This window comes from Ktedonobacter sp. SOSP1-52, from assembly GCF_016587395.1.
Map to the genome: position 1 here is coordinate 250,686 of NZ_BNJH01000005.1, position 115,343 is coordinate 366,028.

General features: G+C 54.9%; 93 protein-coding genes and 4 pseudogenes (2 of these 97 cut by a window edge). 51 read left to right on the forward strand and 46 right to left on the reverse strand.

The window, feature by feature from the left end; translation table 11 throughout:
• Together JMJ16_RS55040 and JMJ16_RS41840 are read right to left on the reverse strand one after the other, a co-directional pair.
• Nucleotides 1-1,491, reverse strand: partial view of a LuxR family transcriptional regulator gene (locus JMJ16_RS55040; protein WP_236601924.1) — the 5' portion only. The gene continues 318 nt to the left of window position 1, outside the view; 1,491 of the gene's 1,809 nt are visible here — the first part of the coding sequence; its start codon is at nucleotides 1,489-1,491; its stop codon lies beyond the left edge, outside the window.
• Between the two features lie 220 nt (nucleotides 1,492-1,711).
• A complete protein-coding gene (locus JMJ16_RS41840) occupies nucleotides 1,712-4,924 on the reverse strand; it encodes a tetratricopeptide repeat protein (protein ID WP_201391237.1) in 3,213 nt (1,070 codons plus the stop codon).
• A gap of 354 nt (nucleotides 4,925-5,278) precedes the next feature.
• Here JMJ16_RS41840 and JMJ16_RS41845 point away from each other — a divergent pair, with 354 nt between their 5' ends.
• From JMJ16_RS41845 to JMJ16_RS41860, 4 genes are all read left to right on the forward strand, one after another.
• Nucleotides 5,279-7,000 (forward strand): ABC transporter substrate-binding protein, encoded by a 1,722-nt coding sequence (locus tag JMJ16_RS41845; protein ID WP_201391239.1) that lies wholly within the window; start codon nucleotides 5,279-5,281, stop codon nucleotides 6,998-7,000.
• A 151-nt stretch (nucleotides 7,001-7,151) separates the two neighbouring features.
• On the forward strand, nucleotides 7,152-8,147 hold the full coding sequence (locus JMJ16_RS41850) for an ABC transporter permease (protein WP_201391241.1): 996 nt from the start codon (nucleotides 7,152-7,154) through the stop codon (nucleotides 8,145-8,147).
• A gap of 3 nt (nucleotides 8,148-8,150) precedes the next feature.
• Nucleotides 8,151-9,161: an ABC transporter permease gene (locus tag JMJ16_RS41855; protein ID WP_201391242.1), complete on the forward strand. Its 1,011-nt coding sequence runs from the start codon at nucleotides 8,151-8,153 to the stop codon at nucleotides 9,159-9,161.
• A gap of 61 nt (nucleotides 9,162-9,222) precedes the next feature.
• Nucleotides 9,223-10,626 carry a GH1 family beta-glucosidase gene (locus tag JMJ16_RS41860; protein WP_201391244.1) on the forward strand — a complete coding sequence of 468 codons (1,404 nt, stop codon included), beginning with the start codon at nucleotides 9,223-9,225 and terminating at the stop codon, nucleotides 10,624-10,626.
• Nucleotides 10,627-10,720: 94 nt separating this feature from the next.
• Here the strand turns inward: JMJ16_RS41860 and JMJ16_RS41865 are convergent, their stop codons facing one another.
• Complete coding sequence (locus JMJ16_RS41865) at nucleotides 10,721-11,518, reverse strand: NAD(P)-dependent oxidoreductase (protein ID WP_201391246.1); 798 nt, start codon at nucleotides 11,516-11,518, stop codon at nucleotides 10,721-10,723.
• 141 nt (nucleotides 11,519-11,659) lie between these two features.
• Between JMJ16_RS41865 and JMJ16_RS41870 the strand changes: the two genes are divergently transcribed.
• Entirely contained in the window at nucleotides 11,660-12,637 is a 978-nt protein-coding gene (locus JMJ16_RS41870) for an NADPH:quinone oxidoreductase family protein (protein WP_201391248.1), read from the forward strand.
• A 5-nt stretch (nucleotides 12,638-12,642) separates the two neighbouring features.
• Here the strand turns inward: JMJ16_RS41870 and JMJ16_RS41875 are convergent, their stop codons facing one another.
• Entirely contained in the window at nucleotides 12,643-13,914 is a 1,272-nt protein-coding gene (locus JMJ16_RS41875) for a DUF790 family protein (protein ID WP_201391250.1), read from the reverse strand.
• 2 nt (nucleotides 13,915-13,916) lie between these two features.
• Nucleotides 13,917-15,242: a DEAD/DEAH box helicase gene (locus JMJ16_RS41880; protein ID WP_201391252.1), complete on the reverse strand. Its 1,326-nt coding sequence runs from the start codon at nucleotides 15,240-15,242 to the stop codon at nucleotides 13,917-13,919.
• Nucleotides 15,243-15,524: 282 nt separating this feature from the next.
• Here JMJ16_RS41880 and JMJ16_RS41885 point away from each other — a divergent pair, with 282 nt between their 5' ends.
• From JMJ16_RS41885 to JMJ16_RS41905, 5 genes are all read left to right on the forward strand, one after another.
• Complete coding sequence (locus JMJ16_RS41885) at nucleotides 15,525-16,748, forward strand: macrolide family glycosyltransferase (protein WP_201391254.1); 1,224 nt, start codon at nucleotides 15,525-15,527, stop codon at nucleotides 16,746-16,748.
• 164 nt (nucleotides 16,749-16,912) lie between these two features.
• Nucleotides 16,913-18,874, forward strand: coding sequence for a primary-amine oxidase (locus JMJ16_RS41890; protein WP_201391256.1), 1,962 nt, complete (start codon nucleotides 16,913-16,915; stop codon nucleotides 18,872-18,874).
• 70 nt (nucleotides 18,875-18,944) lie between these two features.
• Entirely contained in the window at nucleotides 18,945-20,243 is a 1,299-nt protein-coding gene (gene gabT / locus JMJ16_RS41895; protein ID WP_201391258.1) for a 4-aminobutyrate--2-oxoglutarate transaminase, read from the forward strand.
• A gap of 183 nt (nucleotides 20,244-20,426) precedes the next feature.
• A complete protein-coding gene (locus tag JMJ16_RS41900; protein WP_201391260.1) occupies nucleotides 20,427-21,935 on the forward strand; it encodes an amino acid permease in 1,509 nt (502 codons plus the stop codon).
• A 152-nt stretch (nucleotides 21,936-22,087) separates the two neighbouring features.
• On the forward strand, nucleotides 22,088-23,584 hold the full coding sequence (locus JMJ16_RS41905) for a gamma-aminobutyraldehyde dehydrogenase (protein ID WP_201391262.1): 1,497 nt from the start codon (nucleotides 22,088-22,090) through the stop codon (nucleotides 23,582-23,584).
• Nucleotides 23,585-23,718: 134 nt separating this feature from the next.
• On the opposite strand, the gene JMJ16_RS41910 is transcribed toward JMJ16_RS41905, so the two are convergent.
• On the reverse strand, nucleotides 23,719-24,144 hold the full coding sequence (locus JMJ16_RS41910) for a zinc-ribbon domain-containing protein (protein WP_201391264.1): 426 nt from the start codon (nucleotides 24,142-24,144) through the stop codon (nucleotides 23,719-23,721).
• A 285-nt stretch (nucleotides 24,145-24,429) separates the two neighbouring features.
• Here JMJ16_RS41910 and JMJ16_RS41915 point away from each other — a divergent pair, with 285 nt between their 5' ends.
• Nucleotides 24,430-24,831 (forward strand): VOC family protein, encoded by a 402-nt coding sequence (locus JMJ16_RS41915; protein WP_201391266.1) that lies wholly within the window; start codon nucleotides 24,430-24,432, stop codon nucleotides 24,829-24,831.
• A 62-nt stretch (nucleotides 24,832-24,893) separates the two neighbouring features.
• On the opposite strand, the gene JMJ16_RS41920 is transcribed toward JMJ16_RS41915, so the two are convergent.
• The 4 genes from JMJ16_RS41920 to JMJ16_RS41935 all read right to left on the reverse strand — a co-directional run bounded on the left by JMJ16_RS41920 (nucleotide 24,894) and on the right by JMJ16_RS41935 (nucleotide 28,291).
• Nucleotides 24,894-25,751: an amidohydrolase gene (locus tag JMJ16_RS41920; protein WP_201391268.1), complete on the reverse strand. Its 858-nt coding sequence runs from the start codon at nucleotides 25,749-25,751 to the stop codon at nucleotides 24,894-24,896.
• Entirely contained in the window at nucleotides 25,744-26,676 is a 933-nt protein-coding gene (locus tag JMJ16_RS41925) for an aldo/keto reductase (RefSeq protein ID WP_201391270.1), read from the reverse strand. Before JMJ16_RS41925 ends, JMJ16_RS41920 begins: the two co-directional genes overlap by 8 nt.
• Nucleotides 26,677-26,755: 79 nt before the next feature.
• On the reverse strand, nucleotides 26,756-27,532 hold the full coding sequence (locus JMJ16_RS41930; RefSeq protein ID WP_201391271.1) for an SDR family NAD(P)-dependent oxidoreductase: 777 nt from the start codon (nucleotides 27,530-27,532) through the stop codon (nucleotides 26,756-26,758).
• A gap of 12 nt (nucleotides 27,533-27,544) precedes the next feature.
• On the reverse strand, nucleotides 27,545-28,291 hold the full coding sequence (locus tag JMJ16_RS41935) for a FadR/GntR family transcriptional regulator (protein WP_201391273.1): 747 nt from the start codon (nucleotides 28,289-28,291) through the stop codon (nucleotides 27,545-27,547).
• Between the two features lie 384 nt (nucleotides 28,292-28,675).
• Here JMJ16_RS41935 and JMJ16_RS41940 point away from each other — a divergent pair, with 384 nt between their 5' ends.
• The 10 genes from JMJ16_RS41940 (at nucleotide 28,676) to JMJ16_RS41985 (ending at nucleotide 41,952) form a co-directional block, all read left to right on the forward strand.
• Nucleotides 28,676-29,977, forward strand: coding sequence for an L-fuconate dehydratase (locus JMJ16_RS41940; protein ID WP_201391275.1), 1,302 nt, complete (start codon nucleotides 28,676-28,678; stop codon nucleotides 29,975-29,977).
• 55 nt (nucleotides 29,978-30,032) lie between these two features.
• Complete coding sequence (locus tag JMJ16_RS41945) at nucleotides 30,033-31,358, forward strand: alpha-L-fucosidase (RefSeq protein ID WP_201391277.1); 1,326 nt, start codon at nucleotides 30,033-30,035, stop codon at nucleotides 31,356-31,358.
• Nucleotides 31,359-31,526: 168 nt separating this feature from the next.
• Entirely contained in the window at nucleotides 31,527-32,285 is a 759-nt protein-coding gene (locus JMJ16_RS41950) for a hypothetical protein (protein ID WP_201391279.1), read from the forward strand.
• A gap of 618 nt (nucleotides 32,286-32,903) precedes the next feature.
• Nucleotides 32,904-36,092, forward strand: a complete 3,189-nt coding sequence (locus JMJ16_RS41955; protein ID WP_201391281.1) for a LuxR C-terminal-related transcriptional regulator — start codon at nucleotides 32,904-32,906, stop codon at nucleotides 36,090-36,092.
• 113 nt (nucleotides 36,093-36,205) lie between these two features.
• The gene (locus tag JMJ16_RS41960) at nucleotides 36,206-36,421 is read left to right on the forward strand and encodes a hypothetical protein (RefSeq protein ID WP_201391282.1); all 216 of its coding nucleotides are present in this window, start codon (nucleotides 36,206-36,208) and stop codon (nucleotides 36,419-36,421) included.
• 385 nt (nucleotides 36,422-36,806) lie between these two features.
• Nucleotides 36,807-37,136, forward strand: coding sequence for a PadR family transcriptional regulator (locus tag JMJ16_RS41965; RefSeq protein ID WP_201391283.1), 330 nt, complete (start codon nucleotides 36,807-36,809; stop codon nucleotides 37,134-37,136).
• A 15-nt stretch (nucleotides 37,137-37,151) separates the two neighbouring features.
• Nucleotides 37,152-38,021, forward strand: coding sequence for a pentapeptide repeat-containing protein (locus JMJ16_RS41970; protein ID WP_201391284.1), 870 nt, complete (start codon nucleotides 37,152-37,154; stop codon nucleotides 38,019-38,021).
• Between the two features lie 168 nt (nucleotides 38,022-38,189).
• On the forward strand, nucleotides 38,190-39,560 hold the full coding sequence (locus JMJ16_RS41975; RefSeq protein WP_201391285.1) for an MFS transporter: 1,371 nt from the start codon (nucleotides 38,190-38,192) through the stop codon (nucleotides 39,558-39,560).
• 44 nt (nucleotides 39,561-39,604) lie between these two features.
• A complete protein-coding gene (locus JMJ16_RS41980) occupies nucleotides 39,605-40,783 on the forward strand; it encodes a cytochrome P450 (protein WP_236601926.1) in 1,179 nt (392 codons plus the stop codon).
• A gap of 149 nt (nucleotides 40,784-40,932) precedes the next feature.
• Nucleotides 40,933-41,952 carry a pentapeptide repeat-containing protein gene (locus tag JMJ16_RS41985; RefSeq protein ID WP_201391286.1) on the forward strand — a complete coding sequence of 340 codons (1,020 nt, stop codon included), beginning with the start codon at nucleotides 40,933-40,935 and terminating at the stop codon, nucleotides 41,950-41,952.
• Between the two features lie 1,548 nt (nucleotides 41,953-43,500).
• Here the strand turns inward: JMJ16_RS41985 and JMJ16_RS41990 are convergent.
• Nucleotides 43,501-45,483: an aldo/keto reductase gene (locus JMJ16_RS41990; protein ID WP_201391287.1), complete on the reverse strand. Its 1,983-nt coding sequence runs from the start codon at nucleotides 45,481-45,483 to the stop codon at nucleotides 43,501-43,503.
• A 312-nt stretch (nucleotides 45,484-45,795) separates the two neighbouring features.
• On the opposite strand from JMJ16_RS41990, the gene JMJ16_RS41995 reads away from it, so the two are divergent.
• Nucleotides 45,796-47,070 carry a Bcr/CflA family multidrug efflux MFS transporter gene (locus JMJ16_RS41995; RefSeq protein ID WP_201391288.1) on the forward strand — a complete coding sequence of 425 codons (1,275 nt, stop codon included), beginning with the start codon at nucleotides 45,796-45,798 and terminating at the stop codon, nucleotides 47,068-47,070.
• A gap of 145 nt (nucleotides 47,071-47,215) precedes the next feature.
• Nucleotides 47,216-47,929, forward strand: coding sequence for a hypothetical protein (locus JMJ16_RS42000; RefSeq protein WP_201391290.1), 714 nt, complete (start codon nucleotides 47,216-47,218; stop codon nucleotides 47,927-47,929).
• 60 nt (nucleotides 47,930-47,989) lie between these two features.
• Here the strand turns inward: JMJ16_RS42000 and JMJ16_RS42005 are convergent.
• Nucleotides 47,990-48,753 (reverse strand): annotated as a pseudogene (locus JMJ16_RS42005) (HAD-IIA family hydrolase).
• A gap of 220 nt (nucleotides 48,754-48,973) precedes the next feature.
• Nucleotides 48,974-49,993 carry a phosphogluconate dehydrogenase (NAD(+)-dependent, decarboxylating) gene (gene gnd / locus JMJ16_RS42010; protein WP_201375835.1) on the reverse strand — a complete coding sequence of 340 codons (1,020 nt, stop codon included), beginning with the start codon at nucleotides 49,991-49,993 and terminating at the stop codon, nucleotides 48,974-48,976.
• Between the two features lie 240 nt (nucleotides 49,994-50,233).
• Between gnd and JMJ16_RS55050 the strand changes: the two genes are divergently transcribed.
• The 5 genes from JMJ16_RS55050 to JMJ16_RS42030 all read left to right on the forward strand — a co-directional run bounded on the left by JMJ16_RS55050 (nucleotide 50,234) and on the right by JMJ16_RS42030 (nucleotide 53,244).
• Nucleotides 50,234-50,542 (forward strand): RNA polymerase sigma factor, encoded by a 309-nt coding sequence (locus JMJ16_RS55050; RefSeq protein ID WP_236601928.1) that lies wholly within the window; start codon nucleotides 50,234-50,236, stop codon nucleotides 50,540-50,542.
• Nucleotides 50,543-50,554: 12 nt separating this feature from the next.
• Nucleotides 50,555-50,779, forward strand: a complete 225-nt coding sequence (locus JMJ16_RS55055; RefSeq protein WP_236601929.1) for an RNA polymerase sigma factor — start codon at nucleotides 50,555-50,557, stop codon at nucleotides 50,777-50,779.
• Nucleotides 50,776-51,183: a hypothetical protein gene (locus tag JMJ16_RS42020; protein WP_201391292.1), complete on the forward strand. Its 408-nt coding sequence runs from the start codon at nucleotides 50,776-50,778 to the stop codon at nucleotides 51,181-51,183. The genes JMJ16_RS55055 and JMJ16_RS42020 overlap by 4 nt, the downstream gene beginning before the upstream one ends.
• Nucleotides 51,184-51,285: 102 nt before the next feature.
• The gene (locus tag JMJ16_RS42025; protein ID WP_255553299.1) at nucleotides 51,286-52,389 is read left to right on the forward strand and encodes a PQQ-like beta-propeller repeat protein; all 1,104 of its coding nucleotides are present in this window, start codon (nucleotides 51,286-51,288) and stop codon (nucleotides 52,387-52,389) included.
• Nucleotides 52,390-52,533: 144 nt separating this feature from the next.
• Nucleotides 52,534-53,244: a hypothetical protein gene (locus tag JMJ16_RS42030; protein WP_201391296.1), complete on the forward strand. Its 711-nt coding sequence runs from the start codon at nucleotides 52,534-52,536 to the stop codon at nucleotides 53,242-53,244.
• Nucleotides 53,245-53,306: 62 nt separating this feature from the next.
• On the opposite strand, the gene JMJ16_RS42035 is transcribed toward JMJ16_RS42030, so the two are convergent.
• Nucleotides 53,307-53,924, reverse strand: coding sequence for a LysE family translocator (locus JMJ16_RS42035; protein WP_201391298.1), 618 nt, complete (start codon nucleotides 53,922-53,924; stop codon nucleotides 53,307-53,309).
• Between the two features lie 366 nt (nucleotides 53,925-54,290).
• Here JMJ16_RS42035 and JMJ16_RS42040 point away from each other — a divergent pair, with 366 nt between their 5' ends.
• The 3 genes from JMJ16_RS42040 to JMJ16_RS42050 all read left to right on the forward strand — a co-directional run bounded on the left by JMJ16_RS42040 (nucleotide 54,291) and on the right by JMJ16_RS42050 (nucleotide 57,053).
• The gene (locus tag JMJ16_RS42040; RefSeq protein ID WP_201391300.1) at nucleotides 54,291-54,764 is read left to right on the forward strand and encodes a MarR family winged helix-turn-helix transcriptional regulator; all 474 of its coding nucleotides are present in this window, start codon (nucleotides 54,291-54,293) and stop codon (nucleotides 54,762-54,764) included.
• A gap of 168 nt (nucleotides 54,765-54,932) precedes the next feature.
• Nucleotides 54,933-55,934 (forward strand): nitrilase-related carbon-nitrogen hydrolase, encoded by a 1,002-nt coding sequence (locus JMJ16_RS42045; RefSeq protein WP_201391302.1) that lies wholly within the window; start codon nucleotides 54,933-54,935, stop codon nucleotides 55,932-55,934.
• 189 nt (nucleotides 55,935-56,123) lie between these two features.
• Nucleotides 56,124-57,053 (forward strand): SDR family NAD(P)-dependent oxidoreductase, encoded by a 930-nt coding sequence (locus tag JMJ16_RS42050; RefSeq protein WP_201391303.1) that lies wholly within the window; start codon nucleotides 56,124-56,126, stop codon nucleotides 57,051-57,053.
• A gap of 205 nt (nucleotides 57,054-57,258) precedes the next feature.
• On the opposite strand, the gene JMJ16_RS42055 is transcribed toward JMJ16_RS42050, so the two are convergent.
• The 4 genes from JMJ16_RS42055 to JMJ16_RS42070 all read right to left on the reverse strand — a co-directional run bounded on the left by JMJ16_RS42055 (nucleotide 57,259) and on the right by JMJ16_RS42070 (nucleotide 61,505).
• Nucleotides 57,259-58,137, reverse strand: coding sequence for an RNA polymerase sigma-70 factor (locus tag JMJ16_RS42055; protein ID WP_201391305.1), 879 nt, complete (start codon nucleotides 58,135-58,137; stop codon nucleotides 57,259-57,261).
• Between the two features lie 48 nt (nucleotides 58,138-58,185).
• The gene (locus JMJ16_RS42060) at nucleotides 58,186-59,502 is read right to left on the reverse strand and encodes an NAD(P)/FAD-dependent oxidoreductase (protein WP_201391307.1); all 1,317 of its coding nucleotides are present in this window, start codon (nucleotides 59,500-59,502) and stop codon (nucleotides 58,186-58,188) included.
• A gap of 427 nt (nucleotides 59,503-59,929) precedes the next feature.
• Nucleotides 59,930-60,685: an SDR family NAD(P)-dependent oxidoreductase gene (locus tag JMJ16_RS42065; protein WP_236601930.1), complete on the reverse strand. Its 756-nt coding sequence runs from the start codon at nucleotides 60,683-60,685 to the stop codon at nucleotides 59,930-59,932.
• Between the two features lie 355 nt (nucleotides 60,686-61,040).
• Nucleotides 61,041-61,505, reverse strand: coding sequence for a MarR family winged helix-turn-helix transcriptional regulator (locus tag JMJ16_RS42070; protein WP_201391310.1), 465 nt, complete (start codon nucleotides 61,503-61,505; stop codon nucleotides 61,041-61,043).
• Between the two features lie 300 nt (nucleotides 61,506-61,805).
• On the opposite strand from JMJ16_RS42070, the gene JMJ16_RS42075 reads away from it, so the two are divergent.
• From JMJ16_RS42075 to JMJ16_RS42085, 3 genes are all read left to right on the forward strand, one after another.
• Nucleotides 61,806-62,444: a uridine kinase gene (locus tag JMJ16_RS42075; RefSeq protein ID WP_201391312.1), complete on the forward strand. Its 639-nt coding sequence runs from the start codon at nucleotides 61,806-61,808 to the stop codon at nucleotides 62,442-62,444.
• A 64-nt stretch (nucleotides 62,445-62,508) separates the two neighbouring features.
• Nucleotides 62,509-63,075: an ATP-binding protein gene (locus tag JMJ16_RS42080; protein ID WP_201391314.1), complete on the forward strand. Its 567-nt coding sequence runs from the start codon at nucleotides 62,509-62,511 to the stop codon at nucleotides 63,073-63,075.
• 200 nt (nucleotides 63,076-63,275) lie between these two features.
• Entirely contained in the window at nucleotides 63,276-65,732 is a 2,457-nt protein-coding gene (locus JMJ16_RS42085) for a xanthine dehydrogenase family protein molybdopterin-binding subunit (protein ID WP_201391316.1), read from the forward strand.
• Nucleotides 65,733-65,803: 71 nt separating this feature from the next.
• On the opposite strand, the gene JMJ16_RS42090 is transcribed toward JMJ16_RS42085, so the two are convergent.
• The 3 genes from JMJ16_RS42090 to JMJ16_RS42100 all read right to left on the reverse strand — a co-directional run bounded on the left by JMJ16_RS42090 (nucleotide 65,804) and on the right by JMJ16_RS42100 (nucleotide 69,256).
• Nucleotides 65,804-66,382, reverse strand: a complete 579-nt coding sequence (locus JMJ16_RS42090) for an RraA family protein (RefSeq protein ID WP_201391318.1) — start codon at nucleotides 66,380-66,382, stop codon at nucleotides 65,804-65,806.
• 171 nt (nucleotides 66,383-66,553) lie between these two features.
• Entirely contained in the window at nucleotides 66,554-67,528 is a 975-nt protein-coding gene (locus tag JMJ16_RS42095) for a PAS domain-containing protein (protein ID WP_201391320.1), read from the reverse strand.
• A 411-nt stretch (nucleotides 67,529-67,939) separates the two neighbouring features.
• Complete coding sequence (locus tag JMJ16_RS42100; RefSeq protein WP_201391322.1) at nucleotides 67,940-69,256, reverse strand: MFS transporter; 1,317 nt, start codon at nucleotides 69,254-69,256, stop codon at nucleotides 67,940-67,942.
• Between the two features lie 577 nt (nucleotides 69,257-69,833).
• On the opposite strand from JMJ16_RS42100, the gene JMJ16_RS42105 reads away from it, so the two are divergent.
• Nucleotides 69,834-70,019 carry a hypothetical protein gene (locus JMJ16_RS42105; RefSeq protein ID WP_007920161.1) on the forward strand — a complete coding sequence of 62 codons (186 nt, stop codon included), beginning with the start codon at nucleotides 69,834-69,836 and terminating at the stop codon, nucleotides 70,017-70,019.
• 116 nt (nucleotides 70,020-70,135) lie between these two features.
• Here JMJ16_RS42105 and JMJ16_RS42110 read toward each other — a convergent pair whose 3' ends face one another.
• Both JMJ16_RS42110 and JMJ16_RS42115 read right to left on the reverse strand, forming a co-directional pair.
• On the reverse strand, nucleotides 70,136-71,935 hold the full coding sequence (locus JMJ16_RS42110) for an ABC transporter ATP-binding protein (protein ID WP_201391324.1): 1,800 nt from the start codon (nucleotides 71,933-71,935) through the stop codon (nucleotides 70,136-70,138).
• Nucleotides 71,932-73,671, reverse strand: a complete 1,740-nt coding sequence (locus tag JMJ16_RS42115) for an ABC transporter ATP-binding protein (RefSeq protein ID WP_201391326.1) — start codon at nucleotides 73,669-73,671, stop codon at nucleotides 71,932-71,934. Before JMJ16_RS42115 ends, JMJ16_RS42110 begins: the two co-directional genes overlap by 4 nt.
• 690 nt (nucleotides 73,672-74,361) lie before the next feature.
• On the opposite strand from JMJ16_RS42115, the gene JMJ16_RS42120 reads away from it, so the two are divergent.
• Nucleotides 74,362-74,937 carry a hypothetical protein gene (locus JMJ16_RS42120; RefSeq protein ID WP_201391328.1) on the forward strand — a complete coding sequence of 192 codons (576 nt, stop codon included), beginning with the start codon at nucleotides 74,362-74,364 and terminating at the stop codon, nucleotides 74,935-74,937.
• Between the two features lie 459 nt (nucleotides 74,938-75,396).
• Nucleotides 75,397-77,259: a glycosyl hydrolase family 18 protein gene (locus JMJ16_RS42125; protein WP_236601931.1), complete on the forward strand. Its 1,863-nt coding sequence runs from the start codon at nucleotides 75,397-75,399 to the stop codon at nucleotides 77,257-77,259.
• A gap of 166 nt (nucleotides 77,260-77,425) precedes the next feature.
• Here the strand turns inward: JMJ16_RS42125 and JMJ16_RS42135 are convergent, their stop codons facing one another.
• From JMJ16_RS42135 to yicI, 4 genes are all read right to left on the reverse strand, one after another.
• Complete coding sequence (locus JMJ16_RS42135) at nucleotides 77,426-78,565, reverse strand: hypothetical protein (RefSeq protein ID WP_201391330.1); 1,140 nt, start codon at nucleotides 78,563-78,565, stop codon at nucleotides 77,426-77,428.
• Between the two features lie 181 nt (nucleotides 78,566-78,746).
• A complete protein-coding gene (locus tag JMJ16_RS42140) occupies nucleotides 78,747-80,294 on the reverse strand; it encodes an alpha-glucosidase/alpha-galactosidase (protein WP_201391332.1) in 1,548 nt (515 codons plus the stop codon).
• A gap of 121 nt (nucleotides 80,295-80,415) precedes the next feature.
• Nucleotides 80,416-82,431, reverse strand: coding sequence for a beta-galactosidase (locus JMJ16_RS42145; RefSeq protein WP_201391335.1), 2,016 nt, complete (start codon nucleotides 82,429-82,431; stop codon nucleotides 80,416-80,418).
• 35 nt (nucleotides 82,432-82,466) lie between these two features.
• A complete protein-coding gene (gene yicI, locus JMJ16_RS42150) occupies nucleotides 82,467-84,866 on the reverse strand; it encodes an alpha-xylosidase (RefSeq protein ID WP_201391336.1) in 2,400 nt (799 codons plus the stop codon).
• 266 nt (nucleotides 84,867-85,132) lie between these two features.
• On the opposite strand from yicI, the gene JMJ16_RS42155 reads away from it, so the two are divergent.
• The 4 genes from JMJ16_RS42155 to JMJ16_RS42170 all read left to right on the forward strand — a co-directional run bounded on the left by JMJ16_RS42155 (nucleotide 85,133) and on the right by JMJ16_RS42170 (nucleotide 90,548).
• Entirely contained in the window at nucleotides 85,133-86,173 is a 1,041-nt protein-coding gene (locus JMJ16_RS42155; RefSeq protein WP_201391338.1) for a LacI family DNA-binding transcriptional regulator, read from the forward strand.
• A 644-nt stretch (nucleotides 86,174-86,817) separates the two neighbouring features.
• Nucleotides 86,818-87,816 (forward strand): carbohydrate ABC transporter permease, encoded by a 999-nt coding sequence (locus tag JMJ16_RS42160; RefSeq protein ID WP_201391340.1) that lies wholly within the window; start codon nucleotides 86,818-86,820, stop codon nucleotides 87,814-87,816.
• A 24-nt stretch (nucleotides 87,817-87,840) separates the two neighbouring features.
• Nucleotides 87,841-88,725 carry a carbohydrate ABC transporter permease gene (locus tag JMJ16_RS42165; RefSeq protein ID WP_201391342.1) on the forward strand — a complete coding sequence of 295 codons (885 nt, stop codon included), beginning with the start codon at nucleotides 87,841-87,843 and terminating at the stop codon, nucleotides 88,723-88,725.
• Between the two features lie 347 nt (nucleotides 88,726-89,072).
• A complete protein-coding gene (locus tag JMJ16_RS42170; protein ID WP_201391344.1) occupies nucleotides 89,073-90,548 on the forward strand; it encodes an ABC transporter substrate-binding protein in 1,476 nt (491 codons plus the stop codon).
• Nucleotides 90,549-90,823: 275 nt separating this feature from the next.
• Here JMJ16_RS42170 and JMJ16_RS42175 read toward each other — a convergent pair whose 3' ends face one another.
• The 4 genes from JMJ16_RS42175 to JMJ16_RS42190 form a co-directional block, all read right to left on the reverse strand.
• Nucleotides 90,824-91,396: an NUDIX hydrolase gene (locus JMJ16_RS42175; RefSeq protein WP_201391346.1), complete on the reverse strand. Its 573-nt coding sequence runs from the start codon at nucleotides 91,394-91,396 to the stop codon at nucleotides 90,824-90,826.
• A gap of 218 nt (nucleotides 91,397-91,614) precedes the next feature.
• Nucleotides 91,615-92,646, reverse strand: a complete 1,032-nt coding sequence (locus JMJ16_RS42180) for a Gfo/Idh/MocA family protein (RefSeq protein ID WP_201391348.1) — start codon at nucleotides 92,644-92,646, stop codon at nucleotides 91,615-91,617.
• 293 nt (nucleotides 92,647-92,939) lie between these two features.
• Nucleotides 92,940-94,232 carry a cytosine deaminase gene (gene codA, locus JMJ16_RS42185; protein ID WP_201391350.1) on the reverse strand — a complete coding sequence of 431 codons (1,293 nt, stop codon included), beginning with the start codon at nucleotides 94,230-94,232 and terminating at the stop codon, nucleotides 92,940-92,942.
• A 238-nt stretch (nucleotides 94,233-94,470) separates the two neighbouring features.
• Nucleotides 94,471-95,856 (reverse strand): cytosine permease, encoded by a 1,386-nt coding sequence (locus JMJ16_RS42190; protein WP_201391353.1) that lies wholly within the window; start codon nucleotides 95,854-95,856, stop codon nucleotides 94,471-94,473.
• Between the two features lie 279 nt (nucleotides 95,857-96,135).
• On the opposite strand from JMJ16_RS42190, the gene JMJ16_RS42195 reads away from it, so the two are divergent.
• The 4 genes from JMJ16_RS42195 (at nucleotide 96,136) to JMJ16_RS42210 (ending at nucleotide 100,216) form a co-directional block, all read left to right on the forward strand.
• The gene (locus JMJ16_RS42195; RefSeq protein ID WP_201391354.1) at nucleotides 96,136-96,483 is read left to right on the forward strand and encodes a hypothetical protein; all 348 of its coding nucleotides are present in this window, start codon (nucleotides 96,136-96,138) and stop codon (nucleotides 96,481-96,483) included.
• A gap of 45 nt (nucleotides 96,484-96,528) precedes the next feature.
• Nucleotides 96,529-98,391, forward strand: coding sequence for a S9 family peptidase (locus JMJ16_RS42200; RefSeq protein WP_201391356.1), 1,863 nt, complete (start codon nucleotides 96,529-96,531; stop codon nucleotides 98,389-98,391).
• Nucleotides 98,392-98,635: 244 nt separating this feature from the next.
• Nucleotides 98,636-99,841, forward strand: coding sequence for a cytochrome P450 (locus JMJ16_RS42205; RefSeq protein WP_201391358.1), 1,206 nt, complete (start codon nucleotides 98,636-98,638; stop codon nucleotides 99,839-99,841).
• 87 nt (nucleotides 99,842-99,928) lie between these two features.
• Complete coding sequence (locus tag JMJ16_RS42210) at nucleotides 99,929-100,216, forward strand: DUF427 domain-containing protein (protein ID WP_201391360.1); 288 nt, start codon at nucleotides 99,929-99,931, stop codon at nucleotides 100,214-100,216.
• 48 nt (nucleotides 100,217-100,264) lie between these two features.
• Here JMJ16_RS42210 and JMJ16_RS42215 read toward each other — a convergent pair whose 3' ends face one another.
• Nucleotides 100,265-101,077 carry a fumarylacetoacetate hydrolase family protein gene (locus JMJ16_RS42215; RefSeq protein WP_201391362.1) on the reverse strand — a complete coding sequence of 271 codons (813 nt, stop codon included), beginning with the start codon at nucleotides 101,075-101,077 and terminating at the stop codon, nucleotides 100,265-100,267.
• 38 nt (nucleotides 101,078-101,115) lie between these two features.
• Entirely contained in the window at nucleotides 101,116-101,292 is a 177-nt protein-coding gene (locus JMJ16_RS42220; protein WP_201391364.1) for a hypothetical protein, read from the reverse strand.
• Between the two features lie 109 nt (nucleotides 101,293-101,401).
• Here JMJ16_RS42220 and JMJ16_RS42225 point away from each other — a divergent pair, with 109 nt between their 5' ends.
• Both JMJ16_RS42225 and JMJ16_RS57545 read left to right on the forward strand, forming a co-directional pair.
• Entirely contained in the window at nucleotides 101,402-101,575 is a 174-nt protein-coding gene (locus tag JMJ16_RS42225; protein ID WP_201391366.1) for an aldo/keto reductase, read from the forward strand.
• A gap of 31 nt (nucleotides 101,576-101,606) precedes the next feature.
• Nucleotides 101,607-101,657: pseudogene (locus tag JMJ16_RS57545) on the forward strand (hypothetical protein); the annotation flags it as partial.
• 120 nt (nucleotides 101,658-101,777) lie between these two features.
• Here JMJ16_RS57545 and JMJ16_RS55060 read toward each other — a convergent pair.
• The 7 genes and pseudogenes from JMJ16_RS55060 to JMJ16_RS42255 form a co-directional block, all read right to left on the reverse strand.
• Complete coding sequence (locus JMJ16_RS55060; RefSeq protein WP_236601932.1) at nucleotides 101,778-101,966, reverse strand: hypothetical protein; 189 nt, start codon at nucleotides 101,964-101,966, stop codon at nucleotides 101,778-101,780.
• Nucleotides 101,951-102,541: an MFS transporter gene (locus JMJ16_RS42235; protein WP_201392326.1), complete on the reverse strand. Its 591-nt coding sequence runs from the start codon at nucleotides 102,539-102,541 to the stop codon at nucleotides 101,951-101,953. Before JMJ16_RS42235 ends, JMJ16_RS55060 begins: the two co-directional genes overlap by 16 nt.
• Nucleotides 102,513-103,910 (reverse strand): serine hydrolase domain-containing protein, encoded by a 1,398-nt coding sequence (locus tag JMJ16_RS42240; RefSeq protein WP_307813345.1) that lies wholly within the window; start codon nucleotides 103,908-103,910, stop codon nucleotides 102,513-102,515. Before JMJ16_RS42240 ends, JMJ16_RS42235 begins: the two co-directional genes overlap by 29 nt.
• A gap of 84 nt (nucleotides 103,911-103,994) precedes the next feature.
• The gene (locus tag JMJ16_RS56520) at nucleotides 103,995-104,162 is read right to left on the reverse strand and encodes a hypothetical protein (protein ID WP_307813347.1); all 168 of its coding nucleotides are present in this window, start codon (nucleotides 104,160-104,162) and stop codon (nucleotides 103,995-103,997) included.
• A 207-nt stretch (nucleotides 104,163-104,369) separates the two neighbouring features.
• On the reverse strand, nucleotides 104,370-104,744 hold the full coding sequence (locus tag JMJ16_RS55065) for a LuxR C-terminal-related transcriptional regulator (RefSeq protein WP_307813387.1): 375 nt from the start codon (nucleotides 104,742-104,744) through the stop codon (nucleotides 104,370-104,372).
• A pseudogene (locus JMJ16_RS55070) lies at nucleotides 104,745-105,455 on the reverse strand (transcriptional regulator); the annotation flags it as partial.
• Nucleotides 105,371-106,066, reverse strand: coding sequence for a hypothetical protein (locus JMJ16_RS42255; RefSeq protein ID WP_236601933.1), 696 nt, complete (start codon nucleotides 106,064-106,066; stop codon nucleotides 105,371-105,373). The gene JMJ16_RS42255 and the pseudogene JMJ16_RS55070, both read right to left, overlap by 85 nt.
• Before the next feature lie 134 nt (nucleotides 106,067-106,200).
• Here JMJ16_RS42255 and JMJ16_RS42260 point away from each other — a divergent pair.
• Nucleotides 106,201-106,500: pseudogene (locus tag JMJ16_RS42260) on the forward strand (SDR family NAD(P)-dependent oxidoreductase); the annotation flags it as partial.
• Nucleotides 106,501-106,515: 15 nt separating this feature from the next.
• Nucleotides 106,516-106,824: a putative quinol monooxygenase gene (locus JMJ16_RS42265; protein ID WP_201391375.1), complete on the forward strand. Its 309-nt coding sequence runs from the start codon at nucleotides 106,516-106,518 to the stop codon at nucleotides 106,822-106,824.
• A gap of 90 nt (nucleotides 106,825-106,914) precedes the next feature.
• Here the strand turns inward: JMJ16_RS42265 and JMJ16_RS42270 are convergent, their stop codons facing one another.
• Nucleotides 106,915-109,392, reverse strand: coding sequence for a glycoside hydrolase family 3 C-terminal domain-containing protein (locus JMJ16_RS42270; RefSeq protein WP_201391377.1), 2,478 nt, complete (start codon nucleotides 109,390-109,392; stop codon nucleotides 106,915-106,917).
• 167 nt (nucleotides 109,393-109,559) lie between these two features.
• Between JMJ16_RS42270 and JMJ16_RS42275 the strand changes: the two genes are divergently transcribed.
• Nucleotides 109,560-110,528: a glycoside hydrolase family 43 protein gene (locus JMJ16_RS42275; RefSeq protein WP_201391378.1), complete on the forward strand. Its 969-nt coding sequence runs from the start codon at nucleotides 109,560-109,562 to the stop codon at nucleotides 110,526-110,528.
• Between the two features lie 133 nt (nucleotides 110,529-110,661).
• Here JMJ16_RS42275 and JMJ16_RS42280 read toward each other — a convergent pair whose 3' ends face one another.
• The 5 genes from JMJ16_RS42280 to JMJ16_RS42300 form a co-directional block, all read right to left on the reverse strand.
• A complete protein-coding gene (locus JMJ16_RS42280) occupies nucleotides 110,662-111,312 on the reverse strand; it encodes an iron reductase (RefSeq protein WP_236601934.1) in 651 nt (216 codons plus the stop codon).
• Nucleotides 111,309-112,262, reverse strand: a complete 954-nt coding sequence (locus JMJ16_RS42285) for an FAD:protein FMN transferase (RefSeq protein ID WP_201391379.1) — start codon at nucleotides 112,260-112,262, stop codon at nucleotides 111,309-111,311. The genes JMJ16_RS42280 and JMJ16_RS42285 overlap by 4 nt, the downstream gene beginning before the upstream one ends.
• Nucleotides 112,243-112,710: a hypothetical protein gene (locus JMJ16_RS42290; RefSeq protein WP_201391380.1), complete on the reverse strand. Its 468-nt coding sequence runs from the start codon at nucleotides 112,708-112,710 to the stop codon at nucleotides 112,243-112,245. The genes JMJ16_RS42285 and JMJ16_RS42290 overlap by 20 nt, the downstream gene beginning before the upstream one ends.
• Nucleotides 112,711-112,752: 42 nt before the next feature.
• Nucleotides 112,753-113,535, reverse strand: a complete 783-nt coding sequence (locus JMJ16_RS42295) for a S1C family serine protease (RefSeq protein ID WP_236601935.1) — start codon at nucleotides 113,533-113,535, stop codon at nucleotides 112,753-112,755.
• A gap of 475 nt (nucleotides 113,536-114,010) precedes the next feature.
• A complete protein-coding gene (locus tag JMJ16_RS42300) occupies nucleotides 114,011-114,763 on the reverse strand; it encodes a glycosyltransferase family 2 protein (protein ID WP_201391382.1) in 753 nt (250 codons plus the stop codon).
• A gap of 190 nt (nucleotides 114,764-114,953) precedes the next feature.
• Here JMJ16_RS42300 and kynU point away from each other — a divergent pair, with 190 nt between their 5' ends.
• Nucleotides 114,954-115,343, forward strand: the 5' portion of a protein-coding gene (gene kynU / locus JMJ16_RS42305) for a kynureninase (protein WP_201392327.1). 879 nt of this gene lie beyond the right edge of the window; 390 of the gene's 1,269 nt are visible here — the first part of the coding sequence; it begins with the start codon at nucleotides 114,954-114,956; its stop codon lies beyond the right edge, outside the window.

Below are 115,343 nucleotides of genomic sequence, written 5' to 3' on the forward strand. Positions count from 1 at the left end.
GGCAATCATCGCGTTTCCGGTGGCCTGCGTGGCGTAGTAGAGCGCGTTGTTGAGCAGGCCATTTTGTTGATACCAGGTGCAGGCGCGCAGGTAAAGCTCAGGGAGCAGGGAGGCGCTATGCTGGCGCAGGTAGCCACGTAAGACCTCTGCGAACAAAGGCTGATAGCGGAACCAGCCTCTCTGGGAATCTTGCGCTTCAATGAAGATATTATGTCGTGATAAATAGTCGAGCATAGCCTCGCTATTGGCCTGGAGTGAGACCGCGCTGGCGAGCGAGATATCGAAGCTATCTAGAGGTGCGGTTGCCAGTAAGAAGCGCTGTACCTCCTCGGGCTGTTGTAGCAGTACCTCTTCCACCATATAATCGTTGAGATGGCGTTGGGGAAGTGCGCATACCTCCTCTATAGTTCCCCCCTCATGGATAGAAGCTACCAGCAGGTGCAGGGCCGTAATCCAGCCATTGGCGCGGGTTGCCAGGGTGACGTATTGTTCCGTGGTGAGAGGCTGCGCGAGCAGTCGCGGCAGGAGTTGAAGCATCTCCTGTTGCGAGAAGCGCAAATCATCCATATGCAACTCATTCAGGAGCCGCTGCGCGCGTAGCCGGGCCAGGGGTAACTCTGGACGTGTGCGCGAGACGATCACGAGGTGAAGCTGGAGCGGCATCAGCTCAATAAGTGTTGTGAGTGCCTGGTGGATCTCCTGTGCATAGAGCACATGATAGTTATCGAGTACCAGCGTAGCAGGCGTAGAAAGTCCGTCAAGTGCATGTAGGAGAGTGTGTAGACCCTGCGTCAGAGTCGCATGTGCGCAAAAAAGCTTAATGGATACCAGGTCACTGAGGCCGGGCATAACTTGTTCGAGAGCCGCGATAAAGTGTGACCAGAACCTGGTAGCCTGGTTGTCCTCTTTGTCTAGCGAGAGCCAGCTACATGCGCAACCCTGTGAGACTACTTCGTTATGCCACTGGCGTAAGAGGGTTGTCTTGCCCCAACCGGCAGGGGCGGAAATAACGGTCAGGCCTGTCTCCAGACTGTTTTGCAGCTTTGTGAGCAGACGGGGGCGAGGCAAAACGTCCCTGGCCAGGGGTGGCGTACGCAACTTGGCCTCGAAGAGTTGGTAGTTGTGCTGGCAGGAAGAGTAGGTACAGAGATTAATCGCGATAGAATTGAGGCGTTCGGCAGTAAGTTCCTGTGGTCTCCCCAGGTACATCTTGCGAATTCTGCCCTGTTGCTTGCGATAGGCATACCAATACCAGCTATTACGCTGACGCTCGTGGCGAGCGGTGAAGGAGCCAAAGTGGCTCTTGAAGGTGAAGGACTTGTTCTGAGCATCGGCGAGCCAGGTATACCACTGATGTGATCCAACTGTGACTCTCGGTGTTGTGTGTTGTGTATAGCCCTGCGGATGGTCTGGTAAGTAGTCTTGTAAGTATAAGTAGTCTTGTAAGTATAAGTGGTCGTCAAAGACCTGTGGTATAGGTTGTCGCAGCATAGCCCGCAACTCCTCATCTATGAAGAATCATGCAATAAAGAGCCTCTCTAACAACCTCAACTGTACCTGATCAAGGGTGCCGGGCACATCCGCATATATGCCTAATTTAATGGTAGCGAAAAAACTGGGTGAGTACGCATATAAGCTTATATGCGTACTCACCCCACAATCTCTGGGCAAAAGCCCACGGTCCACATCAATATATACCACATGAGGTTTCTCAGGTCAGGTGGTGTTCGAGAGCATAACGGGTGGCGGCGCTGCGGGAGGAGACGCCAATTTTGTTATAAATAGAGCTGAGGTGGGCCTGAACGGTACGCGGGCTGATTACCAGTTGCTCGGCGATCTGGGCGTTGGTAAGGCCAGTGGCGACGGAACGCAGGACCTCGACTTCACGTTCGGTTAGGTCATTAAGGTGGGTGAGAGTCGATGTGGTTGGTTGCGCCTGAGATACCTGAGTGTCAACTGCGGGTTGCTTCTCTTGCGTAAACACCTGTTCTGGAGTCATGTGCTGGCCTTCGAGCCAGGCGGCTTGAAAGCGTGTCTCTCCCAGCTGGGTCTGGGCCTGTGCCAGGGCAAGCTGATAGTAAGCGAGTTCGATGGGCGGAATAGGGGCGCTCATAGCGCTACGCAGGGTAGCTGCGGCCCCCCAGAGGCGCGCCGCTTGCTCGGGCTGCCCCTGGGCCACGCAGATTTCGCCCAGGCGCTCCAGGCAGGAGGCGATGAACCAGCGATTGCGAATCTGGATGGAGATCTCCAGACTTTTTACGATTAAGGCTCGGGCTTTCGCCATGTCGCCTCGAAGAAGGGCAAGCATGCCGAGGTCGGCCAGGCGATAGTAATTGGTCTGGATATCGTTTTCGCTATAGCTCTCTTCCAGGAGCCTCTGCGCGGTCTCGTAGTCGCCTTCGATCATGTAGAGCAGGGCCATGACACCCAGGGCATCGGCGATCTGACGTCTATCGCTGACTTCGCGCGCAATATTGAGCCCCTCGGTAAAGAGCTGGCGGGCCTGCGTGTTCTGGCCCTCGTTGAGGACGACAAGGCCAAGCTGGATCAGGCGAGGCGAGATAACTTCGTGGTCGTTAATGGCGCGTGAGATCGCCAGGCTCTCCTCCATGTAGGTGCGTGCCGCGTCATAGTTGCCGCGATGAGCCTCAACGTGACCTAGCATATTGAGCGAGGCAGCGGTCATGGCATGGTTTTCCAGGCGACGCATGCTTGCCAGGCTTTCGTTGAGTAAGGTTATGGCGAGTTGCAGGTTACCCTGATTAAACTCGACGCTGCCGAGAGTAAAGAGCTGGGAGGCGATGCCCTCTTCGTTCTCTGTCTCGCGAAAGATAGCCAGGCTCTGCTCCAAAAGCGTCCACGCGGCCTGATCCTCGCCCTTCTGGTGGAGGGCAACCTCGCCCAATGTCCCAAGATACTGAGCAATCTTATTCTCGTTGCCCAGTTCTCTGGAGACCGCTGAGCTCTCCGCGAACCATGTTTGGGCTGCTGAATAATCTCCCATATAGAACGTCAGCATGCCCAGGGGAACGAGGACGAAGGCGATACCAACGCGGTCGCCGACCTGGCGATGGATCTTCAGGCTCTCGGTGAGCAACTGGTAAGCAGGAGCATAGCTACCCAGGTGCGTTAAGACCTGGCCTAGCTTACTCAGGCGGTAGGCGATACTACGTTTATCTTGCAAGCGCCTGGCGATGGCCAGGCTCTCCTCGTAGTAGGTCCGGGCTTTTTCTAGATGATAACCCAGTGCGACGGCCTCATCGGCCAGAGATGCCAGGACATCGGCGATGGTATAGAGATCCTCCTGCGTGCGCGCGATAGCCAGGCTCTCTTCGAACAGAGCATGACCCTGAAAAGGTGAGGTGCGGGCATAGGAACAGCCGAGTTGATGCAGCGTTGTGGCAATGCCTCTTTGATCCTGTAGCTCGCGGTAATAACCCAGGGCCTCTTCTAGCAGCTCGGTTCCGCGTTGGTAGAGACCCTGGCTGTCCGCCAGGACGCCAGCGGCATAGCAGGCACGTGCCAGGATATGCTTTGCGACCCGGGCGGGCCTCATGCCCTGCAAGGCCCTTTCTAACCATTGAAGTCCTTCGCTCTGATGATTGCGAATGAGCCAGAAGCGCCAGAGCGCGCTCCCTAAGCGTAGTGCCAACTCGCTTTGGGGTTGGGTCAGGAGGCGCTGGAGGGCGGCGCGCAGATTATCATGCTCTTGTTCGAGACGCTCAAGCCATTGAACCTGCTGGGCCTGGCGCAGGTGTGGCTCGGCCTCCTCCGCCAGGGCGAGATAGTACATTGCATGGGCATCATAAGCCGCCTGGGCCTCTGCACTGGCTCGGAGCGTCTCCTCACCATATTCGCGAATGGTTTCCAGCATGACCAGGCGCGCCTCTTCGTGGGTGCGCTCAACCATGCGCAATAGATTCTTATCGATGAGCGAGGTGATAGGTGTGAGCGGATCACCCTCATCGGCATCGATGGCCTGGCAGAGATGCTCGACGGCCTCCAGCGTGCAACCGCCCACGAAGGCGGAGAGGCTGCGAAAAAGCTTTTGCTCTTGCGGATCGAGAAGCTCATAGCTCCAGGTCAAGGTGGCGCGCAGCGTTTGCTGGCGGCGAGGGAGGTCACGTGCTCCATGCGTAAGAACTTGCAGGCGGTGTTCCAGGCGAGCGAGTAGCTTTCCTGGCGGCAGAATTTTGATGCGGGCCGCAGCTAGCTCAATGCCCAGGGGCAGGCCATCGACACGCGTACAAATTTCCGCTATTGTCTGCGCATTCTCAGCCGTGAGTTGAAAATCGGTTTTGACGGAGCGCGCACGCTGGACGAAAAGCGCGACCGCCGCGTTATGCGCGAGGGCCTCAAGGTCGGTCGCAAGTTTTAGATCTGGTAAGGCTAGTGGAGGCAAGGCAAACTCGTGTTCCGCCCGCAGGTGCAGTACCTCCCGGCTGGTTACGAGAATTTTCAGAGCCGGGCAGGTCGCGAGCAGCTCCGTAATAAGCGGCGCCGCAGCGATGACCTGCTCAAAGTTATCGAGGAGGAGTAAGACATGCTTCTCGCGCAGATAACGTTTGATGCGCTCCAGGAGCGGCATCTCATCGAATTCTACGAGACCCAGCGATTGCGCCAGGGTGGGTATAAATAACTCGGAGGAAGAGGTTGAGGCCAGTGCGACGCGGCGTACACCATCGGAGAATGCAGGTTCAAGCTCCGCCACGACTTGTAGAGCCAGGCACGTCTTACCCACACCCCCGGGACCAGTAATAGTAAGTAAACGCATAGCTGGATCGCGTAGCAAAGTAACTGCCGAGGCTATCTCTCGCTCGCGCCCAATAAGGGGCGTTAAATGAACCAGGAAGATATCTCTGCTCTCTGGTTCAGGTCGCGGCATATTTGTATTTGTGGTTAAGGGTGTTGGTAAGTCGGGCATGAGTGTGTGCCTATAAGGGAGATAGCTGTGTGTGTTCATCGATGTCAGATGCTTTTCTGGTTCCCAGGGTTACCTAACGGTACGTATACTATAATACACATCCATAAATATGTCTAGTTACATTATTTCCCGCCTCTCAACAGCGGTTAATCATTTTTTAAGTAGGTGTAGTGGCATGGACTACGAGCTTGCCTCGTAGTCCATGCCACTACACCTACTTAAAAAATAAACCCACAAATACTACTTTTGTTGCCTGCCTTACTGGCTGGTCTCCAGATACACTATGGCTACAAATTCATCGCAGCAGAGATTCTCTTACCAAATCAACGTTGATATTTTGACTGAGGAGGTTGTATGACTCCCAATGTATCGTCGCGAAGCCCTCGTAAAGGGGGCCACGGCAAAGGCAGGATGGTCCTGTTCTCGCTGGTCGCTATCTTTGCCATGCTGCTCTCAGCATGTGGTGGTGGCAATGCCAGCAATCCAGGCTCGAAGACGACGACCCTGAATGTTCTGGCCTCGCCCAATGGAAACTTTAAGGCCAGTAACTTCAATCCGTTTATCGATCCCAGTAATGGCGCGATGTATGGCGCGCAGGGCATGATCTACGAGACACTCATCTACATGAATCGCTATGATGGCAGTGTCACCGATATGCTCGCGTCTGACCACAAGCTCGCTGACGACGCCAGTAGTGTGACCTTCACGATCCGTAATGGTGTCAAGTGGAATGATGGCCAGGCTTTTTCCGCCGATGATGTCACGTTCACGCTCAATCTCTTGAAGCAATACCCCGCTCTCGATCAGCAGGGCCTCTGGACGGCCGTCATTAAAGATGTCACAAACCCTGACTCTAATACCGTCAAGGTTGATTTCAAGAGTCCCAATTCCACCGCACTCTGGAATTTCTCCCAGCTCTACATCGTTCCTAAGCATACCTGGTCCTCGGTGTCTGACCCGGCAACATATACCAATGATAAGCCAGTTGGTACCGGCCCCTACACTCTGAAGTCCTTTGGTCCACAGGCTTATACCTTGCAGAAGAATGCCAGCTATTGGCAGTCGGGCTTGCCAAAGATCGACCAACTGCGTTACCTGGCCACGAGCGATAATACGGCTGCGCAGTTGAAGATCTCCAAAGGCGAGATTGATTGGGCCGGTGTGGGTTGGGATCCCAAGTATGATGCCAGCTTTACCCAGGTTGATCCCCAGCACTATCATCACTGGTTCCCTGGTAATAACACCGTCATGCTATACCTGAACCTGACGCACGCTCCCTTTAATGATCTCAAGGTTCGTCAAGCCATCAGCCTTGCGATCAACCGGGATGACATTCATGCGAAGGCCGCACTCTACGCCGATCCCGCCAATCCGACGGCTGTGCTGCCCTCTCACAAGGCCTTCCTCTCTTCTGATTATCAGAACGCGAAGTTCTCGCTTGATGCCGCCAAGGCTGAGTCTCTGTTAAAGGAGGCTGGCTACACCAAGGGAAGCGATGGCTTCTATCAGAAGGATGGCAAGAAGATTTCCTTCCAGATGATTGTGCCTAGTGGCTGGGCTGACTGGGAGGCCACGCTCGCGGTTATCTCCGATAACCTGAAGGCGATTGGTATCGACGCGAAGCCCAATTCCCTGGCTACACCCGACGTCTACACGGCTGCTCTGAACAAGGGCGACTATGATGCCGCCATCTCCTGGACGGATAAGGGTCCATCTCCGTACTTCACCTTTGTCGACCTGCTGCGTAGCGACAAGACCTGGAGTAATGGCAAGGCGATTGCTGGCGGCTCGACCAACTGGGAGCACTGGCAGGATTCCGCCACCGACAAACTGCTGAATCAGTACCTGGCTTCGGCCGACCCGAATGCGCAGAAACAGGCCATTCAGGGCATCGAGAAGATCATGGTTGATCAGTTGCCGGTTATCCCGCTGGACTACAATGTCGGCTGGTTCGAGTATACGACGAAGAATGCCGTGGGCTGGCCCGACCAGAATAACCCATACGCGTATGGCTCGCCGTTCGATGCACCCGACAATGAGAACATCGTTCTCCACCTGTCACCAGCAAATAGCTAGGTAATACAACCTGTAGGGTCCGGTTTGCAGTCCATGCAAGCATGGACCCTACATACCTTGTAGGGTCCATGTTGGTGACTGAACTTGTAGAGTCCATGCTTACTAGAACACGTAGGGTCCATGCATGCATGGACTAGAAAAAGGAACCCCAATGCGTCATTTGCTCCGCCGCGTAATCTTCTATGTGGCCGCATTGTGGGCCTCGGTTACGATTAATTTTATCCTGCCCAGGTTGATGCCAGGCGATCCGATCCAGGCATACGTCGCGAACTTGCGTGGGCAAGGAAATGTTACCGAGGCCACGCTCCAGGCGTTGCGCGTCCAGTTTGGTTTAAGTGATGCGCCTTTGCCCGTTCAGTATTTCCAGTATCTAACAAACCTGCTCCAGGGGAAAATGGGCATCTCGATCTCGCATTTTCCCTCACCCGTGCTCTCGGTGATTGCCTCCGATATCCCATGGACGCTGGGCCTGGTTGGTACGGCGTCGGTGATTAGTTTTCTTCTGGGCACACTCCTAGGTGTGCTTGTCTCCTGGCGCCGTGGCTCCTGGCTTGATACCGTTGCCGCCCCTTTGTTGACCTTTTTCTCCGCTATTCCTTACTTCTGGCTGGCGCTTGGACTAATCTATCTGCTTGCCTTCCGCAACAGCTTTTTCCCGCTTGACTCGGGTTATGACACGACGAGCGACATTGGTCCTAGTTGGGACCCGGTCTTTATTGCTGGTGTGATTCAACATGCAATCTTACCCGCCGCCACAATTGTCATTAGTTCGATCGCGGGCTGGATGCTGAGTATGCGTAACTCAATGATTACCACGCTTTCGGAAGATTATGTGCACATGGCGCGTGCCAAAGGACTCTCTGAGCGTCGCGTCATGATGGCCTATGCCTCGCGTAACGCCATTCTCCCCAGCATCACCGGCTTTAGTATGTCGCTGGGTTATGTTGTGGGTGGCTCCTTGCTTACGGAGATGGTCTTCTCATATCCGGGGGTTGGTTTCGACCTCTTTAATGCCATCCACCATCTCGACTATAGCCTTATCCAGGGCATCTTCCTGTTTATCGCGCTTGCGATGCTGGCGGCAAACTTCATATCTGAGATCGTATATATGCTTCTAGATCCACGCGTGCGGAATGAGAGGGGCTAACTGATGGGGATAGATCGAGGAACGCCGCCCAATACACAGGGCGTGCTCAATGAACCTGTTGCGCCAGGCATTTTAACAACAGCGAGTCCCGAAACCGTGATTGTGCCCGCGAAGAAGCAGAGCCTCTGGAAGACGCTCGTCTCGGTTGTGACTGTCAACCCGCGTATGACGACTGGTTTCTGTATTCTGGGCTTCTTTGTCCTGTTAGGCCTGGTCGGTCCCTTCCTTGCCCATTATAATCCGACCGGGCTTTCAAATGATCTGTTTCAAGGCCCTTCAGCTAAACATTGGCTGGGTACAACGCCACGCGGTGAAGATATCTTCGCACAACTGGCTTATGGTACGCGCTCCTCGCTGTTGATCAGTTTTGTTGCGGCGATTGGCTCAACCTTGCTCTCTATGGTAATAGGCTTGACCGCAGGCTACTTTGGCGGCTGGGTCGATGATGCGCTCTCCTTCCTGACCAACATTTTCCTGGTGTTGCCAGGGCTGCCCCTGGCCATCGTCATCGCGGCCTTTGCCGTGAAGGGAACATGGACGATCATTGCGGTGCTCCTGTTGACGAGCTGGCCCTGGGGGGCGCGTGTCCTGCGCGCGCAGACGCTCTCGATCAGCCAGCGCGAGTTCGTGGGTGCCTCCCGGCTCATGGGCGAGAAGCCCTGGCGGATCATCTTCTCCGAAATCCTGCCTAATGAGATCGCCATTGTCTCATCCGGCTTTGTGGGCACCTTCATTTATGCTGCTCTGACAGAGGTCGCGTTGGAGTTCCTGGGTCTGGGCGATGCCACGACTCCCACCTGGGGTGTAATTCTGTATTGGGCACAATCGGAGAATGCGCTGCTCTCCGGTGGCTGGTGGCAATTTGTGCCACCGGGTCTCTGTGTCGCTGTACTATGTGCGGGCCTGGCCTTTATCAACTTTGGGATCGACGAGTTCGCGAATCCAGCGTTGCGTACAGAACGCGGTCTGCGCAAGTTGTTGAGGCTTACAAAGAGGATGAAGGTTGTCGCATAAATACTCTACCCATGTGTGGCATTGAACTCCTATGCCCACACATGGAGAGACAGGAGCATACATGAGTAGCACAGAACAGATCCAGACGTTATCATCCGCCGACCTGGCCTTAGCAAGAACCTTTCCAAAGAACTTTGTCTGGGGTGCGGCGACGGCGGCCTATCAGATTGAAGGCGCGGCCCAGGAAGATGGACGCGAACCCTCCATCTGGGATATGTTCGCGGCTATCCCGGGCAAGGTGCATCAAGGTGATAATGGCACTATCGCGAATAACCACTATCACCTGGTGCAAGAAGATGTAGAACTAATGGCGCAACTGGGCCTGGGTGGCTATCGTTTCTCTATCGCCTGGCCGCGTGTTATTCCCCAGGGGCGAGGCGCCGTCAATGCCGCCGGGTTGGATTTTTATGATCGCCTGGTAGATACATTGCTTACCAAGGGCATTACCCCTTTCGCCACGCTCTATCACTGGGATCTGCCCCTGGCGCTACACCAGGAAGGGGGCTGGACGAATCGTGATACGGCCTACGCCTATGCCGATTACGCTGAGATCGTCGCCCGACGCCTGGGAGACCGCGTGGCTGGCTGGATGACCCTCAACGAGCCGTGGTGTTCGGCCTATCTAGGCTATGGTATCGGGATTCACGCGCCAGGGGAGCAGGACCTGCAACAGGCCATAGATGCAGGCCATCATCTCTTGCTCGCGCATGGCCTGGCCCTGCCGCGCCTGCGCGCTAATAGTGCGCCCAACGTTCCAGTAGGCATCTCACTCAATTTCACTCCCATTTATCCTGCCGATGAGCGTGCTGAGACTCTGCGCGATGCCGAGCGCGCGGACCTCTTCGTCAATCGCTGGTTTATCGAGCCGCTTGCCCGGGGACAGTATCCTGATGGCCTCTTTGCTGCCCTGGAAGTTGAGCCTCCTCCTGTCCAGGCTGGAGATCTTGAACTCATTGGGGCACCTATAGACTTCTTGGGCGTGAACAACTACACGCGCGATGTCGTGCGTGGGGGGACCACGCCCGCGCGCGCTGATGAGTCGATCAAGGTAGGACCCGTTCCCGGAGCCTGCTATACCGAGATGGGCTGGGAGATCTATCCCCAGGCCCTGGCTGACTTGTTGATCCGCCTGCACCGAGAGTATGGCATGCAAGCCCTCTATGTTACGGAGAATGGCGCAGCCTTTAAGGATAACTGGGATAGCGGCGACCAGGTACATGATCCCCGGCGCGTTGCCTACATGCAGGAGTATATTGGCGCGCTTGCCAGCGCGATTGAGCAAGGAGCGCCTGTACGCGGCTATTTTGTCTGGTCTCTGATGGACAATTTTGAGTGGGCCGAGGGCTATGCCAAGCGTTTTGGCATCGTCTATGTGGACTACCAGACGCAGCGCCGGATTACCAAGGATAGTGGCCTCTGGTACAGCGCACTGCTTGAAGCCTGGCGCGCTAATACGGTTTCATAAGCTGCCTATCGTCACAACCAGCCTCCTGAGCGGCGGTGCTTGCCTATATAGCCACATATGCTATGTGAGCAAGCACCGCTTTTTGCTTGCGGTTTCACTTATTCTGTAACCAGGCCTGGAGGATCTCTTCAAAGAGGTCAAAGGCGTCATCCTGGGGAGCGTAGCCGACGAGTTCGCGAGTGCTGTTGATATTCAGGCGTTTCAGGTGGTTATCGGAGATACCGTGAACGATGGCAAAGGGGATATTGGGGGTCTCAATGCAACCAATGAGGAGCTGGTTAAAGTCACGTTCACTAAGATATACGCTTAACCCACGTGGATCTGGGTATTTATGCATCCACTCAGGAACAACGCCGTTTCTCGTATAGGCGCCAATACGGATTGCGATACTTGAGAGGCCCTCACTATGCGCGAAATAGGTGGCCACAGCCTCACCAAAGCATTTACTCACCCCATACATATTGCCAGGCCGGACAGGAGTCTCGATGTGCCCCTGTATATCCTCCGCATAGCCTGAGAAAACATGCGCGCTGCTGGCGAAAACCACGCGCTGGCATCCCTGGTCTTTAGCGGCACGAAAGATGTTGTAGACGCCCTGGATATTGTTGGGGAGGAGTGACGAGTAAAAATCGGCCTCGGGACTAGGGTCAGCCGCCAAGTGTACCACGATATCGATATCGCGGCATGCCTCCTGGCATGCCAGGGGATCGGCGATATCCAGCGTGATGACTTCGTGCTCCTTTACCAGTTCTTCGGGCAGAGTAAGCGGTGCTTTATCTGCCAGGCGAAACATATACCGCGAGGAGGTGGCAGCGAAAAAAGCTGAGCCAATCCCCCCGGCAGCACCAGTTAACAAAATTCTTGTACGTGATGAAGTTTGATGACTGTCCATGCCGCTTGAAACCTTTCATTTTAGTTCGTATCATACCAGGAGCATACGTATGTGGCAAGCGGTGATAAATCTAGCCTCATGGTACAATGCCAATAGATAAAGGTAGATGCTTATTTCTCGATGTTGAGAAGGAGTATGTTTATGAAGGCTGTTATATGTAAGACATATGGACCACCTGAAAGCCTGGCCGTTGAGGAGCTTGAGCCGTTGCAGGCGGGCGCGGGCCAGGTCGTCGTCTCAGTCAAGGCGTGTGGCGTGAATTTTCCTGATACCCTGATCATTCAAGGGAAGTATCAGTTCAAGCCACCCCTGCCATTTTCACCGGGTAGCGAGATCGCGGGTATTGTGAAAGAGGTTGGACCAGGCGTAGCGTCAGTGAAGGTAGGCGACCCGGTTATCGTCTTCACGGGGCATGGTGGCTTCGCCGAGGAGATTGTGGCTGAGGCCTCACAGCTTATTCCCATGCCGCCGCAAGTAGATTTTCCCCTGGCGGCATCCTTTGTGCTCGCGTATGGCACCTCGCATTATGCCCTCAAAGGGCGAGCGCAGCTTCAGCCAGGCGAGACCCTGCTCGTGCTGGGAGCTGCGGGAGGCGTGGGCCTGGCGGCGGTAGAGCTTGGAAAAGCCATGGGAGCGCGCGTTATCGCCGCTGCCTCCAGTGCGGACAAACTGGAAATATGCAGGCAATATGGCGCGGACGAGGTCATTAACTATATCAGCGAGGACCTGCGTGAGCGTATCAAAACCCTGACGAATGGCGAGGGCGTGGACGTGGTCTACGATCCGGTGGGTGGGGCTTACGCGGAACCTGCGCTGCGTGGCATGGCCTGGGGCGGGCGCTACCTGGTCGTGGGCTTTACCACAGGCGAGATTCCACGCATCCCACTCAATCTCACGCTCCTCAAAGGTTGCTCGATTGTTGGGGTCTTCTGGGGTTCGTTCACGGCTCGTGAGCCGCAGCGCAACCAGGAGTATTTAAGCGAACTCTTTGCCTGGTTGCAAGCTGGCAAGGTCAAGCCCCTGATCTCGGCAAAGTATCCGCTTGAGCACGCCCCCGAGGCACTACGAGATATGATGGAGCGCAAGGTGAAGGGCAAGGTTGTGCTAGTCGTAGAGTAGCAAATCTACTTACGTTTACGTTTACGTGTTTGTGCTGGTCGAGGACCATACACGCGCTCTGCCATGGCCTCTACCAGCTCCATGACGTCTTTGAGCACGGGTTTCTGCTGGAAGAAGAGGACCTCGCTCTCCGTTTCCTGAAAGTCCTCTTCAGTGACATTCAGACCCTTATAGACCAGTAAGAGCAGGTGCTTGCACTGTGCAGCTTTCACCTTCTCGATTTTGCGCCGCAGGTAGGTGGGGTGCCAGAAGCCAACCAGTTCCACAAGGATGCGGCGTGTCTCATCTTGCTCGTCAATAAAGGTGAAGTCGGGTATCATCACGGTATCGCCCAGGAGCAGTACCTCGCTCTCGCGCTCAAGACGCCAGTGCTTGCGTTTCTGGCCGATTTTTTGCTCAAAGTCGTGGGCGAAGTCGGCCTCCAGGCGGCTATCAAAGGGACCGGAGGCTTTGAAATGTGAGCGGAGCTCCGAGGTGTAGTCCAGGTGGTAACGCAGCTCCTGGCGTGCCTGTGGCGGGTGGACGGAGGCACGTAGGCGCCATTGGTCGCATAAGAGGAGCGCGGGTAGGAAGGCGGCCATCTGCCGCCCGTAGCGTAGCGTCGAAGCGACAAAGGGCGAGATTGGTCCATCCAACTCAATGCGGTATCCCCCCTCGGGCAGTGCCTCGGCCCAGAACATGAGCTGGAAAAACTTGATAAAATGCCATAAGTCTTTGTAGTTGCTAAAGGCCTCGATGGTAATGTGCGAGGCCCAGTAGAGGACGCCGCGCGCCAGCTCAAGATTATAGCGTGCGAGGAGGCTGGCAGGTGTCCAGACAGGCCCAGCATCGGTGAGTAGATAGAAGGCATTGCGGTCGGCGAAGAGCATAGAATCGAACTGTCCTGGTTCAATGGCGAGCGTTTGCGCCAGTTCTGTAAGTACCTGTTCGCGGTTGCGGGGGCTGAAGACATCGGGTTGTTTGAAGACGGGGCCATAGGCGAAAGCCTGTTCGCGAATGCTCGCGGGTGGCAGGGGAGTCGCGCGTGGAGTAAAGGTCGCGCCATCCATAAGCACCTTGGCCAGGCCACGCAGGAAGACATAGTCAACCCGTGCGCCCTCATAGAGCGCGAGGGCTTTCTCCAGGGCCTCCTGTGTGCAGCCCACATGTTTGTGCAGGATATCGATTAGCTCTTGCGCCGTCTGTTGCAGTTTGGGATCTTCTGGATCGACCATCTCGACCGAGAGCGTGGTCTCGGAGTGGCGCAGGCGAGGCCGGATCAGCTCACTGGTGAGCATGCTTAATCTCCCTTCCGCACATGACGACGCTGGGCCTTGCCCTCATCAATCGTCTTACGCACAAGCACCTCAAAAAGCACGGCTTCCCGCTCCTCTTGCTTGCGCAGAATTCTCCCCAGGCGTTGGATGTACTCGCGCTTATTCGATCCGCCGCCCAGAACGATGGCGATTTTGGCCGCAGGCACATCTATTCCCTCGTTGAGCACCCGGGAAGTAACTAGCACCTGATAGGTTCCATTTTGGAAGGCGTCTAGAATATGTTTGCGCTCGGCGACTCCGGTCTCATGCGAGATGACAGGGATGAGCCATTGTTGAGAGATCATGTAAGCTACGGCATTGCTCTCGGTAAAGATCAGGATGCGTTCGCCCGCATGTTCGCGCAGGAGTTCATCGAGCACGACGAACTTGCCTTCGCAGTTCCAGGTGATCTCAAGTAAGCGTTGACGTGCCAGTAGTGCCTGGCGCGCCTGGGTATCAAAGGCCGAGAGGCGCATCAGCTCACGCAACCAGTGTGGACCATGACTGCGACGTAAGCGACGCTCGCGAATAAAGCCGGTGTAGGTGGCGTAGGCCGCGTCATAGTCCACGCGCTCCTGCTCTGTCAGGTTGACGCGAATGCGCTCCGTTCGGTAGTCGGCCAACTGTTGCCCCACCAGATCGCGCAGGGGAAGGTTATAGACGGTAGGGCCAAGTAGCTCATCGACGCGCCAGCGGCCATTGGTCTGCTCTTCTTCCTCAGGATACGTTGCGGTCAAGCCCAGGCGGCAGGGGGCTGGCGTCATCAAGGCGGCCTCGCCCCAGGTACGCGCGGGCAGGTGATGCACCTCGTCAAAAATAAGTAAGCGAAAGGTATTTCCAGATGCAGCGATCAGGTCCCCTGCGGAGTGATAGGTGGTGACGGTAATCGGCTGGAGCAACTTTTCGCCGCTGTAGTAGACGCCGATCTCCGTCTGGAAGGCATTGACGAGGCGTGCATACCACTGGTGAACCAGGGAGATGGTAGGCACAATAATAACCGTTGAAGCCTTTACCTCGTAGATGGCGTGAATTGCCAGGAAGGTCTTGCCCGCGCCTGTGGGTAGAACGATGCTGCCGCGTCGTTCATGTTGCTTCCAGGCCTCCAGGGCGGCTAGCTGGTAGTCATGTGGCTCTCGTGTCTCATGCAGGTTGAGTGCCAAGCGTTTCCAGCGAGGAACGTCATCGCGCACCTGGTTCTCCTGTAGCCACGGGCGGATGGTGTGATAGTGATACGCTTCGCAGCGCCACTGGCCTTTAATGAATTGAAATGGCGGGGGAATGGATGCGTTAGGCTCTACATGTCGCAGCACTAGCGTTCCGCCCTGAAAGAAGATTGACGCGTTCATGCTGCCTAGCATAGCAGCATGAACGCGCTTCGTCCAGAGGGGAAATTTCTCCTTCGCGCCTGCGGCGCTCAGGATAATAAGTGATGAGGTGATCCTGGTGTGGCATTTGCCGCAGCCGGATCAGACACCTCATCACTTATCAATACGATATATTGTAATGTTGTATACTTTGAGCATGGTAAAGGTGGTTATTTGCTGAGGGGATAGTCAGAGCTTTCAGCTTGAAAGAGAGTATACAAGAAAAGTATGAAATATATACTTGCGAATGTGCCAGGTTTTGGGCATGTCAATCCAACCTTGCCAGTGGTGGAGGAGTTGGTGGCGCTGGGCGAAGAGGTCATCTATTATGTACCAGAGGGGTTTAAGGACGCGGTGGAGGCCGTTGGGGCGACGTTCCGGCCCTATGAGCTAGATCTAAGTAATATGGCGCCTCCAGCTATGGGCCAGGGAGGGCAGATGCCAGGCTTCCAGATCCAGAATGCCCTGCCATTTCGGATGATCAAGGAGAGCCAGCGTATCCTCCCCCAGGTCCTGGAGCAACTGAGGCAGGAACGTCCAGACGCAATTCTGTATGATCCAATGTGCCTCTGGGCGCGGATCGCGGCCCAGGTGCTGCATATTCCAGCTATTCAGTTGCGCCCATCCTATGCCGTCAATGAGCATGTAAAACTCTTTCCGATGGGGCCGGGAAATGGGGCACGTGGCCCGGTGCCGCTTCCATTTATGCAGCAGATCCGCGAGGATATTGCCACGTTATGCGAGCAGTTTGAGCTTCCGCCCTTTGATCTTCAGGGGATCTTTGGCCATGCCGAGCCGCTCAATATCGTTTTTCTGCCCAGAGCCTTTCAGCCTGCGGGCGAGACCTTCGATGAGCGTTTTGTCTTTGTTGGTCCCTCAATTCGCCCACGGCATGAGAAGAGCACTTTCCCGCTGGAGAAGCTTGAGGGCGCACCGGTGCTCTACATCTCTATGGGAACAGTCTTTAACAATCAGCTTGAGATCTTTAAGGGCTGTATCGAAGCCTTTGGAGGAACTAAGCAGAAGGTGGTGCTCTCCTATGGCAAACGCATTCAGCCAGCCGAGTTGGGCCCACTGCCTGCCAACTTTATTGCCGCGGCCTACACCCCTCAGCTAGAGATCCTGGCGCATACCGACGTCTTTGTTACGCATGGTGGTATGAACAGTACCATGGAGAGCCTTTATTATGGTGTGCCGATGGTGGTTCTTCCACAGATGGTTGAACAGCAGATGACGGCGCGCCGCGTCTCGGAACTGGGCCTGGGCGTCATGCTAGAGTCTAGTCCTGGCTCCGCCCAGAAGCTACGCGAGTCCGTCGAGCGTGTCCGCCAGGATGTCAGCTTCCGCGCACGCGCGCAGGAGATGCAGCGCGCCATCCAGCAGACGGGCGGCTATCGCGAGGCTGCTGACGCTATTATGGGCCACACTCAGAAAACCCTGCAAAGGGCATAGCTTTAGAGCGGAATAGAAGCGAAGAGCGCCACTTTTTTATCTCTTTACGAGAAGAAAGTGGCGCTAAATTTATCTATTCTATCCATGGCTTTCTCTTTTATTTCCATCTATATTAGTAGAAGCCCCATATTTGATTCACTAATAAAGAAGAGGTAGATACCTTTATGACAGATATTCACCAGGCCACTGATGCCCTCTCTCCATCTGAGGTAACGCTGCATCCTCTGGAGCCGCTTACTCTTGAAGAGATTACCGCCGCGGTCGACATTGTGCGCACTGAGCAGCAGCTCGGCGAGGATGTGCGTTTCGTCTCGGTGAACCTGCACGAGCCAGCCAAAGAGATTGTCCTGAACTTTAAAGAGGGCGACGAGATCGCGCGCGAGGCGTTTATAGTGCTACTCGATAAAGCATCGGGGACAACCTATGAGGCCGTGGTCTCGGTGACGGAGAAGCGCGTGAAGAGCTGGAAGCATATCCCCGGCGTCCAGCCAGCTGTGCTCTTTGAAGAGGTCGTGGAGTGCGAAAAAGTGCTCAAGGCGCATCCTGAGTTTCAGGAAGCCCTGCGCAGGCGTGGCATCACCGACCTGGACCTGGTGATGGTCGATACCTGGACTGTGGGCAACTATGGCCACGAGGAGGAACGGACGCGGCGTATCTTGCGCTCCCTGGCGTATTTGCGCTATAAGCCCACGGATAATGGATATGCCCGCCCCATTGAAGGCATTATCGCCTTTATCGATGTTAACCAGATGGAGGTTATCCGGGTTGAAGACCATGGGATTGTTCCCGTGCCGCCCGAGGCAGGTGAGTATACGCCTGAGGCCGTGGGAGAGATGCGTACCGATCTAAAGCCTATTCAGATTAGCCAGCCCGAGGGGCCGAGCTTTAGCGTACATGGACACGAGGTACGCTGGCAGAAGTGGCGCTTCCGCATTGGCTTTACCACGCGTGAGGGGCTGGTGCTACATACGCTGGGCTACGAGGACCAGGGCCGGGTACGCCCCATCATGTACCGGGCATCCCTAGCTGAAATGGTTGTACCCTATGGTGATCCAGGAGTCAGCCATTATCGCAAGACGGCCTTTGATGTCGGCGAATACGGCGTAGGCATCCTGGCTAATGCGCTTGAGCTGGGCTGCGACTGCCTGGGCTATATCCACTATTTCGACGCGCTCGTCACAGATGGCTTCGGTAATCCGGTGCGCTTGCCCAATGCCATTTGTATGCACGAAGAAGATTTCGGTATCCTGTGGAAGCATGCCGATTGGCGCGTGGATCGGACTGAGGTGCGCCGCTCGCGTCGCCTGGTTATCTCCTTTATTGCTACCATTGATAACTATGAGTATGGCTTCTTCTGGTATCTTTATCAGGATGGCAATATCGAGTTTGAGGCCAAATTGACTGGTATCGTGAGCACGGGTGCGGTACCTCCTGGTGTGAAGCCAAAGTATGGTCAACTGGTGGCGCCGCAGGTCAATGCTCCTATTCACCAGCATATCTTCTGTCTCCGTATGGATATGATGATCGATGGCGTCAACAACTCTGTGTACGAGGTCCATACCGAGGCCGAGCCGCTGGGGCCAGAGAACCCCTATGGGAACGCCTTCTTCGCCAGGTCGACTCTGCTGGCGACCGAGATCGAAGCTCAGCAGACGATTGACCCTTTCTCCGCACGCTACTGGAAGGTCGCCAACCCCAATGTGCAGAATTGCCTGGGTGAATTCGTGGCCTATAAGCTGATGCCGGGCGATAACGCTCTGCCTTTCCTGCATCCAGAGTCAAGCATCATGAAGCGTGCTGGCTTTATCAAGAAAAACCTCTGGGTCACTCCATACCATGAAAAGGAACTCTATCCCGCAGGCGATTATCCTAACCAGCACGCGGGTGGCGAGGGCCTGCCGGCCTGGACCCAGGCCAATCGCTCTCTGGAGAATACGGATGTGGTTCTCTGGTATGTCATGAATGCGCACCATGTAACGCGCCCCGAGGACTGGCCTGTGATGCCCGCGACCTACATTGGCTTTATGCTCAAGCCGGTCGGCTTCTTTGATCGCAACCCCTCGTTGGACGTGCCCCCGCCTACGAGCGCCCACGATCACTGTTGTGAACACACCGGTAGTAAATAATGTGTTTGGTGGTGGAGGCCTGCCGTATGCTAGAATTGAAGGGTAGTACAGTTATTGCGAGGGAGGTCTCATGCTCAAAGGACAATCTCGTACGGAGACCCTGTTGCAACTCCGTAGGGACCAGGTGCCACGGGGAGTGGCGAGCACGCATCCTATTTTTGCCGCGCGCGCACAGGGCGCTCAACTCTGGGACATAGACGGCAATGAGTACATCGACTTTGTGGGTGGTATTGGCGTACTCAATGTAGGTCATAGTCATCCTAAAGTGATCCAGGCCGTGCAGGCCCAGCTAGAGCGTTTGACGCATAGCTGCTTTCAAGTTGCCATGTATGAGTCCTATGTGCGCCTGGCGAAGCGCTTGAATGCCCTGGTTCCTGGGGCTGGAGCGAAAAAGACGATTCTCTTGACCACGGGTGCCGAGGCGGTCGAGAACGCGATCAAGATCGCGCGGGCCGCGACAAAGCGACCCGCAGTCATCGCTTTCACGCATAGCTTCCATGGTCGCACCTTGATGGGCATGAGCCTGACGGGCAAGGCCACGGCCTATAAGCAGAATTTTGGTCCCTTTGCTCCCGAAGTGTACCATGCGCCATATCCTTACGATTATCGTGGATGGAATAGCGAGCGAGCGTTGGCCGCCTTCCAGGAGACGCTGCTGACCGAGGTAACGCCAGATCGAGTTGCGGCGGTGATTATTGAGCCGGTGCTTGGCGAGGGCGGTTTTGTGCCCGCGCCAGTGGAGTTCTTACGTGAGCTGAGGCGCATTACGCAGGAGCACGGTATCTTGCTGATCGCCGACGAGGTGCAGACGGGCTTTGGGCGCACGGGCAAGATGTTCGCTATCGAGCATAGCGGCATAGAGCCTGACATGGTCGTGCTGGCCAAGAGCCTGGCTGGCGGCCTCCCACTCTCGGCGGTGGTTGGTCGCGCCGAGATCATGGACGCTCCCGAACCAGGTGGCCTGGGTGGCACATACGCGGGTAATCCTCTGGCTTGTGCCGCGGGTCTGGCCGTGCTGGATGTCTTCGAGCAGGAGCATCTGCTTGAGCGCGCGCAACAACTGGCGCAGCGCTTTTCAAGCCAGTGCCAGGCGTTGCAGCAGGAGGTCACGGAGATAGGCGATGTACGAGGCCTGGGCATGATGCTTGCTCTCGAGTTCGTGCACGATCGTGAGAGCAAAGAGCCAGCCTCTAAGCTTGTCGACCAGATTGTGAAGCAGGCGCGCGAGCAAGGATTACTGCTGCTCAAGGCTGGCCTGTATGGGAATGTCGTACGCATCCTGGTGCCCCTGGTGATTGAAGAGCCGCTCATCTCCCGTTCGTTGGAGATCCTGCGTGCCGTGGTAAAAGGAGTAGTGCAGCAGGAATAAACCTCTTGGGGAAGGGAGGGCAAAGTTTTCTTACCAGCTCGGTATAGGTATATACCTTACCACAGGCTCCCAGCGTTGTCGGAGCCTGTGGTAAAGCGCATAGAGTAAACAACGTCGTTTCATATATTCGCGCTTCTGACATGCCTGATTATCTTCTATTCTTTACACTGAAAGGAACAGACCATGTCACTGGTAGATAATGTCTCGGATCAACCTGAGGTAAACGTGCAAAAATACGGTTATAAGCAAGAGTTTCGTCGCGACCTCAAACGCTTCGCTTCATTCGCGGTTGGCTTCTCGTTTATTTCCATCACCACTGGTATCTTCTCCACCTATGGCGGCGTCTTAAACTGGGGTGGTCCCCTGGGAATCTGGACCTGGCCCTTTGTCGCGCTTGGCCAGTTGTTTGTGGCCCTCGTCTTCGCATCTCTCGCCTCGCGTATCCCTATTGCTGGCTACTCCTATCAGTGGATGTCGCGCCTGGCGAATCCAAAGATTGGTTGGCTGATTGGTTGGGTCTCGTTCACCTTTCTGATTGTTGTGGTTGTCTCCGTTGACTATGGCATTGCACAGACGATTTTCCCGAGCCTCTTCCACTATACAGAGACACCCATCAATGCATGGATTGTGACGGCTGCGATTGTCCTGGTGCAGATGCTCCTCATTCTCTTCTCCACTGCCTGGTCTACGCGCATCAATAATGCGGCCGTTGGTACCGAAGTGATTGGCATTGTGGGCCTTACTCTGCTCTTGCTCATTGTCGGTCTTGTGCGGGGGGGGCTGCATCCTGATCACCTCTTTAGCATGGGAACTGTTCCCGCGGCAGGTTACTTTAGCCTTGGCACGCTGACAAGTGTGGGACCGTTTATTTTCTCCTTCTTGCTAGGTTCTTATACCATCGTAGGCTTTGAGGCCGCCGCCAACCTGGCCGAAGAGACGGAGAACGCGCACAAGGTTGTCCCGTTCTCGATGTGGAGTGCTGTGGTCTTAAGCGGCATCGTCGGTATGCTCTTCTTGATTGCCTTGAACCTGGCCTCGGGCGACCTCAAGGTCCTGGCTGGTTCGGCCACTCCGGTTGCTGACATCGTAACTCAGACTCTAGGTACGGTCGTCGGTGATATCTTCTTGATCCTGGTGACCTTCTCGATCTTTGCCTGTGGCCTGGTGATTTTCATTACCGCGACACGCCTGGTATGGGCCATGTCACGCGACGAGCGCTTCCCCGCCTATCGCCTCTTCCAGCGCGTTGATAGCCATACCAGCACTCCCCTGGCCGCAACTATCCTGTGTGGCGTCGTGATCGAGATTGTTCTGGCAATCTTCGCCACGCAGACTAATACCCTGACAAACCTGTTCAGCGCCTCCTCGCTACTGCCTGCGATCGTCTATCTGGCGACCGTCATCCTCTATATCAGCACCAGGCGCAAACTGCCGAAAGCACAAGGCTTCAGCCTGGGCGCGTTTGAGTGGCCAGTGATGATCCTGGCGCTGGTCTGGCTAGTCTTTGAACTGTCCATCTTCCGCGATGCCTCGTTTCAGACGCCCTGGCTCTATTCTCTGGTCATGTTTGCGCTGGGTTTGATCTACTTTGTTTACATGCTGGTGAGGCGCCCGCAGGTACTGAAGACGCTACCCCTGGAGGGAACGTCGGTCGAAGAGAAGCCTGGAATCGCCTCTTCTCAGGCGGATTAAGCTTAATATTGATAGAGTTCATTCCTCTTGTCTGGTGCGAGAGGAACAATGCCAGCATGCCAATTATGTTAAGAGAGTGGCATGCTAGCACTCTTCCTGGAGCTCTGATGCCTCCCGTAGAGGTATTTATGTCATTTGAAAGGGTAGCAGCTATGACTGAATACAATATGCTGATCAATGGGCAGCTTGTCAAAAGCAGCATGGGCAAGGTGGTTGATGACCTCAATCCAGCCAGTGGTGAAGTCATCGCCCAGGTTCCTGAGAGTTCACTTGAGGATATGCAGCATGCGGTTGCGGCTGCCCGTGAAGCGTTCAATGATGGTCGCTGGTCGAATCTGCTTCATGGTGCGCGTGCCGCTACGCTTGAAAAATTGGCCTCATTGGTGGAGGCTCATGCGGGAGAACTGGCCGAACTTGAGTCTCTTGACACTGGTAAGCCCATCAAGCTGGCGCGCGATAGTGATATCCCCTTCGCCATCGATAACTTGCGCTTCTTCGCGGGCGCGGCCCGCCATCTCGCGGGCGTTGCCGCCAGCGAATACTCGGGAGGACATACCAGCGTGATCCGGCGCGAGCCGGTGGGCGTCGTGGCCTCGGTAGCGCCCTGGAACTACCCCTTTATGATGCTAGCCTGGAAGATTGGACCCGCCCTGGCGGCAGGCAATAGTGTCGTCTTCAAGCCCTCGCCGGAGACGCCCCTCACCGCCTTGAAGCTGGGTGAACTGGCTCTGGAGGCAGGCATCCCTGATGGTGTACTCAATATCATCACGGATGGTCCTGAGGTTGCTCCCAGCCTGGCGAGCCATCCAGGCGTCAATATGGTCTCGATCACAGGTAGCACGCGTAGCGGTAAATATGTCATGCGCGCCGCCGCCGAAACAGTCAAGCGTGTTCACCTGGAGTTGGGTGGCAAGGCCCCCTTTATCGTCTATGAGGACGCGGATATTGAGGCCAGTGCCTATGGCGCAGTGGTCGGCGGCTATGTCAACTGCGGCCAGGATTGTACCGCCGCGACACGTATCTATGTCCACGAAAGCATCTATGACCGCTTTATGGAGTCCTTCTTGGGCAAGGTCAAGCAGATTCGTGTTGGCGATCCTGCCCAGGAGAGCACTGACATGGGATCGCTCATCTCTGCCAGACAGCGGGATGCCGTTGAAGGCTATGTCGAGCGTGCTCTGCGTGCGGGTGCGAACATTCTGGCTGGTGGGAAGCGGGCCTCCATCCCTGGCTTTGAGAAGGGTTTCTTCTTCGAGCCAACCGTGATCGCGGAGGATCGGCAGGCCGCCGAGATTATACAATCTGAAGTCTTTGGTCCCGTCGTGGTCGTGAGTCGCTTCTCGTCTGAGGAGGAGGTCTTGCGCAAGGCGAACGGGGTGGTGTATGGCCTGGCCGCCTCGGTCTGGACAAAAGACATCTACAAAGCCATGCGTGCCAGCAAGGCCCTGCAATTCGGCACCGTATGGGTCAATGACCATCTCCCCCTGGCTTCCGAGATGCCGCATGGAGGATACAAGGAGAGCGGAATTGGCAAGGACATGTCGCTCTACTCCTTCGAGGAGTACACCCAGATCAAACATGTCATGATCGAACTCTCGGGCGAGGCACGCAAAGGCTGGCACTACACCATCTTCGGCGACCCCACCTAAAAGTGGTAAGGATGTGGCGGCTGAACTCGATTTGAGCTCTGGCGCAGAGACCTCGCCCCTCAGTCTTGGCTGAACCATCTGAGGTATAAAATAATTTGTTCGAGCATGAAAAGAACAGGGAGATGAGGCTAGCCTCATCTCCCTGTTTTCCATTCCATCTGGGCCTGCTGCAGGTCGATCAGCTCCTGCTCCAGGCGCATAACCTCTTGCTGTAGGCGCTGCTTTTGCTGCTGTGGGCCCAGCAGGCGGAGATCCTCGAACCATTTGTAGCCAAGTCTGAGTAGGCCATGAGGCACAAACGCGGCAGTCTGATAGTATTGTGAGCGCGTATTAGACATGCCGCTGGTTATGTGTTTCAGCTCAAGTTTGAGTTGCTTGATCTCAAGCTTGCGTGTGGCGATCTGGTCTTTGTAAGGATTTGCCGCGTTCCTACTACTGTGCCTTCCCGGCGCTTGAGGCGCGTAGGAAGCGATAGCATTAGGTTCCCTGAGCGATGCTCCACAGTTTTCGCAGAAGTGCGCGCCATCCTTCACCCGCTGGCCGCAAGCATTACAATACATACCTGTGTCCTCCTTGAAAAGTAGTATGCATGTAAATAATACGGATGGCCTCTGCTAGTGGATGCGCTGCCCTTGCGAGCCAATGTGGAGTAGTCGCGTACGCAAGTAGCGGGTGAAAATAAGAAAGAGCAAGGTTGGAGAAGTTTTGCCTCTCCTTCTCTGCTAGACTGTTCTTTGTCGAGCACAGACGTGCCTGCCACTCTCTACTCGGGAGAGGGGCATGACTCACGCTCATGGACTTCCGTTCTGTCTCGACAGAGAAGAAAGTAAAAGAGGTAGAAAAACATGATTAATGGAATAATCGCGACGGTAGTGTTCGTCCAAGATCTTGCCAGGTGTACGACGTTTTATCGAGATACGTTCAAACTTCCGTATATGGGGAGCGACGCCGATTCTTCCACTTTCCTTCTGCAAGAACGGCACCTGATCCTGCTCTCGCTCTCAGGTGCCGCAGACCTGCTGGGCGCGGATCCCAATACGTTCAAGATTGGTGGAGCTCCTCGCGTTGTTCTGGCCGCCAGTATTGAGGATGTCGACGCCGCATATGAGGTGCTCAAGGCAGAGGGAGTCACGTTCCTCAGACCCCCAACTGACCAGTCCTGGGGGTTGCGCACGGCGCACTTTGCCGATCCAGAAGGCAACCTCTGGGAGATTAATCAACCCATAGAAGCAAAGGCAGAGGGGTAGGCCAAGCCATTCTGTGACTATCGCGCCAATTGCTCACATTGCATCCTATTTACCAGCGGTGTTCAGGCCTCCAGGCGATACCAGTGGCGGGCGTTGGCGCGCCAGAGCTTCTCGCGGGCCGTGGTCGAGAGCTCGCTTGTCAGGGCATCGAGGGTCTCGACCCAGCGCGTATAGGAGCTTGCCAGGAGCATGACTGGCCAGTCGCTGCCAAATAAGACGCGCTCTTCACCAAATGCGTTGAGGGCATCGTGTATGTAGGGTTTGATATCATCGGGTTTCCAGGTGCTGTGGTTGGCCTCGGTTACCACACCGCTGATCTTGCAGGCCACGTTGGGGTGCCGCGCAAGCTCGTTTAATCGCTTACGCCATGGTTCGCGCTCTTCCCTGGCAATGGCGGGCTTCCCCAGGTGATCGAGGATAAAGCGCACCTGGGGACAGCGCTCCACCAGCTGGATGACCTCTGGAAGCTGCTCATGACGAATGCAGAGGTCGAATGAGAAGTTATAGTCTGCCAGGACTTGAACCCCTTCGAGAAAGTTCGGCGAGAGGCAGAAGCCGAGGGCTTCGCTCTGAACGTTGCGCCGCACACCCTTGATCAAGGGGCCAAGCGTGGTAAGGGCCTGTAAGTGTTGTGTGGCAGCCGCGCCAAGTTCGAGGGGAGCAGCGGCTACAATTCCTTGCAGCCGCTTATCCTGTTGTGCCAGCTCTACTACCCAGGAGGCCTCGGCGAGTGCCTGGGCTGGCTCAACCCCTGTCTCGACGAAGACAAAGGCCTCTACCGCTTGTATGCTGGTAGCCTGGGTAAATTCAGCGAGGCCATAGTCCTGGTCAAGCGTGGCGTCCCCTGCCAGCCAGGAACGCTCAAGCTGGTCACGTTGCCAGAGGTGGACATGGGTGTCTATGAGGGCGAAATCAGGCATGGGTGACATCCTTTACCTTCAGCCAGAGTTCTTCTGGAATGGAATACAGGGCCAGGGCCAGCGTCTGCTCCAGGCGTTCGGGTTTAGAGATACCGACGATAGTGGAGGTAATGCGTGGGTCGCGCAGGGAGAACTGGAGTGCCAGCGCCGCCAGCGGCACCTCATATTCCTGGCAGAGTTTTTCGAGGGCGAATGCCTGCTTGAGCATGTCTTCTGATGCCTGCCCATACATATAGCGTGGGTAGGCTGAAGGCCCCTTGGCCAGGATACCTGAGCCATAGGGGGCGGCATTGACGGCGGCGACTCCATGTGCCTGGCAGACGTCCCAGAAGGGCGAGGCCTCTCGCTCCAGCAGGGTGTAGCGGTTGTGCGAGATCGCGACGCTGAAGAGGTCGGTCTCCACAAAGCGGGTCATCATGTCGATGGGGCCGCCCGCGATACCAATATGTTCTATTACCCCCTCGGCCTGAAGCTGGCGCATAACCTCGACGGGGCCGCCAGGGGCCATGGACTTTTCAAAACCGATATGTTCTGGATCATGTAGATAGCAGAGCTGTAGGCGCTCCACGCCAAGCAGATGTAGGCTACGCTCCACGCTACGGCGTATCTGTGCTCCGCTGAAATCCCCTGTGGTCAGGTCACGATCAGACTTACTGGCGAGCACAAAACCAGGAGGCAATCCGCCAAGCTCGCGCAGGACGAGGCCAATGCGGCGCTCGCTCTCGCCATCACCATACGAGGCGGCGGTATCCACAAAGGGAATGGGGCCGGAGAAGATGGCGCGAATAGTGGTGAGGGCCTGTTCCTCGCTTACGGAATAGTCGAAGGTTTCGGGCATATTACCCAGTTCGGCGCAGCCAATGCAGAGCGCGGGTACCTGTAAACCTGTTTTTCCCAGTGGACGTAGTGTAAGCGCGTTTTCCATGGTGCCTCCTATGAATGCAGCGTGCAAAACAATATTAGCCATTTGATGGCATAAATATATAATAACTACTTGGCGGTCCCTACTTGGCAGTCCAGCCGCCATCAATGACCAGGGCGCTTCCGGTGACGAAGGCCGCCTCCTCTGAGGCCAGGTAGAGCGCGGCGGAGGCGATTTCGTCTGGGCGTCCCATGCGTCCAATTGGTTGGCGCGTGTGGAGCGACTGGCGCACCTCATCCTCGCGTCCGGGGAAGTTGCGTTGGAGATAGCCTTCTACGAAGGGAGAATGAACGGTGCCGGGACAAATAGCGTTGCAACGAATGCCTTGTTGCACGAAGTCAACGGCGATACTGCGGGTCAGAGAAAGCACCGCGCCCTTGCTTGCCGAGTAGGGAAGGCGCTGTTCAACGCCTATCTGGGCCGCGACCGAGGAGATATTAATGATCGTGCCGCCCTTTGGCTCCTGCTTGAGCATCTGGCGCACCGCCTCACGCGCACAGCGGAAGACGCCCCCCGCGTTGACATTCATCACGCGCTCCCAATCCTCGTCGCTAGTCTCCAGAATCGTACCCACATGACTGATGCCCGCATTATTAACGGCGATATCGATACGACCATACTGCCTGGCAATAGCCGCGAATGCCTCCTGTACCTGGGAAGTGTTGGCCACATCTAGCTCCTGTGGCTGAGCTTGCCCACCCTCGGCCTTGATCTCCGCCGCGACCCGCTCAGCAGCATCCAGGCGGAGGTCAGCGATGATGACCTGCGCGCCCTGTTTGGCGAACAAGCGCGCAATGGCCTCGCCAATGCCAGAACCTGCCCCTGTAATAAAGGCGACTTTATTGTGTAGTGAAAACATCCTTGCCTCCTCTTAGTTCGTATGCTGGTCATTCAGCAGGCGGCGTTTGACCTCCTGGCGATAGGCCTGGTAGACGGAATCAATGTGCTGCTGCATGGCGTGAGCTGCCTCTTCTCCCTGGCCGTTACGTAAGGCCTCAAAGACCGCTATATGCTGCTGTGCAGACTCGCGTAAAGAGCCAGGATAGCCGCCTACCGCCAGTTTGACGGCCCAGCGCTGTAAGCTAATAACATTCTTGATCGTTTCGATGAAGAAGGGATTATGTGTGGCCTGGGCGATGGCCTGGTGGAACTGGTTATCGCTGAGAATAAACGTATCGAGTTGCTCTCCTTCAGCGGCCCGCCAGTTCGCGGCGATTAGGCGCTCCAGTTCGCGGAGTTCAGCCAGGGTGATATGTGTAGCAGCCAGGCGCGTGGTAAGCATCTCTTGTTGGCCGCGAAACTCAAAAAGCGCCTGTACCTGGTCTGGTTCGACAGCGAGTGAGAGATGCAGGATACCAGGGGTCTGGCCCGCGACATACACACCAAAGCCCTTGCGTACCCCGACCAGGCCTGTGGCCGTGAGATATTTGACCGCCTCACGGACCACGCTACGGCTCACACCGAAGCGCACGCCCAGGGCCTGCTCCGTAGGCAGGCGCTCGCCAGGTTTGAGCCTGGAGGCCACAATAAAATCAATGATATGCTCCGCAACCTGTTGATATTGGGGGCGATAGGCTGTCTCCAGCCCTGGCCCTCCAGCATTCTCTTCCGCTAGCACGTCGCTGCTCCTCACCCGCTATAGCAAACAGCTATGTCAGTTCAGTCTCGGTGCAATGTATGCCCATACAGCCATCGCTAAGTCTGACTTATAGTATTGGTAATGACAGATATATGAAATAAGTATAACATACATAGCGAGATTTGCTAAGTGGATAATTAATGAACACCCTCTGTGCCATTTTGCGCGCTTGACAGTCCAGAATGAGCATGGTATACCCTTTTATGTGCCCTAAAAAAGGAGCATAAGACCGTGAGATACAAAAACCAGGGTTTTACCCTGGCCTGGCTCTAGGAAACTAGTAGAAATATATCATACTTATTTTTGGATTCTTGTCTGTAACATGCTATCTGTTAGATATCGCGTTTATAAGGAGTGTGCGCTTTGGCAGTAAAAATCACAGCTATTCAGGTTCACGATGTGCGTTTTCCCACTTCGCGGAGCCTGGATGGCTCAGATGCAATGAACAAAGACCCCGACTACTCGGCTGCTTATGTTGTGTTGCGCACCGATGAACCCACCGGTCTGGAGGGCCATGGGATGACCTTCACCATTGGCCGAGGTACTGAGGTTGTGGTGGCCGCGATCCAGGCCCTTGCTTACCTGGTAGAAGGGCATGCACTGGAAGAGCTCACTGCCGATATGGGGGCCTTCTGGCGCTCTATTACGGGTGACAGCCAGTTGCGTTGGATCGGACCGGAGAAGGGGGTTATTCACCTGGCGACCGCCGCGCTGGTCAATGCGGTCTGGGATCTGTGGGCCAAGGTCGAGGGAAAACCGCTCTGGAAGCTGGTCGCGGATATGGCGCCCGAAGAGCTGGTACGCTGCATTGATTTTCGCTATATTACCGATCTTTTAACGCCTGAAGAGGCGCTTGAATTGTTGCAGAGCCAGGCTCCAGGGAAGGCCGAACGCGAGGCCGAGTTGCTGCGTAAGGGCTATCCCGCCTACACCACCTCTGCAGGCTGGTCAGGATATAGCGATGAGCATATGCGCAATCTGTGCCGCACCGCTCTGGCGGAGGGCTGGACACGCTTTAAGCTCAAGGTTGGCGTAAGTCCCGAGGACGACGCTCGGCGGGCGCGCATCATGCGCGAAGAGATTGGCCCGCAGAACCTTCTAATGATGGATGCGAACCAGGTCTGGGAGGTAGACGAAGCTATAGAGCATATGCGGGACCTGGCACAATTCCAGCCCTGGTGGATCGAGGAGCCGACCAGCCCGGACGATATTCTAGGGCATGCCAGGATCGCCCAGGCGCTCGCACCCATCCATGTCGCGACAGGAGAGCATGTACAGAACCGCATCGTTTTCAAGCAACTGCTACAGGCTGGCGCGATTGGCGTCTGCCAGATTGATGCCTGTCGGCTCGGTGGGGTCAATGAAGTGCTGGCTGTGCTCTTGATGGCAGCCAAATGTGGAGTCGCGGTCTGTCCACACGCGGGCGGCGTAGGGTTGTGTGAATATGTGCAGCACCTCGCCATGCTGGATTATATCGCTATCAGTGGCACTGTAGAGCAGCGAATGCTGGAATATGCCGCGCACCTGCATGAGCACTTTTTGTATCCCGTTCGCCTGCAAGGTGGACACTATCTCGTCCCCACTGAGCCGGGCTACAGCATCGAGATGCGCCCAGAGTCATTACAAGAGTATCGTTATCCATCTGGTCCTGCCTGGGTCAGGTAATGGCCTGAGAGTAACGTGTGTGTATAGAACTTCAACAATGAAGTGGAGGGAATCGATGACTACCATAGATGCGAGTACCAATCAGGCAGTCGTACCGGAGCGCGCACGCTGGTTTACGCATGACCGCTTTGGCCTCTTTATTCACTGGGGCATCTACTCAGCGATTGCACGCTATGGGCGTGGGGGACTGGCAGAGTGGTCTAAGAGCATGGACCAGATCAGCGAGGAGGAATACCAGACCTATTTCGAGACCTTCGATCCTGATCTCTACAATCCTGTCACGTGGGCAAAGATCGCGAAGGCGGCGGGCATGAAGTACGCCGTCATCACGACCAAGCATCACGATGGCTTCTGCCTGTGGGATACGCAACTGACGGATTATAAGGCTACCAACACACCAGCCGGTCGCGATTTAATCCGTGAGTGGGTAGAGGCTTTTCGTGCTGAGGGCCTGCGCGTGGGTTTCTATTATTCGCTTATCGACTGGCATCATCCTCACTTTCCCCTGGACGGTTTTCACCCCAGGCGCGAAGACCAGGCCGTGCGAGCAGAATCCAGAGATATAAATATTTATCTGGAGTATCTCAGGGGTCAGGTGCGTGAGCTGTTGACGAACTATGGCCCAATTGATGTTATATGGTTTGACTTCTCCTATCCCGAGAGTGATTGGGGTTGGGCCAAAGGCAAGGGGCGCGATGACTGGCAATCTGAGCAACTGCTGGAACTGGTGCGCCAGCTAAGGCCCGATATCCTGCTGAACAATCGCCTCGACCTGCCCGCGGCGGCTGATTTTGTCACCCCTGAACAGGTGCAGCCGCGAGGCTGGATCGAGGTCGATGGGCGCCGCGTCACCTGGGAAGTCTGCCAGACGATCACCAGTAGCTGGGGCTATGACCGCGACAATCTGGACTGGAAGTCGCCTGACTTGCTTATACGTCTGCTTATCGACGCCGTTTCGAAGGGGGGCAATATGCTCTTGAACACCGGTCCCACGGCTCGTGGCGAGATTGATCCACGCTCACAGGTGATTCTAGGAGAGCTGGGAGCATGGATGAAGCGCCATGGACCAGCGATCTATGGCGCGAGCGCCAGTTCGTTTGCCGCACCTCCCGATTGTCGCCTGACCCAACGTGGCGACCGCCTGTATGTGCATCTCTTCTCCTGGCCCATGACCCACCTCTTTTTAGAAGGTCTGGCAGGCAAAGTCCGCTTCGCCCGCTTCCTGCACGATGGATCGCGCATCCGTTTTCACGATGGAACACTCGCTGGTAGTCATACCACCCCTTCTGGCGTGACGTCCGATGTGTTGACGCTGGAGCTTCCCAGCCAGCGCCCCGATGTGCTCATCCCCGTGATTGAGCTATATCTGCGCGAAGAATAAATTTCATTAAAAAATGCATGGAGCGACCAGTGTATGCCGGTCGCGCTCCATGTATTTTTTTAATGAAATTTATAGATGGTGTTATTTTTTGTTTCTCTTTCGTTTCTACAAGTGTTGAAATATACATACCGATTCTGGTTGTGGGGAAATGTTGGAAGGGAATATTTCATGAGAATTACTGATCTTATCGCGACCCTGGCGGGGGTCATATCTATTGTCTCGGCCGCCGCTGGCGTCACACAGTTTCTAGTAAACAATAGCCGGAATAAGGGCTTGCAGCAGCGTAAGAGCCTGATCATGCATTGTGTGTTTACGGCTATGCTGACAGTCGCCTTTGTGATGAGTGGGGTCGCGGTCTATGCCTTATTTCTGCATCCTCAAGTAACGGTGAACAACCGGGCAGCTATCGCACTTCCAGGCTTGCCAGGACATACTCCTTCGCCTGTAGTAACTGTGATCCAGGAAAATAAGTTCGCCGAAACCTCCATGGTCACAGTGACGCCTACTACATCGTCAACGGTGGGGAGTGATGATATACCCAAAACCTACAGCTTTAACCGCTCGCTGACCTGCCTCACCTCTTGCCAGGCGCAATTGGCTTTGACGCTAATAAAGGTCGTTGTGGATCCCGCTCAACAGAATACTACCTGGTATTTTACAGTGGCTAATAATGGGGCCACCGCCTGTAGTAGTATGTATGCGAGCATGATTATTCAGGACGGAGCGGGTCAGAAGTTGTCAGGAGGCCCTCCAGGAACATTGACGCAGCATGGCCTCTCACTCGATGCTGGTCAGACGCAGGAGCGAGACACAACGGTGTCCCTGGCGCCAAAGTCTGGTACATCCTACCTGCTCAAAGTCTCGACCTCGTGTGAGCCAGTCGCAACGAACGCAACCTACCTGGTTGAAACACTGACCTTTAACTGATGTTACTGAGTAATAGAGTCTAGTGGTAGTAAGCGCGAAGAGTCGCGCTTACTACCATCTATTGCACACTCCGGAGAGAGTGGGTTTATATCGGCTTATTGGTAATTGACCCAAAGAGTGGGCAGGTTTTGACCTCCAGGCGGGCTTTTTGCGCCTCCAGATTGAGCACTCAGGCATTGATGGGTCGAGAGAGCGCACTGCAAGCCATTCATTGTGCTCCGTTTTTGGAAATTCGCAAAGAAATGCTTGTCAGGGTCCGACATAATTTCTCCAACATATTTCGCTAAAGGGATCTTTGTGTAAGCTCTTCATTTAGTGTCACTTACTCATCTCGCACTCAAAAAATGACACGTTGAATCTGGCACGTTTTTTGAGACTGCCCAATCACAAGGCTCATGCCCGCGGAAGTGCTGCGAGAGAGCGCCGAAAAAGCAGCTCAGGGAGTGTCAAGAAACGGTCGATTTTGAATCATTTGCCTGATACATCATTGAACAGTCTGGACAGATGAAGCTGGAGCGGATGCGCACGCTTGCAGGCTCGCCTCCCCTTTGCTATACTCACCCTGTTGGGGAGTTGGGGAAGACGTTCATTGTGGAGTTGTGGAGAAGAAAGGAAGCCATGCCAAAACCAGCAGCTCATGCTCTGCTCTGGTCTCCCGAGAACCAGTGCTATCTTTTGCATACCCTCAACCAGCCACCATTGCCTCTGTTTCCAGAAGACAAGGAAGCGTGGCGGGCCTGGTTGACGACGCATTCCTCCTTTTCCTTTCAGGGTCAACATGGTCACTTAAATGTCCTCAAAGAGGTTCGTTCTCGCGGAAATGGCTACTGGTATGCCTATCACACCCATTCGGCCCAGACCAGGAAGCGCTATCTGGGAACCGATGCGACCGTGACCCTGGTTCGTTTAGAGGAGATAGCACAGGATCTCCAGGAGGGCCAGCAGAAGCTGTCATTGTTCCCCTCGGACGTGCTGGAGGCGAGGCCTGTTTCCTTGCATTTCTTCCCTGCTGGCAACGAGACCCCTTCTCGCCTCGTCGAGCCTGGTGACTCTTTCGACGATCCCGGCATGCTGATGGTGCTGACCAGGCTGGTTCCTCCCCCTCTTCCTGCCGCCCTCGTGGGACGGGAGCGTCTGCTCTCGGCTCTGGAGGCCGCGCTGTCCTGCCCACTGACCTTGCTCTCTGCCTCCGCTGGCTGGGGCAAAACCACCCTGCTCTCCGCGTGGGCGCAGCGGCATCAGGGAGCCGTTGCCTGGCTGTCTCTGGAGCCCCTGGACAGTGACCCAACGCGCTTCTGGATCTCGGTGATCGCGGCTCTGCGGACGTGCTGGCCAGAAATGGGAACGCATGCCCTTGCCCTGTTGCACACCTCTGCGCCGCTTTCGACCAGTTTGACTACCCTGCTCAATGAGTTCGCAGGTCAACAGGCGGAGGACTCCCCTCTGGTGCTGATCCTGGATGACTATCATGTGATCGACGAACCGAGCATTCATGCCTCGCTGACCTTCTGGCTGGAGCATGTGCCCCCGCATGTGCACCTGGTGGTGGGCAGTCGCGTCGACCCGGATCTGCCTCTCTCTCGCTTGCGGGTGCGCGGGCACCTGGTCGAGATCCGCGATACCGATCTGCGCTTTACACGGGAAGAAACGCAGCGCTTTCTCACGCAGCGCATGGGACTTGCCCTCTCGGAGGCCGAGGTGACACTGTTGGAAGCGCGCACCGAGGGCTGGATTGCCAGCCTCCAACTGGCCGCCCTCTTCCTCCAGAAACAGACGGACTCCTCGGCTTCGGTGCACATGCTTAGTGGCAGCCAGCGCTTCGTGCTCGATTACCTGCGTGAAGAAATCCTCACCAATCTGCCGGAAGACCTGCAAGACTTCTTGCTGAAGACCAGCTGGCTCAATCCTTTGAGTGCCTCCCTCTGCGATGCCATCAGAGGCAGAGAGGATAGTGCTCACCAGCTCGAACAGGTAGAGCGAGCGAATTTGTTTCTCCAACCCCTCTCCGAGAGCCGGCAGTGGTATCGCTATCATGCCCTGTGGGCACAGGCCATGCAGCATGAAGCACAGCTTCGCCTGGGGACAGACACGCTCCGTTCCCTGAGGAGCAAAGCCAGTCAGTGGTATGAGCAACAGCGGATGTTCCCAGAAGCGATTGAAACGGCACTGGCGTGTGAGGAGTTTTCCCGCGCGGCTGTGCTCATTGGACGGTTTTTGGTCCCGAACAGCTTTCACAATGCGTATCATCTGCTCTGCTCCTGGCTCAAACGCCTGCCAGAGAAGCTGCTGCAAGCGCAACCGGAACTCTGCCTTCAGTATGTGCTCGCGTTGACATTTACGACTGATCGACGTTCGCCTGGGACCTGGGAACAGGTCAAGAGGCTTCTTCAGTGGGCAACGCAAGGCTTTGAGGCGACGCAACAGTGGAGGCAACTGGGGGAAGCACTGCAACTGCACGCCGAACTGGTCTTTTTTCAAGATGATCAAGCCCGCGCGTTGGCGTTGACTCGTCAAGCCAGATCACTCCTTTCCGGACAGAGTCTGATGTATTCGGACAACGTTGTGATGAGCGGATTAGAAGCCTTCATGGCAGGCGAGACGGACGTGGCCTACCAGCGCCTCCTTGAAGGGTATAGGGGGTTAAAAAACCTTGGCAATCTTTCTGCTGCCTTCGCGACATCCCTCATGTTAGGAGCAGTCTGCGTGGAAAAAGGCGAACTGCACATGGCCTCACACTACTACCACCAGGCCCTTGCCCATATGGATGAAGATCAGGAGATTGCTCGACAGCAATTGCTGCTCTCTACAGGAAGCACAGAACCGTTCTTCGTCTCCTGGGCCTATCATGCTCTTGCGCAACTTTCTTATGAGCGCAATGAACTCTCCGACGCTCAGCGCCATCTCTCTAGAGCGCAGACACTGAGAGCAACGCCGGAGAAAGGGATTCACGTTCTGGCATCGGGCGCTCTCGTCCAAGTTCGCCTGCTACACGCTTGTGGGGAGACACAGAAGGCACAGGAAGTGCTTTCGAAATGGGAGATGCATACTCGTTTCTCCTGGTCTTTGAGCGGAATACGCGTCTGCCAGGCGCGACTCCAACTGGCACATGGAGATCTGTCAGCAGTCGAACAATGGGTGCAGGAAAAGGATCAGACGTTCGGTTCCCGAATGCACGAACAGGAGGAAGCACTCCCACTCCTGCTCCAGCAAGAAGAAGCACTGCTCCTTGTGCGTTTGCACATTGCGCAAAAAAAAGGGGAAACCGCGTTGAAAGCGTTGGCCCCCTGGAAAGAGAAGGCTCAGGCGCAGGGACGCAGGCGTAGTGTTCTGGAAATCCTGATTTTAGAAGCCCTGGCCCACGTTGCCTGCCAAGAACAGAGGCAGGCCAAATCCTCTCTGCGAGAGGCGTTACGACTGGCACAGCCGGAAAACTATCAACGCCTCTTTCTGGATGAAGGCCCAGCGATAGAAGCCCTGCTCAAAACGGTGCTTCTGGAGCTCCACGAGGCGTCCTTGATCTCCTTTGTGCGAACCATCCTGCGCGCTTTTGCGAAGGCGCCATATGCCCGGTCTGCCGAAGAGGCATCTCCTCCTCAGGAAGCTTCGCTGCCCCTGGAGCCACTCAGCGATCAGGAGCAACGGGTCCTGCGTCTGCTGATCGTGGGGCGTTCGAACCCGGAGATTGCGCGTGAACTGGTGATCTCAGTCAATACCGTGAAAACCCATATCCAGGGTCTCTACCGAAAACTCAACGTTCACAATCGTATTGAAGCCAGTGAGGTAGCGCGACGTCTGGCATTCCTCTGATGTGTTCCTCTTTTCCACTCACCCACTTGTAATCACCTTCCTGGGTGAAGGCAACTCACCCAGTGGCGTTCTATACTCCAAATATCCTGAACGAAGGGAGGAAGGCGCTAAATATGCGATGCCGCATCTGGATCAAAGGACACCTGGACCCATCCTGGCAAGAATGGTTCGAGAATCTGGAGATTCTCCCCGAAGTATCTGGCAGAACGGTGCTGTGTGGATCCCTGGTCGATCAAGCGGCGCTCTATCGGGTTCTGCTCAAAATTCGCAGTCTCGGCTTAGTCCTGGTTTCACTGGATACAGATGAGCTACCTTCGGTCCAGGGGTAGCGCTAGTGTTCGCTATCACCAGGGGCAGCGTAGCGGGCAAGGCAAGCATCTATCACTCTTTCTGCTCAAAAATGGGCTGGTGTTTCTCTCTAGGATGAGTCATGCTCCACGATCAGCGATGATGAGCCAGAGGAGAGTCCCAGCGTCATGGGAACCAGGCTTCCTCGTTGTCTACGAGGCAAAAGTTGCGGAGGTCTTGCCAGAACCGGAAGCCGCAACGTGGCGCTCGTTTTCCCAATAGGTCTTTGCCCTTGCCCTCTCCCATCCGCATCCAGGGAGGTCAACAAAGAACGGAGATCTGGTTTATCCAACAAAGTATCATCATTGAAATATTACCTTGACAATCACAGTACTATACTGTATAATCCAACTACGAGGTGATGATATGAGTGAAAACAAACTGACTTCCGACCTGCTGCGCGGACATACCGATACGATGATTGTACGGCTCTTATCGGAAGCTGACCGCTACGGCTACGAGATTGTCAAGCTGATTGCTGAGCGCTCAGGTGGGGAATATGAATTAAAGGAAGCCACTATGTACTCCAGCGTCCGGCGGCTTGAGATGGATGGTGAGATCGAATGGTATTGGGGCGATGAATCGCAAGGCGGAAGGAGGAAATACTTCCGAATTACGGAAAAAGGGAAAGCAACCTACGATCGCAACAAACGCAACTGGGAGTACGCCAAGAGCGTGCTTGAGAACTTCTTGTAAAGGAAAGGTATTGTTATGAGTGAGAAATTGACCCACTATGTTAACAGCGTGTTTGCTCCCTACGATGGGGTCAAAAGCGCGACCGAATTGAAGGCTGATCTGCTCTCCGATTTGCAGGAGCGGTTTCGTGAGCTCAAAGCCGAGGGCAAGGATGATGACACCGCCTTTGACTTGACCATTGAGAGTATCGGCGACATTGAGCACACCGTCCGGGAGGTCGCCAACCTCTCCCGCTCGCTGCAGCGGCAGATGTCCATCAACTTGAGTGCGAGCCATCTGCCTCAGAGCGACTTCGCGGGCGTGACCGCGCATCAAGGCAATTTTAAAAGTAGCGCGTTACGCGGCTCTGACTTTACGGGCGCCGACCTCACTGGGAGCTCGTTCCGGGGGAGTGACGTCCGTGAAGCCAATTTTGCGGGTGCCAATCTGACCGATTGCGACTTCTCCACCCTGGACCTGGCGGAGGCGAACTTCCGTGACGCCATCCTTGTGCGCACCAACTTCAGCACATCGTGGCTGGTCGGAGCACAATTCATCGGCGTCACGCTCACGGATATCAACTTCGCGAAGACCGACCTGAGAAAAACCACCTTTGAACGCTGTCGCTTTCTCGGTGTGGACTTCACCTCTTCGGATCTGAGCGGACAGCGCTTTGATGGGCAGACCTTTCAGGGCGTCAGGTTTGACGAGGCGGGACTCAAGGACACGTCGTTTCGGGGCGCAACCCTCAAAAAGGTGTCGTTCCGCTCGGCGTCTCTGTGGTCGAAGAAATATTACCGGGCCCTCAAAACCATTTCCTTTGACGGCGCGATGATGGATAAGCTCACCTATGCCGCCCTCAAAGGCCTGGAGGTTGATCTCTCCAAGGTCACTGTTCTCTCATGAGAAGAAGACGATGCACAACATTTCCATCCAGAGAAACGATCTCCACAAATCATACAAGAAGCTCGATGTCTTACAATGCGTACATTTCACCGTGGAAAGCGAACCATAAGCGATGTGTCTGAGTCTTTCCAGGAAGGACGAGCAGAGAAGCAAGAATAAGGAATTATCATGCCAACTACTTTGAATCCAGAGGAATTCGCACCAGCTAGAACGCCGGAAATAGTGAAGCAGACAGGCGAAACGAACACACACAATGGTTCGATGGAAAGCGCAACGCAGCCAGACACAGCCAAACCGGCTGCTGGAGGGATGATGCGGCTCTTCAAAGTGCCCAATTTTATGTTACTCTTCGGCGGTCAGACCATCTCGACCTTCGGCGACGCGCTCTACATGGTGGCGCTGCCGTGGCTGATCCTGACCACGGGCGGCAGCGTACAGGAGCTAGGCATTGTGTTGTCCGCGTACGGCATTCCCCGCGCGGTGTGCATGCTGGCGGGTGGCTGGCTCTCGGATCGCCTGCGCCCACGCCGGTTCATGTTGCTTGCTGATACGCTGCGCCTGCTGTTGATGGGAGTCCTGGCGGTGCTGGCCTTTGGTGGTCATCCTCTCCTCTGGCAGCTCTGCGCCATTGCGGTGCCGCTGGGTGCCCTGGGAGGCGCATTCACACCCGCTTCCATGTCCATGGTGCCAGATATCCTGGACAAAGACGATCTGCAAGCTGGCAATGGACTGATGATGGCCTCGATGCAGGGCGCGAACTTGATCGGTTCATCGGTCGCTGGCGTGATCGTCTCCGGGCTTACTTCGGCAGTGGCTCTAACTATCGACGCGGTCACCTTTCTCGTCTCGGCGGGCTCGCTCGCGCTGATGGGGGGGACAAAACATGCCACACCTGATGGAAGCCAGACCGAAGCCAGTCAGGACCATCCACAAGCCAGCGCGCAGGAAGCGGGGGCACAGATCAGTTTCTGGGGGTATCTCGGCACCTCACGCTTGATTCAGATTGCCCTGCTCATGTTCATCGTGAGCAGCCTTGTGACAGGTGGGTTGATCGAGGTGGCACTGCCCGCGCTGGTTCAGGGTCCCATGCATGGGAGCGCGAGCGGGTTTGGGTTCATCCTGGCGGGTTGGGGCGCGGGCGCGCTCATCGGGTCCATCCTCACTGGCATGGTGGGCAAATACAAACACAAAGGGCTGATTATCCTCCTGGGGGGGATGATCATAGCCGCCATGTTTGCGCTGCTCCCGGTTGGAGGGGTGCTCGGAGCCGTGGCCTGTATGCTCATTGGCGGCATCGCCAGCAGTGGCTTCGCCGTCCTGTTCTTCACCGCGGTTCAAATGAACATTCCGAGCCATCTGATGGGGCGTGTCATGGGCTTGTTGATGTTCAGTTCATCAGGGCTCTATCCTGTCTCGACGGCCCTGGCTGGTGTCCTCGCCAACCATTTCGGTCCAGCCATCCTCTTCCCATTCTCTGGGCTTGTGCTGGCTGTGGTGATGCTATTTGGGGTGACGCAAAAAGTGATGCGAGAGCTCTAACGCAGAGAATCAAGTAGAAGATATGAAAAAGAGAAAGAAGAAAGATGATGCAGACAAAGACCAATAGAGAAGAGATCGTTGCCTTGTATGACGGGTTTCGTCAGATGCGTGAGACGCAGCCCGTTTCCTTCAACCCGAATTTCCAGGCATGGAACCTCTACCGCTATGACGATGTGGCACGCGTGCTCAGCGATCATGCAACGTTTTCTTCCGAGCAAAACCGCTTCATACCAGCCGAGTACCGCGATAGCAGCCCGATCAGTTCGAGCATTGTGCGCATGGACCCGCCGCGCCATCACAAGCTGCGCCAGATCGTGTCGCAAGCCTTCACGCCACGCAGGGTAGCGCAGATGGAGTCGCGCATCCAGGAGATTACCAACGGCTTGCTCGACCAGGTAGTGGCAAAGGGTGAGATGGATGTGATCGGGGATCTGGCCTATCCGCTGCCGATCACGATCATTGCAGAGTTGTTGGGGATCCCCACCGAGCGGCGTGCAGAGTTCAAGCAGTGGTCCGATGCCTTCGTCTCGGGAGACGGAGAAGCGACGGAAGAGGATATGCAGGCGAGCATGCAGGCAATGAGCAGCATGGTCAGCTACTTCACCCAGCTCTTTGAGGAGCGGCGTGCCCATGCCCAGAATGATCTGGTGAGCGCGCTGCTGCTGGCGGAAGTGGATGGGGAGCACCTCTCGAACGAGGAATTGATCGGGTTCTGCGTGCTGCTACTGGTGGCAGGCAACGAGACCACGACCAATCTGATTGGCAATGCCATCCTGTGCCTGGATGAGTATCCAGGAGAAGTGGAACGGCTGCGTGCCCAGCGCGACCTGGTGCCCAAAGCGCTTGAAGAGGCCCTGCGCTACTACTCGCCGATCAGACTCCAACCGCGCTGGGCGGTGACCGAGACGACAATTGGCGAGCAGCGCATAGAGGCTGGTCAAATGCTCTTTGCCTGGATCATCTCAGCGAATCGTGATGAGGCCCAGTTCCCCGAGGCCGATCAATTCACGATCGAGCGTGAGCCGAATCGGCACCTGGGCTTCGGGCGCGGCGTCCACTTCTGTCTGGGGGCTCCCCTGGCTCGTTTGGAGGCGAAGATTGCGCTGAACGCGATGCTCGATCGCCTGCCTGGCTCCTGGCACGTGCCCGATGTGTCGCTGTCCCCGATCAAGAACATGTCCACTTTTGGCATAAAGAAGCTGCCCCTGACCTGGAACAAGTAACAGCACATGCGTGCTGGCGAGCAGATCCCTCTCCGATGAGCGTTGGTAGAAACCCTCCCAAATGCTTCTCCACAGCCATCGGAGGGATCAGCCAATCATCACCGCTCTCTCGCAAAACCCCATGCACGAATCGGAGGCCAGTTCTGGTTATGAAACGTCTTTTTCATGTGGGTCAGGTCGTGTCTCATCCCTCGACACTGGCTGTTTTCTCTGGTTTGTTTGCTGCGATCATTGCCTTCCTCATCAATCTTCTAAGCGGAGGAAATACTTCAGGTCAAATTGTCACCGCGCTGGTCTTCGCAATGTTGCTCAGTCTGTGTCTCGCGGCCTGGCAAATGTACACGCAGGATCAGAGCGGGAAGCAATGGATGGCGATGATGCAGGAGATGGTCTTCCAGACCTACTTCCTCACGCTTCTCACCGAGAAGCCGGAGGTATCGCAGATTGCCCAGCAACGATTGGGTCAGGTCTTGAAATCTTTAGATGCCGAGCAGCAACTAAGTATGTTGCATTTTTTCAGCCACAATGGCCTCTCTGTTACATTTATAGGCGATGCACTGAGAGGGAGCAGAGCCCTTGTAGGAGCGGATCTGCATAAGATGGAACTGCCGAGCGTGCAACTGAACGATACGGATCTGAGTTCTGTGAATCTCAGCAGTGCCAATCTCAGCGATGCCAATCTCAGTGGTGCGGCGTTGTATCGTGCTAACCTCTCCGGGGCTAATTTACGCCGGGCGAGCATGAGAGCCTCTGACATGAGAGGTATAGATTTGCAGGGCGCCGATCTCACCGAAGCTGATCTCAGCGGATCTGCCCTGCTTGCAGACCAGGAGGAAACTCCTCATAACGCAAACCTGACACATGCCATTCTCACTCATGCGAAGTTACGAGGAGCCAGTCTCATAGACGCTGATCTCAGTGGCGCCAACTTGCGGAGCGCTGATCTCACGAAAGCGACGTTCAGCGGAGCAAATTTGCAGGGCGCCGATCTCACTGACGCTACCCTCACCGAGGTGACTTTCATCGGAGCAAATTTACAGGGTGCCGATCTCACTGGTGCGACTCTCACCTACGCACTGCTCGACGATGCTGATCTGCGGAACGCCAGAGTGACTGATGAGCAATTGCAGGCGATCAGTACTGGCAAGAACATGAAGAGAGAGGGCTAGAAAACACAAAAAAGATGTCACCACAATCGTGAGCCCAACGACCAGGGTGATACCTAGACCAAATGGAGTAGCCACGTCCTGACCCTGTGAAAACTCCATCGATCCCCACCAATCGGACCGAGCCTCAACGGCTCGTCCTTCTTCTTGAGATTGGCTGCTCTCACCATTGAAGGGACACGAGTCACAACAAACCAAGGTTTTTGCTACTCTGCTATTCCCCTCAGAACGGAGAAATGAGAGACATCCTTACCGTTTCCCTGTCCTTAGCGAAATATGTTGGGGAAATTATGTCGGACCCTGACAAGCATTTCTTTGCGAATTTCCAAAAACGGAGCACAATGAATGGCTTGCAGTGCGCTCTCTCGACCCATCAATGCCTGAGTGCTCAATCTGGAGGCGCAAAAAGCCCGCCTGGAGGTCAAAACCTGCCCACTCTTTGGGCCAATTACCACTTATGGCGGGGTGGGTGCCCCAAATGTGGTTGAGGTATTGACCTATACATCTGGAAGGCCTTATCAAAAGGATCGCACTTTTCAGTTGCTAGTCGTTGGTTAGCATCAATAGGTCAGCGTTAGGGAGGGTACTTGACGCCTGATCTGGTCCACGCTTTCAAAGCCATTCGAGATAGACACCTGGCTCACCCTGATCAGACACTTAAGCAGAGCTAACGTAAGCCTTTCCTTTTCTCTCTCCAATTTACAAGATTTTAATGAAAGAAGCCTGATAGAAAGCGTTTTGACAGGAAGCGCGCATACTGGTGCTTACGATTGAAGGCAATTTCCCACGTTTGAGGGGCCAGATCCGCTCACTTCGTGGGGCATTTACCAGTTCTGGAGACGCTCTTCAAAGCGCGAAAACTGTCTGTAGCTACAGACAGTTTTTTGTTGCCCTGATGCATTTCCTCTTCTTCCAAGAAAAGCGATGCTATTGTCTTCATAGATGACTAATGAGCAGTTTATTAGTTGGATACCCCGATTAGGCGCTTAATAGCCTGCTCTAGCTCTCTCCAGACCGGTTGTGTATTCAGCCCCAAATGATCGAGACTACTTAAAAGTTTGTACCCTGTCGAATACGGCTCTACACGGCGAAGTCCGTAATTGGGTCCATACCACGGGTCACCAGCACCAAGCGATGCGTTCATTAGGATAGTTAGACAGCTCTTAACGACTTCCTCGTCGCCATATGGAACTGGAACAGAATACTTCCATTTGAACTTACCAAGAAGCCAGCCATGACGAGCGAGGCCAGCCACATCGACGTATCGGCCACCCAGGCCAAAGCGCCCGGTCTTCCATTCGGCTTGAACCTCATACTCTTCAGATCTAACAAGCGGTTCTATCTCTACTGCTTCGGGCCGTCCTCTCAAACGCGCTAGAAAGAATGCTAGGACCTGGGCACAACTCCATGCCGCATCACCAGCACGGTGTCCTTATGATTGTTCACTCTTCACCCAAAAATCTGTCAACTCGTTGCTCTTACTACCATCTAGAGCATGAAGCGGACATTGTGGCAATCAGCCACAATGTCCGCTTCATGCTCTAGACTCTATTATGCCTCAAGGTTGAGCCAGCGAACCTCCTCAGGTGTGAGGGTGATGTTCACGGCCTCGAACGAGGTGCGTGTCTCCGAGAGGGCGCGTGGCCCGATCAGGGGGAAGGTTGGGAAGGGCTGGTTTAGCACGTAGGCCAGGGCCAGGGCGATTGGCTGAATGCCGCGCTCACGGGCCATCTGGTTGACGCGCTCCAGGCGTTGGAAGTTATCCTCGCTATACCAGCAGCGCACGAGCTCAGGATCGGAGTGATCCTCCGGTTTTGCGCGCCCGGTGAAGAAGCCACGAGCCTGGCTGGACCAGGGCATCAAGGCCATATTGTGCTCTGTGAGCCACGCGCGAGAACTTGCATCCGAGGCCGAAATGCAGCCTGCCCACACGGGATCGATCATGCGTGCCAGGCTAAAGTTATTGCTGAGGGCGGAAAAGCCGGTCAGCCCGTGTTCCGCGGCCCACTGGTTGGCCTCTTGCAGGCGCTCAATGGACCAGTTGGATGCGCCAAAGACACGTATACGTCCGGCCTTCTTCTGCTCGTTGAGAACAGTGATAAATTCGCCTACAGGAATCTCGGGATTGTCGCGATGCATCATATAGATGTCGAGGTAGTCTGTGTGCAGGCGCCCCAGGCTGATATCAAGCTGCTTGACGATCCATTCAGGCGTGCAGTATGGCGTGTGTGCGCCCTTGCCGAGGATGACCACCTGCTCGCGAATGCCGCGATTAGCGATCCACTGCCCCAGCAACTTCTCGCAGGCGCCGCCGCCATAGATGAAGGCGGTGTCGAAGCAGTTGCCGCCGCGCTCGAAGTAGTCGTCCAGCATAACTGAGGCATGCGGCCACTCGGTCTGGTTATCCACACCCATGACCAGGCGGGAGACGGGCTTCTCCACTCCGGGCAGATTGCCATACTTCATGCTAGCATCCGAGCGGACACGCAGGGGACGCTGGCTTACCGTCAGGATCTTACCCTCAGGTTTCTCCGCCTCATAGACGACACCGATGGCCTTGCGCCAGCGGTCAAGCGTCTGCATATTACCAAGTGTGTCCTCCCAGCTCATGGCAGGCGCTTGCAACTGTTCCAGGTAGGCGGCAACTGTATCGGCTTCGTTGCCATACAGGTCTACCTCGCTCTCAACGTCGATTCTCTCGCTCTGCCCATTTTTCTCTACGAGCAGATATGCTTGGCCGCGCTCGGGAAGCCATGGCGACTGGATGGTGATGGATCCCTTGCTGCCAAAGATGCGTACGTTGTTGTCTCCATTTACCTGGATGCCGGTGAAGAGCTGTGCTAGCACGCCACTCGGGAAGCTGAGTGAGGCCATGGTATATTCATCAACGCCTGTGGATCCAACCTGGCCCACGGCGCTCACCTGTGTGGGTTCGACGAAGTCTTTGCCGTTGGCGATGCCTGCGACCATGCGTGCCATCGAGACGCAGTAACAACCAACGTCGAGGATGCCGCCGCCTCCCAGCGCATTGTTGTAGAGTCGGCTCTCGGGATTAAAGCCCGCATTAAAGCTAAAGGTGGCCTGTATCACGCGAATATCGCCGATTGTTCCCTCCTGCAAGAGTTCGCGCAGCTTCTGTGTTTGTGGGTGGCAGCGATACATAAAGGCCTCCATCAGGAAGACCTGGTGGCGCTGGGCCGCCTCCACGATAGCCATCGTCTCGGCATGGTTGAGTGCTATGGGCTTCTCACATAAAATATGCTTTCCGGCCTCCGCGGCGCGGATGGCCCATTGCGCATGCTGAGGATGCGGCGTGGCGATGTAGACCGCCTGAACCTGCTCGTCGGCCAGCAGCTCCTCATAGCTGCTGTAGCAGCGCCCTACGCTCCATTGCGCGCCAAAGGCATCGGCTGCTTCCTGACTACGACTGCCAACGGCGACCAGTGTTCCCGTCTCTGAATTGGCCAGACCTTTGGCGAAGACGCCAGCGATCCTGCCAGTACCCAAAATACCCCAGGCTAGTTTGCTACTCAAAATAGGTTCCTCCTTATTTACTCCTGTCTATACTATAGTCTACAATCTCAGGATGCTTTCTGCCAGGGCTGGATACGCCTTTCTTGAGTTGACCTTTCGCGCCTACGGTGCTCAGGAGGGAATAGATGAGCGTGTGGCGCTGGCATACGCTCATCTATTCCCTCCTGAAGCGAGCTTGCGAGTGGGGAAAGGGGATGATAGACTTTATTTATCAGCTTCAATGAGAAGTTGTCCAACGCTGCTCAAGCACGCGTCGTCCCACTAGATGCATTTATTATTGATAATCCCCAGGTTGGAGGTAGGATGTCCGATATGGATACACGGTTTTCCTCTGCGCGTGGAGAGGAGGGTGGAAAGCAGGAGATATCTAAAGCACTGCAGGAGGATAAAGAGCTACCATATGTGCCCAGTGGGGCGCTGGTCGTCATTATTTTAGGGGCCTTGAGCGCGTTTGGACCGCTCTCGATGGATATGTATTTGCCCTCGCTACCTGCCCTGGCACATGACTTTAGTGCCAGTACCTCCCAGGTACAGATTACCCTGAGTGCCTGCCTGCTGGGACTGGCGTCTGGTCAGCTTATCGCTGGCCCTCTTAGTGACGCAGCTGGACGTCGACGCCCGCTCCTTATTGGTGTTGCGCTGTACGCGGTCGCCTCTCTCCTGTGCGTTGTCGCGCCCTCGGTATTTACGCTGGCAGTGCTGCGCTTTGTGCAGGGGCTTGCGGGCGCGGCTGGTATTGTTATCTCACGTGCTGTGGTGCGTGACCTGTATTCAGGGGTGGCGGCGGCGCGTTTCTTCTCGCTGCTCATGTTGGTGAATGGCCTGGCACCCATTCTTGCCCCGATCATTGGTAGTCAGTTGTTGCGCTTTACCTCCTGGCGGGGCGTGTTTGTGACGCTGGCGATTATTGGCGTGATCCTCTTCTTGCTCTCCGCCTTTGGTCTCAAGGAGACGCATTCCGTGGAGCGACGCCAGATGGGTGGGCTTGCGGCAACACTCTCCGCCTTCCGCGTTTTGTGCTCTGATCGCCTCTTTATCGGTTATGCCCTGGCGGGTGGCCTCTCCTTCGCCGCCATGTTTGCCTATATCTCTGGCTCATCCTTTGTCTTGCAGGATATCTATGGAGTCTCGCCCCAACTCTTTGGGGTGCTCTTTGGTATCAATGCCCTGGGCATCGTCGTAGCTGGGCAGGTCAATGGCAGGCTCGTAGGTCGCGTCTCGGCGCGGGGGTTGCTTACATGCGGCTTGAGTTCGGTGGCCTTTGGCGGCCTCGCTCTGTTGCTCGTGGCCGTGAGTGGTGTAGGACTGGTTGGCATCCTCCCAGCGTTCTTTATCATCGTAGCCAGCCAGGGCCTGGTTATGCCCAACTCGGCTGCGCTGGGCTTGGCCGATCATCCACGTATTGCGGGTAGCGCCTCGGCCTTGCTGGGGATGTTGCAATACGCGATTGGGGCCCTGGTTGCGCCGCTGGTGGGCCTGGGCGGTGGCAAGACGGCTCTGCCCATGTCCCTGGTTATTGCCTTCTGTGGTGTGGCCTCACTCAGCGTCTTTCTCCTGCTCTGCCGCACCCGCCAGCGCCTCGCCTGAGCCAAGTAGTCGCGTACGCTAGTAGCGGGCCGGGTCTTTTAGTATACCAGGGATAGCACACGAATACATCGTCCTTCTGGGCGGTGTATTCTTTTTTTGAGCGGTGTATGATCTGCGCCAGTGAAAAAGAAAGGACGCGAAAAAGATGATTCGTATTGGATTGGTTGGTGAGTATAAGCCCGAGGTGCAGGCACATATCGCCATTCCCCAGGCGTTGGTCCTGGCTGCTAATGACCTTGGTTGTCAATATGAGGCAGAGTGGCTGGAGACTCCTCTATTTGAGCAGGGCGCTGAAGAGAAGCTGGTAGGCTATCAGGCTTTATGGTTTATTCCCCATACTCCCTATGCAAGTATGGGTGGAGCTTTGAAGGCTCTACAATATGCGCGTGAGCGGCTGATTCCTACGCTGGGGACCTGTGGTGGTTGTCAGCACATGCTTATTGAGTATGCGCGCAATGTGCTAGGCATCCGTGAGGCGGACCATGCAGAGGAGCATCCCGATGCCGCTGTGCTCCTGATTACGCCGCTAGCCTGCTCTAACACAGGAGTTATTACTGCCTGCCATCTCTCTCCTGGCTCGCATGTGGCGAGCATCTATGGGGTAAGCGAGGCCATTGAACAGTATGGTACCTGTAACTACGGACCAAATGCGCAATTCTGGCCGGAGCTTGAGCGGGGCGGTATGCATATCAGCGGTAGAGACCAGCAGGGCGAGGCCCGCATCATTGAGCTTGAGCGGCATCCCTTTTATATCGGTACTCTCTTCCAACCGGAGCGCTCAGCTTTTAAGCAGGTTGTCCACCCTCTCATTCGCGCCTTCCTCCAGGCCGCAAATGATCTAGTTATTCCTCAATCATAGATCTCGCCCGTAATAATGGAAGGGTTTGTGGCACTTCTAGTGCTACAAACCCTTCCATTATTAAATTTCGATGTCCGCGACGGAGTCGCGGATCCAGGTGGGGCGGTAGGGGAAGCGCTCGACCTGCTCCCGGGAGGTGACGCCAGTGAGGACCAAAATGGTACGCAGGCCACTCTCAATGCCTGAGATCATATCTGTATCCATGCGGTCGCCAATCATGACAGTCTCCTCGGAATGGGCGTTGAGCTTGCGCAGAGCGGTGCGCATCATCAGCGGGTTGGGTTTACCGATGTAGTAGGGCTTGATGCCGGTAGCGGCGCTGATGAGGGCCGCCACGGCGCCGGTAGCGGGACGGTCCCGCCCTCGCCTGGTCCCATGGGATCGGGATTGGTCGCGATAAAGCGTGCGCCATTCAAGATGAAGCGGATGGCCTGAGTGATGCGCTGGAAGCTATAGGTCGTGGTCTCGCCAAGCACGACATATTCGGGATCCTGGTCGGTGATGATATAGTCGATATCGTGCAGGGCTGTCGTCAGGCCGGACTCGCCGATGACATAGGCGCGTCCGCTGGGGCGCTGAGAGTGTAGGAACTGTGCTGTGGCGAGCGCGGATGTGAAGATAGACTCTTTGGGCACATCCAGGCCGATATAGGCCAGGCGTACCTGGAGGTCGCGAGGAGTATATTGTGAGTTATTGGTTAGAATCAGAAAGGGAATTTCCTGGTCACGCAGGCGCTTCACAAACTCCGCTGCGCCGGGAACAATCGTGGAGCCACGCACGAGCACCCCATCCATATCTGATAGGTAATTCTTGACGCCTTCCATGTGCTTTCTGCCTTTCGCGCGGGCCAGGGATTAATGTATGAGATTAAGATAAGGACTGCGTATGCCTGGCTCCGCCTCTGTTCTCTTCTCTACATGCTACCATATCTATGTAGAGAATGCGTATCAGCTTTTTGTTGCGATTAAATAAAGATTGCTTTGTAGAAAAGGGGTGTGGTGCGGCTGACCAGCCGCACCACACCCCTTTTCTACAAAGCAATCTTTATTTAGATTCCTTCTCGTGGTGACCACCAAACTCGAAGCGCATGGCGGAGAGGATCTTGTTGCCATAATCGCCTTCACCGCGCGAGCTGAAGCGCGAGAAGAGCGCGGCGCTGAGAACGTGCGCGGGCATGCCTTCATCGATAGCGGCCTGCACCGTCCAGCGGCCCTCGCCCGAGTCGGAGACGCGTCCCTGGAATTGTGAGAGGTTGGGATCTTTGAGCAGGGCATGCGCCGTCAGATCCAGCAGCCAGGAGCCAACCACGCTACCACGTCGCCAGAGCTCAGCGACTTCCGGAACGTCGATGTCGTACTGGTAGAAGCGAGGGTCTATAGGAGCGGTCTCGGCATCGATCTCGTGTGTATTCTTGCCGATGTTAGCCTTCTCCAGAATACCGAAACCCTCGGCGTATGCCGCCATGATGCCATATTCGATACCGTTATGGACCATCTTGACAAAGTGACCGGCGCCATGGGGTCCACAGTGGAGATAGCCCTCCTCAGCGGTACCACCCTTCTGACCGCGTTCCGGTGTAGGTGGCGTGGACTCTTTGCCAGGTGCCAGAGCCTTAAATATGGGATCAAGGTAGGCAACTGTTTCGTCCTCGCCGCCAATCATCTGGCAGTAGCCACGCTCGAGGCCCCAGACGCCGCCGCTGGTACCGCTATCCACATAATGGATGCCATGCTTCTCAAGCATATCGGCTCTGCGAATATCATCGCGATAGTAGGAGTTGCCGCCATCAACGATGATATCACCTTTATCTAGCAAGGGGACGAGTGTCTCCAGTGTAGCGTCGACTGAGGCCGCGGGTACCATAATCCAGATGACGCGCCTTGGCTGAAGCTTGCCCACCAGGTCTTGTAGCGAAGTTGCACCATCGCTGATTGAACCATCCTGAATACGAGCCTGGACTGTTTCCTGGCGTCTGGCATAGCCGACACACTTGTGTCCAGCCCTCAAGAGGCGCTTAGCCATATTGGCTCCCATGCGCCCAATTCCAATCATTCCGATCTCCATCGAGATCTCCTTTCAACTGCACGGATTTATGTGTTTGTATGCAGGTTGCAAAGACATTATATCTCTTTATAACTCTTTGCTCTACACGCAATAGCCATTTTTCCCGTTTCATGCTGGGAAAAATGTGCATGCTAAAGTCAAGCTCAGACTACCCTTATAACCTGAGTAACAGAATCTGTTATGTTTTCTAGTCCCATGCGATTATTATAGGCGAGATCTCAAATAGCATAAGGATGTCCTATGAAGGAATTATCGATCACGCCTGCGCAGGCAACGGATGCCGCCCTATATCAACGCTATGCCCCGGTCATTTTCGCCTATCTTCTACGGCAGGTCCCTTCGCGTGAGGACGCGGAGGACCTGCTGGTCGATATATTTCTGGCAACCCTGGAGAAAAGCTCATTGGCAAGTATGGATGAGCAGCGTGTCGCCGCCTGGATCTGGACGGTTGCGCGCAACAAGGTTGTCGATTATCGCCGTCGTAGCAAGTATCGCGCGAGCATTGAGCTCGCGAAGGTCGAAGATGTGCTCTACGAGAGCGAGGAGTAGGCGCCCGAGCGTATGGCCCTCAAACATGAGGAACGGCAGACGTTACACACTCTCTTGCAAGAATTACCGGAGCTCCAACGTCAAATCGTCCATTTGCGGTTCGGACATGACCTCACCTGTGGTCAAATCGCGACCGTGATTGATAAAAGCGAGGCGGCGGTGCGCATGACGCTGCACCGCACGCTCAAGCTTCTACGCACGCTCTATACCCGTAACGAGAAAGGAGGCACCCTGTGAGTCACGAAGACACATCCTTTATTCCCGAGCACCTGGATCAACAAATCGAGCATCCAGCCGCGTCACTTGCGCCCATCGATCAACACCTGGTACAGGCGTTACGTCAGGAGCACCAGGCAGATGCCCACGCCAATGCCCAATCCTTGCAGCGTGCCTGGGAGCGTCTGGAGAGTATCAAACGCGAGCGCGCTTCACAAGATTATGTTAAAACCGCTTCTCAACCTCTCTCTATTCAAGAGATACAACAAAGGAAGCGTCAATTGAAAAAGCAAGAAACAGAGATCTCATCACGGAGCAGTATCAAGCGAACCCTGAGCCTGCTCGTCGCCGTCTTGGTTGTCGCCGTCATTGTAGGTAGTGCGGCCTTTGTCTTTAATATGGCCGGCAAAAAGAATGTCGCCTAGACATCCAGTAATACCGCTGGCCAGGTATAGGCAACTGCGACGCCAGTAGTAGACTCTTCTGGCATCTATATTACCTATCCGGCCGATTGGTCTACAACTGCCATCAGTAAACTAGATTCTCATACTCATGCGTCCTTGTGGAGCTATAAGAGCTCTGGCACTACAGTGAATCCCGCTGTATATGGAAACACCGTGTACACCAGTACTATGAACGATACAACCAATCAACCGCAGCTTATCGCCCTGGATGCCACAACGGGTAAGGCCCGCTGGAGCACCAACCTCAAACCAGCCCTGGCGGCACCAAGTGGCAAGGGTAGTTCATACAATCTGGGTTATCTCACAACTCCCGTGATTGTTGATGGCCAGGTATACGTACTCAATCGTGCTGGAACAGTCTTCGCGTTCGATGCTAATACAGGTAAGCAGGCTTGGACATATCAGAGTGGGGCCACGGCGCTTGTTGACGGCACCATTAATCAAGTTGGTGTGCCTGTCGTCAGCAACGGTGTGCTCTATGGAGCGCTGGAGAGGACCTATTTCGCGGTTGATACCAAAACCGGCAAGCGCATCTGGACTTCTACCATCAATGCGCAAGAGCAGGTACTTAATGGTGTGCAGGTCGTCGATGACGCGGTCTATGCCTCTTCTGCGGCCGTAAGCCAGCACCATGGAGGAATGTCACTGCAAAGTTATGTCTATGCCTTTAACACCAAGGATGGACAGCAACGCTGGAAGTTTTCTACTCAGAACTGGGTGAACGTTGCGCCTGTCGTCGCCGATGGACACATCTACTTCTTTGAGCGCAATCCCTTTGCCCCGCACTCCATCCTCCATGCGTTAGATGCCCAGGGGCATGAAGTCTGGCACAATGACTATGATACTGATCTTTATGCGCCTATTGCCGGGGGAGGCTATGTCAGCTTCAGCCAGGGAACATATGATCATACCAACGGTAAGATCCTCTCATACTCGTTGTATGTACTGGTTGCCGCGACTGGGAAGACGAGCTGGAAAAAAGATGTAGTGGCCGATCCCTCAAGTATTAACGAGGGCGTGCTCTACACCCAGGGCGCAAACCGCCAGCTCATCGCCTATGATCTCAAAGATGCCAAGGAACTCTGGCACGGCCAGTACGGCGTTGATCTCGTTGACAAGTATGGTAACCACAGCGCCTCAGTCCAACTCATAACCGTCGTACCCTAACCTATCATCCTATTCATTCTTAAGCAAGCAGGCCTGTTTGGTTTCGCACCGGATGGGCCTGCTTGCTTGATTTTTGGCCAGAGAAACGTATGTATTAGTAAGCAGAACTATTTTCATGACTGATAGCAAAGGAAGCACATGTATATGTCGGAGCAGCAACAGGGAGGCATATCTGCGCGTAAGGATGGCGTATCTATCTTAGATGTGTGTGCTGTTCTTGATGCTGTACAGGTGGGCCAGGTAGAGAGAACATGGATGGTAGTATGCCCGCGGAAGCAACCAGAGAGTGCCTATGCTACAGTGGACGTACTTGTCGTATTGCTGGGGAACTTTGTCTATTTTGTAGTTAGCTTATTGTTTTTCTATAGCCTAAATTTGATCAATAACCCATGGGATCTCTATACGCGTTTCCCTTTTCTCCTGCTGACTATCGCGGTCGAGGTGTTGGTGGTATGGATGGCCTTGAGTGTTAATCGATGGGCGAGAAAGCAAGAGCAACTGCACGCCAATGACGTCCTGGTTCTCACGCCTGAGGGTTTTATCGACTATAATCCCTGGAATGATGATGTCATTCGCAAGATTGTTGTCTTTAACTACGCAGAGATTGAGCGGATGACGGTGACCTTTTTAGTATCAGAATTACTTTGGGATACCACCAACAGGTACGACTCCGATAGAGACCATCATTTGCCAGCGAGTAAGGGTATGGGCAATTTTAAGTTTACTATTTACTTGAAAAAGGGGATACGTGAGGAATGGTATCCACGCCCGCTATTTGACGAGCCATATGAGATTGTCAGGCGCATCACAGACGATTACCAGAGATATCGTCAGCTTTATGGTTTGGATGACTAAAACTTTGACGAGATGTCCCCCTTTAGATGTTTGTCTAAAGGGGGACATCTCGTGAGAGATCGCTAAAACTTGATGTTGAGCAGGATGAGCAGGCCGAAGAGGGCGATGCCACAGCCGGAGAGGCGGTTGACCCATAAAAGCCAGGTCGCGCTTAAGCGCTCGCGTAGCAGGCTGACGCCGCTGACGAGGATGAGCCACCAGAGCAGGGAACCGAGAAAGATTGTTAGCGTGACGGCGAGCGCGGAGAGCGGACTGCTCGTTGCCCCCAGGCCGATGCCTGCAAAGATGAGGGCGAAAGAGAGTATGGTCAAGGGATTGGTCAGGGTGAGTAGGAGCGTTGTCACGTAGGCTCTGGGCAGGTTGGCGACTGAGACACTGTGCGCAGCCTTGCGCGCTGGAAGCGTGAGCGCTGTGCGGCAGCCCAGGTAGATCAAGAAGATGCCTCCCAGCAGGTGAATCCACCAGTTCTGGCTGATGAGCAGGTCGGAGAGCGCGGTCAGGCCAAAGGCGGAGATGCTGGCGTAAAGCCCATCGGCGCTGGCGATGCCCAGGCCCGATACCAGGCCATAGAGATAGCCACGTGTTAACGTGCGCTGAATGCAGAGCAGGCTCATAGGGCCGACTGCTGCGGCGATAGAGATACCAATAAAGAGTGTGTGGAAGAAGGTCGCGATATCCATCTGAATACTCCTTACAAGAGGCTAAAAAAGGAACAAAAAACGCCAGACCTCATATCTCAGGTCTGGCGTTGGCTTTAGCCGTTAGTGGCTATGTGCTCTATGGAGCTGTGGGAGAAGACATGCCCAGAGAACCAGACCTGTATTGGTGCTGGCTCTGATGCTGTTGAATATATGTGTTTGTGCTAAGAAGTGGCATCACAGACATGTCTTTAATGGCCGATCCTTTTACTATATTATGCTTGAGTATAGCATAGTTGGCGGGAAAAGTCTGCTACCGTTTTAGCCTTTGCCAGGCCTTGACAGCATGTTGTATATACACTATCATAGGGACCGTGATGAATGTTGTATATACACTAAATAGAGACTATGATGATGAGTACAGAGACTGAGACAGCCGATGCCGGCGTGGTTGGCGAGATCACTCGCAATTGCTTGCTGACGCGCACGCGCCGAATATCGCGCATCATCACCAACATGTATGATCAGGCACTTCGGCCTTACGGCGTCAATGCTCCACAGTTCTCGTTGCTTGTGCTCATTGCGAATCTTGGAGGAGCAAGTCGCGCTGAGATCGGACGTGCCAACTACCAGGAGCGCTCGACCCTGACACGCAATCTCGCGCTTCTCCTGACGGAGGGGTGGGTCGAGGAAATGGTTTCTGACCAAGGCGGTCGAAGCCGTCCACTGGTTCTCTCGCAGGCCGGCAAAGAATTACTGGTTTCGGCGGCTCCTGCGTGGCGAGCAGCGCAGGTGAAAGCCAAACAGTTGCTCGGCGAGGAAGGCGTGACTGCCATCGTCGGCGTGGCCGACAGCATCCCGCTTGACGAACTCGTGGAGTAAGCCACCCAAAGCGTTGTATATGCAATGTACTGTGCAGTAAACGTTGTATATACAACGCACAGTGTAACAAACCCCGTCACATCCACCTTGTGGAAAAAGAGGCCCATAATGTTGTATATACAACAAAAATATAACAAAGCCATCACGTCAACTTGAAAGGAACATACCATGAGCACCATCGTGAAAGCCGCCGCCGTGCAGATCAGCCCCGTGCTGTACAGCCGACAGGGGACCGTCGAGAAGGTTGTGAAGAAGATCCGTGAGCTGGGCAAACAGGGCGTCCAATTCGCGACCTTCCCCGAGACCGTCATTCCCTACTACCCCTATTTCTCCTTCGTGCAGTCACCGTACGACATGCTGTTGGGGAAGGAGCATCAGCGTCTGCTCGAAGAGTCGGTCACAGTCCCGTCTGCCGAGACCCATGCGATCGGCGAGGCCGCGAAGGAGGCGAACATGGTCGTCTCGATCGGCGTCAATGAGCGCGACGGCGGCTCGATCTACAATACACAGCTGCTCTTCGACGCGGATGGGACGCTGATCCAGCGCCGCCGCAAGATCACACCAACCTATCAGGAGCGGATGATCTGGGGCCACGGTGACGGCACGGGCCTGCGCGCCGTCGAGAGCGCCGTTGGGCGCATCGGACAGCTCGCCTGCTGGGAGCACTTCCAGCCGCTCGCGCGTTACGCGCTCATTGCCGATGGTGAGCAGATCCACTCGGCGATGTATCCCGGATCGTTCGCTGGCCCACGGTTCGCGGAGAAGATGGAAGTGAGCATCCGCCAGCACGCCCTCGAATCCGCTTGCTTTGTCGTCAACGCGACGGCGTGGCTCGATGCCAATCAGCAAGCCCAAATTATGAAGGATACGGGGTGTGCTATCGAGCCAATTTCCGGCGGCTGCTTCACCGCCATTGTGAACCCGGAAGGCCAGATCATCGGCGAGCCTCTCACAGCTGGTGAAGGCGAAGTGATTGCCGATCTTGACTTCGCTCTCATCGACTACCGCAAGAGACTTATGGATGCGCGTGGTCACTACAGCCGCCCCGAACTGCTCAGCCTGCTGATCGATCGGACGCCCGCGTCGCCCGTCCATGAGCGTACCGCGCACCCGAAGGCTGAAGTCTTGCGCGCGGCTGTCAACGAGGAGAGGACAGTCGAGGTCCTGTAATCCCGCCGTTTGTCCCGCAAACACCTGCCGCTCCGGATCCAGCATGGTCGGGGATATATCAGACACACGGCAGACGCCGAGGTTCCATCAAGAGGTATCCTGTCTGGTGACGATCAGACCCTAGAACACACCGAACTCCTAATGCCTCCCAACCCATCTGAACCTAACTACAAAGTAAGGAGTATGACGATGAAATTCACACATGACAGCCCGATCCTTGTGACTGGAGCGGCCGGCAATCTCGGTGCTATCGGCCGCAACCTCACCGTATTGCTGCTCGCCAAGGGGCATAAGGTACGCGCCTTGGTCCGGCGGGAGGATGAGCGTGCCGAAGCGTTGCGCCAGCTCGGTGCCGAGGTTGTGCAGGGCGACCTGACGGATCTCGCCTCGATGCACCGCGCGATCGAAGGGTGCGCGCGCATCTATTTTGGCATGTCCGTCTCTGCGGCGTATCTGGAAGCCACGGTTAACACCGCTGCGGTGGCGCGCTACCACGGCGTCGAGGCTTTTGTGAACATGTCGCAAATGACGGTCTCGCAGATGAGCATCACCGAGACCACAGACAGCTCGCAGCAAAAGCTGCACTGGCTGGCGGAGCAGGCACTCTCATGGTCGGGACTACCAGTCGTCACGGTCCGACCGACGGTCTTCCTCGAAAACTTCTTCCTGCTTTTCGCCGCTGCGAGCGTACGGGAATCCGACGAGTTGGCGCTGCCGATGGGCAGCGGCAAGACCTCGCCTATCTCGGCTGTCGATGTGGCGCGCGCCGTATCCATTATCCTTGATGACCCGGTCCCGCACATCGGTCAGGTATACAACCTGACCGGATTTGAGTCGGCCGATCTCGACCACTACGCGCGCGTCTTTTCCGAGGCACTCGGCCGGACGATTCGCTATCGCGACGTGCCGCTCCCTCTATGGACCGATAAGCTTCGAGAGGCAGGGGTGCCTCTGCATATCGTCAACCATGTCGGGGTAATGGCCGACCTCCACGCGCAGGGGCGTTATGACCGTATGACTGACGACTTTTCCAAGCTCACCGGCGAGATGCCGACAAGCGTGCACGACTTCGTGAAGCTCCATGCCGCTGAATTCACGCGGCATGAAACCACGGCTTGAGGGTTCAATGAGCGTGTAGGACCGGAGGACGCGAATGCTGTATCGTCATCCTTCTCGACTCCAGTCAAAGACCGACGGTTGGGAATCGGCCATATTCGCGCTTTCCGTTCAGCGCCCATGCACGAAACGGCCTCTGAGGAACATTGGAACGGATTTGTACGATAAGGGATCAAAGGAAGATGTGTAGCGACAGCGCGATGGGCGATTATTGTGTTTTGTTTTGTAACCAGCGTAATTTATCAGGGTTGGCCACGGCGTAGATATTCCGAATGCGCTCGCCTTCAATATCGAGTAGTAGGACGCCGTAGGGACGGCCATCTACATAGCCAACGATGGCGGGCTGGCCATTGACCTCTTCTCTGCGCGACTGCATGATCGATAGCAGCGGGCGTAGACCGGCAATAGAGCCGTGTGCCACCTTGTCTCGTCCGCGAACTCTGTGTCCAAGGCGAACTTTGCCGCCGCTATCGCCGGTGAAGACAATGTCTTCGGTCAGAAGGTTTAGCAATCCCTGCATGTCGCCGCCGTTGCTAGCACGCATGAACTGATCGGTAATGCGTTCCTGCTGCTCAGGGGAAACGTTGAAGCGCGGGCTGCGCTCTCCCAGGTGCTGCTGGGCGCGGTGAAAGATCTGGCGGCAGTTGGCTTCGCTTTTTCCTACAATAACGGCAATTTCGCTATATGGATATTCGAAGACTTCGTGCAGCAAGAACGCCGCTCGTTCCAGCGGCCCCAGCTTCTCCAACATGATCAAAAAAGCGAACGAGAGCGATTCGGCCAGAACGGTTGTATCAACCAGCTCTGGCCGCAGGTCCGTGGCGATTGGCTCCGGCAGCCACGGACCAACATATACTTCGCGCTGCGCTCTGGCTGAGCGCAGTTGGTTGATACAGAGCCGCACCACAATAGTCGAGAGGTAAGCTCGGGAAGATTGTACCTCTCTGGCCTCCTGCATCCAGCGCAAAAACGCCTCCTGAACAATATCTTCAGCATCCGTAGCGCTACCTAACATACGATACGCAATGGAAAAGAGCAGTACCCGGTACTGCTCGAATATTTGTGTGGTGGTTTCAGATGTGTTCACGGCTCTATCTGACCTCTAAGCTTTTACCCTATTTTACCTCCTATCACTTCAGTTAACAACTGGCGCTACTGCCTCGCGTAGCAACAATTGCGCAACCTGGCGGGCACTACCGAAACTGGGATCAGCCAGGAAGCCCTCACCGATCCAATCGCCAATCAGGTAGAGATTGCTCAGGCCCGGTACGCGTGGACTTGGTCGCCCGGCATAGCCGCCGTTCTGGGCCGTGGGAAGCATGCTGATCGCCTCGATGTGCGGCAAGTACACACGCTTGACCAGCACATCACGCCATCCCGGCTGCACCGTATCCAGCAGATTCTCCAGGTCCCGCTCATCTTCGCGCGGGTCGCCCAAGTGCAGGGGGTCGAGCTGTTTGAACGTATGGATCAGCGCTCCTCCCTGGGGCGCGATCCGTGCGTAGACGGATTGTATCGACATAAAGCGTGGACGCTCTAGGTCCTGCACAACTGTGTAGCGCGGATCTGGCAGGTGACTCAAAGCGACATCCAGGCAGGCCACCCGTGCTGGAACAAGGGGCTCGACAATCTCGCGTAATGGCTGATAATTCCCGCCGTCCACCAGCTTTACTGCGTCGCGGGGGCTGGTCGCGACGATAACTGCCGAGGCATGCACGATCTCATCACTGTGCAAGCGCACACCCACTACCCGGTCCTCTACCCGCTCTACAGCCTCGATGCGACATCCACTTACAATGCGTGCTCCTGCCTGCGCCGCCGCCGTGCGCAGTTTATCCACTAGCGTTTGCCAGCCACCGTCAATGTACAATATCGGATTCTTGAGCAGGATCTGCGTCCTTTTGATCAGCACATCCGCGCTCACCAGATCAAGTGCCGAGCTATAGACGCCAGTGCAGGCGTTTGCTGCCATGAACTCGCGCACTCGTGGGCGCCTCGTATTGCGCTCCAGCCATTCCTGCACGCTCATTGTCCGCCACTCCTCTGGCTTCTGGCCAGCTATCCTGGCAAAGATGCCCATAAGTTCCAGTTTGTCAGCAAAGCTCAAAGCATTGGTTCGCAGCAGCGTTAGCGTATCAAGCGGAGCGATGTGCAGCTTGCCCGCGCGCAGCACGTGCACCTCTCCTGGTCTATGGCCGCTATGGGGAATACCCAGTTCTCCTAGCACCTCCGAGGCCGCTCCACCCGAGTACAGTGCATGGATGCCCAGGTTAAACGAATATCCGTCATGCATCTGGGTGGCCGCCCGTCCGCCCAGTCTCGCTGACTTCTCAAACACCATCACGTCAACGCCAGCCCGTGCCAGGTAGCACGCCGCGGTCAATCCGGCAAGCCCGCCACCAACGATAATGACATCAGCCTGTTTTGTCTGCGTTTCAACATTCGACTCCATATATGTGTGCTCCTTTTGCAACTATTCAATATAGCGATTTGTCGCACACTAGACAGAATCGGGTTGGCATTTGTGACAAAATACAGGCCAGAATCCCAATACTGACGATTTTTGCCTCGAAGCTTGGCTTCATGCATTTCGTTGTTGCCACTGTGAGAGGTTGTCAAGGTGCTCATTGGTGCACTAGGGCTGTTGCTCCAGATTGCGCTTCAACCGCTCTAGGTGGCGCTGCGCTAACTACAGATTGCCTTTGATCCCCGTCAACGGAGGTACGCAGTCTACTTTACATTCGTGTTTTCCATAGGAAAGTCAGGATGTTCTTCATGAGGCCTGGTGATTGCCAACTCGTATCGGGGCCATCACGTCGTCAATTCTAGAGTTGACGACGTGATGACTGGGTATCGTACTAGCAACTTTGCCGTCTTACCTACGCCAGCAATCCCCCATCGACAGTCAGGGATGTGCCAGTAATGTAGGAAGCTGCCGGACCAGCCAGAAAGACGATTGCCGCCGCAATCTCCTCAGGCCGACCGTAACGACCGAGAGCAACGGTTGAGACAATTCCAGGGGAGAACGGGCCATCTGCCGGGTTCATATCAGTGTCTATGGCTCCCGGTTGGACCACATTGACGGTGATCCCCTTGGGTCCAAGGTCTCGTGCCCACCCTCGGGTGTACCCGGCGATAGCCGCCTTCGTTGCGCTATAGTCCGCAATGCCCGGTATTCCCGTCCGAGAGGCAAACCAGGAACTCACCGAGATGATCCGTCCTCCCTCACCCATCACGCGCGCCGCAGCACGCACTCCCGTTGCCACGCTGGCAAGGTTGACCGCCATCAGCCGTTCAAAGGTAGCCTCATCCCTCTGTGGATCGGTTATTTCCCCAAAGGCCAGGATCCCGGCGTTATTGACAAGGATATCAAGGTGTCCAAAATACGCAACGACTTGATCGATCAAGCCTGTAACCTGAACGGGATCAGCCTGATCCGCTCGAAAAGCGATAGCACTCACTCCCAACTCCTTGAGTTGACGAAGAAGAATCTCCGCCTTCGTGGCCGAGGATGCACTGGTATAGCTAATCGCAACATCGGCTCCCTGCTCAGCAAGGGCACGCGCTGTTGCTGCTCCAATGCCACGTGATCCGCCGGTGACCAATGCCACCTTCCCACTCAATGTCTGTGTCATGGTTCTCTGCTCCATTTTGCTCTTTGTATTTTTCGGCCTCTCATCGAGAGAATGTATTTCCACCCCTCCAGATGTCAGAACACGTCCTGAAGACTTGGAAGAGGACTGAAATGACCTCAGTGCTTCACAAAAAGGGACATATGCCCCTATCAGAAAAAAAAGAAAAATCGATACAATAGGCTCGCTTTCTCCTAAAATTTCTCACCGTTGAGAACAGGATCATAGATCTGTATGCTGTCACCAGCGTACATCATCGTGGGTTCCTGTTTCCAGAATCAAGACGAGCACACCAGTCAGCAAGCGCAGGCATCTTCGCCTTTTTTTAAAAAGGTGCATATACCCCTTTTGGCAAAAACTAGAGCAATAGCTCCAACACTTCAACTTTTTTCAGTTCAGCAAGCAGGGCTTGCGTCTGCTGCTCGCCGAAGTGGGCCATCACCTGCTTTTGCGCCTGCAGCCAATAGGGATGAGCCTCTATCAGAGCTTGGCGCCCCTGCTCAGTCAGGCGTACCACTCGCGTCCGTCGATCACTCCCCGCTTCAACGGTCACCAGGCCCTGGCTTTCAAGCGGCTTCAACGCACGGGCAAGCGCACTTCGATCCATGGCTAATTTCTCAGCCAGGTGCATCACCGTTTCTTGTTCTGAGAGTGCAATTACCACCAACACGGTATGTTGAGTCATGCGTAATCCGGTCGGTTGCAAGCACCGATCATAGAATTGTGTAATCACACGTGCGGCCTTGCGCACCTGTGAACAAGCACACGCTTCTGCGAACGCCTTCAAGGCCGTTGTATCGAGTTCATATCTTTCCTTTTCCATGGATAGGAGTATATACCCCTATTTTTGCCGTGTCAAGTTCCTGTATTTTATCTTAGTCCTTTAGCCCTTCGCGCCTGTAGCGCTCAAGGGTATAAAGATGGATTGGATGGCACGGGCATTCGCTCGTGCCATCCAATCCATCTTTATACCGCTTAATAATATAGACAAGTGCGAATGTATGCCCTAAAATGTTATATTTGTTTGGAGCAGAAATTCCCGGGTGCGATCTCGATCCCTGGCTATGAGTTTGTCTAAATAAAAGATTATGCCTATGTCTCTATGTAAGCAAAGGAGCTGTATATGTTGTCTATGCCAACCCTGCTGTCGCGTGTGACGGAACTACCTACGAAACGTTTGTATCTGGTTGCTGGTCCTGCTGCCTCGGGCAAGACTACCTTCTCCCTGGCCCTGGCGCGCTATCTGGGCGCGGCCCTGCTCTCGATGGATCACTATTACGTGGATGAGGAGCAGGTGGTGAGAGAGTACGATGAAAAGTATGGGCTGGTGCCGCAGTGGGAGAGTCCAGAGGCTTATAACGTAGAGCGTATGCAGCAGGATATACGCGAGCTGCTGCGCGCAGGCCATGCAAAGATTCCTCACTACAGTTTCGTGGAGAACCGCAAGGTGGGTGAGCAGGAGATGAGCCTGGGCCTGGAGCAGCCTCTGATTGTCGAGGGGTTGTACGCGATCCGTTTTGAGTCCTTATTTCGTGAGCTGACGGATTCGTTTGTGACGCTGTATATTCAGGCAGAAACAGAGGTCCGGCGTGCGCGTTCCCGTGTGCGTGACGTCGTTGAGCGTGGGAAACTACCCGAGGAGTTTAAGAAGCGCTACCATTTTGTCTCGCTGGGTGAACAGCGCTGGGGACTCTCACAGATGCGGGAGGCCGATTTTGTGGTGGAGGCAAATGAGGAGACGCGAGAGTGCTTTTTTCTGTAAAGCCTCTTCTTGTTTTCGTCGCTAATGGAGGCTGCAGTAAGAGATGCCAGGAAGAAAGCGCCAGATGAAAATCGCCTTTATTGGCACAAGTTGTGTGGGCAAAACAACGCTACTAGAACGGTACAGAGAGATATTCAAAAATGATCCAGGGGTGGCATTCGTTGCGGAAGCGGCAAGAATGTTTTTCGCAAATCATGCGACCTCTGATCGATTCTCCGTTGAAACACAAGGGAAAATTCAGCTTCTGGCCCTTAGAAACGAGCAGGAGGCGTATGCCACTGGAGCACATCTTCTCTTTTGTGACAGATCTGCGCTTGACGCTGTCGTCTATGTAAGAGCCTGCGGTGATAAACTGGGTGCAAACAAGCTCTTTGAGAGAGTACAAACGTGGTCCTCTACCTACTCCAAACTGCTTTTACTCGATCCAGTCGGTATAGACTATGTGACGGATGGTGTTCGGCAGGAAGATCTCGATACAAGACAGCAATTCCACGACGCTTTTGTCCATTTCTTTGAGGAGGCATCTCTTCCATATGAACTCCTCAAAGGGACATTTAAAGAGCGATGTCGTAGGATCGATGAACTCCTCAAAGCTTTCCAAGAGGAGGAAAAAATCAAACTGCCAGGGTAGCAGAGCCAACCTTGAAAGTTGGGTGTGCTTAGCGGATTAATGCGTTTTGGGGAATATTCTTTACAGGCTCTGCAGAGCACCGTGGTTACCTAGTTGCCGTTGGAATGTGCATCGTACATAATGGGAGAGTGAAAGATCATCCAGTATGTTGGATGAACGAATGTACCTGTTAGTGAGCCAAATAGAAGGTTGCCTTTCTTATGGGAAAACAGGATGTTCTTGCAGCAGATGGACGACGTAGAGAAGATGTCGCGCTTATTACCGGGCGCGCCCATTACGTCGATGATATACGCCTACCGGAGGGGCGACCGGCGCCCCTGCATATGGCGGTTGTGCGCAGCATCTATGCCCACGCCAAGCTTGGGCGGATAGATGTGGAGGCGGCGCGAGCACTACTGGGAGTCGTGGGAGCATTTACAGGTGAGGAGCTGGTGCGTGATATGCCCATCCTCGAACCCGCGCCTATGCCAGGCCTGAAGAAACCGCAGCGGCGTCCTATGGCTCTGCAACGAGTGCGCTATGTGGGTGATCCCGTGGCGGTCGCGCTCGCAGAGAGTCCAGCCCTTGTAGCCGATGCGCGTGACCTGGTCGATATCAGCTATGAACCCCTGCCAGCCGTAAGCGATCCCGAGGCGGCGCTCGCGCCTGGTGCTCCCCTGCTCTATGAAGAATTTGGCTCAAACATCGCCGTGCAGACGCACGCCAGCGGGGGTGATATCGAGGCCGCCTTTGCCCAGGCTGAGCATACCACGCGCTTTCGCGTTGTGAACCAGCGTATCGCCCCTAGCTCGCTTGAGCCACGTGGATGCCTATTTGACTTTGATCCCGCAACGGGCGAGCTAACGGCCTGGTTATCTTCACAGTCCATCTACCGCGCCAGAGATACTCTGGCGCATTTCCTGCACATCGCTCGCGAGAAGATTCATGTGTATAATGCCGAGGTGGGTGGGGGTTTTGGCTCCAAGGCGGGTTTTGTGGGCGAGGAGCTGGTTGCTGCCGCGCTCGCCGTCAGGTATGGACGACCAGTGAAATGGATCGAGAGCCGCAGCGAGAATTTGCAGGCACAGACGCAGGGGCGAGGGCAGATCAATTACATCGAAGCGGCCTTCCAAGGCGATGGTCGTTTGCTTGGATTGCGCGTGCGTACAGTGGCAGACCTGGGGGCCTTCCTCTCCGCGATTACCGCCATGGTTCCACATGGCACGGCCTATCTGCTGAGTGGCCCCTATAGAGTACAGGCTATTGATGTACAGATGGTTGGCGTCTACACCAATAAGGTTGCGACCGCGCCCTACCGAGGCGCGGGCCGACCAGAGGCGGCATATATCCTGGAACGCACACTGGATCGCATCGCACATATCTTAAAGCTCGATCCCGCCGAGGTGCGCCAGCGGAACTTTATCGACGCGAACGACTTTCCTCATCGGACAGTCATGGGCATGAGCTATGAGAGCGGTAACTACCAGGCTGGCCTGGAGCGCTTGCTGACCCTCGCAGACTATACTGGTTGGCGTACGAAGCAGCGCGAGCAGCGCTCCCAGGGTGAGAGCAAGTACCTATTAGGCATCGGGCTGGCGACCTTCATCGAAAACTCTGGCGGGAGCATGGGGCCGATCAGGCCTGGTATTCCCCAGGAGGCTGCGACGGTACGCATTCGGTCTGATGGCACTATCCTGGTGCAGAGCGGCGTGGCCTCCAATGGCCAGGGACACTTCACGGCCTTTGCCCAGATCGTGGCGAAAGAGCTGAATGTGTCTATGTCGCACGTTGAAGTTCAGATGAACGACGCCTCTCTGCCCGCCTTTGGCATTGGCACCTTTGGTAGTCGCACCACTCAGACCTCTGGCTCGGCGGTGCTGCTCGCTGCTCAGGCTGTGCGTGGGAAGGCCTTGCAGGTGGCGGCGCGGACGCTGGAGGTTTCTCCACAGGACCTGGTGCTGGAAGATGGACAGGTGATGGTACAGGGCGTCCCTGCGCGCGTGTTGAGTCTGGGTGAACTGGCAAGGATGGTTGAGGCGCAGCCTGAACTGATCGAGCATGAGGCCCCTAATCCCGTAAATGGCGTTTCTATCGAGGGCCTGGCTGCCTGGCGTGACTTTGTCTCGCCTGAGTCGACCTTCTCCTCGGGCGCGCACATGGCGGTCGTCGAGATTGATACTGAGACGGGCGAGGTAAAGCTGGAGGCATATGTCGCGGTCGACGACTGTGGGCGCGTGCTCAACGAATTCCTGGCCGAGGCTCAGGTTCATGGCGGTGTTGCCCAGGGAATCGGTCAGGCCCTCTACGAGGAGACGCTCTATGACCAGGAGGGACAGTTCCTTACCAGTACCTTCATGGACTATGCCATGCCCTTCGCGCGGGGCATACCCGAGATACAAGCCGCCTTTGTCGAGACGCCTTCGCCCCGCAATCCCCTGGGCGTGAAGGGTGTTGGAGAAGGAGGCACCATTGGCGCGCCCCCGGCGGTCGTCAACGCCGTTCTGGATGCCCTGGAGCCGCTAGGTATTCAGAACATCGATATGCCCATCAAACCTGAGCGGGTCTGGGCTTTAATCCAGTCTGCGCGCCAGGGGGCCTTACAGGAAATAGATCCTGTGCTCCCCTCAGTCTTCCAGGCAGAGGTCAAGGCCTCCAACGAAGCTCCCGAATTCGGGTAAAAATATATGTGGTGGGTTGAGTTGCCGCAGGCAACTCAACCCACCACATGTATGATCATGGTAAGACATCCTTAGCGCTGTTGCGCTCGTAGCCTGGCGAGGCGTGCGTTATCCTGCTGGAGCCTGGCTTCAGCGCGGGTAAGCAGTGTTTCGATCTGCTCATGGGGCCAGATGACGACTCCATCATCGTCCGCGATGACCAGGTCGCCATCACGGACGATAGTCTCTTCAAAGGTGATGCGCCCACCCACGACCGCCGGGCCGTCCTTGCGTGAGGCTGTAGGGGTCACCCCACGGCACCAGACGCGAAATACTTCAAGTGCTTTAATCTCCCTGGAATCACGGACCAGGCCATCCGTAATCAGGCCTGCGAGTCCTGCGTTCTGCATTTCGAGCGCGAGCAGGTCGCCCACAGTCGCTGTCCGCGAGGCATGCCCACCCGCGACGACCAGCACCGTTCCCGGCTCAGGTGGTGCCTCCAGCACCCTGCGAATAGCCAGGTTATCATCCTGGCTTATCAGCGCGACATAGGCCGGGCCAACAACGCGTGAACCCGGTAACAGCGGGAGAATATAGTTGGGAAGGATGCCCTTTCCTTCGCTCGCGTCAGATGCTAGTGTGGCCGAGAGCCACTCTGGATACTCTCTCATATGCTTTCTTTGCCTTTCCCTATTAGTAGCATAAATAATGTGATATGCATCTTCTGCATATCGCCTCGCGCCTACCACACCACCTACCCGTTATTATATTTGCGATTGCCCCGAGATGCCCGCCTGGGCAAGCTATATCATATAACATAGCGAGTGCCACAGGCGCGAGAATTAGTTGCCTCGCTGCATGCGTTCGACAATCAAGGTCATCACATGGCTGACTGCCAGGGCGACCTCTACATCTTCCTGTCCCTGAAAGTCTTCGCGCGTGGGGCTGTGGAGCGCAATAATACCAAAGAGGCGCGATCCCATCAGGAGCGGTAAGAGAAGGGTTTGCTCCATACCTGGAGCCAGGTCTTGCAGCGGAGCGGGAAGCTGTGATGTCTGGAAGAGAGACGTTTCCTCTTGCTGGAGATGTACCAGCAGAGGCATGCCTTCCAGTGATTTCCCCATGAACCGATGCGCCAGGCGTTGCTCCTCTGGCTCATCCAACCCCAGACAGAGTAGATCCATGACGGTCATGTTGGCATCTAGAAGGAGAATGCTTGCACGTGTGGTGTGGAAGAGTTGACATTGTAGAGCGGTGATTTGCTTCAAGCTCTCACATTGTTGTCTAAGCTGATTGGTATCAGGCCTCTTGGTTTCTTCTAGCGCAATGACATGCGCAAGCTCCAGAAACATATTGAGGCGATCATAGGTCTGGCGCTCAAGCGCGCGCTGCCGAGTCACATCGCGATAGACGAGGACGGCCCAGCGAATACACCTCTGTTCGTCGTAAATGGGAGTGCCACTCACATTAAGGAGGTGATCCTGACCATCCAGCGAATGAATAAAGATGTCGAGCGTGCTCTCACCCGTCAGGGACTCGCCCGCGAAGATACGCGCCAGCGGCGTCTGCTCTATCAGCAGGTGCTGCCCCTCCACAGAGCGAACTTGCAGAAGTGCGAAACGTTCTTCGTGCGAGAGGGCGAGGAAACGCGGATGATGTTCAATCAAAAAGAGATCATGAAAAGCCATATTGGCCCAGAGGAGAACGCCCTCCTCATTGAAGACCGCCAGCGGATCGGTCAGCGTTTCGATGATCTGCAAGAGAGAAGGCGAGAGTGGCAAGGCGGTATCTGCGGTGGCGGCAGAAGAGTTTGACAAAGCAGGTATGTCTCTCACTACACCCGAATCTGCTCTACCAAAGTCGTTATAGAGACTTTTCGGCGTGAAAGAATCTATTGGTGGTAACATAAACTCAGGCTTTTGGGGGGAAAAGGTACGCTGGTTATTCTGAAGCATATTCACACACCATTTCATCTAGCTACATTTTAAATTGTCTACCATTATATTTGAATACATGAGCTTGTCTGTACTACTATAACATAGATGCGTGGAAAAGCGTCAATGATGTAAAAACGTATAAAAGAGACATAGATAACAGGAGGCGTAAGTTTTTCATCCTTGTTAAGACTTTGTGATACATTGCAACACAACGCACGAAAGTGAAAGCAGGCAGGTGGTCAATATCGACCACCTGCCCGTTTGTATTCGGAATGAATTATGTACCGGATGTCAGGCGGGAGAGGTTTCGCCTGTTTCCACGAGTTCGACGCGCTCCGTCTCGTCGTCGTGACGCAAGAAATCTGCCTCGCGGGCCTCGCGACCTACGGCAGTAAAGATGATGACCGCCAGAAAGGCGCCTAATGAGAAGTAAGCCAGCGCCAGTTGATAGTTGGGGAGCTTCTCCGTTCCCAACGCATTGGCCGTAACGCCCTCGATGAAGACGATCCAGGAGGCGAAGAGATTGCCGAGCTGGTAGGCAAAGCCCGGGAAGGTACCACGTACATCCGTGGGCGAGAGCTCATTCAGGTGAGCAGGGATAATACCCCAGGCACCCTGGACCATAAACTGTAGCAAGAAGGCGCCAATTGACAGTGAAACGGCTGTTCCCACTAGCGGTATCTGAATTAGGCCTGTCCAGAGCGGGATCATAATGATGCCCAGGATACTAGCGATGATAATGGCGCGCCTGCGACCCCAGGACTGAGAGAAGGCCCCAAACAGCGTGCCTCCAATAATCGCCCCAATATTCGAGATAATCGTAATAGTGGAGGCCTGTCCAGGACTGAAATGTAGTTGAGCCTTCAAGAAAGTTGGCAAGTTATCCTGAGTGCCATGAGAGAGACTATTAAAGGCCGTCATCAGGAAAATGACATACAAGAAGACGAGCCCATGGCTCTTAATGGCCTTCCAGATGCTTTGCCACATCCCGATGCCACGCGAGCGTAGCGACTCCTGGCGTTGTGCCCAGACCTCGGATTCGGTGACGCTCAGGCGAATATAGACTACCAGGAGGGCGGGCAACGCGCCCACAATAAAGAGGCCGCGCCAGCCAATAATGGGAAAAAGTATCCCATAGGCAAGGGCCGCCAGTAGATAGCCAAAGGCATAGCCTTGCTGGAGGATACCAGAGTAGAGGCCGCGTGAGCGTGTTGGCAGCGACTCCATAGCCAGCGAGGAGCCGAGACCCCATTCACCGCCCATCCCGATGCCAAAGAGAATGCGCAAGACAAGGAACGTAATATAGTTGGGAGAGAAGGCCGTGAGGAGTTCCAGGGCTGAATAGAGCAGGATATCGATCATAAGCGGAGTGCGACGTCCAAAACGTTCAGCCAGTAAACCAAAGATGAGGGCGCCCAGCGGGCGCATCGCCAGAGTTAGGGTCACGGTCAGCAGGATGGCGGTAACCCCAAGGTGAAACTCTTTGGCAATCTCGGTCGCAGTCAATGAGACGAGGAAGAAATCAAAGGCGTCAAGGGTCCAACCGAGAAAGCTCGCGATAAAGGTGTTACGTTGATTCCTGTTCAAGGAGGTAGCGACGCTGCTCAAGGTAGAGTACTCCTTTACTATAAGCTCATCCTTAACAAATAGTATGTGCGTGTGCCGCCATATTGTAATTTGAGGAACGGTGAATTACACTATATCACTTTTTTCTTAAAACGTGTTAGAACTATCTTATTGAATTAAGCCAAAGATAAAGGCTAGCAGGCCCTTTAACTAGCCCCAAATGTAGATTACTTCTAGTTGATGAAGTGATGGATGTCCCCTGGTACAAAGGTACTTTCTCTCTTGTAACATGCTGGGGGAGGAGTATAATACGCCTGTTTACAGGATCTTGACGAAGGGGCAAGTCACTCCACAGAAGGGTGACTTTAGAGATATAATTTGTGGTCGATATTCTAAATTAGTGAGGATCGCAAGCGTTATTTCGCGAAGACCACATAGGAAATGCTACCCCCTTCAGGCATTGAAGCAGTCAGTTTAGTGTTCATACTATATGAGACATGGTGCAGCCCTATTATCCCTTTCATCTCATCCTTCAGATAGAGGCACATGCCTACAAAGAGCAAAGCAACAGAGATAGTCAACAAGTACAAAACTTGTGAAAATAAAGGAGAAATTGTATATGCCTACGCTTGAGAAGTTCTGTGAGCACGACCTGGTTATGTGGCATTATCGTCAGGGCCAGAAAAATGTTCCCGCCCCCGCCGTGGTTATTCGCCAGGAGGCAGATGGCGTGGTCATCCGTGTCAAGGTTGAGGGCAGCGTCAAGCAGGTCGTTGTCGCTCCCGAGCAACTCTCGCATCGCTAAGAGCGATACAAAAGAAACATCGATCATGTGACTATGACGCATGATCGATGTTTCTTTTTTTTTAAGAGAGGAGTAAGGATGTTAGTAAAGGGCGCGAGCGCCCTTTACTAACATCCTTACTCCTCTCTATTTTCCTCTGCTCTAGAAGGTGGTTTCCAGAGGGCTGTACTCGCCCTGCCAGAGGCGCTGCATCTCCGTGCTGGTCGCCAGGAGGTGCTCAAGTGTGCCTTCGGCCTCGAGTTGGCCATCCTTGAGGACGAGAATATGGTCGGCGCGGCGCAGGACGGAGCGCCGGTGAGAGACCGCCAGGACCGTCTTCTCTCGCTGCGCGAAGATGCGCTCCCAGAGGAGAGCCTCGGTCTCAATGTCCAGCGCGCTGGAGAGATCGTCCACCACCAGGAGTTCGGCGGGACGCACAAACATACGTGCCGCTGCGGAGCGCTGGATCTGGCCCCCGAGAGACGCACGCCCCTGGGACCGATCACGGTATCCAGGCCCTCGGCCATCTCCGCAATATCAGGTTCCAGTACCGCCAGCTCAAGCGCTTGCTTCAGGTTTGCCTCACTATCCTCCATACCAAGCAGGATGTTTTCGCGCAGGCTATCGCTAAACATGTGTGGTACCTGCGAGGTATAGGCGCTGTGTGGAGGTACGAAGAAGGACCCTGGATGCTCCACGCATGCCGCGTTCCAATAGATATCGCCTGCCTCTTTCGGCAATAGCCCCAGCAATACCTGCAAGAGGGTCGTCTTGCCCGAGCCAATCTCGCCAGTAATGACTGTGAACGATCCTCGTGTTAGCGAGAAGTTAATGTCACGAATACCATGCTCAGCGTCGGGATAGCGGTAACTAAGTCCTTCAACTTTCAATTCCTGGAGTTTGCCCTCCCCAATAGGAGGCGGCGCGGGCAAGGCTGGAAGTGGTCCGCGCATATACAACGGACTCACTTCGACCAGTTTAGATGCAGGTGCCCCTTGCATCAGTGTAAGCAGACGTTCGACAGAGACATCTGCCTGCTTGTATGCTGTCAGCATGCGGCCAAAGTGCGCGGTAAACTCTGTAATCCAGCCCAGGTAGTAGACAAAAAGCGCGAAGTCGCCCACAGTAAAAGACCCATTATGCATCACCTGCCCAGCCAGCAACAGGATCACGCCTGTACCTATGCTCACAGTATTGGAGAAGGTCGATTGAAGCACCTGATCAAGCAACTTGTCGCGTACCGTCATCGTCAGGCGGACCTGGTTGAGGCGCTGAAAGTGTGTAATGCTCTTCTGCTCAGCATTTGCGATCTGTACCGCCTGTACCGCGCCAAAGAGCTCGCCCAGGAAGCCCGTCACGTCACCGGTGGCCTTACGGTTATCACCACGTCGCTTCTTGATCTGCTGACCCGCGATGTTCACACAGGCCACGATGATGATCAGGGGTAGGTAAACGAACAGGGTAATAAAGGCGCTGATCTTGAGCATGATAACAAAGGCTATGCCTACAAAGAGAATCAGGGCAATCAGATCGTTAAAGCCCATCAAGAAGGAGCTAATCTCATCCACATCATCGCGCAGGCGGCTGATAGCCTCGCCCGAGGATGCGGGCAGCGCCCGAGCACCTGGCAGTTGTAGGACCCAGGCGAAAATGTTTTTCTGGAGCAGGGCCGCGCTGGTATACATGAAGGGCGAGTTCGTTAGCTGGCAGCCTGCGAGAAAGGTCAGACGCCCCAGGCCTGAGACCAGGAAGAGCGCGGCTATGGACCAGAGGAGCTGCTCATTCAAGCTATGGACTGTTAAGCTATCAAAGAAGCGCTGTGAGATCAGACCTGGAATCATCTCGAAGATAAAGACCAGCACGATAGAAAGACAGTTGAGCAGGTAATACCAGGGCTGGAAGCGAATCAGGTGCCAGAAAAAGCGCCAGGCTTTCATTGTAGAACCTCCTCATGGGCGGCGTGTAGCAGATGTGAGAAGTAGGAGTCCGAATCGGAGGCGAGCTGGAGACGGGAGCCATACTCGCGGATGCCTCCATCGTCGAGCACCATGATGCTATCGGCCCGCTGAACCGTACTCAGGCGATGCGCGATAATAATCGCCGTTCGCCCCTGGAGCAGAGTATCAATGGCGCGCTCCAGAAGCCGCTCAGTAGCTGGATCGAGGCGTGAAGAAGCCTCATCCAGGATAATGACGGCAGGATCTTTGAGGAAGACACGCGCAAAGGCCAGGAGCTGAGCCTCACCGGCGGATAGGCCACCTCCGTTTGTCGCCAGAATTGTGTCCAGGCCGTCCTCTAGTTCATCATACCAGTCGCGGAGTCCGAGTGTCTCTAGAGCCTGGAGGATGCGCTGGTCATCGATACTCTGGTCGAAGAAGGTCAGGTTGTCGCGGACGCTGGCATGAAAGAGCTGTACATCCTGCGTGACCATGCCGATCATATCGCGCAGGTCGGCTCTTCTGGCGGCGCGCAGCTCCTGGCCGCCCAGGCGGATTGTTCCCTTGATTGGGTCATAGAGGCGGAAGAGGAGGCGGGTAATGGTCGTTTTGCCGCTGCCCGTTCGCCCCAGCAGCCCCAGCACCTCTCCGGCCTCGATATGGAAGTCCAGGTCGCGCACGACTATGTCTTCCTCGCCGTAGCCGAAGGAGACATGCTCAAACTCGATGTCGAGCGCACCTTTGGGAAAAGTCACACCGGGACCATCCTCAAGCTCGCTCTGCACTTGAAGTAACTCGCGGATGCGCACAAAGCCAGCGCTGGCCTTCTGGAAGTCATCGAGCTGATCGGTTATGGCCTGAATAGGTTGAAAGATGAGCTGAGTGTAGTAGAAAATCAGAAAGGCCATACCCAGCGTCATCTCACCACGCTGGTAGAACCAGGTGATGACCAGGAAGGCGACCATGGTTCCCAGCAGAGAGGTGAGAATAGGCATGGTCCAGACAGCGACCGACATAACCCTGGCTGAACGCGCGGTACGGAAGCGCTGGCGTGTATAGCTGTAGAGGCGGCGCAAAACGTAACCCTGCGCGCCGCTGGAGCGAATATCCTCTGTTCCATGCAGCCGCTCTTCAAGAAAGCCATATAGTTCGGCGCTGGCCTGGCGAAAAGTCTTCCAGCGCGTTACCGCGACATTGCGCACGCTATTAATCAACAGTAGCGCTACGATAGTGAAAAGGGCGAGCGCAAGCCCTGCGCGCCAATCCTGAAAGAGCATTACGATGAGAACGCCAACGAGTAGCAGCAAGTTACCCAGCACCTTGATGACAAACTGAGAGAAGAAATTTGCCAGGGCCGTCACATCGCCATCCACGCGCTCGATCAGTTCACCCGGAGTATGCTTTTTATGGAAACCCATGTCCAGCGTTACCAGGTGGAGAGCCAGGTCAACGCGTAGTGCGTTGGTCGCTGTCCAGCCCACGCGCTCGCTATAGTAGGTCGCGACAATCTTCACCGCCTGTTGTAGGAGCGCGACTACGATGAAGAGCAAGGCAATCCCAAGCACAGGTGTCTGAATGGTAGTCGCAGTAATCGTGTCGATAAAAATACGTAGAAGCTGCGGGTTGACGAGCTGGAGCGCGATATCGCCGCAAAGCAAGAGCGCCAGTAACACCACCAGGCGCCCTTGTGGAGCAAGGTAGGTTGCCAGCAGATGGCGATAGTCTTTGAAATGCATGATGGTCCCTTCTATTGTGGATGTATGTACCCGGCGAGTGTCCAGTGGTAAAACCCTAGAACAAACGAGCGCAAAACAGGACATAAAAAAACAACAGCAAAGCTAGAGGATGGGACAGCATCCCGCGGAACATACAGAGAAGATGTGAGTGGAAAGGAATCGCGGGCGTTGACCATCCTGCGCCCACGGTCTGTGTAGAGCGTCTATGCGCCTGGAGAAGTACTTCCGTCAAGTATAGAGGCAGCATAAAAAGGGCAAAGTGAGGCCTTGGGCAAGTTAAAACTGCCGGTATTACGAGTTGTTGTCAGGTTTGGCAGCCATACCCTAGAAGCCATGAACACGCTCCCTCTGCGGTTACAGTAAACTATCAATATATTTAAGCTTTTTAAGTTTACCTCAAGAAAGACCTCAAAGTCAAGGCTTGTAGAGGCGGCAAACAGGGCCTTCCCTTTCTCCTCTGACATCTGCTTCGGCTCGCAAGCTCGCCTCAAGGGAAGGGGTTGTGCTGGCTCTTCCAGCCAGCACAACCCCTTCCCTTGAGCGCTGCAGGCGCGAAAGGGAACTTTTGGCGCGCACAATCCGTTACCTTGAATGGAACAATGACATATCGACATGTGACTGCACATCGTTAGCACCCATATGTAGAGTGCTTGCCTGTGGGGAAATGCTTAGGAGAGTCATGAGATGAGAATGAGAAAACCATCATTTAGGCATGGAGTGCGCGTTAGCATTATCGCCTCATTGCTTGGCCTCTTTATCCTGGCTATGAGTGGCTGCGGGAGTGCCAGCGGAGGATCTACCAGTGGTAACCCTTCTAGCGCCAATGCGGTCACGCAAACGGTAGCGCCCTCTGCCTCTGCTACTAGCGCCTCGAAGACTCCAACCGCACTTACAACCCCGACCACGCCTGGCACAACCGCCATCTTGAATTGTGGTGCGATCAAGGTATCGGCATTGCCGATTTCAGGAGATGCAAAATCCCGTGATGCGGAAGAATGTTTTTGGCATGCCTATCAACAGTGCCAGGCCGCAATCCTGATAGTGAACTTTACCGGAATAGATACGCTTACCAGGCATACTGTTACTCTGGGTCCAGGTACGCAATCTGGATCTTGCCATGTGACGGAGGTGGTGCAGCATTCAATAATGCCTCAACCACTCAAGACGACCGGCAACTATAGCTGTGGCAGTATTGATCGGACGCCTCAGGCCATAGTGATAAAGGCTTGCGGCAAAGATGGAGATATCACTATTCCCCTGAATTGAACTATCGTAAACGCGATGGACAGGTAGATCATTGATCTACCTGTCCATCGCGAAGCATTAGCCGGTGCCTATCCTCATGGTAGAGGTTCCTCTCTTGATGAGGACGTGAGTATGATTTAGGGTCCGGTAAGGATGCACCCGGTGACGTGGTTATCTCATTTTTTCTGCACGATGGGAGGAGAATTAGCAAGGCCGTCTAGTGGTCTAGATGACTTGACAATGAAACGAAAAGCAGATACAGTTACTATTAGGTTTTCTCATTTGGGTATGCGCGCATATCCCGTAAGAATCCGTCCACTATACGTTATGCTTCAGGGATGTATGCAGCATAATATACGGTCTTCTAGACCATCGGACGTAAGATTTATAAGCAGGCGCTGCGCGTACGGATGTGCCCTGGTGAGTTTTTGCTAGTGCTTTTTATATTGGCAAAGCGTTTTTATGCGGGAGGGAAACCCAATGAAGCGTCGTGCACCAACCCGATCCCTCGCAGTGGCCTGTATCGTGTTTACCCTGGTTATGTCCTTTGTCGTCACACACGCTGCCCAGGCCCAGTTCTCCCCTACGAAGGCTCAGGCCGCCACTCTGGCCTCGAGCAACAAGATCAATGCCGCCTATTTTACCCAATGGGGCATCTACCAGCGTAACTACAACGTCAAAAATATCGTGACGAGTGGTACGGCCTCAAAGTTGAATGCCTTGATGTATGCCTTTGCGAACATCAACAGTAGCTATCAATGTTATTCAGGCGATACCTATGCCGATTATCAGAAGACCTTTACCGCTGACCAGGCGGTGAATGGGGTTGCCGATACCTGGAACCAGCCCCTGGCGGGCAACTTTAACCAGCTCAAGGAGCTCAAGGCACTCTATCCCAACATCAAGATCTTTATCTCTATCGGTGGCTGGACCTGGTCCACTAATTTCTCTGCCGCCGCCTCGCCACAAAACGTCTCTGCGTTTGTACACTCCTGCATTGATCAGTATATCCTGGGCAACCAGGCTGGCCCGGGAACGATGGCGGGTATCTTTGACGGTATCGACATCGACTGGGAATATCCTAATAATCCAGGGAATGGGAATCCCTATGGTCCCCAGGATACGCAGAACTATACCAATCTGCTCAAGGAGTTTCGCACCCAACTGGACCAGGCTGGCGCTCAGGCAGGAAAGCATTACCTGCTGACAGTTGCCGCTCCTGCTGGCCAGGACAAGTATCAGAATATTCAGCTCAACCAGATTGGTCAGTATCTGGATTGGGTCGACCTCATGACCTATGATATGCATGGAGCATGGAACGCGACTGGTCCAACCGATTTCAACGCGCCTCTCTATGCTGATCCTGCCGATCCATCGGCTCCTCCTGCCAACTCGTACAGTATTGATCATGCCGTAACGGACTATCTCGCAGCCGGTATTCCCGCCAGTAAAATTGTCATGGGCATGCCTATCTATGGGCGTGGCTGGACGAATGTTCCCAATGTCAACAACGGCCTCTACCAGAGCAGTTCGTCGATGCAGGCGGCTCCAGGTACCTATGAGGCGGGTATCGAGGACTACAAGGTGCTCAAGAATCTGACGGGGTATACCAGCTACCGCAACCCGGTGACCCAGGTTAACTGGGTGTACAATGGCACAACCTTCTGGAGCTATGACGATCTCACTACCGTCGCGACCAAGACGAATTATATCAATAGCAAGGGTCTGGGCGGTGCCTTCTCCTGGTCGCTGGATGGCGATGATGCCTCGGGGAGTTTTGTGAATGCCGTCTATAGTGGCCTGGGGAACTCTGGCGGCGGTAGCACGCCAACGCCAACGCCGACCAATACACCGACGAAGACGCCAACTCCAAGCCCAACCAACACGCCAACGCCAACGCCAACTAATACACCGACTCCAACACCGACGAACACGCCAACGCCAACACCAACGCCAGTTCCAGGTAATCTGGTAACCAATCCCGGTTTCGAGAGTGGCACCCTTTCTGGCTGGAGCTGCGATAGTAACGACAAGGTGGTCTCCTCGCCTGTGCATGGTGGTACGCATGCCTTGCAGGTGACGCCAACCAGTTCGACGACGGGCGAGTGCGACCAGACGATTACGGTCCAACCCAATCATACCTACACTCTGTTGACCTATGTGAATGGCTCCTATACCTACATAGGTGTTCAAAGTGGAAGCTCGAACTGGACCAGTAGTAGTAGTTACACGCAACTGAGTGTGACCTTCACGACTGGTGCCTCTCAGACGAGTGTCACCATCTATATCCATGGATGGTACGCCCAGGGCAACGTCTACGCCGACGATTTCTCATTGCAATAGATTATATATATAGGATTCATGCAAGCATGGACTCTACATGTATGCGTTAATCCCTGCGTAAGTTACTTCGGAAAATGGGTGTGGTGCGTGTGGACGGCTGCAGCCGTCCACACGCACCACACCCATTTACTGGCGAGCGCCGCAGGCGCGAGAAGTCACACCAAAGTTAGTTTCCATAGGTGATGACCATGGGTGGTGGGTTGAGCGACAGGACATCTTTGGGGGGCATGATGCCTGTCTTGGCCTCAATTTTATAGAAGATCTTAAAGCCGCCATAACGGAAGTTATGGTAGTGCTGCATGTCGTTTCCGACCCACTCGTTATACTGTTGCCTCTTCTCCTCTTTGTCTCCGGGAAAGCCACCGACGCTATCGACATGAATTACCATATCAACCAGTGGGCTGGAGTGCAGGTTGCGCTTATCGGCGATCTCCGCCTCTCCGGCGTCGTAGGGATTACTCGCGCTCTCGCCATCGCCGCGATACTGGTGGATGATGAGGATCTTCCGTGGGATGTGATACTTCTGGGGAAGCGCGGCGACGGCGTCGATAATTGGATTCAAGTCGCTGGACCGCACATTGCTCAGGTTTGTGCCCGGAATACCATCGTGGCGGGGGAACATCCACTCCGGGTCAATCGCCATATGTACAAAGGGATATTGTGCCAGGTAGGGTAGAAAGGACGAGACCTCCTTCATGACGGGAGCCTGGCCGATGTTTAGATCGAGAAATAAGAGCAGGTTATTGCGCTGACAGAAATCAACGTATGTACGTAAGGTGTCGTCATCGACGTGATGACTATAGGTGTTCTCGGGGCCTGGATAGGAATCGGGCACGCTCACGACGAGATCAATGCCCAGTTGCACGGGATGAGCCGGGTCTAGCTGCTCATAGACTGCTCCCTGTTGCTTTAGATGGTTGAGCATGTCCTGGTTAACTACATAAGCAGGACCGGTCGGCTCGGCGCCCGGTACGGCATAGAAAGCTACCACACGATGGGTAGGCAATACCGCTCCCACACTGGGATCAAAGGGGATGGGAGTGGGAGTAGGACCTGGCTTGGAGACGGTATGCGTCGTTTCCGCATGAGGAGAGGATGGTGAAGCCTTGTCTACCAGTAAATAATCTTGCCATAGAGGTAGCGTGACGAGCGCGACGAGGACCGCCAGGATACCAGCGAGCGTAATTCCAATCGGTAGGTATCTGTTACGGCGGGCAGGTTTTGGCGGCTCTCCAGGTAAGAGTAACGTCGTCTGTTCAACCTCTGGTTGCTTGACTTCAGGCCGTTCAAGTGATGCTTGATCCATTGCTCTCTCAATCCTTTATAAGGAACTGTTGTGGTTAAATAATAATTGTTCTTCTTATATTGAACAATGTTTGTGTACATGACTTCATCTCACCTGGTACTTTTATCGCCAGGCGGTTTTAAGAAATACAAGGGTGCAGGAGGGTCTCCCTCCTGCACCCTTGTATTTCTTAAACACATCCTTAACGGGTCATATTGCCTTTGTCGGCGGCCCCGGCATTGGCGCGTGCCGCTTCGCGGTGTTGTGCCATTTCCTCCACTGTGCGTGTGTGTAGGCGTGCCGCGCCCTGTGTCTTGTGCAGGTGAACGCGCTTCCCGGAGTGTTCAAGCTCCGTGAGCCGCTGTTGCGCCTGGGGAATAGCTTCTTGATACTGGGGGAGCCACCTGGCCTGAGCGACCAGCATCTCATCGGTCATCTGCCAGACTTCTTCAGGATTGCAGACCGCGCCCACTAATGGATCATGCAGCATAGCCTGTTTGAGCAGGGTCACATCGCCATGTACAGCGGCCTGCATTCCCATTTCCTGCACACGTACACTGGCTGAGCAGGTTGCCGCGCAGGCCAGGGGCAGGTCGCCGATGACAGGCATATGGACGCCAGTTTTATCCACATAGCCAGGGATTTCAATGGTGCAGCCATCTGGTAGGTTGGTGATGTGGTGCTGATTAGGGATGTTGAAGTGGCCACGATAGATGCGCCCGGTCTCCAGGGCTTCAATGATGTATGAGCCATGCTCCTCGCTGCGTTTATCTGGCGTGAAGATGGTGGGTGGCTCCTGCATCCAGTTGGGGAAGTCAGTCTCAAACCAGTTGCGCCCCTCGGTGCAGACGCGTAAGTAGCCGCCGGTCTCGCCATTGATCCAGCTTGAGAGATCAATCCATTGCTCGATCTCCTCGGGGCGCTTGCGATACCAGGGCAGATACTCGCTCAGGTGCCCGTTAGACTCTGTGCTATAGTAGCCGAAGCGGCGTAGGACATCGATACGCACCTTCTCCGTGGTCGGGAAGGTTGGATGCTGCTCAAACAACTCCAGTAGTTGCGGCAGCATATCGCGCCCACGCCACTGGACCTTGATAAACCAGGTCTGGTGGTTGATACCCGCGGCGATGACCTCTACATCCCGTCGATGGAGTTTTGCCTCTAGATCCAGCAAGCCTTCGCGTTTGGCCCAATGCTCGATAACACTGGTGATCTGCCAGTGCGCGCCCTGCACGCCATGACAGAGACCAATCGTGGGTACGCCACCATAGGTGTTACAGGCCCAGACATTCATTGCCATTGGATTGGCATAGTTGAGGAGGATAGCCCCCGGTTTGGCTACTTCGCGGATATCTTTGCAGAAATCCAGTAGCGCGGGAATGGTGCGCTGGGCATACATGATGCCACCGGCACAGATTGTATCACCTACGCATTGATCGACCCCATACTTCAAAGGGATATCAATATCGGTCTGGAAGGCCTCCAGTCCACCCTGGCGAATGGTACAGAGTACATAATCGGCATCTGCCAGGGCCTGGCGACGATCAAGGGTGGGTTGAATGGTCGCGGGCAATTTGTTGGCTTCAATATCGCGCTGGCACAGCTTTGTGACCATATCCAGGTTATGCTGGGAAATATCGGTAAAGGCAAAGATGGTATCAGCCAGTTCGGGTACGGTCAAGATATCGCGGACCAGCGTCCGAGTGAAGCCAATGGAACCAGCTCCAATGATGGCGACTTTGATTGGCATCGCAAGCATCCTTTCAGGTAAGTGGTGCAGTATATTGCTACTGTGCTTACTGTAACACGCCATAAGAAGTGCCTTCAAGGTCAGAATGTTCCCTCGTGTCTGGCACTTCCCGGGATACTGCTTATGCTTTGGTCAGAATAGCCACGTCATAGGCTTCCAGCAAAAGTGTTTCTGCAACCTCCTGGTCGCGTAGTAAGTCACGATAGCGGTTGCCTGGTGGAAGCGCGACCCGAGTGGGTGCGTCCTGGTGGTTGAGCAAGAAAAGCAACTGGCCCTGAGCGTTTTGGCGAAGTGTAGCCTCGACCCCTGGAGGTGTGGTGAGCACCGGGTGGATCTGCTGCTCCTGGAGGATGCGCCCATAGAAATCATCCAGGAAGCGCGACTCCGGCTCACTCCCGATATAGTAGGCAGCTCCAGCTCCAAGGTTGTGGCGAGTGAGCACTGGCGTGCCAGCGTAGAAATCGTCGCCATAGGTCGCGAGTGTGGTGGCCCCTTCACAGTGAGTGATGGCGCAGAGATGGCCGCAGGTATAGCTCTCACCACTGTCGTGCAGCACAATCCGGTTGTGCTGGTCAGGATGGAGCGCGTCAATCTCTTCATTCCATATACCAAGGACCTCACGCAGTGGTCCGGGATAACCGTTCTCGAAGGCGAGGTCACACTCGTCAACCATACCGCTGAAGTATGTCGTAATGAAGGTGCCTCCCTGCCTGACAAACTCGCGTATGCGCTCGGCTACGCCTGGTTTGAGCATATAGAGCATGGGTGCGATCAGGACGCGATAGCGGCTAAAGTCTGAGTCACTGAAGACGATATCGACTGGCACATTGCGTTTCCAGAATGTGGCATAGTGCTGGCGTACGGTCGCCACATAACGCTTATCGCGCACCGGTCCAATGCTGGCGTCCATGGCCCACCAGTTGTTCCAATCGAAAATGAGCGCGACCTCTGATGGCGTGACGCCGCCCAGGGTACGATCTTGCAGGCGCAGGAGTTCCTCTCCCAGTTGACGTACTTCGCGGAAGACGCGGGTATCACTACGTCCACTGTGCTCAATTATGGCGCCGTGCATTTTTTCGCACTCGCCGCGACTGCGCCGCCACTGAAAGTACATCACCGCCTCCGCGCCGTGTGCTACCGCCAGGTAACTCCACAGGCGCAGGACGCCGGGTCGCTTAAGACTATTGTATTCCTGCCAGTTCTGGCTGCTGGGCGTTTGCTCCATTAGCATGAAAGGCTGGCCATCGCGTAACCCACGCATAAAATCATGGGCGAAGGCGATGTCGGAAGCCTGGTCATGCGCGCTGGGATAGCAGTCCCAGGAGATCACATCGACCTCTTTCGCCCAGGCGCGGTAGTCCAGTTCGGAATAGGTATTCATCATGTTGGTCGTGATGGGCAGGTGCTGCGAGTAGGCGCGAATGGCGTCGCGCTCGGTTTTATAGCATTCCAGCATCATCTCGTTCTGGAAACGCTTGTAATCGACCACCAGCGCGTGGTTTGAGCGTTCTCCATTGGCATACGGCGGCTCGATCTGCGACCAGTCAGTGTAGGTATGGCTCCAGAATGCTGTCCACCATCTTTGATTCAAGACATCTAGATTTGCATAACGCTGCTGGAGCCATGTGCGGAACGCAGCAGCACAGTTTTCGCAGTAGCAGGCGCCAGCATACTCATTCGAGACATGCCAGGCAATGACGGCGGGATGCTGGTGATAGCGTTCCGCCAGCTTGCCTGCTATCTGTACAGCCAGGCGGCGATAATTAGCTGAGCATGGACAATAGTTGACACGCCAACTATGATGCCAGCGCACGCCGTTCTCCCCAGCACGCATGACATCGGGATAGCGCTGCGACATCCAGGCTGGTTGGGCCGCGGTGGGCGTGGCCAGGCAGACGAAGCGTCCCGCCGCAGCCAGCTTGTCCAGGATGGTATCGAGCCACTCGAAGGTAAAACGTTCCTCTTCAGGCTGAAGCGAAACCCAGCTAAATACGCCCAACGTCGCAACCTCAAAATGGCACTCCTGCATGAGCTGGATATCTTCGTCCCAGATAGCCCGTGGCCATTGCTCTGGATTATAGTCTCCTCCGTGCCAGATAAAGGGCGCGCGTGGATTCAAAGGAGAAAATGGTTGCATCAAACTCTCATTTCGTTGTTTCTCAGAAATCGATCTCAAACACTTAGCTTTACGAGAATAGTACCATCCTCGGCCCGCGCCCAGGTATTTTGTGGCTGCTGTTCCCCCGGCGACACTTCCTTGCATGCTTGAGTAGTATTGATCAGCACCTCGGTAACGAGTGCGTTCCCGACCAGGGGAAGTAGACGCAGAGCAAGCTGACGTTTAGCCCCCGCGAGGTTGATATGCAACTGGCTGCTCTCCAGCTCGGCACTGATGCGCGTCAGGCCATCTGTATCATGCAGCTCAAATGTTCCGCGCTCCAGCAGGTAAGCCTCGACCGTGATATCCACAAAAGGTTCATCGGCAGTGAACGAGACAGGTTCGGTAGTTGGAATGAGCGCGTTAGCCCGCACATAAAGGGGAAGGGTTTCTAGCGGTGCCTGCACCCGGATGGTACGAGGGCCAGTGAATGTTTCGCGCGTCCAGTAATCAATCCAACTGCCTTCAGGCAGATAGACCGTGCGCTCCCCGCTGAGATTGTAGATAGGGGCTACCAGCAGCTCTTCGCCGAGCATATATTGTAAATCCATCGTGTGGGTCGAGGGATCATCTGGGAATTCGAGCACCATTGGCCGCATAATGGGCAGGCTGGTTCGCGCGGCTACACATGCGTAGGTGTAGAGATATGGCAGCAGGCGGTAACGCAGGCGGGCGTAGGTGCGAAAGAGCTCCAGTCCCTGCGGACCAAAATCCCAGGGGAGGCGGGTAGAATTGCCATGGGCGCGGATCATCGGCGAGAAAAGGCCAAACTGTGCCCAGCGGACATAGAGTTCTGTCGAGGGATGGCCGGTGAAACCGCCAACATCGTGGCTCCAGAAAGCGTGCCCACACATAGCCATGCTCAGTCCGCTACGTATGGTCGAAGCCATGGCGGGAAAGGTGCTGTTAACGTCGCCACTCCACTGGGCTGCATGGCGTTGCCCACCTGCGTACGTGGAGCGTGCCCAGACCAATCCAGTGTGGCCTGTAACCTCCTCGGTGACCTGGGCGACAATGTCGTTGTACAGCAGTGAGTAGAGATTATGGAGTTGCTCGCCTTTGATACCACTATAAGCTACCGCGTCGTTAGGAATGCCTTCGCCAAAATCCGTCTTATACACGTCGGCGCCAATGCGAAGCGGTTCGCGCAGCAGTTCTTTAAACCAGGCGATGGCCTCGGGGTTTGTGACATCGATGATGCCAACTGGCGGGTGGAAACCACCCCAGATATCGACCACGTACGTTTGGCCTTGCGCGTTCTTGAGAAAATATCCCTTCTCGTCACCCCTGGTAAAATACTCGCTCTCGATACCAATATATGGATGCATCCAGAGGCACACCTTGAAGCCCATGGATTTAAGTTCAGCCAGCAGACCAGCGGGATCAGGGAATAGCTCGCTATCCCATAATAGCTCCGACCAGCGGCCAAAACGCTGCCAGTAGCAGTCCAGGTGTAAGACATCACAGGGAATCTCGTGCTCACGAATCAGTCGGGCCCGGCGCAGTACCTCTTCAGCACTATCGCGTTGAAACCCCGAGGAGATCCAGGTACCCAGAGACCACTTAGGCGGCAGAATGGGAAAACTTACCAGCGAGCCATATTTGGTCACGATGCTCTTGAGATCGGGCCCGGCTATCACATAGTAGTCCAGCGCGCTGTCCCGGCTAATGATGCTGTAAGTCGCCGTGTTGCTTGCCACCATGTCAAAATCCACCGCATTCGTGGTATCGACGAAAACACCATACTTGCGTGTACTCACGACAAAGGGCACATTTTTGTAGGAGCGCTCGCTAAATGCTCCACCGCAATCGATATTCCAGGTCGTAATGCGTTGCCCGCGTTTATCGAAATCAGTGAATTTTTCACCAAAGCCAAAGAAGTGCTCATCTGGCTCAGCGGTAAAGCTATCGTGGAACGCGACACGCTGACCATTTATCTTGCTCAGGCCAAAGGGCAGCACGGTCAACTTCATGCGTACATTGGTAACTTCGCTATAATTTTGCGAAAGCAGGGGGCGACCATCAGCGTCACAGAAAGTGAGATGAAAAGGTTGAAGGGCGACCTCTATACGCAACGATGGCGTTTGCAAGTAAACGTGGCCCTCGGAATGCGTTATAGTCACTTCGCACTCGTCTGCCGGAAAGTCGCGCGCCAGGCGTATACGCGCCGGATCGCTCTCCTCATTCTCCAGTAGCACTCGCGCGATGCCATCGGCTACCAGGGTGAGCGTGACAGTGACGTTTTCTCCGCTACATGTCTGGCCCTGTAGCACAATTCCTCGCGCATGCTGTTCTTTGACCTCTGCCTGAACAAGAAAATCAGGCCCTCCCTGGTCCTCTGCCTCGCGCACAGGAAGATGGGGCGGCTCAGTCATATACACATTGTACGGGAGCAATGGAACCTGATCAACCATAAGAATCTACTCCTTCCATATCAGTGAAATGCTTTGTCCGTTGAGAGATAGCACATTAAGTCATCTGCACATAGAAACGACAGGATGGTATAGAGAGTTTGTCGCCGAAAACAAACTTTTTAATTTGGAGAATGTTCTCTTGACAATGGGCGTACCATTGAGTAATCTCATAATAGAATCTATTTGGGAGCGATCCCAAAACTATTGTACATGATGCATTGCCCAAAAGTAAACGCTAAAGATTCAAAAAAAACAAAGAGGTTGAAATGCCGCAATTGACGATTGAAGATATTGCCAGATTAGCTGGTGTTTCTCGCTCAACAGTGTCACGGGTCCTCAATAGTCAGCCGAGCGTCCGGCCTGCTGTAAGAGACCGTGTGCAGGAAGTGATTATCGCGCACGGATACACTCCCCAGGCAGCGGCGCGTCAGCTCGTCACACAGCGCACGCGTAGCATTGGGCTGATTTTGCCCGATAATGTCTATAACCTCTTTGGCAACCCAATTTTTGCCTTGATGAGCCAGGGAGTGAGCCAGGTTTGCGCGCAACAAGGTTATACATCTCTGCTCTTTATGGGTCGGCAGGATATGAATGAGCAAGATATGTTTAAAATGCTGCGCGGGCGTGAGTTTGATGGGGTTGTGTTAATCAGCAGCAACACCAATGATACCTGCGCGGCCTTTCTCAAAGAGTCGGGCATTCCCTATACGCGGATCGGCCATGACCCAGGGCAAGACGACCCCAGGTACGTAGATGTGGACAATGTCGAGGCCGCGCGTATCGGGGTCAAGCACCTGATCTCGCTAGGGCATCGGCGCATAGCTCTGCTTAAAGGGCTGGCCAGGGACATCTGTACCTCCGACCGCTATCAAGGCTATAAGGAGGCTTTGGAGGAAGCCGGTATCCCGCTGGACCCGGAGCTGGTCGGTGATGGAGATTGGTCCACCGCTAGCGGTTATGAGTTGACCAAGCGTTTTTTGCGGCTTGAGAGGCCGCCCACAGCCCTCTTTTCCTCCAACGATATGATGGTCGCGGGCGTAATTCGGGCAGCACACGAACAGGGGCGAAGTGTGCCTGAAGATCTAGCTATTGTCGGTTTCGACGACCTGCCCCAGACGACGATGATCTTCCCGGATTTGACTACCATCCGACAACCCTGCGTGGAGCTGGGTATCCGCGCTGCCGAGATGCTTATTGAGCAATTGGAGCATGACACAAAAGAGACCAAACCCATGCATGCCATTTTACCGACAACACTGGTGATTCGTGAATCTTGCGGCTCCAAGCACCGCTCGGTTGTTTCTTAACGCAGGTTCATTATTCAACATAAGCTACGGCATCTGGATAACAAGCAAGAAACTTGACAAGCGCATATTTATTAGGTACACTCATTCGTAATAAAGTTATGGGAGCGATCCCAAATGCCATCAGTTCATTTTAGCTGAATAAAGAGCAGAGGTTGCAATGCTGCAATTCACGATTAAATGTGAGCAAAACCAGAGTAGGCCTGCTAGCCAGCTCACGTATTGTATCCAGTTCCAGAGACCTCATCCAGTAAAAACAGGGTGTCAGGCGGCTCATAAGTAGATGCATGCCGATATTTCTGCCTACTTGCGCGCCCAATAGCACCTGACTTTCTAGCGCATGTTCCCCGCTTTCTAGGCAAAGCATATTGCCATTGAAGAGGCGCTTATCATCAGTTCAAAAGGTTGAGCTGATGTACGTAACCGCAGTATTTCGACGAGCCCAGGAAATGCGCTCACCTTTCTGTTTCTAGCCTCGCCAAATATGTAGCTTAGAGCGGGCACTCTTACTACGCATGTCTAGTTGATATGTTGTTAGCTAGAAGATACGTCGTGCCTGAGGGAATGAGTATTATTTTGGAATTGGATGTTGCTGTTTGACATCTCTCTTTCCACTTGATATATGGGACTGAGAAGGAACTATCGCTATGCAAGCACCAACGTTACCAACTGAACAGAAGATAGTGAGCCACCAGCGGCAGAGTGCCCCTAAGCGCTCCCTCTGGTGGGAGATACGTACAAATGTCTGGTCGTATATCTATGTCACGCCGATGCTTGTGCTGTTGCTGGTTTTCGTTGTCTATCCTACTTTCGCCTCGTTGGGTTACACGCTCTATCAATGGAATGGCATTGGTGACCCCTCAAACTATGTGGGCCTGGATAACTTTGTACGCGTCATACACGATCCCTTTTTCTGGGGCGCCTTTCAGCATACGTTCATTTATACCCTCGTGCTGGTGCCTATCCAGTTACTCCTAGCCCTGGCGCTGGCGCTCGTCCTCAATAATCCCAAATTGCGCTTTGCCTCTTTCTATCGCTCGGTCTATTTTATTCCGGCTGTGACTTCCCCCGCAGTAATTGGTGTTGTGATCCAGCTGATTCTCTCAAATTTTGGCGATAACCTGAATCAGCTTTTGTTGAACATGCACCTGATTCATGAACATATTGACTGGTTGGGGGACCCACGTTTCGCGCTGGGCATTATTATCGTGGTGGGCATCTGGAATACGCTGGGCTATAACATGGTCTATTTCCTTGCCGGACTGCAAACCATCCCGGCCGAGCTCTATGAAGCGGCCAACATTGATGGGGCCAACAGCTTTGCGCGCTTCTTCAGGATCACTATTCCGCTCTTGCGCGCGGTTGGCCTGGTCATTGTGATCCTGGCGATTCTGGGCAGTCTCCAGGTCTTTGACCTGGTCCTAGTCTTGACCGATGGTGGTCCCTATAGCGCGACCGAGGTGGTTAACACCTATATCTATCACCAAGCATTTGGTGGCTCCGCCCGCGCAGGCGTTCAACCCAATGTCGGCTTTGCCTCGGCTGCTTCATTCTTCTATGGCGTGATCTTGCTAGGTCTCTCCTTAGCGCAAGTGCTGATATTCCGTTACATCAATCGCCAGCGCGCCCTTGAGAGCGGCCAATAAAGAGGATGTACAGGGAGGTTTCTGATGAGTGTTTCTTCTATAACAGAGAAGCAAAAAAGACCCCGCGGGTCATTCTACAAACTTCGCCAGAAAGGGGGCATCGGGCTAACCCACCTCATTCTGCTCGTCGGTGGTCTTATCTGGATGTACCCATTTCTCTGGATGTTGGGCAGTTCGCTGAAGACCAACGGCGACTTCTTTGACCAGGGATTGAATATTTTCCCTCGGCAGGTCGAGTGGTCTAACTATGTCAATGCCTGGAATGAGGCCTCTTTTGGCCAGTACTTCTTCAACACCGCCATCGTGGCGGGAACAACCGTCATCGTGGTGCTGCTTTTTACCGCGATGGCTGGTTACGCGCTGGCACGTACGAAGTTTCCTGGCAAGAAACTCTTGCTCGGGCTCATCGCGTTGACGCTCTTTCTCCCGCATGGCTATACTATTATTCCTGTCTTCGATGTTGTCCAGCGCCTTGGCTTGTTGAATACGCTGGCCTCGGTCATTCTGGTGCAGGCGTCTGGCGGCATGGTTTTCAGCACCTTTTTGTTCATGGGCTACTTCTCATCTATGGAGCGCGAGATTGAGGATGCGGCACGCGTTGATGGCGCAAACTTCAACCAGCGCTTCTGGATGGTGATGTTTCCCCTGGCCGGACCCATGCTGGCTACGGTGGCCCTCTTTACCTTCATCGGTGCCTGGAACAGTTTCTTCATTCCCCTTGTCTTTACGCTGGGCGTTCCTGAACTGCGTACCCTGGCAGTGGGTATGTATGCCTTTATCGCCGAAAATAGCACAAACTGGACCTACCTGGCCGCCGGCTCGGTGATTACTCTGGGTCCCATTATGGTGGTCTTCATTCTGCTACAGCGCTATTTCATCAATGGCGTGGCTGGCGCCGTCAAATCATAGTGACATGGATGGGAGGTCGGTTTCCAGCCTGCCTCCTCCATAATCTTAGTGGTGCAGTCGCCAAATTCGTGGTCGCAAGAGCCTGTAGGGTCCATGCTGGCATGGACTGCGAGCGAAGCGACGTTCAGGGCACAAGAGTCCATGCCAGCATGGACCCTACAGATTATGTGAATTCACCACTTAGGCACAGGTAAGCTTATCTATGCTACATTTTGCGAGATAGGGAGTCTGCAAGGAGGTGAGGCCAACAGGCTGACAATACGTCGACACGTGTTATCTGGCATTCAATGAAGAGCAAGTAAAGCATATTCAACCACTTTATTTCGTAAGCAAAGGAGCCTATCGTTATGGATTTTTCATCTCGTTTCAGTCGGCGCAATTTCGTGAAAACGGCTGCGGCTACAGCGGGGGCTGCTACGCTGGGTAGTGCCCTGGCAGCCTGTGGTAGTAGTGGCGGTTCTTCATCAACGATCACACTCAACTATTGGGACTATTTTGTTAGCCAGGCACCCTGGATCGACAATGAGATCAAGCTGTTCGAGAAAGCGCACTCCGGCATCAAGATCAAAAAGACGATCCAATTGAGCTCTTCCTATGCCAATCTCTATGCGTTGGCCGTGAAGAGTCACAATACTCCTGATGTGGCGATGATTCCTGGCCAACCCAACTTCAATATTCAAGTCTCGCAGGGTTGGTTTATGCCGGTCGATAAGTGGGCCAATGCTGCCTGGAAAGCGAAGTTCCCTGAAGGCACCTTCCACGAAGGAAACAATGTGTTTAACGGGAAGCTTTACTCCGCTCCGATCTCCGGTGCCGCTCCCTGGCTGCAGCTCTATATTAGTAATAAAGTCTTCCGCGATGCTGGCCTGGTCAATAGCGATGGTAGCGTGAAGATACCCAGAACCTGGGATGATGTGACGCATGCTGCCGAAACCATTGTCAAGAAGAGTGGTGGCAGTACCTATGGTCTGGGCTTTGGCAACAGTGGAGGAAGCATGTTCCAATGGCTCACGCATGTCTTCACCCTGGGGGCCGGCGCGGTTGGCGGCGGTTATACGATGGATTACCGTGTAGGTAAATACACCTATAGCACGGATCGCAACTATTACGAATTCATCAGCCTCTTCAAAGAGTGGAAAAACAAAGGCTATGTTTACCCGAACGCGGTAAGTATCTCTGACGAGGTTAGCCGTGCCTACTTCGAGCGCGCCAAGTACGGAATGACCATTGGAGGTGTCTGGAACCAGGCCGAATGGACCACGCATAACTTCACCGATTACTCGTTGACGACGTTGCTCTGCCCCACGGAAACGCCAAAGGGCTACTTCCCTACAAGTCCAGGTGGCACCCTCTGGGCTATTCCCGCGCAGACGAAGCATCCCGAAGAGGCCTGGGCCTGGTTCGACTGGCTGTATAGCGTGGATGCTGGCAAGCGCTGGACGCAGCAGTTCAACGAGGATCTCTCGGCCTTCCCCCAGAATAACGATTCCAGCAAGATCAAATTCAAACCATTTGCCCAGTTTGTTGGTCTCAGCAAGTTTGCACTGCCTGCTCCTGATCCCAGCATAAGCAATCCTCAGACGGCGCATGTGGAGGTGCAGACAGTCAAGCCCAATCTGGATGATGTCATCGCTGGCTATTATACCGGTCAGCTTCAGGATCTTCATGCCGCCCTTTCCGACATAGAAGGACGTATGCAGAAGGCCCAGGATGATGCCGTCAAGGTAGCACAACAGAAGGGCTTCAAGGTTAGCCCAGACGATTACAAGTTCACCGATTGGGACCCAACCAAGCCCTATATCACCAAACCTGCTCAGAGCTAGCATGCCGAGGAGTAACGCTCTCCCCGAGTCAGAGCGTTCCGTCTCGTAGGTCCACTTGCAATGAAGGCCAGAATCTGGAGGCGTAAGTCGTCAAACGAGGTAAAATTGCCTTGTTTGACGACTTACGCCTCCAGAATACTGGGCCAGATTTCGACGGAACCATTGCTATTGATGTTTAGACGATCTAATTTCGGCATCTACCACACTCCCATCTTGACGCTTAATGTTGTCAGTTCGCCGATATTTGCTGAGCGGAAACTGTTCTTAATCAACATCTATTGCTTTCGCTGTAGCCATTGGACGGCGATCAAGGTCTTGGCGTCATTAATCTTTCCTTGTTCCAGCAGGCTCCACAGCTCGTTCAGGGATAGTTCTACCTGCTCGATATCTTCATGTTCGCCAGCCGCGCCTCCGCCAACCGCGACCTGGTCGGCGTTCCCTACCTCGGCATAGTAGAGGATGATGCGTTCAGAGGAGCCTCCCGGGGAGACGTAGAAGGTCGCGATATAGGTCAGGTCATGTACCTGGTAGCCGATCTCCTCATGGATTTCGCGGCGAATACAGGCTTCAGGCTGCTCGTTCTCGTTGATGCTGCCCGCCACGACTTCTGTAAGCCAGCCTGGCCCCTTCTCATAGGTTGGGTACCTGAACTGGTTAATGAGAATGACCTTCTGAGTATCTCGATTGAAGAGCAGGGCTGCCGCTGAGTCTCCACGCTCGAAAACGAGTCGCTGTACTGGCTCGCTCATCTGCCCATTGAACTTCTCAAAGCGAAGCGTGGCTTCTTGAATTTTGAAGTGCTTTTCGTCGAAGGTGGTGCGTTGCTGCTGAATGTCTACTTTGCGCATAAGCTATCCTTCCTCAGATGATATGTATATAATCATAATACGTTGAGAGATGGGGGAGCCGTTCTGAAAGTAGAAGAGGATTTGACACGAAGTCCAGGAGTCATGTAGGGTCCAAGCTAGCTTGGGCTCCGAGTGTAGCAACCTTCCCACATCTGGGTGTCGGCCTGCGGGCCTCGGAGTCCATGCCAGCTTGGACCCTACAATTCATCTCTGGCTCCTTACTCCTGGGGCAAGAGGATGCTTTGGGGGGTGCCGGTTTGGGCGGCCTTTACGGCTGCGAACATCAGCGCCAGGGTGCCAAGATTGTCGCGTCCGGAGCACTCGGCCTCGGTATCGCTTTCAATGGACTGGATGAAGGTCGCCAGGCTGCCGAGGCGGTCGAGGTAGGGAACCTCGGGTAAAGCCAGGCTGGCGCCCTCTTCGCCGATGGTGTAGACTGTAGCGCGGTCGTCGGCTGGCGTGTCGCCGCGTCCCGTCCACTCAATGGAGCCGTTATGGCACTCGATGCGCCATTCGCCGTTCCAGGGAGTTTGCGGGCTGGTACTGGCCCAACTTCCCCGATAATTTACCACTGCACCGCCGCTGAACTCAATGGTGGCGGCAGCCGAGGATGGATCATCGAACTGGTCCCAGGAGGTATTCCAGGCGTGGCAGGTGATGCGCTGTGGCTTCTGCTTCAGGAGTTTGCGCATCAGATCAAAGTGGTGTACTGCCATGTCGACCAGGAGCGGTTGCCAGGCGCGATAATAGATGTAGGCATCGCGAGGTACATTGACATAGCGACGGAAATCAATATTAATGGTGGAGATCTCTCCCAGCGCCCCCTCTTGCAAGAGAGCATCAACCGCGGCAACCGTCGGCTGGAAGCGATAGTTCTGACTGACCATGAGGTGTACACCACGCTCCCGAGCCAATTTGACCAGGGAATCGGCCTCTTCCAGTGTAGGCGCGAAAGGCTTCTCAACCAGTACATGCTTATTATGTTCGAGGGCTATACGCGCCAGCGGAACGTGAGCGTTCAGGCCAGCAGTGACCAGTACCGCGTCGCAATCAACCCCTTTTAAGGCCTCTTTCAGATCAGTGAAACATGCTTGAGCAGGTAGGGTATAAGCTTCTTGCACACGCTGTAGAGCTTTCTCGCTCATGTCAACGCACGCGACCAGTTCTACATCTAGATCATTGTTTAGAACGAGTTTTGTCCAGGAGTGGCCCCAGCCACCTACACCTACTTGGATAATACGTAAAGGCATTTAGTTCACTTCTTTGCAAGGAATATAAGCGCCAACCACGGAAGCGTTTACAGATAGCGTTGTTTCTCCAGGTTGCGCGCTCTATGACTATTGTATTGCTGTAAACATTTTGATGGTACCTGATCTATTTCTTGATTGTCAAGTATACCACTTTATAGGTAGAGGGCACCTTAAATGTTCACCTTTCGCGCCTGCGGTGCTCAGGGTAGGAGGTGTAGACGCGTGGTGCGGGCAAATTTGCCCGCACCACGCGTCTACACCTCCTACCCTGAGATCTGAGTAAAGAGCGTTGCTTAAGCCAGTGGACGGAAGGTGATTGCTTGTGCCTCCTCTTCGGAAGCACGTCGAACATAGCTCTGCCCGGGCGTGGTTCGTGCGACCTCTCTTCCTCCCTTGAAAACATAGAGACGGGGTGGCAGCAAACGCAGGGCCTCAAAGGCGGAAGGCGCATCCAGCAGGAGAAAGTCTGCTGGCTTTCCCTCCTCAATCCCATAGCGATCCTCAATGCGTAATGCCTTCGCACCATTGCTTGTAATGAGGTCCAGGACGTCATTGATCTCTTCGTAGCCGCTCATATGGCAGAGAAAGAGCGCCAGTTGCGCGGCCGCGAGCATATCCCCACGTCCCAGGGGGAACCAGGGGTCCATGATAGAGTCATGCCCCAGGGCGACGTTGACGCCGTTGGCTAGAAGCTCTTTGACGCGTGTAATACCCCGGCGTTTGGGATAGGTATCGAAACGCCCCTGTAAGACAACGTTGTCAAAGGGATTGGCGATCACGTGCATCTGGGCACGTTTGAGCAGGCCCATCAGCTTAAAGGCGTAGGCGTTGTCGTAGGAATGCATGGCGGTGCAGTGGCTGGTGGTCACGCGCCCATGCCAGTTCTGCTTCATCGTATCCGCGGCCATGACTTCGGTAAAGCGCGAGTGAGGATCGTCCGTCTCGTCGCAGTGGCAGTCAATGTCGCGGTTGAACTCTTTGGCGAGCTTGAAGACATAATGGACATCCTCAACGCCCATATCGCGCGTCCACTCATGATGCGGAATGCCACCCACGATATCGCAACCTAGCTCCATGGCTCGACGCATGAGTTGCGGTCCCTCGGGGAAGGAGAAGATGCCATCCTGGGGAAAAGCCACCAGTTGTAGCTCACAGATATCGCGGACTTCTTCACGTACCTCTAGTAACGCTCTCAGAGCCGTCAAATTGGGGTCGCACACGTCGACATGACTGCGGATATAGAGCGTTCCTTGCGCGACCTCCCAGCGAATCTCTTCCAGGGCGCGGCGCTTAACATCCTCAACAGTCAAGCTGCCTTTGCGCTCACCCCAGATCTGAATGCCCTCAAGTAGTGTCCCCGAGGCATTATAGCGCGGCTGGCCGACTGTGAGTACGGCATCCAGGTGCACATGCGCATCAATAAAAGGCGGTGAGACCAGCCTGCCTTCGGCCTCGATGGCTCGTGCTGCCTGAGCGGCATCCAGGTTTGTCCCTATCCGCGCAAAGAGGCCATCCTTGACCGCGATATCCACAAGATCCTCATGTCTGTGTAGGCGCGCTCCGCGAATGAGTATATCGTATTGCATTAGATACTCAAATCCTCTCTAGTCTGTACAAAGAGAGACAGGTGGTAGTTTCCTGTAAGCCAGTGCGGCATCCAGAAAATTACCACCTGTCTCTGTGCGTATGAGCACAAGTGGCCGACGCTGTGCTGTAAAGTATGTGCGTCTACATATAATGGTACCATCATATGTAGGCGCGTGCCCCTGTGCCCTTTATGGGTATTTAGCAGCGTCGGTCGAGAACGTGAGATTAGTTCCTCGCCTAGCGCTTGCTCTGCTTTAGCTCCAGGGGGCGCAGGATCAGGTACGCGATACAGGCGAAGACGACGCCCAGCTCAAAACCAACATCTGCACCGCCCAGGGCCTGAGCCAGGGGGCCGGTGAAGAGCAGCTGCGAGGCGCCCAGATAGACGCCTACCAGGCCGAGGGCCATGGAGACCAGCGCGGCCCAGCCAATTGGAAGCTTGCTGGCCGTATTCCAGTCATCCACATTGTACTTGCCACGGCGGAAGAGGCGATCCTCCAGGAAGAGGATAACCGCCCAGGGACCCAGCCAGTAGGCGACGAGGAGGAGGAAGTTGTCCAGGGCGCTGCTATAGTTCCCTGCGATAGGAATAGCAATCGCGATGTAGATGACGGCGCCAATCAGAGTCCAGATGGCGCGATTGATCTTCTGGAAGCCCTTGCCCAGTACTTGCATGGTCAGACCCAGGCTATAATCATTGGGAATATTGTTGGCTACGACGCTCAACGTGAGCAGCGCTAGCAGGAAGGTTCCAAAGCCACCCAGGGGCTGGAGGACGGCGGCCAGGAGATCGCCACCCTCTTTTCCCGCATAGGCTGTGGCTGTGCTCAGGGCCAGCCCCAGGGTCTCGAGCAGGATACAAGGGATGGTTACGCCCAGGAAGGTCAGCCAGAAGACGCGCGCGGCCGAGGTCTCTTCAGGCTGGTTCACATTGTAGTCAGCGGCGTATGAGGTCCAGCCAGTCGCGAAGCCATAGATCGCGCCACCAAAGGAGAGGAGACCCGCGACCCAGGCCAGGCTCATCGCTGGCGTTGGCACAATAGTGGTCTTGGGACCGCCAATAATCGCCAGGAGCGCAAAGATAATAGCCATGGGAATCCAGGCGAAGCGCTCATAGCGATGGACATATTTGTAACCGTAAATACTGATAACAGTCGTCAGTGCAGCAATGACGACGATGCCCACCCAGGCAGGTACCGCGCCCTTGCTTAAGGCGGAGACGAGCTGACCACCGACGATAACGTTCACGGCCGACCAGCCGATACAGGCCGCGACATTGAAGAGGGCCATGATGATGGCGCCGACCCAGCCAAAGGAGAAGCGGGAGATCGTCATCTGGCGCAGGCCCAGCTTGGGACCCAGCGTCGAGAAGAACGCGACCGGCAAGACGCCTAGAATGTTGAAAAGGACGATAATGGCCAGCCCATCCCAGAAGCCTAACTTGAAGATAGGGATTGCCAGGCCGCCCAGGGCGACGGTTGAAATAACCAGGTTGGCCGAGAGCCACATGGTAAAGTTGTCAAAAATGCGAACGTGCGCACGCGCTTGAGGAGACACACGTTCAATACCGTGTGTCTCAATTGGCTTCTCAAGATCAGAAACAACGACAGTATCGGTTGCCATTGAAGAAGGACCTTCCTTTACGGGTATACAGATGTGTAAATATAAGTACGTCTATCCTTTTGGCATAGAAAAAACGTTGTAAGCGTAGGCTTACAGCGTCCTCTGCCATTGGGAAAAATTATCTCTGCTGTCATTATATGCTAGAGCCTGGCTCTATAGCTACTCGTTTTTTGTGCACTTTGAACAAAAAAATGCTGGCGGAGAAAAATCCGCCTCCATTTGATGGTAAGATACTTCTATGTATGCCTATCAAAAAAAGATACAAGGGATAAATATTTAATGAAACTTGAGCGACCTAATATTCCTACGATGCTTTCCCAGCTTGAAAGAGCTTACCAGTTGTTGGCTGACCACTATAACGCCGCTCAAATGGATAGAGAGAGGCTGACCACTGTCTTACTGGACTTGCACTGGTATGCGCAACGCCTGGGCGAAGAGCGATGGGAAGTGGCCCCAAGAGTGGGACGTTGGAGCTTTGCTGAAAACGTGTGGCATATTACCGAGCAGGCGTTAGAAGAGGTCCAACAACCAACCTCCGCCCCTATCGTATACTTTATAGACCATGGGAAAGAACATGTTGGCCAGGCTGCCGAGATCTTTGCCCTGTTTGAATATGGTCAGGCGTAGCTCTGGTTACTTCAGAGATAGTTTGTCTAGTTGAAAGGGAACTGTATGACAAATAATGCTACAACAAAGCTTATTCCACGCAAGGTCCTCTTTGGCAATCCAGTCAAAGCCAGCCCCCAGATCTCGCCCGATGGCAAACGCCTGGCTTACCTGGCGCCCGTGAACAATGTCCTGAATGTCTGGGTGGGGTCGCTGGAGGGCGATGATTATCAGCCAGTGACCGAAGATACAGAGCGCGGTATACGCTTTTATTTCTGGGCAGCCGATAACAAGCATATCGGCTATATTCAGGATGCTGGTGGCGATGAGAACTGGCGCCTCTACCTGACGAATGTGGAGACGCGCGAGACACGCGATCTGACTCCCTTTGCGAATGTCCAGGCCCGCCTGACTGGCCACGATAAGCATTTCCCCCATGAGTTACTGGTCGCGCTAAATAAAGAGAATCCCCAGGTTCATGACGTCTATCATCTCGATCTCGCCTCGGGCGAGTTAAAGCTAGTGGCCAAGAATCCCGGCAATATCGCGAGCTGGGTGATTGATACACAGTTTAAGGTGCGTGGCGCGGTCGTCACTCTTCCAGATGGCGGCAGCGAACTGCTGGTACGTGAGCAGGAGGAGAGCGAGTGGCGCAAGCTTGCCTCGTGGACCTCTGAAGACGCGCTCACAAGTGGTCCCGTTGGCTTTACCCTGGATGGAAACGCTCTCTACCTGGAGGATTCACGAAACGCCAACGCCTCGCGCCTGGTCAAACTCGCACTCGATAGCGGAGATGTGAGTGTACTGGCGGAGGATGCGCAGTATGACGTCGACAGCATCATGATCCATCACGATACCTACGAGATCCAGGCTGTGGCCTTCAATCGTGATCGCGTGGAGTGGACCGTGCTTGATTCGGCCTTGCAAGAGGACTTCAAGCTGCTGCGTGAGCTACAGGCAGGCGATATCTCCATCATCAGCCGTGATGACAATGATCAGATCTGGATTGTGGGCTACATCGTGGATGATGGCCCTGTGGCCTACTATGTCTATGATCGTGCTAGCAAGAGTGGGCGCCTCCTCTTTACCAACCAGCCAGAGCTGAGCAACTACACGCTGGCCCAGATGCAGCCAGTGAGCTTTAAGGCTCGCGATAGCCTCACCATTCATGGCTACCTGACGCTGCCAGCAGGCGAGTCACAAAAGCCCTTGCCCCTGGTGCTCAATGTGCATGGTGGTCCCTGGGCGCGTGATGGCTGGGGCTATCGTCCCGAGGCCCAATGGCTGGCTAATCGAGGCTATGCCTGCTTGCAGGTCAACTATCGAGGCTCGACTGGCTATGGCAAGGAGTTTCTGAACGCGGGCAATAAAGAGTGGGGCGCTAAGATGCATGATGACCTGGTGGATGCCGTGCACTGGGCCATTGAGCAGGGCATTGCCGATCCCGCGAAGGTTGCGATCTATGGTGGTTCCTACGGCGGCTATGCCGCCCTTGCCGGAGCAACCTTTACGCCAGACCTCTTCTGCTGCGCTGTCGATATCGTAGGACCCAGCAACCTTATCACGCTGATTCGGACCATACCGCCCTACTGGTCGACCTTCCTGGCGAACTTCCATATGCGCGTGGGCAACCCCGATACCGAGGAGGAGTTCCTGAAGTCGCGCTCGCCGCTCTTCAAGGCCGATCAGATCAAGATTCCCATGCTTATCGCGCAGGGTGCCAATGATCCCCGCGTGAAGCAGGCCGAATCAGAGCAGATCGTCGCCGCCATGAAGGAGAAGGGCATTAGCTATGAATATATGCTCTTCCCGGATGAGGGGCATGGCTTTGCCAAACCCGAGAACCGCATCAAGTTCTACATCGCGGCGGAGCGATTCCTCGCCAAGCACCTGGGTGGCCGCTACGAGGAGACGGAGGCGACCGCTTAAATGAGCTTTCTCTAGCTTGATGGCTTCCTCGACAATTGACATGAGAGAATTGCTGGCCCTCTAGCTGGCCATTTTTCGTGCAGCTAGAGGGCCAGAACAGTTTAGTTTCATCTGGATACTATTGATGTTGCTCACTTTGACAAATGGCGACAGTGATGCCTACAATCTGAACTGGTTGGTCAGAGAATGACAGTGGAATCAGCGTTTGACAAGTATGTGCAATGCAGCTTAGAAAGGTTGATAGATGCAACAACCACAAACTCATCGTGGCGCACGTGGCTTCGCCCCTTTTCGTGTGAATACGCTCACAGAAATCCTTCAAAGTTATGATTGGTTTGAGCAGATGCGGACCTCCAGTCCTGTCTACCAGGATGAGCAGACGCATCTCTGGCAGGTCTTTCGTTACGCAGATGTGCAGAAGGTGGTTACCGATTACCAGCACTTCTCCTCTGAGGCCGTGCCGGGCTTCTCGGAGGACTCCTTCCTGCGTGATACGGTTGTGGCGAAAGATCCCCCAGACCACCGCAAGCTGCGCAACCTGGTTAACGTAGCCTTTACGCCCCGCGCGGTGTCGCGCCTGGATGGCTTGGTAGCGCAAATTACGCAGGAGATATTGGACGAGGCTCTGTCCCTGGGCAAGATGGACGTGGTCTCAGATATCGCCTTTCCTCTCCCGGCCAAAGTCATCGCGGAGATGCTGGGCGTGCCACGCGAGGACTGGGATATCTTTCGTCGCTGGGCTATCTCTGAGCCAACTGAGCAGGTGAACTCACGTGAGGAGGCGCTGCGCGCTCGCCAGGCAATGGGTCAGCAGATGTATGATTACTTTGCGGGGCTCCTGGCTGAGCGCAGGCGTTCACCGCGCGAAGATTTAATTACTTCCTTGAGTAGGGCCGAGATCGATGGCGAGCACTTGAGTGAGGATGAACTGGTGAACTTCTGCCTGCTCTTGCTGGCGGCTGGCCAGGAGACGACCAAGAACCTGATTGCTAACGCTATTCTCTGCTTTACCGAGAATCCCGAGGCGATGCAGCGCCTGATTGTGGAGCCAGCTTTGATGCCAGCGGCGATTGAAGAGGTTCTACGCTATCTCGCGCCAGTCTGGTTCCTCTTCCGTCGCACCACGACCGAGGTGGAGCTTGGTGGGCAGCGTATTCCTGCTAACTCTATCGTTCTGCCCTGGCTGGCCTCGGCCAACCGCGATCCAGAGCAGTTTCCTGATCCCAATCGCTTTGATATTCAACGCGAGCCCAACCGCCATCTTGGCTTCGGACACGGTATTCACTTCTGCATCGGTGCGCCCCTGGCCCGTCTGGAGGCCAGGATTGTCCTCCCGATGATGCTGACCCAGTTGAAGAACATCCAGCGCGTCCCGGATTTTCCTATCACGGTGCGAGCTGGCGTCGTCTTTGTCATTCAGTCGCTACCTATCACCTTTGTAGCTTCATGAATTACCCAGTTCCCTATCGTAGCATCGTCTATTAGAGAAGGGACAACGTTTACGCACGAACCTCGTGCTAGAAAGTGTAGAGAGTTTATGGTTAAGGCCACCTGGAATGGTGTCACGCTGGCGGAGAGCGATAAATGCGTCGTCGTGGAAGGGAATCAGTATTTTCCCCTCGATGCTGTCAAGCGTGAATACTTGAAGGAGAGTGGTACGCATACAACTTGCCCCTGGAAGGGCGAGGCCAGCTATTACTCGGTCGAGGTAGATGGCAAGACGAATAAGGATGCTGCCTGGTACTATCCCGCACCCAAGGATGCGGCTAAGCAGATCAAGGATTACGTCGCTTTTTGGCGTGGCGTTAATGTAGAGGTAGAGTAGAGAGTAATGCCGCCCTGGACTGCATGTTCAGGGCGGCAATCTTCTTCTCTATGCCACTGGATTATGCAGGGCTAAACCGCCAACCTGGATGTGTACCTGGTCGCCAGGTTGCAGCGAAAATTGGTCGGGAGGTACGATGCCAGTCCCAGTCATCAAGAAGGCACCGCGAGGGAAGGCTAACTCCCGTCCCAGATAACTGGCGAGTTCCTCAAGCGTGCGCTTCATCTGTACGGTGCTTACCTCATCGTGAAAGATCAATGTGCCGTTGCGATAAATAGAGAGCGCGATGGGCAGAGAGCGCATCTGATCGGCGCTCGCCAGCAAGATGCCTGGTCCAAGCCCGCATGAGCCGTTGTAGACCTTGGCCTGGGGCAGATAGAGCGGATTCTCACCCTCGATGCTGCGCGAGGACATGTCGTTGCCAGCACAGTAACCGACAATCTCCATCTGGCTATTGAGGAGCAGCACCAGTTCTGGCTCCGGCACATTCCAATCGCTATCGCGGCGAATGCGTAGTGGCTGCTGCTCGCCCTGAACGCGCCAGCCCAGGGCTTTGAAGAAGAGCTCTGGTCGTGTGGCGTCATAGACTTTCTCATAGACATCCCCTACTTCAGACTCAAGCTTGCGTGCCTCGCGACTGCGTAAATAGGTGACACCACTGGCCCAGACCTCCTGCTCTGACTCGATTGGCGCCAGCAGGTGTTCCTTCAGGTCTTCGCCAGTGGAGAGTCCCTCTAGAGTAGCGAGCATATCCTTCGCCGAGAGACTGAGTAAGGAGCTAAGGCTAAAGGTCTCGACGATGACGTGACCATCCCTGGCCCAGCGTATGCCCTGGGGGGTAAGGTGTCGCGTGAGATACATAGTTGCGTCTCCTCTCTGCAAATGTGTGTTTTTTACGTTCAGGCTGTTGTCTCTTTCATGACGCGTAGTAGTAGATGTTGGAGCTTGTATGCTACTTCCTGTATAGGGAGAGACTGGTGTTGTTCCAGCCACCACTCTGTGACGCCAAGGGAGCCAGCGGTTGAGAAGCGCAGGCGCAGAGCCAGGGGAATATCTATGTTGTGATATCCCTCCACCCTACTCCTACACTTAGTTTAGCAACATTATGTAGTTTAATCAACGCACAGTTGCTCATATAACCGAGCCTTAGAAGGTAAGGGATGTGCATGTGGTGGGGTCAGCACAATGAAAGACCGCAAAAATCGCGACCAGATCGTCCTGGCTACAAAGGTTGGGGCAAGACCAGCTTTCCCAGACGGAGGATTTGAGGACAGAGAAGGGCTCTCTGCTCAGACGCTTGAAAAAGCGGTTGAGGGCAGCTTAGCACGCCTGGGTACAGACTTCATTGATCTCTATTAATTATGCTCACATCTATGATCGCCAAACGCCTTTGGAGGAAACACTGGCTACGTTTGATCGACTTGTCAAAGCCGGAAAAGCGCGCGCTATTGGCTGTAGTAATATCGCGACCTGGCGCATTGAACAAGCTCGGAACATCAGCCACATCATCAGAACTCAAATTTATGAAGGAGAGTGGCGATTTCGCCACTCTCCTTCGAGATTAGTTTGCAGGAACCAGCTCTTTCTTCTCCTCTGCTGCCTGCTTCTCCAGCTGAGGGAGGCGGGCCTGGCGGAGGGTGAGGAGTGCTATGAAGCCTGACAACAGGATCAGCGCTCCCGAGATGGTCATCCAGGGGACGACTCCCAGGCGATCGCCGAGACTGCTGCTCAGAGTTATACTGATGAGCATCGCGAGCGATGTGACGGCTTGGAGAGTGCCGAAAATGCGACCGAAATGCGCTCTTTTTGCTCTGCCCCTGCGCTGAGAGATGCCAACGCGGGAAGCGCAATGAGCAGAAGCATCACTGCGGAAAATACATAGGTCGCGCTATCCGCCAGCACGGAACCGGTGAGCCCCAGCACGGTGAAAAGGACCCCGCCAAGCAGCGGCCCGATCAAGCGGGTCACTGCTTGACCGAGCGATGAGAGCGAGTTCGCAGTCAGCAGGTGCTCTTTTTCGATCAGCGATGGGATGAGTGCCATCGATGCAGGAGTAAAGAACTGCGAGATGGTCGCCTGCGCTGCGAGCGTTACGTATATGAGCCAGAGCAGATCCGCGCTATGCACCAGCAGCATGAGGAAGAGCACGGTGGTTCGCAAGAGATCGGCGGTCAGCATGGTCCAGCGGCGATTCCAGCGATCGACGAAGACCCCGGCAAATGAACTGAGCAGGACGGCGGGCAGGGTCTCCGCAATGACGGTGAGACCTGTCTGTTCTGTTCCTCGCAGACCCAGACTATTGGACCCGACTGAATAAGCGACCAGCGAGGTCTACTCCTACGACCGTGCCACTCTTATCGCGGGTGAAGAAGCCGCGTTGCCCCCTGAGAGCGCCGTCGGTGATGATGTACTCATCTTTGGAGCCTGCCAGCAGACCGAAAGCGAACGGCGCGTAGTCCTGGGGCAGTTCCTGGTTGGCAGCCGCACGGATCTCCGGTTTTATCAACACCTCGAGCCTGAGTCCAGCCCCAATTGTGTCAATGGTAAACGTCATCATCTCGTTCTCGTAGCTGCCGACAATCTCCTGGGCTCGCGCCGCATCAAACGAGATTGGCTCCGGGTCGCGGTCGATGATCCCCAGGTAGTTCTCAAGCGCCCAGCGAACGACTTCCTGATTGAAGGGGATGCCATCCGGGCCAGCGTTGGTCAGCGAGATGACGGCGAAGTTGCGCTCAGGGACGATAAGCAGCTCGGAGAACTGGCCGTTTGCCGACCCGCCGTGCCCGACGGTGCGCACGCCGTCCACGTTGCGCAGGAACCAGCAGAGGCCAATAGCGTCGCCAAGGGTACTCGCTCGCAACTCAGCCGTGGAATCCTGCATCTGATGCAGCACATGTGTGGGGAGCACCTGGATGCCGCTTTCTGTGTGGCCGTCACCAAGATGGAACCGACCCCAGCGCAGCAGGTCTGCTGTCGAGGATGCGATGCCCCCACCAGGGTTGTCGCCGCGCGAATGCCGCCACGGACGCGCAATGGACAGAGTGTCGCCCTGGCTGCGGTCGTGTCCGACCGCGAACCGCCGGGTCATGATGTCATCGCGCGCGAAGAAACTGTGCGACAGTCCCAGTGGCTCGAAGACGAGCGAAGCAACGGCCTGCTCGAACGTCTGGCCCGTGACTTTCTCGATGAGGCGTCCGAGCAGGTTGTACCCCGCCTGACTGTAGGAGACCCGGCTACCAAGCGGCGCGATCAGATCAACCTCAGCCATCTTCGCCACATAGCGCTCTAGGGCGTCGTCCCCTTCACCGGTGTCGGCGTTGGCCCTCCAGTCTAGTCCGGAGGTGTGGTTGAGCAGGTTCAGCACCGTGACTTTGTCTGCGGCCTGTGTATCCTTCAGCTGAAGCTCTGGGATATAACGGCGTACCGGCGCGTTCAGCTCGACCTTCCCCTCTGCGACCAGACGCATGAGCGTGGTTGCCGTAAAGGACTTCGTGATCGAACCCAGAGCAAACAGAGTGTTCTGATCGATGGGGAGTGGATTATCGACGCTTGTCACTCCGTAGCAGGCATAGATCTCCTTACCGTCCAACCACACCCCAACGGCAACGCCTGGAATGTTGAACTTCTTGAATGTTGTCTCGACAAAATCGGTTAATGTGATATGCGACATTTCTCTTTCCTTTTCCTGGCACATGTAAAATTGACACTAAAGATGAATGAAAGGTACTTCGTTGGAATCACGAAATGACCGCAGAAAAAGCAGATGCTAAAGCTTATCCTACTGCTTCGATGCTGCTGCATTGGGGTGGTCAGTATCCCGCACAGACTGTTCTTGCGCCTCCGCAGCCTCACTTGTCTCCAGAGAGAGCAAGGTCAAACCCAGACTGTTGATCTTGAGCAGAACCCGATAGAGTGCCGCTTGATCGAGCAGTGATCCGCAGAGCACTGTTTTGTCAGGTGCTTATGGGATAATCTCAAGATCCTCAAACCATTCTTGCCAGGACAGGTCGAGATGCCCTTCGATGATGATGCGGTATCGCATCTATGGAGCGTTCCTCCTTCGTTCAAGATGATTAAAGTATAAAGCGCCAGCGGGCGAGGAGAGATCACCCCATGGGGTGATTGTGAGCGGGTGAGGGAAGAGAAAGGGAAACTAGAGCAAGGACAGGCGCCGCGCCGCCTCACTGGCCTCGACACGGCTGTGGACGTTCAGCTTGCCATAGAGGCTTTGGACATGGGTTTTCACGGTATTAAGCGAGATCACCAGTTCACGGGCGATCTCTGGATTCGATCGCCCGGCGACCAGCAGACGCAAGACCCGTTGCTCCTGCGAACTCAGCGGCTCCAGCAGCAAGGAGCCCTTCCTGGCATGCGATGTCTCCTCCGTATACAAGAGAGCGCGTTCCAGGGCAATGGCGTGTAAGAGGGTACGCACAAAGGAGATCAGGGATGTCTCGTGGAGCGCTGGCAGCAGCGTTTTCAGCAGGGTTTCCATCGCTGGGCCTTCATCCAGAAAGAGGCGTTGCATGTTTTCAGGGTGAGCCAGTCTTACCGCCTGCATGAGAGAGGATTTGGCCTGACTGTGCTCCTGGCTGACAGAATGAGCCAGGGCCTCCAGAATCTGGATTTCCAGAACGCTCCGTTTGCGTCCCTGAGCCTGGGCCTTCTCTTTCCAGGGGGCCAATGCTTGCAATGCAGTTTTCCCTCGTTTCTGCGCAATGTGCAAACGCATGAGAAGCAGGGCTTCTTCCTGCTGGCGCAAGAAGGGGAGCTCCTCCTGTTTGGGTACCTGGGACAAATCAGCCTGTTGCTTTTCCTGCGCCTATTGTTCGACTGCGGAGAGATCGCCATCTGCCAGGTGCAGTCGGGCCCGGCAGGCGCGGATGGCTCTCACAGACCAGGGAAAGGGTGTGTGCATCTCCCATTGCGAGAGCGTATCCAGAGCCTGGGCGGTCTCTCCAGAAGCATATAGTAGGCGGGCCTGGATGAGTGCCCCTGATGCCAGAAGGTGAACTGCCTCTTCCGGCTTTTCTCTTAAAGCCAGTGCTTGCGACAGATAACGCTGTGCGTCTCTTAATTCATTGCGTTCATAGGCCAGACGCGCAAGGTTATGATAGGTCGATGAAGGAAAGAAAGGCTCTGGCTCCCCTGTTTCTAAGAACAAATGCTGGCGGGAAAACTCCTGGTCTTCATCAACGTAGGTAAGGCCCTGCTGATAGTAGTATGCGGCCTTGCGCACCTCGCCTTTTTCCAGTCGTGTAAAGCGCAAATCAGTATCTCGAATTTCACCCAGGTGGCCGCGTGCCCGAAAGCGGTAAAGGGGAAGATCCGGGTCCACGCGACTGGCCAGTACCAGATGCACATGAGACGGCAGATGCTCATCCAGAAGGTCAGGGATGTGTGAATGGTTGACTCGTTGATCACATGATAATCATCCAGGATCAGTAAAATGGGCGAGGTTTCTCCATGCATGCCAGCCATCTCATTGAGGAGCATCGTCAAGCCAGGAGAAAGAGATCCAGGAGCTTGCAGCAAGGCGAGCGCGCGCGCTCCAATCTCAGGCCAACACCTGCGTAGAGCCGCGATCAGTGAGACCCAAAAGCGCGTCGGATCGTTGTCCAACGCCTCCAGAGAGAGCCAGGCGACGGCCTCGTGATGCCTGTGCGCCCACGCGGAGAGCGGGGTGGTTTTGCCCCAGCCGAAAGAGAAAGCAGTATGCGTCGTTAACCAGAAGAACCACGACTCCTCGATTCCTGATACGAACTGCACGGGTGGGCAAGCAGGGGCATGAAGTTCATAAATGCTGCCCTCAGGAGACCAAATGAGGACATGACCGGGTAATTTTGGCATACGCTCCGCTCCTTTGCTCGATTCTTCCCAACTTCCCAACACGGATGAGTGTTGTCTCGTTCTGGCAAGGCTCCGCGAAGCAGGAAACCCTCGAGGTGACTCGAGGAATCCCCGGCTTGAGTTGGGGGGAGGATGTCAATAGCTATCATGCCGCCAAGGGCGCTGTGAAGATGATGACGCAGTCTGCGGCTCTGGAACTGGCTCCCTTTGGTATTCGTGTAGTGGGTGTGGCACCTGGCGTCGTCGATACCCCTATCATTCAAGGCTATCGTGGTGCTGGCATTATTGATGCCCTGGCGCGCAAGGAGATGAGCGGTAAACTGCAAACGCCTAAGGAGATCGCCGATGCTGTGGTGCTCCTGGCCCAGGATGAGGCCCGCGCGATCAATGGTAGTATTGTGATGACCGATGGCGGCTATGCCGCGTTCGAATAGAAGGTGGAACAGGTTTTGAGTACTTCTGTCAATATTCTTGCTACGATCACCCCAAAACCAGATCAGGTAGAGAACACACGCCAGCAACTGCAAACTGTCGCGGCTGCCTCGCGCCAGGAGCCAGGTTGTCTGCGCTACGACGTCTTCCAGGGGAACCGTGACGGTGAGACAACCTTTCACATCGTTGAGCGCTACCAGGATCGCGCCGCCGTTGAGGTCCACGGTGCCAGTCAGCATTTCCAGGCTCTGCGCGAGCGAGCAGCGGACCTGCTGGCAAAGCCCTGGGAGATAATCTTTGTTCAGGACGTAGACGTTGCTTTGTAATTAGTACCACAGAGGGTAAAGGGTATAGTGCCGGGCCGCCTCAGGCAACCCGGTACTATACCCTTTACCCCTCTGTGATATAGGTATTCTCTATAACCAGCGGCTGGTTTCGGTTAGCTCGAAGGTAACGGTGCCACGGATATCCTGGGAGGATGCGCCGACCAGGACCTCGAAGGTGCCAGCCTCGGCCACCCATTGATGGGCTTTGTCATCGAAGTAGGCCAGGGCTTCACGCCCGATCTCCAGGGTGACAGTCTGCGTCTCGCCGGGGTTGAGATCGACCTTGGTGAAGGCCTTGAGCTCCTTCTCGGGGCGGTGCAGGCTCGCCTTGATGTCGCGCACATAGAGCTGCACGATCTCTTTACCGGCTCGCTCGCCTGTATTGGTGATGTCCAGCGAGACCTGGAGACTGGCGCTGGCGCCTATCGCCCCGGCGCTTGGCTTCAGTGGACCATAGGCGAAGCTGGTGTAAGAGAGGCCGTAGCCAAATGGGAAGAGGGGTGTGACCTTCTTTTTATCGTAATAGCGATAGCCAACGAAGAGTCCCTCGCCATAATGTACTTTCCCGTTCTCGCCGGGATAGTTGATATAGGCAGGGTTGTCCTCCAGGCGTACGGGGAAGGTCTGTGCCAGCTTGCCCGAGGGATTCACATCGCCAAAGAGGACATCAGCGATGGCGTTGCCGCACTCCTGACCCGGATACCAGGCCTGTACGACTGCTGCGACCTTCTCTAGCCAGGGCATGGCGTTGGGCGTACCCGCATTGAGCACCACGATGGTATTGGGGTTGGCTTCCGCGACCCGCGCAATCAACTCATTCTGTTCGCCTGGCAGCTCCATAGCGGCGCGGTCGAAGCCCTCGCTCTCCCACTCGCCATTTAAGCCCGCGAACACTAGCGCGATGTCGGCCTGAGCGGCCAGGGCGGCGGCTCGCCCGATCATGTCTTCGGGAAGTGGTGGCAGGCAGCCCAGGCGTACGGCAGACGCCATGGTGTTCGCGCTTTTGCCAAATTCAAGCACGAGATCATATGCCTGCCCCGCCTGCATCTCCACACGCTGTCGTACTTCAGTGCTTCCCATGCCAAAATAGCTGTCGCCGGGCGTCGGGCTGGTCCAATTATCAATGACTTCCACTCCATCAATGAAGAGGCGGCTCAAACCCGCGCTGACGAGACTGAAGGTATAGGTACCGGTCGCCTGGGCCACGAAGCGCCCCGTAGCGCGCACGGCGAAGCGCTGGGGATCGATGCCCTCGGGCAGCGGACCAAACCATATACGCTCGCTTGTCTCAAGCTGCTCTTGCTGGACAGGTGTGCCCTCCGGCGTTGCTGTGTTGAAATATGCTAGCGAGAAAGCATGCTCGGCCCCTTCCTCATTAACGAGGAACTGAGTATCAAGGAGAGGTAGTAGCTTGTGGCTGGTGCAGCCCTGCTCATAGCCAACCTCTATCCCCTCGCCCAGTTTGGCGAGGACGCCTTCGAAGGACGAGACCCGGTAGTGTGGATTGACCTGGGCGCTACCACCGCCCATAATCTGGGCCTCTTTGGCGTTTGGCCCGATAATGGTGATGGAGCGTAGCGCCTCGCGCTGGAGTGGTAGCGCGTTCTGCTCATTCTTCAGCAGGACCATGCCCTCGGCGGCGGCCTTGCGAATCAGGGCGCGGTGCTCGTGCAGATCAATCGCCTGCTCTGGCTCCTCCTCGGGCTGCGCGAACTTTCCGGCTTTCTCCAGCAAGTTTAGGAGCCGGAGGGCGCTCTTATCGATGGTTTCTTCTGTGACTTCGCCATCCTTGACGGCCTGGAGCAGTTTCTCGCCACGCCACAGCCCGGGACCTGGCATCTCCAGGTCAAGGCCCGCGTTCACGGAGGCGGCGGTGCTCTTGACCGACATAAACCAGTCGGACATCACTACGCCATCAAAGCCCCACTCATCGCGCAGGATGCTTTGCAGGAGTTCTGGATGCTCGCTGGCAGCGACACCATTGACGAGATTGTAGGAGGCCATGACGGCCCAGGTGTTGGCCTCACGAACGGCGGCCTCAAAGGGAGGAAGATAGATCTCGCGTAGCGTGCGCTCATCAACCTCAGTGCTGATGCTGTAGCGCTCGAACTCTGACTCGTTACCGGCATAGTGTTTGACGGTTGCGCCGACGCCCTGGCTCTGGATGCCGCGAATGTAGGCCACAGCCATCCTGGCTGTGAGGTAAGGGTCCTCGGAGAAGCTTTCAAAATTACGTCCGCCAATGGGAGTGCGGTGGATATTTACCGTAGGAGCCAGCAAGACGCGAGCCCCCTTGCTCTTTGTCTCCTGGGCCAGCGCCTGCCCAACGCGTTCGACCAGGGCGGTATCCCAGGTCGCCGCGAGATTGGCCCCGCAAGGGAAGCAGGCGGCGGTGACGCCTCCCTGCATGGCCCCACCTCGAGCGCCGTTAGGACCATCGCTCACTTTTAACGCGGGGATGCTCAGTCGATCATTGACAATGGTATGCCACATATCGGCGCCAGCGAGCATGGCGACCTTCTCCTGGAGCGTCATTTGCTGAAGCAGGTTCTCTGTGGTCTCAGACATATTTTATCCCTTTCGATAATATGTATAGATACTCGTATATTGTATCGCGTTTTGGCACGGGTTTGTAGGTGGTAAGTGGTATGAGGAAGATTGTAAAGCTCCTCAACAGTCCCACTCGATGTATGCTACAATTAGCCAATAGAAGAAAAATTTAGAGGATACTATTTGTGGATACGCACTATACCAATCCTGTCTGGCAGGGAGATATGCCAGATCCCTTCGTGCTGAAGTGGGAGGGCCAGTATTATGCCTTTGGCACTGGTGGTCAGAAACGCGAGGCGAACGGCAATATTTTTCCGGTCCTGCGCTCGAATGACCTTGTGCACTGGCAGGCTTGTGGAGGCGCGCTGATACCGCCTCCTGCCGAGCTGGGAGACGACTTCTGGGCGCCAGAGGTTGCCTATGATGGAGGGAAATTCTACCTCTATTATTCGATTGGCAAAGGGCTGCGCCACCAACTGCGCGTGGCAACGAGCGAGTCCCCTGTGGGGCCATATCAAGATACAGGTAGGCCCCTGGTCGATCCGCGAATTCAACCCTTCTGTATTGATGCTCACCCCTTTCGTGACGACGACGGCCAGTGGTATCTCTTCTATGCTCGCGACTTTCTCGATACCGAGCATGGCTATCACCAGGGGACCGCGCTGGTCATAGATCGTTTAGCGACGATGACGCGCCTGGCTGGCGAGGAGACAACCGTCTTGCGCGCACGTCATGACTGGACGCTCTTCGAGGCTCAGCGCTCCATGCCCCACTATGGTGTCACTGCCGATTGGCACACCCTGGAGGGTCCCTGTGTACGCAAGCACGCTGGCCGCTACTACTGCTTCTATAGCGGCTCCAGCTTTATGACCGAGAACTACGGGGTAGATTACGCTATCAGCAGCAGCGTGCGCGGTCCCTATACGGGCGAGGGCAGCGAGGCGCGCGTGCTGCGTAGTGTGCCAGGAAAAGTGCGTGGTCCTGGACATCACTCGATTGTGCTAGGTCCCGATGGACGGACGGAGTATATCGTGTATCACGCCTGGGATGCGCAGATGCAGGTGCGCCAGATGTGCATTGATCGCCTGCTGTGGACCTCCGAAGGCCCCCGCTGCGCTGGCCCCTCGGTTGATCTCCAGCAGATTGCTCTCTAAGCAGAAATAGGCTCTCAGAGACATATATGAGGGATGGGCGTGTGGCACGGGCGATTCCTCCGCGGCATACGCCCATCCCTTATACTTACAAACAGGCGAGCTTGCGAGCCGAGACGATAGAGGATGGACACTTTCACGGTTGATGGATAGCCACGCCCCGGGTCGGGAGCGAGTGTTCCTTTTGTTGCGACATGGCAGGAGTATCTTGTGTGGTAGTGGCTCTATGCTTTAGCGCGCGTTTGCTCTTTTTCTTGCCCGCAAGAATGCGGCGAGAGAGGAGGGGAGTTACCAGGAGAAAGCTGGCAACATAGATGCCCATAGCCCAGGTGGCGTGAGTGTCGCTACCGGTCATGATGCCATGGGCGCCGGCGAGCACGAAGATGGCCAGAGTGAGGACGTGCAGACGCTTCCACCATGTATAACCAATGCGAGGGCGAAGCAAGGTGCTCAGGCCAATCGCCAGGCCAAGGTACAGGCCAATGATGCCCAGGGCCATCCAGAGCGGACGATAATGACTGGCGAATGGAAGCAAGATCTCGCGCCAACCGAAGTGGGTAAAGGGATCGATCCACACGGCCGCGATATGAATGCCCAGGAAGGTTGTGCTGAGTAACGTGAGAAAGTTATGTAGTTCGCTATTGATCAAGCGCGGCCAGTGGGTGCGTGACTGCGCCTGTGTAGAGAGCGCGAGTCCCACAAACACTGCCAGCGTGAGCAGTATATAGGAGGTGAAGCCTCCGGCTCGGGCGACATCCCAGGTAATATCTTGCCAGATGACGTTCATTGTTCCTCACCCTTCATAAGCGCTATGGGCCATGGCTCAATGGTCTCCCATGTCCCATCCTCGCGCACGAAGAGGCCCGCGATATGATGAGCGCGCAGGAAGGCTGCACCTTGCTCAATCCCAAGAATAAAGGCGACTTTGGCTGCGACCTCGGCTTGCTCGCAACGGTCGGCCGCGACGGTTACCGACCATAGATCGTTCCAGGCGGGTAGGCCCGTGTGTGGATGGAGCAGATGATGATAGCGTGTCTGGCCCTGCTGCCAGTGACGACGCGCGATGCCCGAGGTGGCAAGGGCGCCCGCCCGCAATGGAATGGTCCAGGACTCTTCGCGCCCTGGAATGGCAATCGGCCACTGGCCCTCCCCAGGAGGTAGTCCCAGCACCGCCAGGTCGCCACCTGCATTCACCAAAGCGTAGGAGATGCCCTCTCTCTGGAGAAGATGTAGCGCGGCATCAACCGTCATGCCTTTGGCGATCCCGCCAAAATCCAGCTTACAACCCAGGGGCAGGGTGATACGCCGCGCGGCCCGGTCGACCTGGATCGCTCGCCAGCATCCTCCTGGAACCCTCCCTACCTCAGGTTTATCCTGCCGAGGCGCGATAGCCTCAAAGGTGCGATCATATCCCAGGCGTATTAGCTGTTCCAACAAGGTTGGATCATAGATCCCCTCTGTCGCGTGGGCCGCTGTCAGGGCCGTCTCCAGCGTGTTTAAGAGCAGCTCGCTGACAATGGTAGGTACCCCTGGCTGCCGGTTCAGTTGGGAAAGCTCACTCTCGGGCAGGAAACGGCTTAATGTGCTTTCCCAGACGCTGAAGAGCGTGTGCACCAGTTGTTCTCCCGCCTCTGCCTGTTCTATAGGCAGTAGGAGGGAGATGGTGGTTCCCATCGCCTTGAACTCGCGGCGCTTCATACCCAGAGGATCTCGATAGTCAGGAGGCGTTGGAGCCACTGACGGGACCTTGGGGGCTATAGCTGGGCGCGTTATTGACGATTGCTGGTGGTCTGTAGTTTGTGCCTCCCTGAGTATAGGCTGGCGCGCTGGTGGCCGTTGGGGTAGCGGTACTGGTTCCCTGTAAGGCATCTTGCGATCCAAGGTTATTTCCTCCCTGCTGCCGGAAAAAACTGTTGCTCTTCTGAGATGTAGCTGTGGTGGGTGTCACGTGTTTGGCGGTTGATGATGAGTTCGTTGGCTTAGCCGCTGTCTGGAATTGAGGATAGGCGATCAGGCCACCAACGATACCAAAGGTGGCAAGTGAGGCCAGGGCCGTTCCTCGTTTAAAAGTATTTGCCAGAGCCAACGCCCGCGCCTTGAGCATTGGTTTAGCAGGCGAGGCCGGGGCTTTTGCCTGGGGGCGAGCCGCTTTTGTTTTAGCAAAGTTGAATAACTGTGTTTCCATGATAGGCTACTTTCTTGCTTGCTTGCTTGCTGTATCTTCCAACTACGCGGTTTGCTGCAGGATCTGGCGAATGACGCTTTGCACGATGCTGGCAGGAATGGCGTAGCTGATGCCGTTGGCGGTTGTGTTCGATTCTGTATTGATGGCGGCCAGGGTGGGAATGCCAATGACTTTCCCCTGCATGTCTACAAGGGCACCCCCGCTATTGCCTGGATTTAAGGCCACGTCGGTCTGGATTGCCTGAGAGATGGTCACTGCGGCGGATTCGGAGACGCTGCGGTTCAAGGCGCTTACAATGCCTTGCGAGGCCGTTTCTGTAAGCCCTAAGGGATTACCTATGGCGATGACATCCTGTCCAACCTTTACTTTAGTAGAGTCGCCGAATTGAGCTATGATCATATGCGCAAAAGGCGCGATGCGCACGACTGCCAGATCATGTGAGGCATCGGTTCCGATTAACTGTGCCTGTTCTGTCGAGCCATTGCTCAAGACTGCCTCAATCTGCTGGCTGCCATCGATAACATGATTATTGGTGACGATATCGCCTTGCGCGTCAAAGATGATGCCTGAGCCAAGCTGCTCGCCCTGAGAGGTTGTTACCTTTAATTCGATGACCGCTGGCTCAACACTGCTAATAACGCTCTCCGCCTGCGTGGTACCTGATGTAGTGCTGGATGACGAGGCTGCTGAACCGGTCGTAGATGTAGTGCTTTGCGCAGGTGTGTGAACAAATTGCCAGCCTGCGAAGAGACCCACGCCGAAGACAAGCAGGAGTACAAGCATGAGGAAGGCTAAGGCGACGCCGCCTGTTCTTTTTTGACGCATCTCTGGCCTTTTCTTCTGCTCTGGCTCCACAGGATATTCAGGTATTTGAGCCTGATTATGCTGGAATTGGCCTGGTACTAGTTGTTGATCAGTATATGTGTTTGACATTATAAATGATGTTGAAGGAATGGTATGAAGAGGCGAAACATCCTCATAATGTATATATTCTTCTCGCTGTGGCATATTTCTAGTCTCCTGCTCTTTGACTAACACCGGCACTATTCGTTCGACGTTATTATTGGCCAGTGTAGTCTTTTTCTATGAGAAAAACATTGTAAGTGTATGAGAGAAATTTCATATGCCCTTTCGAGAAGGAAGAGTGATAATAATTTTTAGGCTTTGTCATATCTTTAGTGTACTCTTTCTTCTTGAAAGGACAAGTTATATATATGTTTTATGCGTATTGCTAGACAATCATTTGCGTCAGGAACTTCCGCGTTAATTGTAGAGTTCATGCCAGCATGGACTTCTCCGGCTAGGCCTGGCGCGGGAGTGGTAGTTCTGTCTGGCTGTTTACAAGGGCTTGCTTCTCCTGGCGCCACTTGCGTGTGTAGATGATGAGTTCGCGGAAGGCGCGCAGAATAACACTGAGTTTGGCGCCCGTGGCTTGTCCGCCGCGTCGGGGCAGGTGGAGCACGCCAATCTCATGATAGCTGTATCCCGCTTGCTTCAACTTGTAGAGGAGTTCTGCGTTGATCATGGCGCCCCGGGTCTCTAAGGGATGTGTACACAAGAACTCGGTGTGTAAGAGTTTAAAGGCGCAATCGATATCTCGGACATGGATATCGAGAAACCAGCCAATGAGGCACTTCCAGCCCCAGGCATTGAGGCGGCGCATTGCCGAGTCCTGGCGCTCCAGGCGATAGCCGATGACCGCGTCATACCGCTCAACGGCGCCGAAGAATTGCTGTAGCTCGCGAATATCAAATTGTCCATCGGAGTCCATAAAAAAGGTCAATTCCTTCATCGCGGCCTCAAAGCCACTGACCAGCGCGGCTCCATAGCCTTGATTGGTTGGATGGGTGACCAGGCGAAGCTGTGGTAGGTCTCTGGCAAGCTCAGCAACGATAGTGCCGGTCCGATCCGCGCTACCATCATTCACCACAATAATCTCAGCGTCCAACCGCCATTGTTGCAGAACGCGCCAGACGTCCAGGATAGTATTACCAATAACCTGCTCTTCGTTATAGGCTGGCAGAATGATCGAGAGGCTATGTTTCTTTATCACTTCTGGCTATTTCCTTTCATCTCAGTTCGTCCTCGGTGGATCTTCTGTATATTAGAGTAGCAAGGTTTTATGTGAGTTCTATTGGAAGAAGATGAGAGATATCTCATGCTTGTAGGCTTGTACGATTGGCTGACATGACGTGATATAGTGTGGAGAAAGCAAACCTGTACTGAACAAAGGAATACCAATGATGGCTATACCGCTAAGTGCCGACTATGCCTCGATGCTTGATGCGCAAGATCGGCTGGCTCATTTCCGGGAGCGCTTTGTCGTTCCTGACCCTGAGCTTATTTATATGGATGGCAACTCTCTGGGACGTCTCCCAAAAGCCACACAGGCCTATGCCCAGGAGCTGATCGAGACGCAATGGGGGACGCGCTTAATTCGCGGTTGGAATGAAGGCTGGTTCACAGCGCCGGAGCGTATTGGCGCGAAGATAGCGCGCCTGATCGGAGCACAATCAGATGAAGTCATTGTGGCGGACTCCACCTCGGTCAATCTCTTCAAGCTGGTGGTCGCTGCTCTGCGGGTGCAGCGGGGACGAACGCGCCTAGTGACGGATGATTTAAACTTCCCCTCG

Excerpts from the sequence above, each read along its gene's own strand:
- JMJ16_RS41840 (WP_201391237.1), bottom strand. The coding sequence starts at position 4,924 with ATGCCCGACTTACCAACACCCTTAACCACAAATACAAATATGCCGCGA.
- JMJ16_RS41845 (WP_201391239.1), top strand. The coding sequence starts at position 5,279 with ATGACTCCCAATGTATCGTCGCGAAGCCCTCGTAAAGGGGGCCACGGC.
- JMJ16_RS41850 (WP_201391241.1), top strand. The coding sequence starts at position 7,152 with ATGCGTCATTTGCTCCGCCGCGTAATCTTCTATGTGGCCGCATTGTGG.
- JMJ16_RS41855 (WP_201391242.1), top strand. The coding sequence starts at position 8,151 with ATGGGGATAGATCGAGGAACGCCGCCCAATACACAGGGCGTGCTCAAT.
- JMJ16_RS41860 (WP_201391244.1), top strand. The coding sequence starts at position 9,223 with ATGAGTAGCACAGAACAGATCCAGACGTTATCATCCGCCGACCTGGCC.
- JMJ16_RS41865 (WP_201391246.1), bottom strand. The coding sequence starts at position 11,518 with ATGGACAGTCATCAAACTTCATCACGTACAAGAATTTTGTTAACTGGT.
- JMJ16_RS41870 (WP_201391248.1), top strand. The coding sequence starts at position 11,660 with ATGAAGGCTGTTATATGTAAGACATATGGACCACCTGAAAGCCTGGCC.
- JMJ16_RS41875 (WP_201391250.1), bottom strand. The coding sequence starts at position 13,914 with ATGCTCACCAGTGAGCTGATCCGGCCTCGCCTGCGCCACTCCGAGACC.
- JMJ16_RS41885 (WP_201391254.1), top strand. The coding sequence starts at position 15,525 with ATGAAATATATACTTGCGAATGTGCCAGGTTTTGGGCATGTCAATCCA.
- JMJ16_RS41890 (WP_201391256.1), top strand. The coding sequence starts at position 16,913 with ATGACAGATATTCACCAGGCCACTGATGCCCTCTCTCCATCTGAGGTA.
- gabT (WP_201391258.1), top strand. The coding sequence starts at position 18,945 with ATGCTCAAAGGACAATCTCGTACGGAGACCCTGTTGCAACTCCGTAGG.
- JMJ16_RS41900 (WP_201391260.1), top strand. The coding sequence starts at position 20,427 with ATGTCACTGGTAGATAATGTCTCGGATCAACCTGAGGTAAACGTGCAA.
- JMJ16_RS41905 (WP_201391262.1), top strand. The coding sequence starts at position 22,088 with ATGACTGAATACAATATGCTGATCAATGGGCAGCTTGTCAAAAGCAGC.
- JMJ16_RS41910 (WP_201391264.1), bottom strand. The coding sequence starts at position 24,144 with ATGTATTGTAATGCTTGCGGCCAGCGGGTGAAGGATGGCGCGCACTTC.
- JMJ16_RS41915 (WP_201391266.1), top strand. The coding sequence starts at position 24,430 with ATGATTAATGGAATAATCGCGACGGTAGTGTTCGTCCAAGATCTTGCC.
- JMJ16_RS41920 (WP_201391268.1), bottom strand. The coding sequence starts at position 25,751 with ATGCCTGATTTCGCCCTCATAGACACCCATGTCCACCTCTGGCAACGT.
- JMJ16_RS41925 (WP_201391270.1), bottom strand. The coding sequence starts at position 26,676 with ATGGAAAACGCGCTTACACTACGTCCACTGGGAAAAACAGGTTTACAG.
- JMJ16_RS41930 (WP_201391271.1), bottom strand. The coding sequence starts at position 27,532 with ATGTTTTCACTACACAATAAAGTCGCCTTTATTACAGGGGCAGGTTCT.
- JMJ16_RS41945 (WP_201391277.1), top strand. The coding sequence starts at position 30,033 with ATGACTACCATAGATGCGAGTACCAATCAGGCAGTCGTACCGGAGCGC.
- JMJ16_RS41950 (WP_201391279.1), top strand. The coding sequence starts at position 31,527 with ATGAGAATTACTGATCTTATCGCGACCCTGGCGGGGGTCATATCTATT.
- JMJ16_RS41955 (WP_201391281.1), top strand. The coding sequence starts at position 32,904 with ATGCCAAAACCAGCAGCTCATGCTCTGCTCTGGTCTCCCGAGAACCAG.
- JMJ16_RS41960 (WP_201391282.1), top strand. The coding sequence starts at position 36,206 with ATGCGATGCCGCATCTGGATCAAAGGACACCTGGACCCATCCTGGCAA.
- JMJ16_RS41965 (WP_201391283.1), top strand. The coding sequence starts at position 36,807 with ATGAGTGAAAACAAACTGACTTCCGACCTGCTGCGCGGACATACCGAT.
- JMJ16_RS41970 (WP_201391284.1), top strand. The coding sequence starts at position 37,152 with ATGAGTGAGAAATTGACCCACTATGTTAACAGCGTGTTTGCTCCCTAC.
- JMJ16_RS41975 (WP_201391285.1), top strand. The coding sequence starts at position 38,190 with ATGCCAACTACTTTGAATCCAGAGGAATTCGCACCAGCTAGAACGCCG.
- JMJ16_RS41980 (WP_236601926.1), top strand. The coding sequence starts at position 39,605 with ATGATGCAGACAAAGACCAATAGAGAAGAGATCGTTGCCTTGTATGAC.
- JMJ16_RS41985 (WP_201391286.1), top strand. The coding sequence starts at position 40,933 with ATGAAACGTCTTTTTCATGTGGGTCAGGTCGTGTCTCATCCCTCGACA.
- JMJ16_RS41995 (WP_201391288.1), top strand. The coding sequence starts at position 45,796 with ATGGATACACGGTTTTCCTCTGCGCGTGGAGAGGAGGGTGGAAAGCAG.
- JMJ16_RS42000 (WP_201391290.1), top strand. The coding sequence starts at position 47,216 with ATGATTCGTATTGGATTGGTTGGTGAGTATAAGCCCGAGGTGCAGGCA.
- gnd (WP_201375835.1), bottom strand. The coding sequence starts at position 49,993 with ATGGAGATCGGAATGATTGGAATTGGGCGCATGGGAGCCAATATGGCT.
- JMJ16_RS55050 (WP_236601928.1), top strand. The coding sequence starts at position 50,234 with ATGAAGGAATTATCGATCACGCCTGCGCAGGCAACGGATGCCGCCCTA.
- JMJ16_RS55055 (WP_236601929.1), top strand. The coding sequence starts at position 50,555 with ATGGCCCTCAAACATGAGGAACGGCAGACGTTACACACTCTCTTGCAA.
- JMJ16_RS42030 (WP_201391296.1), top strand. The coding sequence starts at position 52,534 with ATGTCGGAGCAGCAACAGGGAGGCATATCTGCGCGTAAGGATGGCGTA.
- JMJ16_RS42035 (WP_201391298.1), bottom strand. The coding sequence starts at position 53,924 with ATGGATATCGCGACCTTCTTCCACACACTCTTTATTGGTATCTCTATC.
- JMJ16_RS42040 (WP_201391300.1), top strand. The coding sequence starts at position 54,291 with ATGATGATGAGTACAGAGACTGAGACAGCCGATGCCGGCGTGGTTGGC.
- JMJ16_RS42045 (WP_201391302.1), top strand. The coding sequence starts at position 54,933 with ATGAGCACCATCGTGAAAGCCGCCGCCGTGCAGATCAGCCCCGTGCTG.
- JMJ16_RS42050 (WP_201391303.1), top strand. The coding sequence starts at position 56,124 with ATGAAATTCACACATGACAGCCCGATCCTTGTGACTGGAGCGGCCGGC.
- JMJ16_RS42060 (WP_201391307.1), bottom strand. The coding sequence starts at position 59,502 with ATGGAGTCGAATGTTGAAACGCAGACAAAACAGGCTGATGTCATTATC.
- JMJ16_RS42065 (WP_236601930.1), bottom strand. The coding sequence starts at position 60,685 with ATGACACAGACATTGAGTGGGAAGGTGGCATTGGTCACCGGCGGATCA.
- JMJ16_RS42070 (WP_201391310.1), bottom strand. The coding sequence starts at position 61,505 with ATGGAAAAGGAAAGATATGAACTCGATACAACGGCCTTGAAGGCGTTC.
- JMJ16_RS42075 (WP_201391312.1), top strand. The coding sequence starts at position 61,806 with ATGTTGTCTATGCCAACCCTGCTGTCGCGTGTGACGGAACTACCTACG.
- JMJ16_RS42080 (WP_201391314.1), top strand. The coding sequence starts at position 62,509 with ATGAAAATCGCCTTTATTGGCACAAGTTGTGTGGGCAAAACAACGCTA.
- JMJ16_RS42085 (WP_201391316.1), top strand. The coding sequence starts at position 63,276 with ATGGGAAAACAGGATGTTCTTGCAGCAGATGGACGACGTAGAGAAGAT.
- JMJ16_RS42090 (WP_201391318.1), bottom strand. The coding sequence starts at position 66,382 with ATGAGAGAGTATCCAGAGTGGCTCTCGGCCACACTAGCATCTGACGCG.
- JMJ16_RS42105 (WP_007920161.1), top strand. The coding sequence starts at position 69,834 with ATGCCTACGCTTGAGAAGTTCTGTGAGCACGACCTGGTTATGTGGCAT.
- JMJ16_RS42110 (WP_201391324.1), bottom strand. The coding sequence starts at position 71,935 with ATGAAAGCCTGGCGCTTTTTCTGGCACCTGATTCGCTTCCAGCCCTGG.
- JMJ16_RS42115 (WP_201391326.1), bottom strand. The coding sequence starts at position 73,671 with ATGCATTTCAAAGACTATCGCCATCTGCTGGCAACCTACCTTGCTCCA.
- JMJ16_RS42120 (WP_201391328.1), top strand. The coding sequence starts at position 74,362 with ATGAGAAAACCATCATTTAGGCATGGAGTGCGCGTTAGCATTATCGCC.
- JMJ16_RS42125 (WP_236601931.1), top strand. The coding sequence starts at position 75,397 with ATGAAGCGTCGTGCACCAACCCGATCCCTCGCAGTGGCCTGTATCGTG.
- JMJ16_RS42135 (WP_201391330.1), bottom strand. The coding sequence starts at position 78,565 with ATGGATCAAGCATCACTTGAACGGCCTGAAGTCAAGCAACCAGAGGTT.
- JMJ16_RS42140 (WP_201391332.1), bottom strand. The coding sequence starts at position 80,294 with ATGCCAATCAAAGTCGCCATCATTGGAGCTGGTTCCATTGGCTTCACT.
- JMJ16_RS42145 (WP_201391335.1), bottom strand. The coding sequence starts at position 82,431 with ATGCAACCATTTTCTCCTTTGAATCCACGCGCGCCCTTTATCTGGCAC.
- yicI (WP_201391336.1), bottom strand. The coding sequence starts at position 84,866 with ATGGTTGATCAGGTTCCATTGCTCCCGTACAATGTGTATATGACTGAG.
- JMJ16_RS42155 (WP_201391338.1), top strand. The coding sequence starts at position 85,133 with ATGCCGCAATTGACGATTGAAGATATTGCCAGATTAGCTGGTGTTTCT.
- JMJ16_RS42160 (WP_201391340.1), top strand. The coding sequence starts at position 86,818 with ATGCAAGCACCAACGTTACCAACTGAACAGAAGATAGTGAGCCACCAG.
- JMJ16_RS42165 (WP_201391342.1), top strand. The coding sequence starts at position 87,841 with ATGAGTGTTTCTTCTATAACAGAGAAGCAAAAAAGACCCCGCGGGTCA.
- JMJ16_RS42170 (WP_201391344.1), top strand. The coding sequence starts at position 89,073 with ATGGATTTTTCATCTCGTTTCAGTCGGCGCAATTTCGTGAAAACGGCT.
- JMJ16_RS42175 (WP_201391346.1), bottom strand. The coding sequence starts at position 91,396 with ATGCGCAAAGTAGACATTCAGCAGCAACGCACCACCTTCGACGAAAAG.
- JMJ16_RS42180 (WP_201391348.1), bottom strand. The coding sequence starts at position 92,646 with ATGCCTTTACGTATTATCCAAGTAGGTGTAGGTGGCTGGGGCCACTCC.
- codA (WP_201391350.1), bottom strand. The coding sequence starts at position 94,232 with ATGCAATACGATATACTCATTCGCGGAGCGCGCCTACACAGACATGAG.
- JMJ16_RS42190 (WP_201391353.1), bottom strand. The coding sequence starts at position 95,856 with ATGGCAACCGATACTGTCGTTGTTTCTGATCTTGAGAAGCCAATTGAG.
- JMJ16_RS42195 (WP_201391354.1), top strand. The coding sequence starts at position 96,136 with ATGAAACTTGAGCGACCTAATATTCCTACGATGCTTTCCCAGCTTGAA.
- JMJ16_RS42200 (WP_201391356.1), top strand. The coding sequence starts at position 96,529 with ATGACAAATAATGCTACAACAAAGCTTATTCCACGCAAGGTCCTCTTT.
- JMJ16_RS42205 (WP_201391358.1), top strand. The coding sequence starts at position 98,636 with ATGCAACAACCACAAACTCATCGTGGCGCACGTGGCTTCGCCCCTTTT.
- JMJ16_RS42210 (WP_201391360.1), top strand. The coding sequence starts at position 99,929 with ATGGTTAAGGCCACCTGGAATGGTGTCACGCTGGCGGAGAGCGATAAA.
- JMJ16_RS42215 (WP_201391362.1), bottom strand. The coding sequence starts at position 101,077 with ATGTATCTCACGCGACACCTTACCCCCCAGGGCATACGCTGGGCCAGG.
- JMJ16_RS42225 (WP_201391366.1), top strand. The coding sequence starts at position 101,402 with ATGAAAGACCGCAAAAATCGCGACCAGATCGTCCTGGCTACAAAGGTT.
- JMJ16_RS55060 (WP_236601932.1), bottom strand. The coding sequence starts at position 101,966 with ATGCTCATCAGTATAACTCTGAGCAGCAGTCTCGGCGATCGCCTGGGA.
- JMJ16_RS42240 (WP_307813345.1), bottom strand. The coding sequence starts at position 103,910 with ATGTGCCAGGAAAAGGAAAGAGAAATGTCGCATATCACATTAACCGAT.
- JMJ16_RS55065 (WP_307813387.1), bottom strand. The coding sequence starts at position 104,744 with ATGCAACGCCTCTTTCTGGATGAAGGCCCAGCGATGGAAACCCTGCTG.
- JMJ16_RS42255 (WP_236601933.1), bottom strand. The coding sequence starts at position 106,066 with ATGCCAAAATTACCCGGTCATGTCCTCATTTGGTCTCCTGAGGGCAGC.
- JMJ16_RS42270 (WP_201391377.1), bottom strand. The coding sequence starts at position 109,392 with ATGTCTGAGACCACAGAGAACCTGCTTCAGCAAATGACGCTCCAGGAG.
- JMJ16_RS42280 (WP_236601934.1), bottom strand. The coding sequence starts at position 111,312 with ATGAACGTCATCTGGCAAGATATTACCTGGGATGTCGCCCGAGCCGGA.
- JMJ16_RS42290 (WP_201391380.1), bottom strand. The coding sequence starts at position 112,710 with ATGGAAACACAGTTATTCAACTTTGCTAAAACAAAAGCGGCTCGCCCC.
- JMJ16_RS42295 (WP_236601935.1), bottom strand. The coding sequence starts at position 113,535 with ATGCGTCAAAAAAGAACAGGCGGCGTCGCCTTAGCCTTCCTCATGCTT.